The organism is Tropicimonas omnivorans (assembly GCF_031846565.1).
In the GTDB taxonomy this organism is placed as follows: domain Bacteria; phylum Pseudomonadota; class Alphaproteobacteria; order Rhodobacterales; family Rhodobacteraceae; genus Tropicimonas_B; species Tropicimonas_B omnivorans.
The window spans coordinates 618,406-729,513 of sequence record NZ_JAVRHL010000002.1 but is presented as its reverse complement, the minus strand read 5'-3'; the positions used below and the strand labels follow the sequence as shown (position 1 = coordinate 729,513).

Annotated in this window: 116 protein-coding genes and 1 other RNA gene (2 of these 117 cut by a window edge); 45 read left to right on the top strand and 72 right to left on the bottom strand. The window is 68.4% G+C overall.

Going from position 1 to position 111,108, the window contains the following annotated elements; translation table 11 throughout:
- On the top strand, window positions 1–488 hold the 3' portion of the coding sequence (locus RM543_RS08855; protein ID WP_311690688.1) for an RNA polymerase sigma factor. It extends 70 nt beyond the left edge of the window; only the last 488 of its 558 coding nucleotides appear in the window; its start codon lies off the left edge, out of view; its stop codon occupies window positions 486–488.
- Between the two features lie 133 nt (window positions 489–621).
- Window positions 622–1,878 (top strand): 3-deoxy-D-manno-octulosonic acid transferase, encoded by a 1,257-nt coding sequence (locus RM543_RS08850; protein WP_311690686.1) that lies wholly within the window; start codon window positions 622–624, stop codon window positions 1,876–1,878.
- Here RM543_RS08850 and thpR read toward each other — a convergent pair.
- Genes thpR through RM543_RS08835 form a run of 3 tightly spaced genes read right to left on the bottom strand, consistent with a single transcriptional unit; the run spans window position 1,848 to window position 4,058 of the window.
- Window positions 1,848–2,402 carry an RNA 2',3'-cyclic phosphodiesterase gene (gene thpR / locus RM543_RS08845; RefSeq protein WP_311690684.1) on the bottom strand — a complete coding sequence of 185 codons (555 nt, stop codon included), beginning with the start codon at window positions 2,400–2,402 and terminating at the stop codon, window positions 1,848–1,850. The genes RM543_RS08850 and thpR overlap by 31 nt on opposite strands.
- Window positions 2,399–3,523 carry an acetoin utilization protein AcuC gene (locus tag RM543_RS08840; protein ID WP_311690682.1) on the bottom strand — a complete coding sequence of 375 codons (1,125 nt, stop codon included), beginning with the start codon at window positions 3,521–3,523 and terminating at the stop codon, window positions 2,399–2,401. The genes thpR and RM543_RS08840 overlap by 4 nt, the downstream gene beginning before the upstream one ends.
- Entirely contained in the window at window positions 3,513–4,058 is a 546-nt protein-coding gene (locus RM543_RS08835) for a glutathione peroxidase (protein WP_311690680.1), read from the bottom strand. Before RM543_RS08835 ends, RM543_RS08840 begins: the two co-directional genes overlap by 11 nt.
- A gap of 124 nt (window positions 4,059–4,182) precedes the next feature.
- Here RM543_RS08835 and RM543_RS08830 point away from each other — a divergent pair, with 124 nt between their 5' ends.
- Window positions 4,183–4,623, top strand: a complete 441-nt coding sequence (locus tag RM543_RS08830) for a DUF1178 family protein (protein WP_311690678.1) — start codon at window positions 4,183–4,185, stop codon at window positions 4,621–4,623.
- A 213-nt stretch (window positions 4,624–4,836) separates the two neighbouring features.
- Here the strand turns inward: RM543_RS08830 and rpmG are convergent, their stop codons facing one another.
- The 17 genes from rpmG to RM543_RS08745 all read right to left on the bottom strand — a co-directional run bounded on the left by rpmG (window position 4,837) and on the right by RM543_RS08745 (window position 19,799).
- The gene (gene rpmG / locus RM543_RS08825; protein WP_093418185.1) at window positions 4,837–5,004 is read right to left on the bottom strand and encodes a 50S ribosomal protein L33; all 168 of its coding nucleotides are present in this window, start codon (window positions 5,002–5,004) and stop codon (window positions 4,837–4,839) included.
- Between the two features lie 102 nt (window positions 5,005–5,106).
- Window positions 5,107–5,485: RNase P RNA component class A (rnpB, locus tag RM543_RS08820), an RNA gene on the bottom strand.
- 34 nt (window positions 5,486–5,519) lie between these two features.
- On the bottom strand, window positions 5,520–6,218 hold the full coding sequence (locus tag RM543_RS08815; protein ID WP_311690674.1) for an N-acetylmuramoyl-L-alanine amidase: 699 nt from the start codon (window positions 6,216–6,218) through the stop codon (window positions 5,520–5,522).
- Window positions 6,219–6,225: 7 nt separating this feature from the next.
- The gene (locus RM543_RS08810) at window positions 6,226–6,954 is read right to left on the bottom strand and encodes a hypothetical protein (RefSeq protein ID WP_311690672.1); all 729 of its coding nucleotides are present in this window, start codon (window positions 6,952–6,954) and stop codon (window positions 6,226–6,228) included.
- 44 nt (window positions 6,955–6,998) lie between these two features.
- Window positions 6,999–8,480, bottom strand: coding sequence for an Asp-tRNA(Asn)/Glu-tRNA(Gln) amidotransferase subunit GatA (gatA, locus tag RM543_RS08805; protein WP_311690670.1), 1,482 nt, complete (start codon window positions 8,478–8,480; stop codon window positions 6,999–7,001).
- Entirely contained in the window at window positions 8,477–8,764 is a 288-nt protein-coding gene (gene gatC / locus RM543_RS08800; RefSeq protein WP_116082674.1) for an Asp-tRNA(Asn)/Glu-tRNA(Gln) amidotransferase subunit GatC, read from the bottom strand. Before gatC ends, gatA begins: the two co-directional genes overlap by 4 nt.
- A gap of 155 nt (window positions 8,765–8,919) precedes the next feature.
- Complete coding sequence (locus RM543_RS08795) at window positions 8,920–9,576, bottom strand: phosphoribosylanthranilate isomerase (RefSeq protein ID WP_311690667.1); 657 nt, start codon at window positions 9,574–9,576, stop codon at window positions 8,920–8,922.
- A gap of 11 nt (window positions 9,577–9,587) precedes the next feature.
- Entirely contained in the window at window positions 9,588–9,962 is a 375-nt protein-coding gene (locus tag RM543_RS08790; protein WP_311690665.1) for a lipopolysaccharide assembly protein LapA domain-containing protein, read from the bottom strand.
- Between the two features lie 7 nt (window positions 9,963–9,969).
- Window positions 9,970–10,266, bottom strand: a complete 297-nt coding sequence (gene ihfB / locus RM543_RS08785) for an integration host factor subunit beta (RefSeq protein ID WP_116082679.1) — start codon at window positions 10,264–10,266, stop codon at window positions 9,970–9,972.
- A 234-nt stretch (window positions 10,267–10,500) separates the two neighbouring features.
- On the bottom strand, window positions 10,501–12,183 hold the full coding sequence (gene rpsA / locus RM543_RS08780; RefSeq protein ID WP_311690662.1) for a 30S ribosomal protein S1: 1,683 nt from the start codon (window positions 12,181–12,183) through the stop codon (window positions 10,501–10,503).
- A 229-nt stretch (window positions 12,184–12,412) separates the two neighbouring features.
- A complete protein-coding gene (locus RM543_RS08775) occupies window positions 12,413–13,027 on the bottom strand; it encodes a (d)CMP kinase (RefSeq protein ID WP_311690660.1) in 615 nt (204 codons plus the stop codon).
- Window positions 13,024–13,932, bottom strand: coding sequence for an ATP-grasp fold amidoligase family protein (locus RM543_RS08770; RefSeq protein WP_311690658.1), 909 nt, complete (start codon window positions 13,930–13,932; stop codon window positions 13,024–13,026). Before RM543_RS08770 ends, RM543_RS08775 begins: the two co-directional genes overlap by 4 nt.
- Window positions 13,926–14,336: a GFA family protein gene (locus RM543_RS08765; RefSeq protein ID WP_311690656.1), complete on the bottom strand. Its 411-nt coding sequence runs from the start codon at window positions 14,334–14,336 to the stop codon at window positions 13,926–13,928. Before RM543_RS08765 ends, RM543_RS08770 begins: the two co-directional genes overlap by 7 nt.
- 211 nt (window positions 14,337–14,547) lie before the next feature.
- Window positions 14,548–15,897 carry a 3-phosphoshikimate 1-carboxyvinyltransferase gene (aroA, locus tag RM543_RS08760; RefSeq protein WP_311690654.1) on the bottom strand — a complete coding sequence of 450 codons (1,350 nt, stop codon included), beginning with the start codon at window positions 15,895–15,897 and terminating at the stop codon, window positions 14,548–14,550.
- 44 nt (window positions 15,898–15,941) lie between these two features.
- Window positions 15,942–17,039 (bottom strand): amidohydrolase family protein, encoded by a 1,098-nt coding sequence (locus RM543_RS08755; RefSeq protein ID WP_311690651.1) that lies wholly within the window; start codon window positions 17,037–17,039, stop codon window positions 15,942–15,944.
- An 82-nt stretch (window positions 17,040–17,121) separates the two neighbouring features.
- Window positions 17,122–18,567 carry a UdgX family uracil-DNA binding protein gene (locus RM543_RS08750; RefSeq protein ID WP_311690649.1) on the bottom strand — a complete coding sequence of 482 codons (1,446 nt, stop codon included), beginning with the start codon at window positions 18,565–18,567 and terminating at the stop codon, window positions 17,122–17,124.
- A complete protein-coding gene (locus RM543_RS08745; protein WP_311690647.1) occupies window positions 18,567–19,799 on the bottom strand; it encodes a putative DNA modification/repair radical SAM protein in 1,233 nt (410 codons plus the stop codon). Before RM543_RS08745 ends, RM543_RS08750 begins: the two co-directional genes overlap by 1 nt.
- A gap of 267 nt (window positions 19,800–20,066) precedes the next feature.
- Here RM543_RS08745 and RM543_RS08740 point away from each other — a divergent pair, with 267 nt between their 5' ends.
- From RM543_RS08740 to RM543_RS08705, 8 genes are all read left to right on the top strand, one after another.
- A complete protein-coding gene (locus tag RM543_RS08740; protein WP_311690645.1) occupies window positions 20,067–20,492 on the top strand; it encodes a DUF4112 domain-containing protein in 426 nt (141 codons plus the stop codon).
- Window positions 20,489–20,620: a hypothetical protein gene (locus tag RM543_RS08735; RefSeq protein WP_311690643.1), complete on the top strand. Its 132-nt coding sequence runs from the start codon at window positions 20,489–20,491 to the stop codon at window positions 20,618–20,620. Before RM543_RS08740 ends, RM543_RS08735 begins: the two co-directional genes overlap by 4 nt.
- A 14-nt stretch (window positions 20,621–20,634) precedes the next feature.
- The gene (locus RM543_RS08730; RefSeq protein WP_311690641.1) at window positions 20,635–21,258 is read left to right on the top strand and encodes a hypothetical protein; all 624 of its coding nucleotides are present in this window, start codon (window positions 20,635–20,637) and stop codon (window positions 21,256–21,258) included.
- Complete coding sequence (locus RM543_RS08725; RefSeq protein ID WP_311690639.1) at window positions 21,258–21,704, top strand: phage holin family protein; 447 nt, start codon at window positions 21,258–21,260, stop codon at window positions 21,702–21,704. The genes RM543_RS08730 and RM543_RS08725 overlap by 1 nt, the downstream gene beginning before the upstream one ends.
- Window positions 21,697–22,938: a DUF3618 domain-containing protein gene (locus tag RM543_RS08720; RefSeq protein WP_311690637.1), complete on the top strand. Its 1,242-nt coding sequence runs from the start codon at window positions 21,697–21,699 to the stop codon at window positions 22,936–22,938. Before RM543_RS08725 ends, RM543_RS08720 begins: the two co-directional genes overlap by 8 nt.
- A gap of 129 nt (window positions 22,939–23,067) precedes the next feature.
- Window positions 23,068–23,778, top strand: coding sequence for a Crp/Fnr family transcriptional regulator (locus RM543_RS08715; RefSeq protein ID WP_311690635.1), 711 nt, complete (start codon window positions 23,068–23,070; stop codon window positions 23,776–23,778).
- A 141-nt stretch (window positions 23,779–23,919) separates the two neighbouring features.
- Window positions 23,920–24,414, top strand: a complete 495-nt coding sequence (locus RM543_RS08710; RefSeq protein WP_311690633.1) for a YciE/YciF ferroxidase family protein — start codon at window positions 23,920–23,922, stop codon at window positions 24,412–24,414.
- Between the two features lie 178 nt (window positions 24,415–24,592).
- Window positions 24,593–24,832 (top strand): hypothetical protein, encoded by a 240-nt coding sequence (locus tag RM543_RS08705; protein ID WP_311690631.1) that lies wholly within the window; start codon window positions 24,593–24,595, stop codon window positions 24,830–24,832.
- A gap of 2 nt (window positions 24,833–24,834) precedes the next feature.
- Here the strand turns inward: RM543_RS08705 and RM543_RS08700 are convergent, their stop codons facing one another.
- The 9 genes from RM543_RS08700 to yajC all read right to left on the bottom strand — a co-directional run bounded on the left by RM543_RS08700 (window position 24,835) and on the right by yajC (window position 33,842).
- Complete coding sequence (locus RM543_RS08700) at window positions 24,835–25,818, bottom strand: M23 family metallopeptidase (RefSeq protein ID WP_311690629.1); 984 nt, start codon at window positions 25,816–25,818, stop codon at window positions 24,835–24,837.
- Complete coding sequence (gene gndA, locus RM543_RS08695) at window positions 25,806–27,212, bottom strand: NADP-dependent phosphogluconate dehydrogenase (RefSeq protein ID WP_311690627.1); 1,407 nt, start codon at window positions 27,210–27,212, stop codon at window positions 25,806–25,808. Before gndA ends, RM543_RS08700 begins: the two co-directional genes overlap by 13 nt.
- A gap of 170 nt (window positions 27,213–27,382) precedes the next feature.
- Complete coding sequence (gene argF, locus RM543_RS08690; RefSeq protein ID WP_311690625.1) at window positions 27,383–28,312, bottom strand: ornithine carbamoyltransferase; 930 nt, start codon at window positions 28,310–28,312, stop codon at window positions 27,383–27,385.
- On the bottom strand, window positions 28,309–29,493 hold the full coding sequence (locus RM543_RS08685; RefSeq protein ID WP_311690623.1) for an aspartate aminotransferase family protein: 1,185 nt from the start codon (window positions 29,491–29,493) through the stop codon (window positions 28,309–28,311). Before RM543_RS08685 ends, argF begins: the two co-directional genes overlap by 4 nt.
- Before the next feature lie 212 nt (window positions 29,494–29,705).
- A complete protein-coding gene (locus RM543_RS08680; protein ID WP_311690621.1) occupies window positions 29,706–30,059 on the bottom strand; it encodes an Mth938-like domain-containing protein in 354 nt (117 codons plus the stop codon).
- Window positions 30,060–30,110: 51 nt separating this feature from the next.
- Entirely contained in the window at window positions 30,111–30,863 is a 753-nt protein-coding gene (locus tag RM543_RS08675; protein WP_311690619.1) for a sulfite exporter TauE/SafE family protein, read from the bottom strand.
- Complete coding sequence (gene secF, locus RM543_RS08670) at window positions 30,856–31,833, bottom strand: protein translocase subunit SecF (RefSeq protein ID WP_311690617.1); 978 nt, start codon at window positions 31,831–31,833, stop codon at window positions 30,856–30,858. Before secF ends, RM543_RS08675 begins: the two co-directional genes overlap by 8 nt.
- 1 nt (window position 31,834) lies before the next feature.
- On the bottom strand, window positions 31,835–33,496 hold the full coding sequence (secD, locus tag RM543_RS08665) for a protein translocase subunit SecD (protein WP_311690615.1): 1,662 nt from the start codon (window positions 33,494–33,496) through the stop codon (window positions 31,835–31,837).
- 13 nt (window positions 33,497–33,509) lie between these two features.
- A complete protein-coding gene (yajC, locus tag RM543_RS08660) occupies window positions 33,510–33,842 on the bottom strand; it encodes a preprotein translocase subunit YajC (RefSeq protein WP_198665055.1) in 333 nt (110 codons plus the stop codon).
- A 328-nt stretch (window positions 33,843–34,170) separates the two neighbouring features.
- Between yajC and serS the strand changes: the two genes are divergently transcribed.
- Complete coding sequence (serS, locus tag RM543_RS08655; protein WP_311690612.1) at window positions 34,171–35,463, top strand: serine--tRNA ligase; 1,293 nt, start codon at window positions 34,171–34,173, stop codon at window positions 35,461–35,463.
- A 121-nt stretch (window positions 35,464–35,584) separates the two neighbouring features.
- On the opposite strand, the gene der is transcribed toward serS, so the two are convergent.
- From der to RM543_RS08625, 6 genes are all read right to left on the bottom strand, one after another.
- The gene (gene der, locus RM543_RS08650; RefSeq protein ID WP_311690610.1) at window positions 35,585–37,075 is read right to left on the bottom strand and encodes a ribosome biogenesis GTPase Der; all 1,491 of its coding nucleotides are present in this window, start codon (window positions 37,073–37,075) and stop codon (window positions 35,585–35,587) included.
- A gap of 79 nt (window positions 37,076–37,154) precedes the next feature.
- Window positions 37,155–38,474 carry a PQQ-like beta-propeller repeat protein gene (locus tag RM543_RS08645; RefSeq protein WP_311690608.1) on the bottom strand — a complete coding sequence of 440 codons (1,320 nt, stop codon included), beginning with the start codon at window positions 38,472–38,474 and terminating at the stop codon, window positions 37,155–37,157.
- Window positions 38,475–38,589: 115 nt separating this feature from the next.
- Entirely contained in the window at window positions 38,590–39,252 is a 663-nt protein-coding gene (locus tag RM543_RS08640; protein WP_311690606.1) for a hypothetical protein, read from the bottom strand.
- Between the two features lie 273 nt (window positions 39,253–39,525).
- A complete protein-coding gene (locus tag RM543_RS08635; protein ID WP_311690604.1) occupies window positions 39,526–41,592 on the bottom strand; it encodes an OmpA family protein in 2,067 nt (688 codons plus the stop codon).
- Window positions 41,593–41,661: 69 nt separating this feature from the next.
- Window positions 41,662–42,930, bottom strand: a complete 1,269-nt coding sequence (locus RM543_RS08630) for a vWA domain-containing protein (protein ID WP_311690602.1) — start codon at window positions 42,928–42,930, stop codon at window positions 41,662–41,664.
- Window positions 42,930–43,838, bottom strand: a complete 909-nt coding sequence (locus RM543_RS08625) for an AAA family ATPase (RefSeq protein WP_311690600.1) — start codon at window positions 43,836–43,838, stop codon at window positions 42,930–42,932. Before RM543_RS08625 ends, RM543_RS08630 begins: the two co-directional genes overlap by 1 nt.
- A gap of 131 nt (window positions 43,839–43,969) precedes the next feature.
- On the opposite strand from RM543_RS08625, the gene RM543_RS08620 reads away from it, so the two are divergent.
- From RM543_RS08620 to ureG, 8 genes are all read left to right on the top strand, one after another.
- Window positions 43,970–44,638, top strand: a complete 669-nt coding sequence (locus tag RM543_RS08620; RefSeq protein ID WP_311690598.1) for a polyamine aminopropyltransferase — start codon at window positions 43,970–43,972, stop codon at window positions 44,636–44,638.
- Between the two features lie 151 nt (window positions 44,639–44,789).
- Window positions 44,790–45,767, top strand: coding sequence for a phosphoadenosine phosphosulfate reductase (locus RM543_RS08615; protein WP_311690596.1), 978 nt, complete (start codon window positions 44,790–44,792; stop codon window positions 45,765–45,767).
- A 194-nt stretch (window positions 45,768–45,961) separates the two neighbouring features.
- Window positions 45,962–47,671: an urease subunit alpha gene (gene ureC / locus RM543_RS08610; protein ID WP_311690594.1), complete on the top strand. Its 1,710-nt coding sequence runs from the start codon at window positions 45,962–45,964 to the stop codon at window positions 47,669–47,671.
- Between the two features lie 261 nt (window positions 47,672–47,932).
- Entirely contained in the window at window positions 47,933–48,160 is a 228-nt protein-coding gene (locus RM543_RS08605; protein ID WP_311690592.1) for a DUF1127 domain-containing protein, read from the top strand.
- Window positions 48,161–48,234: 74 nt separating this feature from the next.
- Entirely contained in the window at window positions 48,235–48,801 is a 567-nt protein-coding gene (locus tag RM543_RS08600) for an urease accessory protein UreE (RefSeq protein ID WP_311690590.1), read from the top strand.
- On the top strand, window positions 48,798–49,079 hold the full coding sequence (locus tag RM543_RS08595; RefSeq protein ID WP_311690588.1) for a YrhK family protein: 282 nt from the start codon (window positions 48,798–48,800) through the stop codon (window positions 49,077–49,079). The genes RM543_RS08600 and RM543_RS08595 overlap by 4 nt, the downstream gene beginning before the upstream one ends.
- Window positions 49,069–49,716 (top strand): urease accessory protein UreF, encoded by a 648-nt coding sequence (locus tag RM543_RS08590; RefSeq protein ID WP_311690586.1) that lies wholly within the window; start codon window positions 49,069–49,071, stop codon window positions 49,714–49,716. The genes RM543_RS08595 and RM543_RS08590 overlap by 11 nt, the downstream gene beginning before the upstream one ends.
- A gap of 14 nt (window positions 49,717–49,730) precedes the next feature.
- Window positions 49,731–50,342, top strand: a complete 612-nt coding sequence (gene ureG, locus RM543_RS08585; RefSeq protein WP_311690584.1) for an urease accessory protein UreG — start codon at window positions 49,731–49,733, stop codon at window positions 50,340–50,342.
- 66 nt (window positions 50,343–50,408) lie between these two features.
- On the opposite strand, the gene RM543_RS08580 is transcribed toward ureG, so the two are convergent.
- From RM543_RS08580 to RM543_RS08545, 8 genes are read right to left on the bottom strand one after another with little or no spacing between them, the layout of a single operon-like run.
- On the bottom strand, window positions 50,409–50,858 hold the full coding sequence (locus RM543_RS08580) for an SRPBCC family protein (RefSeq protein ID WP_311690582.1): 450 nt from the start codon (window positions 50,856–50,858) through the stop codon (window positions 50,409–50,411).
- Entirely contained in the window at window positions 50,846–51,337 is a 492-nt protein-coding gene (locus tag RM543_RS08575) for a GFA family protein (protein WP_311690580.1), read from the bottom strand. The genes RM543_RS08580 and RM543_RS08575 overlap by 13 nt, the downstream gene beginning before the upstream one ends.
- 4 nt (window positions 51,338–51,341) lie before the next feature.
- On the bottom strand, window positions 51,342–51,656 hold the full coding sequence (locus RM543_RS08570; protein WP_311690578.1) for an antifreeze protein: 315 nt from the start codon (window positions 51,654–51,656) through the stop codon (window positions 51,342–51,344).
- Between the two features lie 35 nt (window positions 51,657–51,691).
- Window positions 51,692–52,270 (bottom strand): hypothetical protein, encoded by a 579-nt coding sequence (locus RM543_RS08565; protein WP_311690576.1) that lies wholly within the window; start codon window positions 52,268–52,270, stop codon window positions 51,692–51,694.
- A gap of 46 nt (window positions 52,271–52,316) precedes the next feature.
- Window positions 52,317–52,622, bottom strand: coding sequence for an urease subunit beta (locus tag RM543_RS08560; protein WP_311690574.1), 306 nt, complete (start codon window positions 52,620–52,622; stop codon window positions 52,317–52,319).
- Entirely contained in the window at window positions 52,619–53,194 is a 576-nt protein-coding gene (locus RM543_RS08555; protein WP_311690572.1) for an HD domain-containing protein, read from the bottom strand. The genes RM543_RS08560 and RM543_RS08555 overlap by 4 nt, the downstream gene beginning before the upstream one ends.
- Window position 53,195: 1 nt before the next feature.
- The gene (locus RM543_RS08550; protein WP_116082749.1) at window positions 53,196–53,498 is read right to left on the bottom strand and encodes an urease subunit gamma; all 303 of its coding nucleotides are present in this window, start codon (window positions 53,496–53,498) and stop codon (window positions 53,196–53,198) included.
- 17 nt (window positions 53,499–53,515) lie between these two features.
- Complete coding sequence (locus tag RM543_RS08545; RefSeq protein ID WP_311690570.1) at window positions 53,516–54,364, bottom strand: urease accessory protein UreD; 849 nt, start codon at window positions 54,362–54,364, stop codon at window positions 53,516–53,518.
- Between the two features lie 106 nt (window positions 54,365–54,470).
- Between RM543_RS08545 and pyrC the strand changes: the two genes are divergently transcribed.
- The 3 genes from pyrC to RM543_RS08530 all read left to right on the top strand — a co-directional run bounded on the left by pyrC (window position 54,471) and on the right by RM543_RS08530 (window position 58,089).
- Complete coding sequence (gene pyrC / locus RM543_RS08540; protein ID WP_311690568.1) at window positions 54,471–55,514, top strand: dihydroorotase; 1,044 nt, start codon at window positions 54,471–54,473, stop codon at window positions 55,512–55,514.
- Window positions 55,515–55,591: 77 nt separating this feature from the next.
- Window positions 55,592–56,266 (top strand): orotate phosphoribosyltransferase, encoded by a 675-nt coding sequence (locus tag RM543_RS08535; RefSeq protein WP_311690566.1) that lies wholly within the window; start codon window positions 55,592–55,594, stop codon window positions 56,264–56,266.
- 320 nt (window positions 56,267–56,586) lie between these two features.
- Complete coding sequence (locus RM543_RS08530; protein ID WP_311690563.1) at window positions 56,587–58,089, top strand: replicative DNA helicase; 1,503 nt, start codon at window positions 56,587–56,589, stop codon at window positions 58,087–58,089.
- Window positions 58,090–58,146: 57 nt separating this feature from the next.
- Here the strand turns inward: RM543_RS08530 and RM543_RS08525 are convergent, their stop codons facing one another.
- Window positions 58,147–61,284 carry a divergent polysaccharide deacetylase family protein gene (locus RM543_RS08525; protein ID WP_311690561.1) on the bottom strand — a complete coding sequence of 1,046 codons (3,138 nt, stop codon included), beginning with the start codon at window positions 61,282–61,284 and terminating at the stop codon, window positions 58,147–58,149.
- A gap of 172 nt (window positions 61,285–61,456) precedes the next feature.
- Between RM543_RS08525 and RM543_RS08520 the strand changes: the two genes are divergently transcribed.
- From RM543_RS08520 to lexA, 7 genes are all read left to right on the top strand, one after another.
- On the top strand, window positions 61,457–62,050 hold the full coding sequence (locus RM543_RS08520; protein WP_311690559.1) for an anthranilate synthase component II: 594 nt from the start codon (window positions 61,457–61,459) through the stop codon (window positions 62,048–62,050).
- Window positions 62,047–63,060 carry an anthranilate phosphoribosyltransferase gene (gene trpD, locus RM543_RS08515; RefSeq protein ID WP_311690557.1) on the top strand — a complete coding sequence of 338 codons (1,014 nt, stop codon included), beginning with the start codon at window positions 62,047–62,049 and terminating at the stop codon, window positions 63,058–63,060. Before RM543_RS08520 ends, trpD begins: the two co-directional genes overlap by 4 nt.
- An 8-nt stretch (window positions 63,061–63,068) precedes the next feature.
- Window positions 63,069–63,755, top strand: coding sequence for a uracil-DNA glycosylase (locus RM543_RS08510; RefSeq protein ID WP_311690555.1), 687 nt, complete (start codon window positions 63,069–63,071; stop codon window positions 63,753–63,755).
- A 99-nt stretch (window positions 63,756–63,854) separates the two neighbouring features.
- Window positions 63,855–64,655, top strand: coding sequence for an indole-3-glycerol phosphate synthase TrpC (gene trpC, locus RM543_RS08505; protein ID WP_311690553.1), 801 nt, complete (start codon window positions 63,855–63,857; stop codon window positions 64,653–64,655).
- Complete coding sequence (gene moaC / locus RM543_RS08500) at window positions 64,652–65,131, top strand: cyclic pyranopterin monophosphate synthase MoaC (RefSeq protein ID WP_311690551.1); 480 nt, start codon at window positions 64,652–64,654, stop codon at window positions 65,129–65,131. The genes trpC and moaC overlap by 4 nt, the downstream gene beginning before the upstream one ends.
- Window positions 65,128–66,318, top strand: coding sequence for a molybdopterin molybdotransferase MoeA (locus RM543_RS08495; RefSeq protein WP_311690549.1), 1,191 nt, complete (start codon window positions 65,128–65,130; stop codon window positions 66,316–66,318). The genes moaC and RM543_RS08495 overlap by 4 nt, the downstream gene beginning before the upstream one ends.
- A gap of 66 nt (window positions 66,319–66,384) precedes the next feature.
- Complete coding sequence (gene lexA, locus RM543_RS08490; RefSeq protein ID WP_311690547.1) at window positions 66,385–67,035, top strand: transcriptional repressor LexA; 651 nt, start codon at window positions 66,385–66,387, stop codon at window positions 67,033–67,035.
- Window positions 67,036–67,111: 76 nt separating this feature from the next.
- Here the strand turns inward: lexA and RM543_RS08485 are convergent, their stop codons facing one another.
- The 7 genes from RM543_RS08485 to RM543_RS08455 form a co-directional block, all read right to left on the bottom strand.
- Entirely contained in the window at window positions 67,112–68,047 is a 936-nt protein-coding gene (locus tag RM543_RS08485; protein WP_311690545.1) for a molybdopterin-binding protein, read from the bottom strand.
- Window positions 68,048–68,421: 374 nt separating this feature from the next.
- Entirely contained in the window at window positions 68,422–69,408 is a 987-nt protein-coding gene (locus RM543_RS08480; protein WP_311690543.1) for an XdhC family protein, read from the bottom strand.
- A gap of 78 nt (window positions 69,409–69,486) precedes the next feature.
- The gene (locus RM543_RS08475) at window positions 69,487–70,341 is read right to left on the bottom strand and encodes an ATP-binding protein (RefSeq protein ID WP_311690541.1); all 855 of its coding nucleotides are present in this window, start codon (window positions 70,339–70,341) and stop codon (window positions 69,487–69,489) included.
- Window positions 70,342–70,343: 2 nt separating this feature from the next.
- Window positions 70,344–71,216 carry a twin-arginine translocase subunit TatC gene (tatC, locus tag RM543_RS08470; RefSeq protein ID WP_311690539.1) on the bottom strand — a complete coding sequence of 291 codons (873 nt, stop codon included), beginning with the start codon at window positions 71,214–71,216 and terminating at the stop codon, window positions 70,344–70,346.
- Window positions 71,213–71,770 carry a Sec-independent protein translocase protein TatB gene (gene tatB, locus RM543_RS08465; RefSeq protein WP_311690537.1) on the bottom strand — a complete coding sequence of 186 codons (558 nt, stop codon included), beginning with the start codon at window positions 71,768–71,770 and terminating at the stop codon, window positions 71,213–71,215. The genes tatC and tatB overlap by 4 nt, the downstream gene beginning before the upstream one ends.
- 32 nt (window positions 71,771–71,802) lie before the next feature.
- Window positions 71,803–72,063: a twin-arginine translocase TatA/TatE family subunit gene (locus tag RM543_RS08460; protein ID WP_311690535.1), complete on the bottom strand. Its 261-nt coding sequence runs from the start codon at window positions 72,061–72,063 to the stop codon at window positions 71,803–71,805.
- Between the two features lie 161 nt (window positions 72,064–72,224).
- Window positions 72,225–73,259, bottom strand: coding sequence for an Atu2307/SP_0267 family LLM class monooxygenase (locus RM543_RS08455; RefSeq protein ID WP_311690533.1), 1,035 nt, complete (start codon window positions 73,257–73,259; stop codon window positions 72,225–72,227).
- Between the two features lie 175 nt (window positions 73,260–73,434).
- Here RM543_RS08455 and RM543_RS08450 point away from each other — a divergent pair, with 175 nt between their 5' ends.
- Window positions 73,435–74,361: an MBL fold metallo-hydrolase gene (locus RM543_RS08450; protein ID WP_311690531.1), complete on the top strand. Its 927-nt coding sequence runs from the start codon at window positions 73,435–73,437 to the stop codon at window positions 74,359–74,361.
- 63 nt (window positions 74,362–74,424) lie between these two features.
- Here RM543_RS08450 and RM543_RS08445 read toward each other — a convergent pair whose 3' ends face one another.
- The gene (locus RM543_RS08445; RefSeq protein ID WP_311690529.1) at window positions 74,425–75,576 is read right to left on the bottom strand and encodes an ABC transporter ATP-binding protein; all 1,152 of its coding nucleotides are present in this window, start codon (window positions 75,574–75,576) and stop codon (window positions 74,425–74,427) included.
- Window positions 75,577–75,694: 118 nt separating this feature from the next.
- On the opposite strand from RM543_RS08445, the gene RM543_RS08440 reads away from it, so the two are divergent.
- Window positions 75,695–77,566, top strand: coding sequence for an ABCB family ABC transporter ATP-binding protein/permease (locus RM543_RS08440; protein ID WP_311690527.1), 1,872 nt, complete (start codon window positions 75,695–75,697; stop codon window positions 77,564–77,566).
- Window positions 77,567–77,618: 52 nt separating this feature from the next.
- Here RM543_RS08440 and RM543_RS08435 read toward each other — a convergent pair whose 3' ends face one another.
- From RM543_RS08435 to RM543_RS08400, 8 genes are all read right to left on the bottom strand, one after another.
- Entirely contained in the window at window positions 77,619–78,827 is a 1,209-nt protein-coding gene (locus tag RM543_RS08435; RefSeq protein WP_311690525.1) for a peptidoglycan DD-metalloendopeptidase family protein, read from the bottom strand.
- 148 nt (window positions 78,828–78,975) lie between these two features.
- Window positions 78,976–79,626 (bottom strand): protein-L-isoaspartate(D-aspartate) O-methyltransferase, encoded by a 651-nt coding sequence (locus RM543_RS08430; RefSeq protein ID WP_116082786.1) that lies wholly within the window; start codon window positions 79,624–79,626, stop codon window positions 78,976–78,978.
- A gap of 16 nt (window positions 79,627–79,642) precedes the next feature.
- Entirely contained in the window at window positions 79,643–80,437 is a 795-nt protein-coding gene (gene surE / locus RM543_RS08425; RefSeq protein ID WP_311690521.1) for a 5'/3'-nucleotidase SurE, read from the bottom strand.
- Window positions 80,438–80,516: 79 nt separating this feature from the next.
- A complete protein-coding gene (locus RM543_RS08420; RefSeq protein ID WP_311690520.1) occupies window positions 80,517–81,188 on the bottom strand; it encodes an SDR family oxidoreductase in 672 nt (223 codons plus the stop codon).
- A 99-nt stretch (window positions 81,189–81,287) separates the two neighbouring features.
- Window positions 81,288–82,793, bottom strand: a complete 1,506-nt coding sequence (purF, locus tag RM543_RS08415) for an amidophosphoribosyltransferase (RefSeq protein WP_311690518.1) — start codon at window positions 82,791–82,793, stop codon at window positions 81,288–81,290.
- Window positions 82,794–82,907: 114 nt separating this feature from the next.
- Complete coding sequence (locus RM543_RS08410; protein WP_311690516.1) at window positions 82,908–83,528, bottom strand: CvpA family protein; 621 nt, start codon at window positions 83,526–83,528, stop codon at window positions 82,908–82,910.
- 53 nt (window positions 83,529–83,581) lie between these two features.
- Window positions 83,582–84,946 carry a DNA repair protein RadA gene (radA, locus tag RM543_RS08405; protein WP_311690514.1) on the bottom strand — a complete coding sequence of 455 codons (1,365 nt, stop codon included), beginning with the start codon at window positions 84,944–84,946 and terminating at the stop codon, window positions 83,582–83,584.
- Window positions 84,947–85,182: 236 nt separating this feature from the next.
- Window positions 85,183–85,962 carry an SDR family oxidoreductase gene (locus RM543_RS08400; protein WP_311690512.1) on the bottom strand — a complete coding sequence of 260 codons (780 nt, stop codon included), beginning with the start codon at window positions 85,960–85,962 and terminating at the stop codon, window positions 85,183–85,185.
- A gap of 190 nt (window positions 85,963–86,152) precedes the next feature.
- On the opposite strand from RM543_RS08400, the gene RM543_RS08395 reads away from it, so the two are divergent.
- A complete protein-coding gene (locus RM543_RS08395) occupies window positions 86,153–87,178 on the top strand; it encodes a Hint domain-containing protein (RefSeq protein ID WP_311690510.1) in 1,026 nt (341 codons plus the stop codon).
- Between the two features lie 144 nt (window positions 87,179–87,322).
- Here the strand turns inward: RM543_RS08395 and cydB are convergent, their stop codons facing one another.
- The 3 genes from cydB to RM543_RS08380 all read right to left on the bottom strand — a co-directional run bounded on the left by cydB (window position 87,323) and on the right by RM543_RS08380 (window position 90,555).
- Window positions 87,323–88,351, bottom strand: coding sequence for a cytochrome d ubiquinol oxidase subunit II (gene cydB, locus RM543_RS08390; protein ID WP_311690508.1), 1,029 nt, complete (start codon window positions 88,349–88,351; stop codon window positions 87,323–87,325).
- Window positions 88,352–88,360: 9 nt separating this feature from the next.
- Window positions 88,361–89,794: a cytochrome ubiquinol oxidase subunit I gene (locus RM543_RS08385; RefSeq protein WP_311690506.1), complete on the bottom strand. Its 1,434-nt coding sequence runs from the start codon at window positions 89,792–89,794 to the stop codon at window positions 88,361–88,363.
- A gap of 206 nt (window positions 89,795–90,000) precedes the next feature.
- Window positions 90,001–90,555, bottom strand: a complete 555-nt coding sequence (locus RM543_RS08380; protein ID WP_311690504.1) for a fasciclin domain-containing protein — start codon at window positions 90,553–90,555, stop codon at window positions 90,001–90,003.
- 261 nt (window positions 90,556–90,816) lie between these two features.
- Between RM543_RS08380 and RM543_RS08375 the strand changes: the two genes are divergently transcribed.
- Window positions 90,817–91,782, top strand: coding sequence for a YihY/virulence factor BrkB family protein (locus RM543_RS08375; protein WP_311690502.1), 966 nt, complete (start codon window positions 90,817–90,819; stop codon window positions 91,780–91,782).
- 139 nt (window positions 91,783–91,921) lie between these two features.
- On the opposite strand, the gene RM543_RS08370 is transcribed toward RM543_RS08375, so the two are convergent.
- Window positions 91,922–92,638: an anti-sigma factor gene (locus RM543_RS08370; RefSeq protein WP_311690500.1), complete on the bottom strand. Its 717-nt coding sequence runs from the start codon at window positions 92,636–92,638 to the stop codon at window positions 91,922–91,924.
- A complete protein-coding gene (locus tag RM543_RS08365) occupies window positions 92,635–93,189 on the bottom strand; it encodes a sigma-70 family RNA polymerase sigma factor (protein WP_311690498.1) in 555 nt (184 codons plus the stop codon). Before RM543_RS08365 ends, RM543_RS08370 begins: the two co-directional genes overlap by 4 nt.
- A gap of 218 nt (window positions 93,190–93,407) precedes the next feature.
- Here RM543_RS08365 and cobS point away from each other — a divergent pair, with 218 nt between their 5' ends.
- Window positions 93,408–94,394: a cobaltochelatase subunit CobS gene (cobS, locus tag RM543_RS08360; protein ID WP_311690496.1), complete on the top strand. Its 987-nt coding sequence runs from the start codon at window positions 93,408–93,410 to the stop codon at window positions 94,392–94,394.
- Window positions 94,391–94,792: a hypothetical protein gene (locus RM543_RS08355; protein WP_311690494.1), complete on the top strand. Its 402-nt coding sequence runs from the start codon at window positions 94,391–94,393 to the stop codon at window positions 94,790–94,792. The genes cobS and RM543_RS08355 overlap by 4 nt, the downstream gene beginning before the upstream one ends.
- 108 nt (window positions 94,793–94,900) lie before the next feature.
- Here the strand turns inward: RM543_RS08355 and RM543_RS08350 are convergent, their stop codons facing one another.
- Entirely contained in the window at window positions 94,901–95,992 is a 1,092-nt protein-coding gene (locus RM543_RS08350) for a hypothetical protein (protein ID WP_311690492.1), read from the bottom strand.
- Between the two features lie 205 nt (window positions 95,993–96,197).
- Here RM543_RS08350 and cobT point away from each other — a divergent pair, with 205 nt between their 5' ends.
- From cobT to RM543_RS08335, 3 genes are read left to right on the top strand one after another with little or no spacing between them, the layout of a single operon-like run.
- A complete protein-coding gene (cobT, locus tag RM543_RS08345) occupies window positions 96,198–98,072 on the top strand; it encodes a cobaltochelatase subunit CobT (protein WP_311690490.1) in 1,875 nt (624 codons plus the stop codon).
- Window positions 98,073–98,076: 4 nt separating this feature from the next.
- Window positions 98,077–99,894 (top strand): aminopeptidase P family protein, encoded by a 1,818-nt coding sequence (locus RM543_RS08340; RefSeq protein ID WP_311690488.1) that lies wholly within the window; start codon window positions 98,077–98,079, stop codon window positions 99,892–99,894.
- Window positions 99,895–99,951: 57 nt separating this feature from the next.
- Window positions 99,952–100,299, top strand: coding sequence for a DUF427 domain-containing protein (locus tag RM543_RS08335; protein WP_311690486.1), 348 nt, complete (start codon window positions 99,952–99,954; stop codon window positions 100,297–100,299).
- A gap of 72 nt (window positions 100,300–100,371) precedes the next feature.
- Here RM543_RS08335 and RM543_RS08330 read toward each other — a convergent pair whose 3' ends face one another.
- The 6 genes from RM543_RS08330 to RM543_RS08305 form a co-directional block, all read right to left on the bottom strand.
- Window positions 100,372–101,154 carry an ABC transporter permease gene (locus RM543_RS08330; RefSeq protein WP_311690484.1) on the bottom strand — a complete coding sequence of 261 codons (783 nt, stop codon included), beginning with the start codon at window positions 101,152–101,154 and terminating at the stop codon, window positions 100,372–100,374.
- Complete coding sequence (locus RM543_RS08325; protein ID WP_311690482.1) at window positions 101,151–102,107, bottom strand: ABC transporter ATP-binding protein; 957 nt, start codon at window positions 102,105–102,107, stop codon at window positions 101,151–101,153. Before RM543_RS08325 ends, RM543_RS08330 begins: the two co-directional genes overlap by 4 nt.
- A complete protein-coding gene (locus tag RM543_RS08320) occupies window positions 102,104–103,282 on the bottom strand; it encodes an ABC transporter permease (protein ID WP_311690480.1) in 1,179 nt (392 codons plus the stop codon). Before RM543_RS08320 ends, RM543_RS08325 begins: the two co-directional genes overlap by 4 nt.
- Before the next feature lie 11 nt (window positions 103,283–103,293).
- Window positions 103,294–104,202 (bottom strand): glycine betaine ABC transporter substrate-binding protein OsmF, encoded by a 909-nt coding sequence (gene osmF, locus RM543_RS08315; RefSeq protein ID WP_311690478.1) that lies wholly within the window; start codon window positions 104,200–104,202, stop codon window positions 103,294–103,296.
- A 116-nt stretch (window positions 104,203–104,318) separates the two neighbouring features.
- A complete protein-coding gene (locus tag RM543_RS08310; protein ID WP_311690476.1) occupies window positions 104,319–105,317 on the bottom strand; it encodes a serine hydrolase domain-containing protein in 999 nt (332 codons plus the stop codon).
- 75 nt (window positions 105,318–105,392) lie between these two features.
- Window positions 105,393–106,196: an ABC transporter permease gene (locus tag RM543_RS08305; RefSeq protein ID WP_311690474.1), complete on the bottom strand. Its 804-nt coding sequence runs from the start codon at window positions 106,194–106,196 to the stop codon at window positions 105,393–105,395.
- A gap of 202 nt (window positions 106,197–106,398) precedes the next feature.
- Between RM543_RS08305 and RM543_RS08300 the strand changes: the two genes are divergently transcribed.
- From RM543_RS08300 to RM543_RS08275, 6 genes are all read left to right on the top strand, one after another.
- Window positions 106,399–107,055: a GcrA family cell cycle regulator gene (locus RM543_RS08300; RefSeq protein ID WP_311690472.1), complete on the top strand. Its 657-nt coding sequence runs from the start codon at window positions 106,399–106,401 to the stop codon at window positions 107,053–107,055.
- Between the two features lie 162 nt (window positions 107,056–107,217).
- Complete coding sequence (locus tag RM543_RS08295; protein WP_311690470.1) at window positions 107,218–107,724, top strand: hypothetical protein; 507 nt, start codon at window positions 107,218–107,220, stop codon at window positions 107,722–107,724.
- Window positions 107,725–107,835: 111 nt separating this feature from the next.
- Complete coding sequence (locus RM543_RS08290) at window positions 107,836–108,261, top strand: GAF domain-containing protein (protein ID WP_311690468.1); 426 nt, start codon at window positions 107,836–107,838, stop codon at window positions 108,259–108,261.
- Window positions 108,262–108,416: 155 nt separating this feature from the next.
- Window positions 108,417–109,346, top strand: coding sequence for an ABC transporter ATP-binding protein (locus RM543_RS08285; RefSeq protein WP_311690466.1), 930 nt, complete (start codon window positions 108,417–108,419; stop codon window positions 109,344–109,346).
- Window positions 109,343–110,104, top strand: coding sequence for an ABC transporter permease (locus RM543_RS08280; protein ID WP_311690464.1), 762 nt, complete (start codon window positions 109,343–109,345; stop codon window positions 110,102–110,104). Before RM543_RS08285 ends, RM543_RS08280 begins: the two co-directional genes overlap by 4 nt.
- A gap of 65 nt (window positions 110,105–110,169) precedes the next feature.
- Window positions 110,170–111,108: the 5' portion of an AI-2E family transporter gene (locus RM543_RS08275; RefSeq protein ID WP_311690463.1), read on the top strand. 99 nt of this gene lie beyond the right edge of the window; 939 of the gene's 1,038 nt are visible here — the first part of the coding sequence; it begins with the start codon at window positions 110,170–110,172; the stop codon falls past the right edge of the window.

The window sequence follows — 111,108 nt, the reverse complement described above, 5'->3', positions numbered from 1 at the left end:
TGACCCGAAATTCTGCTGCTGCGGACGATCTCGTGCAGGACACGGTCGTCAAGGCTTGGTCCAATCTCGACAAGTTCGAGGTGGGCACCAATCTCCGCGCCTGGCTCTTCACCATCCTCCGCAACACTTTCTATTCCGGCCGCCGCAAGTCCAAACGCGAGGTCAGCGATCCCGACGGCGCCTTTGCCGCCACGTTGGCGAGCAAGCCCGACCATGACGGGCGCCTTGCCCTCCGTGACTTCTCGGTCGCCTTCGCCAAACTCCCGGATGAGCAGCGCGAGGCGCTGATCCTCGTCGGGGCATCGGGCTTCTCCTACGAGGAGGCCGCAGAGACCTGCGGCGTCGCCATCGGCACGATCAAGAGCCGCGCGAACCGTGGTCGCCAGGCGCTGATCAAGATGCTGCATCTGCGCGACGACGAGGAGATGGAGCTGACCGACCAGGCCACCGTCGCCGTCCTTGCCGGGGTCGGCCTGTCTCCCTGTTGATCCGGCCGACGCGCGCGTTCCGACGAAAGCCCTCCATGCTGTTTCATGTATGGGGGGCTTCTTTCTGCCTCCCAGCGGCTGCCGGGACCCGGCGAGACGCCGTTCCGGGACCACTGCCTCGAAGATAGGCCCCATGCTGCTGTACCGGCTCCTCCTGACGATCGCCCTCGTGCCGATCTTCACCGCCTTCTTTCTGCGCGCGGTGCGCGGTCGGGAAAGCTGGGCCGACTTTCGGGAGCGGATGGGCGGCGGTCCCGCGGCGCCGGGCCCTTGGGTTCACGCAGCCTCGGTCGGCGAGGCCAATTCCGCACGCGGCCTCGTCACGGCACTCGTGGCGGGCGGGCCGGTCACCCTCACCTGCAACACGGTGAACGCACGGGATACGGTCCGGGGCTGGAATCTCTATGGCCTCACCCCGCGCCTTGCCCCGCTCGACCAGCGCCTCTGCCTCGCCGCGTTCCTTCGACGCGCAAGACCCTGCCTTTATGTCGGGGTCGAGAACGAGATATGGCCGAACCGCTTCGCCCTACTCGCCCGCCGCGGCATTCCGCGCGTCCTGATCTCGGCCCGCCTCTCGGAGCGCAGCGCGGAGCGGTGGTCCCGCTGGGGCGTGGTCGTCGGTCCTCATCTCGCGGGCCTGTCGCTGGTGGTGCCGCAGGATGCCTCCTCGGCGGAACGGTTTGCGGATCTCGGCGTCGCGGAGGCCTCGCTTGCGGACCCGATGACGCTCAAGGCCTCGGTGTCCCTCGCCGCCCCACAGGAGCCCGCGCGCCGCGCCGCGTGGCCCCACGCGCGGGAGCTCACCTGCCTCGCCGCCTCGACCCATACGCCGGAAGAGCGTATCGTCCTCGAGGCCTTCCTTGAGGCGCGCAAGGAGCGTCCCGAGCTGCGCCTCATCCTCGCCATCCGCCACCCCGCCCGGGGAGACGAGGTTGCGGCCCTGCTCTCGAAGACTTCCTTCCGTGTTGCGCGCCGCTCCACCGGGGACGTGGTGACCGAAGAGACCGACATCCTTCTCGCAGACACGCTTGGCGAGATGCCACTCTGGTACGCGTCCGCCTCGATCTGCTGGGTCGGCGGATCGCTGTCGGACCGCGGCGGGCACACGCCCTACGAGCCCGCCTCCTTCGGCTGCGCGCTCCTTCATGGGCCGGATACGTCGAACTTCGCGGAAGCCTATGCCGCGCTCGACAAGGCCGGCGGGGCACTGAGGGTCGGGAATGCTGCCGAGCTTGGCCGCGCCCTCGCCTGCCTCACACCGGATGCGGCCGCCGAACTGGCCCGGAAGGCGCAGATCGCGCTGACCCCGGTCACACCGGACCGGATCGCCGCCCTCGCCGCCAGGCTCCGGGCCCTCGCTCAGACCTCCCGGAATGCTCCGAGGGGATAGCCGTGAAGTCGGTCGTAATGCGGCCCGTCACGGTGAAGCGTCGAGCGGTAGAGGCAGAAGCCCGTGACCTCCACACTCTCCTCAAAGGCATCATTCTCCTCCACCACGAAGTCCGCGATGGGCGCCGCCTCCGCACGATGGCCGCTCAGGCGCACGAGCGACACATGGGGCACGAAGCGCCGGGTCTCCAGCTCCAGCCCCGCTGCGCGCCCCGCCTGGGCCACCTTCGCCTGCAGGCGCATCAGCGGCTCCGACGGCAGGACGGCAGCATAGGCGATGCGGGGGCGGGTGCGCCCGAAGACGCCGAGGCCGCTGAGGGCGAGATCGAACGGGGCGCCCTTCACCTCGAGGAGCGCGGCGTGCAGATCGGCGCCCTGCGGCTCCGTCACCTCGCCGAAGAAGGACAGCGTCAGATGCACGAGGTCGGCGTCCACCGCCCGGCCGACAGGCGTGTCGATGGCGATGTCCGTCAGGCGCTCGCGCACCTCCCCGGGCAGCGGGATCGCGGCGAAGAGGCGAATCACGCAAGGCCCTCCCGTCGCCTCAGAAATCCCACATCCGCCCGCACCCGCTCGCCGATCGGCCCCTCCCGCGGCGCGTCCCGGATCGTCGTCATCAGCGCCTCGGTCGGCCCGCCTCGCCCCTTCCGGGACCAGCTCAGCGCCCTCAAGACCTTCTCGGCCTCCGCCGGCACCCTGTCGGGCATCTCGGCGCCCTGAAGCGTGCCCCAGACGCCGGACCAGAGCCGCCCGACCGTCCAGGGATTGTAGCCCCCGCCGCCGAGGACGAGGTATCGCGGGGAAAGCGGGCGCAGCGCCGCCACCATCCCGAAATGCGCGTTGTTGGACAGCGCGAGCCGGGAGAGCGGATCCTCCTGAACCGCATCCGCCCCGCATTGCAGGACGATGGCATCCGGCGCGAACCGCTCCACCAGCGGCAGGATCAGCTCGCCCGCGATGAGGCTGAACTCGGTGTCGTTCAGGCCGGCCGGCACCGGAAGGTTCACGGCGCTGCCGCCTTCCCTCTCCTCGAGCGCGCCAGTGAAGGGCCAGCGTTTCTCCTCGTGGACCGAGATCATCAGCACATCGGGCTCCCCCCTGAAGCCGAAGGCGACCCCGTCCGGATGGTGCGCGTCGATATCGACATAGACCACGCGCCGCGCTCCGTTCCTTTGGAGCGACAGGATGCCGAGCACGGGATCGTTGAGATAGCAGAAGCCGCCGGCACGGTCCGGCATCCCGTGATGCGTTCCGCCGGCGGGATTGTGGATCACGCCGCCTGTCGCGAGCAGTTCCCCGGCGAGAAGGGATCCGCCGGCGGCCGTGGCCGGCCTGCGGTAGATCTCCGGGAAGATCGGGTTGGAGACGGTGCCGATGTCGTGCCGCCGGCGGGTCTCCTCGTCCACCTCGCCGTCCGCCTCCGCCTTTTGCAGCGCGGCAACGTAAGCCGGATCATGCCAGGCATGGAGCGCGGCGGGCTTCGCGCGCGGGCTCGGGATATAGCTTCCCGGCGGGACCCATCCAAGCGCACGGGTCAGGTCCATCACGGTGGAGACGCGGGGGATCGCGAGCGGGTGCCAGGCGCCGTAGGACGAGCCGCGATAGATCTCCGATCCGATGAGTTTCGGCGCAGGGTCAGCCGTCAAGCAGCGCCTCGATGGACCGGATCATCGGCACGGACAGCGGGCGGGTGGCGGCGCCGAATGTCCGCACGACGCGCCCGTCCGGGCCGAGGAGGATCTTGTTGAAGTTCCAGTCCGGCTCGAACCCCTCCTCGGCCTTCACCCACGCATAGAAGGGATGCGCCTCCGGGCCGCGGACATGCGTGATCGAGGCCATCGGCAGGGTGATGTCGAACTGAAGCGAGCAGAAGTCCCTCACCTCCTCGTCGCTGCCGAGTTCCTGGTGGAAGTCGTCCGACGGCACGGCCAGAACACGCAGGCCCCGCTCGGCATAACGGTCGTGAAGATCCTGGAGCCCGTCCAGCTGGGGCGCGAATGCGCAGAGCGACGCCGTGTTCACCACGAGCACCGGATCTCCCCGCCACGCCGAAAGATCGTGGCGACCGCCATCGATGGACGCGAAGGTGAAGTCCGGGATGCGCGGCCCGGAGGACGCCGCCCCGAGAGGCCCTGCGGCAATCGTTGCGCCGAGCGCGAGGCAGAGAGTGCGGCGGTGCATCGAGACGCCCCTTCGTCAGGATTGAGCGGCAATGGTATGGCGCGGTCACGCCGCTTCAAGATCGTGCGCCATGCGGCACGGCGACACTTGCAGGGGCGGCGCAACTGCCTACATGCTCATGCCGATGATCCGATACTCCCTCAAATGCGACAAGGACCACCGCTTCGAGAGCTGGTTTGCCTCGGCGGAGAAGTTCGAGGACCTGCGCGATTCAGGCCGTCTCGCCTGCGCCGTCTGTGGCTCGCCCGAGGTCGACCGGGCGATGATGGCGCCGAGCGTCGCCTCCGGACACACACCTAGCGAAGAGGCCGCAGCGCCCGAACGTCCCCTCTCGCAGCCTGCGAGCCCCGCCGAACAGGCGCTCCGGGAGTTGCGCCGGAAGATCGAGGCGGGGACGGAGGATGTCGGCCGGAACTTCGCCCGCGAGGCACGCGCCATCCACGAGGGCGAGAAGCCGAACCGCGCCATCCGCGGCGAGGCCCGTCCGGACGAGGCGAAGGAGCTTCTCCGCGACGGGATCGAGGTCGTCCCGCTGCCCTTCCTCCGGGGATCCAAGACGAACTGAGGGCATCGGCCGATTCGCCTGGCCCCGCTCGTGACGTCTCGTGGCGCGCCCTGCGCAATCCCTGAGACCTTGTCGCGTCAGACCACACGCCGTCGGACCTCGCCTGCCGGCGCGCCCGCTGTCCCCCCAGAATGTCAGAAGCCGCGCTCTCTACCAAGGGAGGCGCGGCTTCCGAATGTCAGCATGGTCAAGTTCAGGGCGTGCGAGCGCCTCTTACTTGATCTTGCCTTCCTTGTACTCGACGTGCTTGCGCGCGACGGGGTCGTACTTCTTGATCGTCATCTTCTCGGTCATGGTCCGGGCGTTCTTCTTGGTCACGTAGAAGTGGCCCGTATCCGCGGTCGAGTTCAGGCGGATCTTGATCGTTGTCGGCTTCGCCATCTCGTCTCTCCTTCGCGCGGGAGGTCGGCCCGCCGGTGATAATCTTGAATGCGCCTTTTACCCGTGCGCTGCCCCCTGTCAACAGGGAGCGGGCCTCCGATTTCGCGCGGACGGCCTGTAAGCCGGATCCTGTGGTCGGGGACGGATCCCCGCCGACGACCATTCATCTGCTCCCGCCCTTGCGGACGGGATCTAGCTGCCAACCCGACCTCCCGGGCTGAAGCGGCCCTGCCCTGTGTCGGGCGCGGAGGTCCTATTCGGCATTGCTCCCGGTGGGGCTTGCCATGCCGGAGACGTTGCCGCCTCCGCGGTGGGCTCTTACCCCACCGTTTCACCCTGACCCCGGACGGATCCGGGGCGGTCTGTTCTCTGTGGCGCTTTCCGTCGGGTTGCCCCGCCCGGGCGTTACCCGGCACCGTTTCTTCATGGAGTCCGGACTTTCCTCGGAAGGTTGTCCTCCCGCGGCCGTCCGGCCATCCGCGCGAGCGTCCAGCTATGCGCGGTGATCCTCGGGGTCAAGCCTCGGCGAGACGCGCGACGACGGCACGGGCCCGTGCAATATCCGTGGCATCCGCAGGACCGGCAAAGAAGGGTCGCGCACGGAGGCGGAAGGCCGCCAGCCGGTCCTCGCGCGATGCCTCGCCCGGATAGCCGATCTCGGTGAGACGGCGCTCCAGCTCATCGGTGTCGCCCGGTCCCTCTTCCCGAATCGAAAGAATGTCGACGTGCGGCCAGAGGGCGAGATCCCGGCGCACGATACGCAGCCAGTCGAACCGCCCGCCGGGATCGACCTTCCGTCCCGGAGCCATGTCCGAGTGACCGATCACCCCGGCTGGGCCGATCCCGTGACGGGCCATCACACCGGGAAGCAGATCCTCGAGGGCGGACATCAGCGGCTCCGAGAACGGAGACCGCCCGTCATTGTCGAGCTCGATGCCGATGGACCGGGAATTGATGTCCCCCTGCCCACGCCAGCTTCCGGCGCCGGCATGCCAGGCACGCCGGTCTTCGGGAACGAGCGAATGCACCTCGCCGTCCCGCGCGATCAGCCAGTGCGCGGAGACCTCCGCCTCCGGATCGCAGAGGCGGTCGAGCGCAAGCTCGGCGGTCGCCATGGCGGTGAAATGCAAAACGACGAGATCGGGGCGCAGCCCGTCTCGCCGGTCCCCGTGATTGGGAGAAGACCGCGCGGCGCGCGTTCCTGCCGTGCTCAACGGCAGATCAGCTGCGCGCGGCGCGGAAGCCGCTGGGATCCCAGGAGCAGGCGAACCCGTCGCCGTCCGGGTCGATCCCGAGCCGGTCTCGCTGCGGGCCGCCGCGGGCGAGGAAATCGCGCTGCGCCACGTCGGGCGAGGGATAGTTCGCGCAGTTCCGCCGAGCCTTGTCGGCGCTGGCGAACATCCGGCGGTAAAGCGGCTGGCCGACGGAATTGCTCGTCTGGAGGGCATAGGCGACGATGTTCGGACCGCCCTCGCCCGTGCGTTGCGGCAACTGGCCCGGCTGGACCTGACGGTATTGCGCCCGCTGCCGTTCGAGCCGCTCGGCGTCGCTCTCGATCGTCTCGCGCTCGGCCACGGCCTTGAAGTTCTGCTCGTCCGAAAGTTCGGCCGACCCCGGGGGGCTGATGACCGCACCCGGAACGGGCTCCACGACGACCGCCTCGGGCGGCGGATAGGACGAAGTCGACGTGGAGCCTTGCGCGCCGATCCCGGCCGCGGCGAGATCGGACGAGGACAGACCATCGACGTCCGAGCTGTTCACCGCGGGGGCGCCCGTGGCTTCGGGCGGCAGGACCGGCAGCGAGCCGGTGGCCTGCCCCGCGCGGGCGGTCTCGAAGCTCACCCGGTCGTCGAACTGCGCCGCACTGTCCGGGACCGCCGGCTGGCACGCGGAGAGCGCGAGCGCGGCAAGAGCGATCAGGGCGGTGGAGGAATGAATCGAACGGATCATCTTCGGTCTACCACGATGAGAAGAGGTTTTTCGGTTCCGGCACTTTACCACCAACGCTCCGGACGTGCCACGAAGCCGGCTTCACGTTCCAGTACGTCGGCGGTGTTCAGCAGACCGGCCTCGTCCCAGGGGCGCCCGATGAGCTGGAGGCCGAGGGGAAGGCCGTCCCCCGTCTGGCCCGCCGGAACGGAGATCGCCGGCAGACCCGCGAGGTTCACGGTCACGGTGAAGACGTCGTTGAGATACATTTGTACCGGGTCAGCGTCGGCCATGCTGCCGAGCGCAAAGGCCGCCGAGGGGGTGGTCGGCGTCAGGATCGCGTCGACGCCCTTGTCGAAGACCGTGTCGAAATCGTGCTTGATCAGGGCCCGCACCTTCCGCGCACGGTTGTAATACGCATCGTAGAAGCCGGCGGACAGGACATAGGTGCCGACCATGACGCGGCGCTGGACCTCCGCACCGAAGCCCTCGGCGCGGGTCTTCTCGTACATCTCGAGGATGCCGTCGCCGGGCTCGCTTTTCGCGCGGCGTCCAAAGCGCACCCCGTCGTAGCGAGCAAGGTTGGATGAGGCTTCGGCCGGCGCGATGACGTAATAGGCCGGCAGAGCGTATTTCGTGTTCGGCAGGGAAATCTCCCTGATCTCCGCCCCGGCCTCGCGCAGCATGCGCACGCCGTCCTGCCAGAGCGCGTCGATCTCCTTCGGGATCCCGTCCATGCGATACTCGCGCGGAACGCCGATCACCTTGCCGCGGATATCGCCGCTGAGCGCCGCCTCGAAATCGGGCACGGGAATGTCGGCAGAGGTCGAATCGCTCGCATCGTGCCCGGCCATCGCCTGCAACATGATCGCGCTGTCGCGCACGGTGCGGGTCATCGGTCCGGCCTGATCGAGCGATGAGGCGAACGCTACGATTCCCCAGCGGGAGACGCGGCCATAGGTGGGCTTGAGGCCGGTAATGCCGGTGAAGGCCGCCGGCTGGCGGATCGATCCGCCGGTATCCGTGCCGGTCGCGGCGAGGCAGAGGGAGGCCGCCACGGCGGAGGCGGAGCCGCCGGAGGACCCGCCGGGGGTCAGCGCCTCGGTGTCGCCCGAGCGGCGATAGGGGTTCACAGCCGGTCCGTAGGTGCTGGTCTCGTTCGAGCTGCCCATGGCGAACTCGTCCATGTTCAGCTTGCCGAGCATCACGGCGCCGGACCGCCAGAGTTTCGCCGTCACCGTGCTCTCGTATTCGGGCGTGAAGCCGTCGAGGATGCGGGACGCCGCCTGCGACGCGACACCCTGCGTGCAGAAGAGATCCTTGATGCCGAGCGGGATGCCACACATGTCCGGCGCGCCGCCCTCGGCGATGCGCTTGTCCGCGGCGCGCGCCATGTCCATGGCGAGATCCGGCGTCTCGTGGACGAACGCGCCGAGCGCTCCCGCCTCCGAAATCGCGGAGATGTAGCCCTGGGTCAGCTCGGCGGAGGTCACGTCCCCGTTGCGGAGCGCGTCGCGCGCTTCGGCGATGGTCTCTGGAGCGCTCATTCGACCACCTTCGGCACGGCAAAGAAGCCCTCGCGGGCATCGGGAGCGTTGGACAGCACCTTCTTGGGGTAGCCGCCATCGGTCACCTCGTCATCCCGGCGCTTGAGGCGCTGGGGCGTGACGGAGGTCATCGGTTCGACGCCTGTCACGTCGACCTCGGAGAGTTGCTCGATGAAGCCGAGGATAGCGTTGAACTCACCGGCGAGTGCCGGAAGCTGGTCCTCCTCGACGCGGATCCGGGCAAGCCGGGCCACGCGCCGCGCGGTGTCGGTATCGATCGACATGGTGTCAGCGCCTTTCGAGAAACTGTCTGAGCGGATCGCGAGGCGGTCTAAGCCAAGGCCGCGCCGCCCGCAAGCCGGCCGGGCCGCGCGAAAGGTCCGGGCCAAGAGGAACCCGCATTGAGCGGGAAGCATCGGCGCCGGCCGGGCGCCCTGCCCTACCCGGCGGCGCGGGCGGCGTCGCAGAAGGCGCGGATGAGCCCGGCATCCTTGATGCCGCGTGCCGATTCGACGCCCGAGGACACATCGACCTGCCCTGCGCCGGTGACGCGGATCGCCTCGCCCACGTTGTCCGGGGTCAGCCCGCCGGCGAGCATCCACGGCAGGTCCCACTCGACGCCCTCGAGGAGGGACCAGTCGAAGCTTTCCCCGTTGCCGCCCGGAAGCGCATCCGCTGCGCTGCCCTTTGCATCGATCAGAAGCTGATCGGCCGATTCGAGATAACCCGGGAGCGCTTCGAGATCGGCCTCCGTGGCGATGGTGATCGCCTTCATCACCGGCAGGCCGAACATGTCCCGCAACTCCTCCAGCCGCTGCGGCCCCTCGTTGCCGTGGCACTGGATGAGGTCGACCCGGGCGACGTCCAGCAGCCCCTCGAAGAGCGCGTCGGGCGCATTCACCGTCAGAGCGACCTTCTCGATCCCGTCCGGCACCAGCCGGGTCAGCTCGGCGGCGACGTCGAGGCCGATATTGCGCGGCGATGGCTCGTAGAAGACGAAGCCGGCGTAATCGGCGCCGGCCTCGGCGATGGCGGTCACGTCTTCTGGCCGCGTCAGACCGCAAACCTTGATGCGGATCCCGGAACTGTCGGTCATGGAAGTCTCTCTCAGGAGGCGCGGCGGCGCTGCTGCACCGTGCTGTCGTCGAGAATGGCCAGAACCTCGTCCTTGCCCTCGTTCTTCTCGCCGCGCAGGCGCGCATTCTCGGCCCGGAGATCGGCGATCTCGCGACCACGGTTGCGCGCTTCGACGCGGTGCTTGTGCTCGCGTACCCATTCCAGGAGGTAGCCGATGAGAAGGCCGACGACGACGCTGCCCAGAACCACGATGAACAGCGGCAGCGAAGCGCCCGGCGCGACGCCGAGCAGGCGCTCCAGGGGCTCCGGCATCAGCGCCAGTTCGACGATCTGCCGGTTTGCAAGGGAGATCGTCAGAAGGACGATCAGGAGGACGGCCAGGACGGCCAGCCTAATATATTTCATGTCGCGTTCAGGCCTTTTCGTTCGCGCTGTCGTTGAGGCGTTCGCGCAGGAGCTTGCCGGTCTTGAAGAAGGGCACGTATTTCTCTTCGACCGCAACCGATTCCCCGGTCCGGGGATTGCGGCCGGTCCGGGCGTCTCGCTTCTTCACGGAGAAGGCGCCGAAGCCGCGCAGCTCGATCCGGTCCCCATTCGCCAGCGCATCGATGATCTCTTCGAAGATCGTGTTCACGATCTTTTCGACATCGCGCTGGTAGAGATGCGGATTTTCCTCGGCGATCAGGTGGATCAGTTCGGAACGTATCATGGAGAGTCTCCTCCGCCTGCGATGCCATCAGCCCGAGGACGACTATAGCGCATCATTCCTTTTTAGGAATGCCCGACAGGCCCTTACGGCACTCACCCGCCGAGATTGCTTGGCGTCAAGCGCCCTTCGGGGCCACCCCGTCCCTTCCCTGGATGAAGAAAAGGCCCGCGCGATCCCCCGCGCGGGCCCTCTCGATATCTCTCGCTCCGGCCTCGGATGGGCCGGATGCGGACCTCAGTTCTCGTCGCCCTTCAGTGCGGCGCCGAGAATGTCGCCGAGCGAGGCGCCCGAGTCGGAGGAGCCATACTGCTGCACGGCTTCCTTCTCCTCGGCGATCTCGCGCGCCTTGATGGACAGGCCGAGACGACGGGTCTTGCTGTCGAGGTTGGTGACGCGGACGTCCACCTTGTCACCGGCCGAGAACCGCTCGGGCCGCTGCTCGGAGCGGTCGCGGGCCAGGTCGGAGCGGCGGATGAAGGACTTCATGCCCTCGTACTCCACCTCGATGCCGCCATCCTCGATCGCCGTCACTTCGACGGTGATGATCGAGCCGCGCTTCACGCCGCCGATCGCCTCGGCGAACTTGTCGCCGCCAAGCGCCTTGATGGAGAGCGAGATGCGCTCCTTCTCGACGTCGGTCTCCGTGACCACGGCCTGGACGACGTCGCCCTTGCGGTAATCCTGGATGGCTTCCTCGCCGCGCTGATCCCACGACAGGTCCGACAGGTGGACCATGCCGTCGATATCGCCCGGAAGGCCGACGAACAGACCGAACTCGGTGATGTTCTTGACCTCGCCCTCGACCTCGGTGCCCTCGGGATGGGTTTCGGCGAAGACTTCCCACGGGTTGCGCATGGTCTGCTTGAGACCGAGCGAGACACGACGCTTCTGGGTGTCGATCTCGAGCACCATCACCTCGACCTCCTGGGAGGTGGAGACGATCTTGCCCGGATGGACGTTCTTCTTCGTCCAGCTCATCTCGGAGACGTGCACGAGACCCTCGACGCCCGGCTCCAGCTCCACGAACGCACCGTAATCGGTGATGTTCGTCACCCGGCCGGTGTGAACCGAATCCAGCGGGAACTTGGCTTCCACGGCATCCCACGGATCGTCCTGCAGCTGCTTCATGCCGAGGCTGATACGGTGGGTTTCCTTGTTGATCTTGATCACGTTGACCTTGATCGTCTCACCGATGGAGACGATCTCGGACGGGTGATTGACCCGGCGCCACGCCATGTCGGTGACGTGCAGGAGGCCGTCCACACCGCCAAGGTCGACGAAGGCGCCGTACTCGGTGATGTTCTTGACGACGCCGTCCACGGTGTCGCCCTCGGTCAGCTTGGCGATGACCTCGGCACGCTGCTCGGCACGGCTCTCCTCGAGGATGGCACGGCGCGAGACGACGATGTTGCCGCGACGACGATCCATCTTGAGGATCTGGAACGGCTGCTTGAGGCCCATCAGCGGGCCGGCATCGCGCACGGGGCGCACATCAACCTGGCTGCCGGGCAGGAAGGCCACGGCGCCGCCGAGATCGACGGTGAAGCCGCCCTTGACGCGGCCGAAGATCGCGCCCTCGACACGGTTCTCGTCGGCATAGGCCTTCTCGAGACGGTCCCACGCTTCTTCGCGGCGGGCCTTGTCACGGCTGATGACGGCTTCGCCACGGGCGTTCTCGACACGATCGAGATAAACCTCGACCTCGTCGCCCACCGAGATCTCGGGGGCTTCGCCGGGGTTTGCGAATTCCTTGAGCTCGACGCGGCCTTCCATCTTGTAGCCGACGTCGATGATGGCTTGTCCCGCCTCGATGGCGATGACCTTGCCGCGCACGACCGAACCTTCGTTCGGGGTGTCGATCTCGAAGCTTTCGGAGAGGAGGGCTTCGAATTCCTCCATGGATGCGTTGGCGCTCATAAGGGTCCGGTATTCCTTTTCACGGGTTGTTTCGGGCCAGGCGGTTGGGTCCGCCGGTCTTGAGAATCTGGTCGGTCAGGAGAATGAAAGACGCCGAATGCACGAAGACAGGGCCCGGCATCGGTCCGGCCCTGCTCGAACATCCGGGCGCAATCAGCCCCCTGTTGACGCCGCGCTCTTTACAGCAGGCCCGGCGCGCACGCAAGGGCGAGGCGCCCGGACCCCGCTCTCAGCGGCTCCGCGCAGCCTCCACAGCCTCGAGAGCGCGCGTGACGGCCTCGTCGATTGCCATGTCGGACGTGTCGAGCGTGACGGCGTCGGCCGCGGCGTGGAGCGGCGCCGTCGCGCGGGCGGCGTCCCTCTGATCTCGCTGGCGCAGGTCGGCGGCGACCTCGTCCAGATCGATCTCGTGCCCCTTGGCGATCAGCTCCGCATGGCGGCGATGCGCGCGGACGGCATCGGAGGCCGTCACGAACAGCTTCACGGCCGCATCCGGGCAGATCACCGTTCCGATATCGCGCCCGTCGAGTACCGCGCCGCCCGACCGCGCCGCAAAGGCGCGCTGGAAATGCAGAAGGGCCCGGCGCACTTCCGGAACCGCGGCGACCCGGCTGGCGGCCTGGGCTACGTCGGGATGGCGAAGCGCCGCGTCGTCCTCGAGGTCTGACGCCTTGAGCGCGAGGGCCGCATCCTCCGGCGTCGTGCCGTCGAGCGTCCGCCGTCCGACCGCGCGGTAGAGAAGCCCTGTATCGAGATGGGCAAAACCGAAATGAGCGGCGACCGCGCGTCCAATCGTCCCCTTCCCCGCCGCGGCGGGACCGTCGATGGCAACAGTGAAACTCATGACGACCGGCTTTCTTGCGGCAATGTCCAGAGATCGCCGTGGAGGCGATCCCACCGGGGCGGATCGTAGGGCACGAGCCCCGATTTGGGATACAGCGTCATTTCGGACAGCTTTAACTCATCTTCCGTCGCAAGCAAATCGACGCGGACGAAATCGATGCCGGCCGAGAGCCGCTCCGCGATGGACAGCGCATCGCCGAGCCGCTTCGGCCGGGGTGGCCTCACAGGGGCCGTCGGGCGACCGGTGGTGAAGCCGGCCGGTGCCCATTCAGGCGTCATGAAGGACTGGTAGAATTCCCCATCCCCGTCCAGGGGGGCCGCGCCATCGGGCCACTGGTTGATGCAGAGAGCTTCGGCCCGGCCGTGGAAGCAGAGGATCTTCAGGACATCGGCCAGCTTCCCGTCCGCCCGGTAGAGAAGACGGTCGACGAGAACGCGCCGAGGCACCTCCAGATAGGCCGCCTCGCTCTTGGCGGCGCCGTAATATCCGGTGGTCCACGACGCGAGCTTGGTCTCGGCCAGCCGGCGCAGCTCCGGTGTCCAGCGTTCCACCAGCATGTTCCAGCTCGATGCGTGGGCGGACTTGAGCGCAACCCCGTCAGGCAGGGCGTGGACGTCGGCATCCGCCGCGTTCTCGATCACGGCGACGCACTCGGTCAGAAGCGCGCGTCCCTCCTCTCCGCCGATCCGGTCCGCCGCCCAGTCCCGGACGGCGACCTTGTCCGCAAGCGTTCGGAACAGCGGGTTGCGGTCGTTCAGCTTGCGCCATTGCACCTTTTCAGAAAACGTCCGGGGGCGGGCGAGGTTCGGCGCGTAGCCGAGATCCTCCTTGAACTTGCGGACAAGCCTTCCGTGCTGCCGGTAAAGGCGTCTGTTGGCGAGGATCGGCCGCGGCGGAATCAACATGCCTCCCCCTCCTTCGTTGTTGCCAAGCGCTCCGGATGGCGGGGCAAACCGTCCGCGATCTCGTAGTAGTCGCCCTTTTCGGACGTGAAGATATGGGCCTCGAGGGCAAGGTTCGTCGGCGCATCGATCGAGCCGGCCCAGATCGAGATCCGGCCCGGCGTTTGCCGCCAGAACAAATTGGCGCCGCAGGTCGGGCAGAACCCGCGCACCGTTCCGGGGGTGCTTTCGTACCAGCGGGGCACTCCCTCGATCACGAGGTCCGTCTCCACCGCAGACGTCGCCGCGACGAAGTGGCCGGAGGCGCGCCGGCACTCGGTGCAGTGACAGGCGACGACGGGCGAGAACGGCCCCGTCACGCGGTAGCTGACCTCGCCGCAATTACATCGTCCGGTCAGTCCGGTCATCGTTTCAGTCTCCAGTGCATCGCGGTCGATACTCTTCTGCTCGGAGGAAAATGGTTTCAAGCCGCCACAGGGGCAAACCGCCGGTTCGCTGAAAACGACCCTCGCCCGGCGGTGCCAGGCCAGACCCGATCGCCCGTGGCCTCGCGCGATGGCAGACCCGGTGAGGTCATGTCGTTCGTCCTCAAGGGCTCGCGCGGTTCCGGGGTGACGGTCAGGCCGCGTCTTCGAAGCTCGCGCCGAGGCGGGACATCAACGCCTCGAAGATCGGGAAGGAGGTGGAGATCGGGCCTGCATCGTCCACGGTCACCGCCTCCTTTGCGGCCATACCGAGGATCAGGAAGGACATGGCGATGCGGTGGTCGAGCCGCGCGGTCACCTTCGCCCCGCCCGGAACGCCCTCCGGCCCGCGGCCGTCGACGGCGAACCAGTCCTCGCCCTCTTCCACGGTCACGCCCGCATCGCGCAGGCCGGTGGCCATCGCGTCGATCCGGTCGCATTCCTTCACGCGCAGCTCCTTGACGCCGCGCATCTCTGTGCGTCCTTCCGCAAAGGCGGCGACGACGGAGAGGATCGGGTACTCGTCGATCATCGAGGCCGCGCGCGCCGGGGGAACGTCGATGCCCTTCATGTCCGGGGAGAAGCGGGCGCGCAGGTCCGCCACCGGCTCGCCGCCCTCCTCGCGCGCGTTCTCGTAGGTGAGGTCAGCGCCCATGTCCCGGAGCGTCTCGAACAGGCCGGCGCGCGTGGGGTTGAGGCCGATGCCGGGGACAGAGACGTTCGAGCCCGGAACGATCAGCGCGGCGCAGACCGGAAAGGCGGCGGATGACGGATCGCGCGGCACGGCGATGGTCTGGGGGCGGAGTTCGGGCTGGCCGGTCAGGATCACCCGGCGCCCTGCCCCGATCTCTTCCACCTCGACCGACGCGCCGAAGCCGGCGAGCATCCGTTCGGTATGGTCCCGCGACGTCTCGGCCTCCGTCACGACGGTCTGACCCGGCGCGTTGAGACCGGCAAGAAGGATCGCGGACTTGATCTGAGCCGACGGCACCGGCGTCGCGTAGTCGGCCGGGATCGGGTCCGCCGCGCCGACGATCGTCATCGGAAGCCGCCCGCCGGAGCGACCGACCGCACGGGCGCCGAACATCGACAGCGGCTCGGTGATCCGCGCCATGGGGCGAGCCCGGAGTGAGGCGTCCCCGGTGAATGTCGCGGTGATCGGTGTCGTCGCCATGGCGCCCATGACGAGACGCACGCCCGTGCCCGAGTTGCCGCAATCGATCACGTCGGCCGGCTCCGCGAAGCCCCCGGTGCCGACACCGTGGACGGACCAGGCGCCCTCGCCGTGGCGCACCACCTCTGCCCCGAAGGCGGTCATCGCACGGCCCGTGTCGATCACGTCCTGCCCCTCGAGAAGCCCGGTGATCTTCGTCTCCCCCACCGCAAGCGCGCCGAGGATCAGGGCGCGGTGGCTGACGGACTTGTCGCCCGGAACGTCCGCAACCCCTGTCAGCGGGCCGGATTTCCGCGCGGCGAGCGGTCTTGCGGGACCTCCATGGGACATATGGGGCGCTCCTTCGGCTTGAGATCGTGCAGTGCCCTGCGGGGTTAGCCTGTCGCGGGGGCCGGGTCCAGCGGCGGCGGCTCCGTCCCGCCCTCCTCCCCGAGCCAGATGCCCGGGTTCTGATCCGCGATGCGCCAGAACAGCCGCTCCCCCAGCGCCTCCCTGAGCCGGAAGCAGACCGCGCGCTCGGACAGCTCCTCCTGCCGGGTCATGTAGTAGTCCGACCCGAAGAGCGTGCGCGACAGGACGCGTTCGTCCTTCAGGAAGACCTTGAGGAAAGGCACGTAGTCGGCGACGCGGAAGAGCGTGTAGGAAATGTCCGTCCAGAGGCCGGGATGATCCCCGCTGCCGAGCAGATCGACGAGGGAGGCGACCCAGTTGCGGGCCCGTGCGCCGGGATCGTCCGGGTCGATCCCCTCGTCCACGTAGGCCCGCCAGTCCGCCGAGCCGCCGAAATGCGCAAGACAGATCCTGAGGCCCTCATGCGCATCGAGCGCCGGAAGGACGGCGCGGGGATCGGTGAAGGCGTCCGCCGCCTCGGAGCTGACGTCCCGCCCCCTGACGCCCCCGCGGGAGCAATGGGACATGACCGGAAGACCGCGCTCCGCGAGCATGGGGTAGAGCCGTTGCATCAGGGCCGGATGATCGGGCGGAAAGCCGAGGCGGGGATAGATCTTGAGCCCCCGGAACCCGAGCTCCCCGATCGCCCGCTCCGCCTCTGCCACGCTCTCCTCCCGGCGCGGATCGCAGGTCGCGAACGGCAGGACGCGGCCGGGCTTCTCCTCCCGCGCCAGACGGGCGAGCGCGTCGTGCTGGGAGCGCAGATCCTCGGCCACGGGGCCGAACCCGATCCCGGCCATGTCCATCGGCAGGACGACGAAGCGCGCGCTGCCGGGATAGAAGGGAAGGATCGAGCGGAAGACGGCGGCCTGGGACCCAAGGCGCCCGGTCTTCTGGAACTCCGCCAGCCGCCCGACCTTCTCGGACAGTTTCTCCTGTCCCGCGATCCCGAGCGCCTTGGCGATGACGCCCGGCAGCCATGGCACCGCCCTGATCCATGCGATCGCCGGGTGCGGGTAGACCTTCGGGACATGCGCTTCGGTGAAGGTGTGAATGTGGCAATTGGTGATACGCCGCGCCATGCGATCCCTCTCCCGCAGGATGACCCAGGGGAATCCTAGCACGACCGTCGCGCGCCGTCAGGCCGGCTTGCGCAAGCGGTCCTCAGGCGACGAGGCGCCCGAGCTCCTCCTGCACCGCGGCCAGGTCCTCGACGAAGCGCGCCTCCTCCTCCGCCCGCTTTGATGCATCCGGAAGGCGCAGCAGGTAGGAGGGGTGGACGGTGACGAAGACCGGCGCGCCGAAGCGTCCGCGCTCGAAGCTGCCCCGCCGCTTGAGGATCCCCTTGCCGTCCCCCGTCAGGGCATGGAGGGCCGTGGCGCCGAGGGCCACGAAGAGGGCCGGCCGGATGACCTCCGCCTCGCTCTCGAGCCACCAGCGGCACGCGGACACCTCGCCCGCCGACGGCCGCTGGTGGATGCGGGACTTGCCGCGCGGCGTGAACTTGAAGTGCTTCACGGCATTGGTGACATAAGCCGCATCCCGGTCGATCCCGGCCTTCCTAGCGCAGGCATCGAAAAGCTGGCCGGCGGGACCGACGAACGGGCGGCCCTCCAGATCCTCGTTGTCCCCCGGCTGCTCCCCGACGAACATCAGGGGCGCATCCTCGGGCCCCTCGCCGAAGACGGTCTGCGTCGCCGGGCCGTGGAGCGGGCAGCGGGTGCAGCCGGCGGCTTCCTTCGCAAGGCCGGGAATATTTCGGGGCAGAAACAGGTCCATGTCGGTCTCCCGGCGGCGCGCGACGGCGACGGCGGTTGGTGTGGGCTCGGAGGCCTCTGCGGCGCGCATCGCGTCCACGCGCGCCGGGGCCGAGGCGATCAGATCCGGAATGAGCCGCGCCTCGGGAAGGTTCCGCCAGTACTTCTTCGGCATCTCCGACTGCATCGCCTTCACCATCAGGCGCGCGGGATTGAAGATGTTGGCGTAATAGGTGCGCCAGAGATCCTCGGCGGCATCCTCCCCGTCGGGCGGGCGCGGCGGATCGGGGATAAGCTCGCTCCGCGTCCCGTCCCAGGCGATCCCCATGTCCGGCGTGGCGATGATCCATGACATGCTGGCAAAGCGCCTGGTGAAGAAACCGGCCATCGCCTCGGCGATGTAGTGATCGGGCTCGAACCAGGAGACGAAGGAGCGTCGGCCGGTTTCGGGATCGGGCGCGCCGACCTCCCTGAACCGGACGAATGCCTTCATCTTGTGCATGTCGCGGTGAACGGCCTTCTCCAGCTTGCGCAACCGCCCCACCTGCGGATCGGCCCTGTCCGCCAGCAGGCCAGGTCTGTCCTGCAGTCGCAGAAGCAACGCGTAGAGAAGAGCGAAGCGCTCGGGATCCGAATGGCAGATCACCGCGTCGGCAAAGTTCGGGAAGGCGCGGGGCACGGTGAGCGTGCGGGGCGTCCCGGACGGCGCGGACATCCCATCGAGCAGGCCGGGCGACGCCTCCCCCCGCGACCATGAAACGTCTTCGGGCCGCACGCCCTCCCCTGCCAGGGCTCGCGCCTCGGCGCGCCACGCCTCCGACGTGCCGATCCGCGGAAGGACGACGACGCGCATCAGAAGAGGGACAGCTGCTCCGCCGGCGGGGCGAAGCGGGCCCGGAGGCCGGCGCCGTCGATCAGCGCGCGGGGCGTCCAGTCCGGCAGGGAGATGAAGGGCGCCGCCTTCTTCAAGGACGCGCCGAGGCGGATCAGATCGTCATAGCGGATGGTCCTGTCGCGTCTCAGCCTCAGCACCCGGTCCACCGTCTTCGTCCCGAAGCCCGGCACGCGCAGGAGCATGTCCCGTCCGGCGCGATTGACCTCCACCGGAAAATCTCCGCGATGGCGCAGGGCCCAGTCGAGCTTCGGATCGACGCCGAGATCCAGCATGCCGGTCTCGTTCGCCGCCAGTTCCTTCGCGTCGAAGCCGTAGAAGCGCATCAGCCAATCCGCCTGGTAGAGCCGGTGCTCCCGCTGGAGCGGCGGGCGAATGAGCGGCAGCGCGGCGGTACTGTCCGGGATCGGGGAGAAGGCGGAGTAGTAGACCCGGCGGAGGCGGTAATCGCTGTAGAGCGTGGAAGATGTGCCAAGGATCGTCGCATCGTTCGCGCCGTCCGCGCCCACGATCATCTGCGTGGACTGACCGGCAGGGGCGAAGCGGCCCTTCTTGCGGCCCTTCCAGCTCTTCTCCTTGTATCCCTCGGACGTCGCGCGGACCTGTCCCATCGCGCCGCGGATCTGCGACGGACGCTTCTCGGGGGCGAACCGCTTCACGCCGCCATCGGTCGGCAACTCGACGTTGATCGACAGGCGATCGGCGTAGAGGCCCGCCTCCTCGATCAGCTCCGGCGCGGCGTCGGGGATGGTCTTGAGGTGGATGTAACCCCGGAACTGGTGGTCCTGTCGCAGGACCTTCGCGATGCGCACCATGTCGGACATGGTCTGGTCGGGGGACCGGATGATCCCCGAGGACAGGAAGAGCCCCTCGATGTAGTTGCGGCGATAGAACTCCGTCGTGAGCCAGACGACCTCCTCCACCGAGAACCGCGCCCGCTCCACGTTCGAGGACACGCGGTTCACGCAATAGGAGCAGTCGTAGATGCAGAAGTTCGTCATCAGGATCTTCAGCAGGCTGATGCAGCGCCCGTCCGGGGCATAGGCATGGCAGATGCCGGACCCTTCGGTCGAGCCGAGGCCCTTGCCATCCCGGCTGTCCCGCTTCGACGTGCCGGAGGACGCGCAGGAGGCGTCGTACTTCGCCGCATCTGACAGGATCGCCAGCCGGTCCATGAGAGTTTTCTTGGACATGAACGTTCATATAATGTTCTGCCGCGCGTGCGGCCAGCCGTAACCGCTAAACCAGTTCAATTTAATGACGGTCCCCGGCCTCGGACGGAACCGGCACACGGAAATGTGGTTCTCCCCTCACTGCCAACCCGGGGGGATTCCCATGTCATTTCTGAAAACCGCGCGTCATCTTGCAGGAACCGCTGCGGCCGCGCTTGCCGAATTGCTCGCTCCTGCACCTGCGCCGATGCCGATCCGTATCGAGCGGGACCGGACAAGCCACCGCCGATGAGTCCTGCCCGTCCCGCCGATTTCGAAGCTCGGCTCGCCCGCCTCGACCGTCTGGCCGGCATGATGGATGCCCGCTACGGCATTCCCTTCACTCCGTGGAGGATCGGTTGGGACGGGATATTGGGCCTCGTTCCGGGGATCGGCGACACCCTCGCCCTCGCCCCTGCCGCGTACATCGCCCTCGAGGGGTACCGCCTCGGGGCCGACCGCTGGACCCTCGCCCGGATGGGCCTGAATGCAGGCGTCGATTACGCCGTCGGTCTCGTTCCGTTCGTCGGTGATTTCTTCGACATCGCCTTCAAGGCCAACAAGCGGAATATCGCGCTTTTGAAAGAGAATCTCGCGTCGCCTTCGAGGAACCCCGGCGCGGGTGCCGGAGTTGGCGCTTCAACTAATCGAGAGGATCGGCCGGGTCGCTATTGAGCATCCCGGACACCCGGCGGGGCCCGATCCGACGCAGCACGGCAAGGAGACCACCACGCATGCACAGCCTCTTCTATCTCATCGGCCTCATCGTGGTGATCCTCGCGGTCCTGCAATTCATCGCCTGAACAGGAGCTTCCAAATGTCCGACAATCTGAAACAAACGGCGAAGGACGCCCAGCACGAGGCCGAAAAAGCGGCCGATCACGCTCAGGAGCGCGCCGAAGCCAATGCCGAAGGCCTGAAAGGCCGCGCCAAGGGCTGGGCCGATCAGGGCCGCGCCGAAGTCGAGGATCGCGTCTACGGCGCCCGCGACTACGCCGCCGGTGAGACCGAAAAGTTGGCCGGCAACCTGCGCGACGCCGCGGACGACATGAGCGAAGGCTCCTACCAAGAGCGCTTCGTGGGCCAGTTCGCCAAGACGCTCAACAGTGCGGCGGACAACCTTCGCGACACGGAGATCTCCGATGTCGTCGAGGATCTGAGCAACTTTGCCCGCCGTAACCCCCTCGCCTTCCTGGGCGGCGCCGCACTGGTCGGCTTCGCCGCCAGCCGCTTTGCCAAGGCGACCCACGAAGACGATTTCGGCGCTGTCGGAGAGCCCCCGGCAGGCTACAGCCCCGACGGCCCGTCGGTCGACGTCTCTCCCGAGGTTCAGCCCGATCCGCTCGGCGCCAGGCCCGCGACGCCCCCGACCTCGGCGTCCCCCGCCGTTGGCGGCGTCGGCGATCCGGCGAGCTACAAACCGGCCGGAGGCCCGAAATAATGTCAACGCGTCCCGACCCCACGGCGCCTCCCCATGAGCCGGTCGCGGAAAAAGGCAGGGGGCCGATCGGCCTCCTGTCCGACGCGATGAACCATGTCAGCAACCTTCTGCGGAACGAGATGGATCTCGCGCGCGCGGAAATCAGCGAGAACGTGAAGCGCGCCGCGATCGCCATCGGCCTTCTCGCCGCCGCGGGCATCATCGCCCTAGTGGCGCTGAACGTGCTCGCCGCCGCGCTTGTCGCGGCGCTCGCCGAAACCGGTCTCGAGCCGGGCTGGGCGTCCCTGATCGTCGGCGTGGCCCTCGCGGTCATCGCCTTCGCCCTTGTCGCCAAGGGTTCCCACGATCTGAAGGGCACGAGCCTCGCGCCGACCCGGACCAGCAAGAATATCAAGCGCGACGCGGAAGCGGTGCGTGATACCTACAAGGAGAACAACCATGGCTGACGGTCAGAACCGGTCACCCAGCGAGATCGAGCGCGATATCGAAGACGAGCGTTCGGCCCTTACCAAGACCCTCGAGTCGCTTCAGGACAGCCTCTCTTTCGACAGCTTCCTGCATACCGCGTCGGACAGCGTCCGGAAGAACGGCGGCGAGATCGGCCGCTCGCTCGGCAATAGCGTCAAGGCCAATCCCGTGGCTCTGGCCCTGACGGGTGCCGGCATCGCCTGGCTGGTCTTCGGTCCCTCTTCCTCGTCGTCGTCCTCTTCGTCGCCGGCCAGGCGTCGTCATCCCGCGCCCGCCCCGGCTCCGGTGGCCTACGATCCGGCCTACCGTCCGACATCTCCGGGCCTTCGTCGTGATCCCTATTCCTCCGACTTCGATGCCCGCGTCGCGGCCGCCGAAGCCGAGCTCGAGGGCGCCGACGCCGGCCGCCGGTCCTACACCGGCACGGGCACGATCCCCGGCTCTTCGGCGACTAGCGGATCGAGCAGCTGGAGCAAGTCCACCTCCCGCCTGTCCCGCGCCAAGTCGAAGGCTCGCGGCAGCCTCAGCCATGCGCGGCACAAGGCGACCGGCGCCTATTACGATGCGCGCGGCAAGGTGAGCGGCAAGGCCAGCGAAGCGAAGTACGCGACCAAGGCTCGCCTTCATCACGCCAAAGCTGATGCGAAATCAGGCTATTACTCCGCTCAGTCGAGCGCCAGCGAGGGCGCAGGTCGCGTCTCCTCCGCGGTGCACGATCTCCGTGAGCGCATTTCGGAAGGAACCGAGCACATGTCCGATGAGGCCCGCCGCCGGGTGATCGCGGCACGCGAACGCGCCATCGAGGCACGCATCAGCGCCGAGCAGTATTACAGCGAGGGCAGCGCACGGGCGCGCGCCTTCTACCACGACCAGCCCCTCGTGGTCGGTGCGGCGTTCTTGGCGCTCGGTGCCGCCGTTGGCGCGGCGCTGCCCCGCACCCGGTTCGAGGACGACACCTTCGGCGACTACTCCGATCACATGATGGATGAAGCGGAAGCGATCTATCGTGACGAGCGGGAGCGCCTCGAGCGCGCTGCGAAAGCCGCGGCGGGTGAAGCCGAGACCGTGGCCCGCGAAACCATGGCGCAGGCCCGCGAAGCGGCGCCCGACATGCCCGACGGCCGCGCGGCCGTCGACGAGGCCGAGGCCAAGGCCAAGGAAACCGCAGCGCGCATCGGCAATGCCGCCCAGAAGGCCCATGACAAGGACTGATCGTTCCCGTTGACAATCAGCCCATGATACTCTCGATAAATCCGCCGGTGACGTACGATGTCGCCGGCGGATTTACAGAAAGGACCCTACAGCGTGGAAAGTTGCCTCGTTGCGCGTCTCACCCGGTACATGATCTTGTCCGAGGAAGAGAAGGACTTCATCGCAACCCTTGAGGAGACGGAGCAGCAGCACGCGGCCGGCGACGTCATCATCGACAGCGAAGCGCTTGACGCGCCGATCTTCATCGTCAAGGAAGGTTGGCTCGTGGCCCGGACGGACTTCAAGGGCAAGTCCTCGATCAGTCGCATTTTCCTGCCCGGCGAGATCGTCGGACTTGCGGAACTCGGCGCCGACAACTCTGGCCATGAGACCGTGATGCAGACCGATGGCACGGTCTGTCCCTTTCCCCGCGACGCCGTCAGCAAGCTCTTTGGTCGACTGCCGCGCCTCGCGTCCCTGCTGATGAGCGTAAGCGGCGTCGATCAGACCGCCCTGCGGGACAAGCAGACTGCGATGGCGATCTATCCCGGTGAGGACCGCCTCATCCATTTCTTCCTCGACCTGCGCGCCCGTCTCGCCGTCGCCAATGTCGGCACGGGAAACCGTTTCCGGATCCCGATGAGCCAGGCGGAAATCGGACAGGCCATCGGGACGACGCCGGTCTACGTGAACCGCATGATGCAGGACTTCATTCGCAGGGGCCGAATCCAGGTGGAACGGCCCTACTACCGTCTGCTCGACCGCGAGGAGATGGAGCGGCAGATCGCCTTCCGCGACCGATACGCTGTCCTCGATACAAGCTGGTTCCCGCCCGCGCCCGAGGAGCGACCGGCACGCTGATCCCGCGGGGGCATCGATGCATCCTGACCGGGTTTGCGGCCTGATCGCCGCGCCCGGTCTTTCTGTTTATCCCGGAACCTCACTTGGCGGCGGACGTTCAACACGTAGCAAATAACGTGACCCGCAAGGAGGGTAAGACCCATGGCCATGAACAGCCTCAAGGACATCTACATCGATCAGCTTCAGGACCTCTACAGTGCCTGCAAGCAATCGCGCGACGTGACTTCCAAGCTCGTGAACGCCGCCAAGAACGATGAGCTCAAGAAGGCCCTTCAGGCCGGCGTGGACGGTATCGAGAACGGCATGAGCACCATGTCCGACCTCTGCAAGGCCCACGGCGTCGATCCGACCGGCGAGCATTGCAAGGGCATGGAGGGCCTCGCTGCCGAAGCGAAGGCGCATGCGCTCGACGAGGAGTTCGGCGATGAGGACACGCAGGATGCGATGATCATCACGCAGTACCAGCGCATGGCCCACTACGCGATCGCCGGCTATGGCTGCGTCAAGGCCTTCGCCGAGCGTCTGGACCTGTCCGACGATGTCTCCAAGCTCGATAAGTGCCTCGACGCTTCGTATGATGGCGACGATCACATGACGAAGATCGCCGAAGGCAAGGTGAACCCCGCCGCGGCCTGATCTACCTGTCGCTCCGGTTCGGGCCTTCCGAACCGAAAAGCGCCCCCGCGGGATCCCGCGGGGGCGTTTTTTTATGCGAGGCGTGCATCGAAACTTCGGGCGGTTCGCATCGTGTCGAGCCGCCGGAACAGAGTGCTCCCTCAAAGATTGCATTCAGGTGACCATGCAGGAGAGAGCCATGGAACTCGAGAAAAAAGCCGGCGCCGGGCGCGCCATAGATGCCGCAGCCGAACGCTGGGGAGAGACGGAAGAGGATCGCGCGAAGGGCGCGACCGCGGGCCTCGGCAGCCCCGGCGATCCTGTCCCGGCGACAGACCCCGATCCTCAGCCCACGGCCGATCCGGAGCCGGATGAGAACCCGGTCACGGACGACCGGACGGCACCCCCCTCAAACGGGAACGGTCCGCTTTCGGTCTGAGCCTATTCGGCCGGGGAGACGCTCTGCCCGCGCACCGGCTCCCCGTGCGCCACGTCGCGTCCATCCGCGACATACCCCAGGAACTGAGCCGGAAGGCCCTCCCCGTCTCCGAGGATCGGGGTGGTCTGCAGATGGAAGTGCAGGTGCGGCTCGGTGGTGTTTCCGCTGTTGCCACAGAGGCCGAGGAGATCCCCGGCGCCCACCGCCTCCCCCTCCGCCACGGCCACGCTTCCCTCCTGAAGATGGGCGAGGATTCCGAACTCCCCTGCCCCGAAGTCGATCACGACATGATTGCCGGCCGGTTGCGTCGCATCCGTCTCGCCGATCGGCTGATCGGGCAAATCACCCACCGCGCGAACGATCCGTCCCGCCGCCGGCGCGTGTATCTCCCGGCCCCAGCAATGATAGGATGCGAGGTCGTCGGGGTCCCCCGCGAAACTCTCGCCGTCTTCCAGCACGAGGAGGTCCATCGCGAAGCGTTGAGCGGGATCGACGGCGTGGTAGTTCTCCTCCACGCTGCGTCCGCCCCAGACCACGTACCACTCCCCACTCACAGACAGGTGCAGATCCGCTTTCGTCCGGTAGTCCAGGAACCGGCTCTCTGCCGCGACCGCCTGCGGACGCACCCAGAAGCCGGCGATGGTGCCCGCCGCATCAAAGGTGATGCGCATCTCGACCGGCTGGTCGGTGCCGCTCCAGCGTCCGATCCTTCGGTAGATCTCGAACCCGCCCTCATGGGTCGTGATCTCGGCGCGGACGGCGACCTCCCTGCCGAGTTCCGCCAGAATTTCCGCGCGGATCTCTTCGAAGGCCTCCCGGCTATGGACGGCATCCTTCATCTCGGCCGTCATCGCCGCCCAGAGGACTCCCACGTCCCCCGCGAGGAACGCGTCCGCAAACCGCGCGCCCGCCTGCTCTTCGGCGATTGCGGGCGCCGCCGCGAGGCAAAGGGACGCCGCGGCGCCGAGCCGGCTCAGTCCCACCATGGCCCGTGATGGACGCCCTCGGCGCCGACGCGTTCGAAGCCGTGCCGCCCGAAGAAATCCCTCAAGCCCTGAATGAGATCAGCCGTTCCGCGCGCCTGCCGCATGCTGTCGAAGTAGGACAGCGCGGAAGCGAAACCGGTCGCCGGAAGTCCGGCCGCGACGCTTTGCGTCACCACCTGCCGAAGCGCAGGCGCGCCGTTCACCAGCGGCTCGCGGAACGCCGGAGCCAGATGCAGCGCGCCCTCCGGCAGGCCGTCCCGGATCGCCGCCGCGATATCGTCGAGGAGCGAAGAGCGGATGATGCAGCCGGCGCGCCAGATCTCAGCCACACGCGCGAGGTCGATATCCCATCCGAACTCGTCGGACGCGGCCTTCAGCAGCAGGAACCCCTGACCGTAAGCGAGGATACGCGCGGCCAGGAGCGCCCGGCCGAGATCGTCCTCGGGGAGCGTCGGCGCGGGGCCGTCCGCCTCGCCGAAGACCTTCGAGCCCTCTCCCCGGAGCCCGCTCATCGCAGACCATGAGCGTGCCGCCACCGCCGCCTCGATTGTTGAGGCGGACTGCCCCAGCTTGAGCGCCTCGATCAAGGTCCAGCGGCCGGTCCCCTTCTGACCCGCCTCGTCCACGATGACGTCGACCGCAGGCTTGCCCGTTTCGGGGTCGGTGGCCGACAGGACCTTCTCCGTGATTTCGCAAAGATAGGACTGCAGACGGCCCCCGTTCCAGCGGCCGAAGACCTCGGCGATCTCCGCCGGGGACTTGCCCTGGCCCTTGCGCATAAGCCCGTAGGCCTCGGCGATCAGTTCCATGTCGGCGTATTCGATGCCGTTATGCACCGTCTTCACGAAATGCCCGGCACCGTCCGGCCCGAGGCGCGCGGCGCAGGGGTCGCCTTCGTAGGTCGCCGCAATGGCCTCGATGATATCGCGGATCGGCTCGTAAGCGGAGGCATCGCCCCCCACCATGATGGACGGGCCGTGCCGGGCGCCGTCCTCGCCGCCAGAAACGCCCATCCCGATGAAGTGGATGCCCTTCTCGCGCAGCCGTTTCTCGGTGGCGCGGGTATCGTTGAAGTCGGCGTTGCCGGCATCGATCAGCGTGTCGCCCTCATCAAGGAGCGGCACCAGCTTCTCGATGGTCTCGAAGACCGGCGCCCCGGCCTTGACCATGATGATGATCGCCCGCGGCGGCGCGATGGCCGCCACCAGCTCCTCCAGCGTTTCGGAGGGAACGAGGGCGTCGCGAAGCGGCCCGGCCTCCTCAATCACCTCGGTAATATGGGCCGTGTTCCGGTTCCAGACCGCCACGGGGAACCCCTTCTCGGCGATGTTGAGCGCAAGCGCGCTGCCCATCGTGCCGAGCCCCGCCAGTCCGATCCGTGCCGTGGTGGCCATGTCGTCGTCTCCAGATAGTCCAGTTTCGGAGCAGAACCTATCGCCCGCAGGCCTTGATGCAAATGGGCGCGCCCATTGGACGCGCCCGCTACAGGCTGCCTTTCGAGGGACGGCCATCCATTCCGGGAGAGACTGGCGGCCTTTCGGGGCGGGCCGCGCTCCCCTTCAGATCAAAGCGCGCCGAGGCACCAGCGCATGACCGCCTTCTGGGCGTGCAGGCGGTTCTCCGCTTCGTCGAAGATCACCGAGCGCGGACCGTCCATGACCTGGCTCGTCACCTCCTCGCCGCGATGCGCCGGCAGGCAATGCATGAACAGGGCGTCCGGCCCGGCAGCCTCCATGAGCGCGTCGTTGACTTGGTAGGGGCGGAGCTGATTGTGGCGCCGTTCCCGGGCCGATTGCGCGTCATGCATCGAGAGCCAGGTATCGGTGACGACGAGATCCGCGCCCTCGACCGCCTTGCCGGCGTCGCGCTCCACGCTCACCGAAACGCCCTTCGCCCGCGCGGCCTCCATCACCTTGACCGGCGGTTCCAGCGTTTCGGGCCCGGTGAAGACGAAATCGAAGCCGAACTGCCCGGCGGCATGGATGAACGAGGCGCAGACGTTGTTGCCGTCCCCCGTCCAGACGACCTTCTTGCCGCCGATCGGCCCCCGGTGCTCCTCGAAGGTCATGATGTCCGCCATGATCTGGCACGGGTGGCTGGCATTCGTCAGACCATTGATCACGGGCACGTCGGCATTGTCCGCCAGTTCCTGCAACGTCGCCGCGTCGAAGGTGCGGATCGCGATCATGTCGACGTAACGGGAGAGGACGCGGGCGGTGTCGGCGATGGTCTCGCCATGACCGAGCTGCATCTCCGCGCCGGACAGCACCAGCGTCTCGCCGCCCATCTGCCGAACGCCGACGTCGAAGGAGACGCGCGTCCGCGTCGAGGGCTTCTCGAAGATGAGCGCCACCACACGGTCCTGAAACGGCTGCTCGGCATCGGGTGTGCCCTTGGGCTTGCCGGCGCGGTCCGCCTTGATCCGCCGTCCCTCGTCGATCATCCGCCGCAGATCCTCGGGCGCCGTCGTGTCGATATCCAGAAAATGGCTCATGCCGCGTTCTCCTCGATCCGTTTGGCCGCTGCGTCGATCCGCGCGAGCCCTTCGGCGAGATCGTCCTCGCCGATGTTCAGCGCCGGCAGGAGGCGCACCACGTTGTTACCGGCCGGGATCACGATGACCCCGGTGTCGTAGCAGGCCGCGACAACCTCGGTGTTGGGCACGGTGCAGACCAGACCGATCATCAGCCCCGGCCCCCGCACCGCCGTGAAGACGCCGGGATGGGCCTCCACAAGCGCTTCCAGCCGCTTCGTCAGCGCCTCGCCCTTCGCCGCCACGGCATCGAGGAAAGCAGGCTCCCCCACCTTATCCAGGACCGCGAGGGCGACCGAGCAGGCGAGCGGGTTGCCACCATAGGTCGTCCCGTGTGTGCCGAGCGTCATCCCGGACGCGGCCTCGGCCGTCGCAAGGACCCCGCCGAGGGGGAAGCCGCCGCCGATGCCCTTGGCGACCATCATGATGTCCGGCGTGATCCCGGCCAGTTCATGGGCGAAGAGCCGTCCGGTCCGGCCGACGCCGCTTTGAACCTCGTCGAGGATCAGAAGGACGCCGGTCTCGTCGCAGAGCGCCCGGAGCCGCTTCAGGTCCTCCTCGGGCACCGGGCGGATACCGGCCTCGCCCTGGACGGGCTCGATCAGGAGCGCGGCGACGTCCGCCTTGCGGATCTCCGTCTCCAGCGCATCGAGGTCGCCGAACCCGAGCTTGCGGAACCCCTCCAGGATCGGGGCGAAGCCGCCCACCATCTTCTCTCCGCCAGAGGCTGCGATCCCGGCGGAGGAGCGGCCGTGGAAGGCGCCCTCGAAGGTCAGGATCACGTTGCGTTCGGGCGTGCCCTTCTCGTGCCAGTACTTGCGCGCCATCTTCACCGCGAGCTCGCAGGATTCGGTGCCGCTGTTGGTCAGGAAGACCGTGTCGGCAAAGGTCAGCTCGACCAGCCGGTCCGCCAGCTTCTGCTGGAGCGGGATGTCGTAGAGGTTGGAGACATGCCAGAGCTTGCCGGCCTGATCGGTCAGCGCCGAAACGAGTTCGGGCGCCGCATGACCGAGGATGTTCACCGCGATCCCGGCCCCCAGATCGACAAATCGGCGGCCATCCTCCGTCTCCAGCCAGGAGCCGTGGCCCCGGACAAACCGGAGGGGCGCGCGCGAGTAGGTCGGCAAAAGGGAGGGGATCATCATCCTGGTCCTCAACTACATGTGATCTGGGAAGTGCCGCGAGGGCGAGGGGCTGTCAACATGGGGCGCAAAAGAGTGGCGCCCCGGCCGGTGAACCGGCGGGTCCGTCAGGCGCCGCGTCGGCGGCGGAGAAGGTGAGACGTCATGCCCATGCCCCACCCTCTAGCCCAAGCCGCGGGGGCGGACCAGAGGAAATGCCGAGCGGGCCCAGGTCAGACCGGGAGTGCCGCCAGCGCGACCCGCCGCCCCTCGGCAAGGCAGACGTTGTAGGTGCGACAGGCGGAGGGGGAGGCCATGGCATCGACGCCGATCCCGGCCTCCTCGAGCGCGGCGCGGAACTCCGCGGGCAGATGTGCCGGGTCCGCGCCCGTTCCGAGCAGAACCACGTCGACCTGCCCCGCCAGCGCCGCGATCTCCTCCGGCGCCTCCATGCCGCGCCAGGGATGGACGCCGTCCGGCGCGGCGATCATCGGCCCGTGATGAACCTCCCCGGCAACGCGGAAGAAGCCCGGCCCGTAGCCGTCCACCGGGCGCGCGGCCCCGAACTGCATGTCGGTCATCTGCATGGATGGTCTCCTTCTCGCTTCGTCGCCCCCCGATATAGGCGCGGCGGGCCTTCAGTCGAAGATGGGAAGTCCGATCAGCACCGAGCCTGCCACCACGGCATAGGCAAAGGGGCGGTAACGCGGTCCCGATGCCGGGGTGAAGGCGGCTGTCCCCGCCCAGCTTCCGAGCGTGTAGAGCGGCAGGAGCAGGAGCCCCAGCCAGAGGAGCTCCGCACTCACCACGCCCCGCCACCACAGGCCCGGCAGGAGCGCCGCGTTCAGGATCGCGAGGAAGGCGCCGGTCTCGGCGCGGATCTCCCGCGGGGGGCGGTCGCCGCTCAGGTGGAAGAGGATCAGGATGGGGGACATGAGCCCCGTCGCTCCGCCGAGCACCCCCGTCGTCACCCCGACGCCGAGACGCGCGGTCCAGTGGGGGCGGGTCTGGTAGCGCCAGCCGAAGGCGAGCGCCACCAGCGTTGCCGCGATGATCGTGCAGACCGCCCAGCGAAGCGGCACCGGGTCGACCGTGGTGAGGATGACGAGCCCGACCGGCAAAAGGGCGATGGCGCCGGCCAGCGTGGTTGCAAGGCCCCTCCCGTCCGCGATCCGAAGCGCGCCGGGCAGCACCGAGACCAGGGCACCGAGACCGGAGAGGACGAAGGTGACGACCGCCGCCTCCGGCCCCAGGACGAGGCCTGCCACGGGCATGTAGACGAGCGAGGCGCCGAACCCCGCGAAACCGTAGACGAAGCCAGCGACAAGGGCGGCGCCGGCGACGACCCCGGCCCCCGGAAGGGCCAGGGCCGCCAGGATCGCGTCAGGCATCGGAGCTGGTGAACTGCGTTCCGGCGGGGCTGTCCCCGCCCTTCTCCTTCGACCAGTCCCGCTTCACCCCCAGACGCAGGAGGATCGTGCCGGCGACGAAGACGGAGGAGTAGGTGCCGATGACGATGCCCCAGATCATCGCGAAGACGAAGCCGCGGATCACGTCGCCGCCGAGGATATAGAGGGCGATGAGCGCGATCAGCGTGGTGAAGGAGGTCATCGCCGTGCGGCTCAGTGTCTCGTTCAGCGACAGGTTCATCAGCTGCCGGAGCGGCATCGTCTTGAACTTCCGCAGGTTCTCGCGAACCCGGTCGAACACGACGACGGTATCGTTCAGCGAATAGCCGACGATGGTCAGGAGCGCCGCGATGATCGACAGATCGAACGGAAGCTGCAGCAGGCAGAAGATGCCGATGGTGACGATCACGTCGTGGATCAGGGCCGCGACGGCGCCCACGCTGAACTGCCACTCGAAGCGCAGCCAGACGTAGACCAGGACCGCGCCCATCACCGCCAGAACGGAGAGGACCGCGTCCCAGATCAGCTCGCCGGACACTTCGGGCCCGACGCTCTCCACCGAGGTGAAGCGGATCTCCGGGTTCACCTCCTGAAGCGCGGCCTCGACGGTGACGATATTCTGCTCCGTGATGGCTTCCTCGCCCTCCTGCGCCTGGATACGCACCTGGGCGACGTTCTCGTCCGGGCCGAAGGAGGGGTCGAACACCTCGGTGATCGCCACGTCCCCGAGGCCAAGCTCGGCGAGGGCGGAGCGATATTCGCCCACATCCACCGCCGCCGGGCTCTCGGTGCGGATCGTGGTCCCGCCGAGGAAATCGATGCCGAGGTTCAGACCGACGGTGAAGAACAGCACGATGGAGGCGATGACCGCCAGGACCGACGCGCCGAAGGTGATCTTCCAGAACTTGAAGAAGTTCCAGTCGGTCTCTTGGGGAACAAGTCTCAAACGCATGTCAGATCTCGATCGTCCTGGGGCGGCGGCGCTCGAACCACGTCACGACGATCAGGCGCGTGACCCAGATCGCCGTGAAGACGGAGGTCACGATGCCGAGGCCGAGGGTGACGGCGAAGCCGCGAACCGGGCCGGAGCCGAGCGTGAAGAGGATGACGGCCGCGATGAAGGTGGTGATGTTGGCATCCACGATGGCGCTGATCGCCCGCTCGTAGCCCAGCTCGATGGCCCGTGCCGGACCCCGCGCCGTCTTCAGCTCTTCCTTGATGCGCTCGAAGACGAGCACGTTGGCATCCACCGCCATGCCGATCGTGAGCACGATCCCGGCGATGCCCGGCAGGGTGAGCGTGGCGCCGATGAGCGACAGAAGCCCGAAAATCAGGCCCACGTTGATGATCAGCGCGATGTTGGCGAAGAAGCCGAAGAGACCGTAGCTCGCCCACATGAAGGCCAGAACCGCGATCCCGCCCACGATGCAGGCGATGGTGCCCGCCTGGATGCTGTCGGCGCCGAGCTCGGGACCGATGGAGCGTTCCTGAAGGAACGAGATCTCGGCCGGCAGCGCGCCGGCGCGCAGAAGCACGGCGAGATTGCTGCTTTCCGGGACCGAGAAGTTGCCGGTGATGATGCCGGAGCCGCCGGCGATATGCGCCTGGATGACCGGGGCGGAAATCACCTCGTCATCCAGCACGATCGCGAAGGGGGAGCCGATGTTCTCCTGGGTGTAATCCCCGAAGCGGCGGGCGCCCTGCGGATTGAACCGGAAGGAGACGGCCGGGCGGCCGTTCTGGTCGAAGGTCGGCTGGCTGTCGGTGAGCTGCTCGCCGGTGACGACGGGCGACTGCTCGATGACGTAGTAGACGCCCTCCTCGTCAGCCGCCGGCAGGAGCACGTTGAGCGGCCCGGGGGCCTCGTTGGGATTGGTCGTCCGCGTGACGACCGGGTTGAAGGTGAGCTGCGCCGTCGTGCCGATGAGGTCCTTGACCTCCTGCGCGGAGCCGACGCCCGGGACCTGGATGACCACGCGGTCGGCGCCCTGCCGCTGGATGGAGGGCTCGCGGGTGCCGGCCTCGTCCACGCGGCGGCGGATGATCTCAAGGCTCTGCTGCATGGTGCGGTCGTCGGTGGCGACCCGCTCCGCCTCGGAGAGCTGCACGGTGATCACGTTGTCGCTGGCGCTCGCCTCGATGTCGTTCGAGCCGGCGCCGGTGAGGCTGACCACGGGGCGAGAGATGTTGCGCACGACCTGCAGCGCGGTGGCCATGCCGTCCGCATTCTCGATCTGCAGTCGAAGCTGGCCCTCCGGGGCATTTACCCTGCGGATCGCGCCGACGGTGTCGCGCTCGCTGCGCAGGGCATCGCGGATCTCGGGCCAGTAGGCGTCCATCCTGTCGCCGTAGACCTGATCCACGGCAACCTCGGCAAGAAGGTAGGCCCCGCCCCGAAGGTCGAGGCCGAGGTTGACGAGGTTGGCCGGGAGGAAGCTCGGCCAGACGGAGGCATCGGCCTCCGCCTCGGCCGTCGCGCCGGCGGTCTCAATGGTCCGCAGCGCGTCGTTGTGGGTTTCGACCCGGTCGTAAAAGACGTTCGGCAGGGCGGCGATGAGCCCCGCCAGAACCAGCCCGATGATGACCAGCCGGGTAAAAAGCGGGATCTTCAGCATGTGCCTGTCAGCCTCAGCTCTCGGCCTGGGCGGGCTCGGTCTTGGACATGACCTGCGCGATCGTCGCGCGCACCACGCGGACCCGGACGCCTTCGGACAGCTCGATCTCGAGCTCGTCGTCGCTCTTGACCTTGGAGACCTTGCCGATCAGCCCGCCCTGCGTGACGACCATGTCACCGCGGCGCAGCGCTTCCACCATGGCGCGGTGCTGTTTCACCTTCTTCTGCTGGGGACGGATCAGCAGCAGCCACATGATGGCGAAGATGAGGATGAGCGGCAGGAACTGCATGAGGGCTCCTGCCCCACCGGCGCCGGCAGCCTGTGCGTAGGCGGGCGTTGCGAACATCTGGACTTCCTTCTCGTGACGGGTCGGCCGGGCCCTCACGGGCATCTGGCGAATTGGCCGGCAACCTATGGCGGGGTCGCCTCTGGTGCAAGACGCTCAAGGCTCAAGCTGCCCTGGGCAGGGCCGCAAGGGGCGCGGCATAGAGGCGCGGGACAGGGTGCCGCCTCACCCCGCCGGTCACGTCCGTTGCGCCACGGTGCGGAGCCCGCGCCCGTCGCCTTCTCCGCACCCGTCCCCCGCCCCCGCGCCATCTCGGCGGTTCCTCCCGGCGTCTCGATGCGCCATAAGGCGGTCCAGACATCAGTCAGGACAGCAGCGAGCCCGCGACATGCACGATATCCGCCTTATCCGCGACGATCCCGCCGCCTTCGACGCCGGCCTTGCCCGGCGCGGCGTGGCGGCGGCTTCGGAGCGCCTTCTCGCCCTCGACACCGCACGGCGCGATGCGATCACCCGCTCCGAGGCGGCGATGGCGGAGCGCAACGCGGCCTCCAAGGAAGTCGGCAAGGCGAAGGCCTCCGGCGACGAGGCCGAGTTCGAACGCCTGCGCGCCCTCGTCGGACAGAAGAAGGACGAGATCGCCCGCCTCGACGAGGAGGCCAAGGCGCGCGACGCTGAATTGCGCGCCGAGCTGCTCGGCTTGCCGAACCTGCCGCTTGCGGATGTGCCGGAGGGCGAGGACGAAGACGGCAATGTCGAGTTGCACCGCCGCGGCGCGCCGCCGAGCTTCGACTTCGCGCCGAAGGAGCATTTCGATATCCCCGGCATCCGCGCCGGCATGGATTTCGAGACTGCCGCCAAGCTGTCGGGCGCCCGCTTCGTCCTTCTGACCGGCGCCATCGCCCGCATCCATCGCGCCCTCGCCCAGTTCATGCTCGAGACGCATATCTCCGAGAACGGGCTCCTGGAGGTGAACGGTCCGGTCATGGTCCGCGAGGAGGCCATGATCGGCACCGGCCAGCTTCCGAAGTTCGGCGAGGACAGCTACCTCTTGCGCGAGGGGCTCTGGCTGATCCCGACCTCGGAGGTGACCCTGACGAACATCGTGCAGGGCGATATCCTGGACGAGGCCACCCTGCCCCGCCGCATGACCGCCCATTCGCTCTGCTTCCGCTCCGAAGCCGGCAGCGCCGGGAGGGACACCTCCGGGATGCTGCGCCAGCACCAGTTCGAGAAGGTGGAGATGGTTTCGGTCACGCATCCGGACAAAGGCGAGGAGGAGCTGGAGCGGATGCGCGGATGCGCCGAGGACATCCTCGACCGCCTCGGCCTCGCCTACCGCACGATGACCCTCTGCGCCGGTGACATGGGGTTCGGCGCCCGCAAGACCTATGACCTCGAAGTCTGGCTGCCGGGACAGGACACCTACCGTGAGATCTCCTCCGTCAGCTTCTGCGGCGATTTCCAGGCGCGCCGGATGAATGCACGCTACCGCCCCGAGGGCGGCGGCAAGCCGGATTTCGTCCATACGCTGAACGGCTCCGGCCTCGCCGTCGGGCGCACCCTCATCGCGGTCTTGGAGAACGGCCAGCGCGAGGACGGCTCCGTGGCCCTGCCGGAAGCCCTCGCCCCGTGGCTCGGCGGCCGGACCCATCTTTCCGCCGCCGGCGAACTGGTCTGAGGGTCAAGGGGGGCGCTGCCCCCCGCCTCCGGCTCCCCCCGGGGTATTTCTCGAAAGATGAAGGGCCCCGGGCGTAGCCCCCCGGAGGCGTAAAGGCGCGCGGCAGCGGACCCGCGGTCCGTCAGTAGCCGCCAGCCGGCCCCTTGCCGAGGTGCTTGCGCAGACGTGAGGGCGTGGACTTCGTGCGGTTCTTGTAGGGGTTCTGGTCCCCCTGCCCGCGCACGAAGAGACGGATCGGCGTTCCCGGCATGTCGAAATCGGCGCGCAGCCCGTTCACGAGGTAGCGCCGGTAGGAATCGTTGAGCGCCTCGGGCCGGGAGCACATCAGCACGAAGCCGGGCGGCCGGGTCTTCGCCTGCGTCATGTAGCGCAGGCGGATGCGGCGGCCGCCGGGCGCCGGCGGCGGGTGCGCTTCGGTCATCGCCGAGAGCCACTGGTTGAGACGGGACGTCGGGACGCGCCGGTTCCAGACGTCATGTGCCTTCAGGATCGCGTCGTGCAGCCGGTCGAGGCCACGGCCGGTCTTGGCGGATACGGTGACGAGGGGGGCGCCGCGAAGCTGCGGCAGGAGGCGCTCGAAGGACTCCTTCAGTTCGGCCAGCTTGCCTTGCCGGTCCTCCTCGACGTCCCACTTGTTCACCGCGACGACGACCGCCCGGCCCTCCCGCTCGGCGAGGTCGGCGAGCCGGAGATCCTGGCTTTCGAAGGGGATTTCCGCGTCGAGAAGGATCACCACAACCTCGGCGAACTTCACCGCGCGGAGACCATCGCCGACGGAGAGCTTCTCCAGCTTCTCCACCACCTTCGCCTTGCGGCGCATCCCCGCGGTGTCGAAGACGCGCATGGGCACGTCCTTCCAGTCGATCCTGAGGGAGATCGCGTCGCGGGTGATGCCGGCCTCCGGGCCGGTCAACAGGCGATCCTCCCCGAGGATCTTGTTCACCAGCGTGGACTTGCCGGCATTCGGACGGCCCACCACCGCAACCTGAAGGGGGCGCGCCGCGGTGATGGCGGCGCGGGGGTTCGGCGCCTCGAAATCCTCGCCGTCCTCGTCCTCCAGATCGTCCCGCAGGGTGACGTCCGTTTCGGGCGCCTCGTTCGCGGCACGCTCGGCATAGGCATCGGCCAGCGGCATGAGCGCGGCATGAAGGTCCGACATGCCCTCGCCGTGTTCGGCGGACAGGCGGATCGGCTCACCGAGGCCGAGACCGTAGGCCTCGAAGATGCCGGCATCGGCGGCGCTGCCCTCGGCCTTGTTGGCCGCGAGAAGCACGTTCTTCGCGCCCTTGCGAAGTATCCCCGCAAAGAGTTCGTCCGTCGGGGTCACGCCCGCGCGGGCGTCGAGCATGAAGAGGCAGACATCCGCCTCGGCCACCGCCCGCTCGGTGAGCTTGCGCATCCGTCCCTCGAGGCTTTCGTCCGTTGCCTCCTCGAGACCGGCCGTGTCGATGACGGTGAACCGAAGATCGCCGAGACGGCCCTCCCCCTCCCGCAGATCGCGGGTGACGCCGGGACGGTCGTCCACCAGCGCGAGGCGCTTGCCGACGAGGCGGTTGAAGAGGGTGGACTTGCCCACGTTGGGGCGGCCCACGAGGGCGAGCGAAAAGGTCATGGCGGTGCTCCGGTCAGGATCGGCCCCTTACACGGGCTTCGCCCCCTCTGTAAATGCCGCTCGGGTCTGTGCATCGCCCTCAGCGGTAGGCGTGAAGCTGCCCCGATCCCGAAACGATGTAGAGCGTCCCGCCCGCGACGACCGGGTTCGTGCTCGCGCCGCCCGGCAGCTCGACCTGCGCCGCGAGAGCGCCCGTTTCGGGGGAGAAGGCCCGGAGGAGACCGTCCGAGGAGCCGACCCAGAGCCGCCCGCCGGCAAGGATCGGCCCGTAATGGGTGTAGATGTCCCGGCGGCGCTTCGGGGCATCGTTGGTGAAGAAGGGAAGCGGGTTCGCCCAGATCTTCTGGCCGGTTGCCGCGTCGAGCCGCACGAGCTCGTTGATGTCGGACACGAGGAAAACCGATCCGCCGGCGGGCCAGACGGGGCTCATCGCTCCCTCTCGCGCGGTCCAGAGACGCTCCCCGGTGCCCAGTTCGAACGCGGCGACGCGGCCGGAGGGGCTGCCGGCATAGACGACGTTGCCGTCGATCACCGGATCGCCGGTGATGTCCGTGACGCCGGCCCAGGCGCGGCCGAGGCGCTTGCCCGCAAGGGTCGCGTTCCAGATCTGGAGACCGCCCCGGGGCAGCGTGGTGACGAGTTCGGCCGAGCCGAACGGGAAGACGACCGCGGCACCCGAGGCGGCGGGGCCCGCGCCGTTGACCATCACGCTGTCCGTCGGCGCGGCGGCGACCTGCCATTGAAGGCGTCCGTTCGCGGCGCCGACGGCGAACGCGCGTGCATCGCGCGTGGAGACATAGACCAGATCGCCCATTACGGTCGGCGCGCCGGAGATCGGGCCGTCGAATTCCTGCTCCCACATCTCGGCGCCGGTGGCCGGATCGAGTGCGCGGAGTTCGCCGTAGCCGGTCGAGACGAAGAGCCGACCGCCCCCGATCGCGAGACCGCCGCCGGATGCGCCGCGGCTGCTCTCGCCCGCGGGACGAAGATTGCGGCTCCACAAAAGCGCGCCCGACGTGCTGTGCGCGCTGACGGTGGACACGCTGTCGAGGGTGAAGACGCGGCCGCCGGAGACGACGGGATCGGCGGTGATGCGTTGCTTGCGGGTGTCTCCCTCGCCGATATTCGCCGTCCAGATCCGGGAGAGGGAGGCACCGAGGGCGGGGTGCTGGATCTCGTGGCGTGCGGTGCCGTTCCGGTGCGTCCATTCGGAATGGTTGACCTGCGCCGGAGCGGCGAAGGCGCGGGCGCCGGCGGGCGGCAACTCCCCTTCGACACGGCCCATGTCGAGCACGTCTCGAACGCCGACGCGCTCTCCGGGGAGGATCGTCTCACGGTTGCAGCCGGTGAGCGCGAGGCTGGCCAGTGCCGCTCCCGCCAGAATGCTGAATGCCTTCACGCCTTCGTCCCTCGTGCCTCCGGGTATGCCCCGGTTCTGTCGCGTCCTGCCCCCCGCCTTGGCCGGGAGGCGCTGCCCCCGTGCTCGGGGGGGCGTGGCTATCTCGGCGCGGCCGTCAGCCCGCTTCGGAGCTCGGTTCGCCCTCGAGCGCCACAATCAACTGCGTCACGCGCCGGATCAAGCCTTGGGTCAGGTTCGGCTCGTCGAGCAGCGACTGCGCCAGCTCCAGCGCGCGGTCGTCCTCGCCCGCCGCGGCGAGATCGATGGCCTGTTGCTCCATCGCCAGCGCCCTGTAGGGCGCGCCGGGGGTCGCGATGCGGTCAAGAAGCTGGGTGCGCGTCGTGTCGTCCACGCCGCCGGCCTCGCCCAAGAGCACCATCTTGAAGGCAGCCAGGTCACCGTAGATGCGCGAAATATCGGTGTCCGCCACCACCGGGCGCAGGGCCTCGGCGCTGGCTTCGGGATCGCTTCCGGCGAGCCGTTCGGCAGCCAGAAGAAGCGACAGGACCGGCATCTCGCCTTCCGCGGCGCGGATCTCGGCCAGCGCATCGGTGCGGGCGGTGTCGTCGGGAAGTTCGAGTGCGGTGAGGACCGCATCCCCGAACGCGCGGGCTTCCGCGATCTCGCGGGACTGGCGATATTCGTACCAGGCGGCACCGGCCACGAGCAGCACGACGAGAAGGATCGGAATCCAGCCCCAGCGCTTCATCATCCTGAAGAGCCGGTCCCGGCGAACCTCGTCGTTCACCTCGTCGATGAAGCTTTCGTTGTTGCTCATGCGCCCCTGCCTGCCCCCGGGAGCGATCCAGCCCCCTTGTCTTGCCGCGCCTCTTTAGCCGATCGCCAGACGCGATGCCAACCCCGGGTGCGCCTGCGCATCTCGGCGCGGGCGCACGTTGCGGTGTCCGGCGGGCTCGGGATGCCGCAAGACGCGGGAAAAGACGCCGGGCCGAAGGGGCCCTCTTTCGCCAATCGGGCCCCTCGCGGCACGAAAAAAAAGGCCCGGGGAGGATATCCCCCCCGCGCCTCTCATCTTCGCGATGTCGTCCGCTTACCGGACGGAGGCCGTCTGCTGCAGGAGCGGCGTGATCCGGCGCACCGTGGCACGGCGGTTCGCAGGTTCGGCGGACAGCGTTTCCACCTTCAGAAACTGCTCACCGTACCCTTGGGTCACGAGGTTCTCCGGCGGAACGTCGAAGTACTCGGTCAGGGCCAGGGCGACGCTCTCCGCGCGGCGGTCGGACAGTCCGAGGTTGTAGGCGGCGTTGCCCACGGCATCGGTGTGACCTTCGACGAGGAAGATCTCGCGCGGATTGTCCGCGATCGTGTCGCTGATCGCACGGCCGAGCTGCACCAGCGTGCGCGCTTCATCCGGGGAGATGGCCGAGGAGCCCGAGGCGAAGGTGATCGCCTCGACGTCGATCGCCGGCGCGAGCTCGCGCACCTGGCGGATGTCACGCACCTGGTAGAGCGCGTAGCTGCGATCGGTGTTGACCTGCGTGGACAGAGCCCGGCGCAGGGCAGCTTCGTCGGAGGTCGAATTGTCCGCGAAGTTGAAGACGGGCTGCTGGTTCTCCGGCAGGGTCTGGACGTTCACCTGCTGGACGGACCCGGTGTCGTCGAAGAGAACGACCTGCTCACCGTCCGGAAAGACCTTCGTGCGGCGAAGGACGCGCAGCTGGGAATCGCGCAGCGTGACGATCTGGGTCCCGTCGGGGCGGGTGACGATCTGGCGGCTGGAGCCGTCGTCGTAGGTGCGGGTCTGCACTTCGTTGCCCGGCTGACGCAGAAGGGCGTTGTCGTCCTTCAGAACGTCGTAGCTGCCATCCTGACGCTCGACCACGACACGGTCGCCGGAATTGGCGACGACGCGGCGGTTGTTGGACAGGACCGCACCCACGGCAAGTGCGCCCAGAACGCCGATGGCGGCCTTCTGACCGGTGGTAAGGCCATCGTCGTCGTCATCGTCATCGTTGTTGCGTGCATTGGTCGTGAGCTGGTTGATGAATTCCTCGGCGGACGACCGGCTGTCGGCCTCGGTAACGGTTTCCTCCGTCACCTCGACGCTCTCGTCCTCGGCATCTGCCTCGCCGGATTCCTCGGCTTGGACCGCGGCGGAGGTGCTGGAACCATCCTCGGCACGGTCGGTGCCGATATTCTCCACGATTTCCTGCGACTCCTCGTCGAGTTCGGGCTCATCGAGAAGAGCGGCGAGGGAATCTTCCTCGTTGGTGAACTCCGTGTCGGAGGCCGTGTCGGTGTCTTCGTCGGTGGTGTCGGCGTCCGCCTCGGCCGTCGTCGCCGTCTCACCGTCGTTTTCGGCAGTCGCCTCCGTCTCACCGTCGTCGTCGGACATCTCTGCGTCCGTCATGTCGGTGTCTTCGGAGGACTGCGCGTCGGTCTCGGCAGCGATGGCCGACCCGAGATCGGAGTCGGTCTCCGTCTCAGCCTCGGTGTCCGCCTCAGCCTCGGTCTCGGAGGAGTCGGCATTGTCGAGCAGTTGCTCGGCAGCGCTTTCGCTCTCCTCGGCGACTTCATCGGACATGTCGTCCATCGTCTCGGCCGTCTCGTCCGACATGTCATCGACGCTTTCGGCCGTCTCGGTCGCGGCGTCTTCCATTTCGGACGCAGCTTCCTCAGCAACCTCGTCCGTTTCGTCAGCAACCTCGCCGGCTGTTTCGGCCGTTTCGTCCATGGCTTCATCCATGGTGTCCGCCATCGGATCGGCCTCTGCATCCGTCTCGGCCGTGGTCTCGGCCGTGGCGGACATGTCCGTCTCGCCTTCGGTCATGGCCTCGTCCGTCTCGGCATCGGCCTCGCCGGACATGTCGGTCTCGGCGTCGACTTCGGCCTCGGTTTCCGCTTCCGTCTCGGCGTCCGGATCGTCGATCTCACCGGCCTCGATCAGCTCTTCTTCGGTGAAGCACGTCGGCATCTCGATCTCGCCGGCGAGACCCTCCGCGTCCGCTTCGGGGACGATGAGCTGCTCGCCGTCTTCGCACATCTCCGCGCCCACGGCATCCGCGAGAGCGTCCTGCGCATAGAGCGGCGCCGTCGGCGCGACCAGCGAGATGCTCGCGACCAGCGCTGTCGTCGTGCGCAAGGTTTTCTTGCCCATGAATTTCATTTGACCTGCCTCCCAGGATATAGGTTTAGCCCCAAACTCCGGGGAGACCGCGTCGGTTCCTCACGGCTGCGTGGGCTCGGTCGCCCTCAGCATCGTCCTCAACCGGCCCCGCTCGCCGGCATCCATGGATCCCGCGAGCACCGCCGCGAGGTCCTCCAATGCCCGGATCGAATGCCCTGCACGGAAGGAATCGACATGCGGCAGCATCGAGCGGATGCCGGCCGCGCGCGGGGAGAAGCCGTCGAAGCGCAGAAGGGGGTTCACCCAGACCACGCGGCGCGCGGACAGCCGGAGCCGCTCCATCTGGCGAGCGAGCTGGTCCGGCGCGCCCCTCTCCAGCCCGTCGGTGATCAGAAGCACGATCGCCCCCCGCGCCAGAACCCGTCGGGACCAGTCGCGATTGAACGCCGCGAGGCTCTCCGCGATCCGCGTCCCCCCCTCCCAGTCCGGCGCTTCCCGGCCGGCTGCGGCGAGGGCGGCATCGACGTCCTGCCGCTCCAGGTGGCGGGTGATGTTGGTCAGGCGGGTGCCGAACGTGAAGGCATGGACACGGCCCCACCCCGCGTCCCTCCTGTTCGATACCGCGTGAAGGAAGTGCAGGACGATCCGCGAATACTCCGACATCGAGCCCGAGATGTCGCAGAGCGCCACGAGGTCCGGCGGCCGGACGCCCTTCTTTCGCATCGGCAGCGCCCCGATCTCGCCGCCCCGCCGCGCTGAGGCCGCGAGGACCCGGCGCCAATCGGGCGAGCGCCCTGCCTTGTCCGCCCGCATCCGCCGGCTCTGGATCTGCGGCAGACCGAAGGCCAGACGGCTCACCGCCCGCTCCGCCGCCCGCATCTCCTCGGCGCTCATCTGGGCGAAATCGAGGCTGCGAAGGCGCTCGTCCGCGGATGCCGTGGTCCGCGCGTCGATCTCCACCACATCCTCGCCGGCCGGAGGCTCCTCGCTCGGTGGCGGCGCCTCCTGCGTCAGGGCCTCGGCCGCACGCCGGGCGCCCGGATCGGCGGGACGTTCCTCCTGCACGCCGCGCACCGAGGGCACGAGGAGCGCCATCATGTGCTCGAGGTATCGCGGGTCGCGCCAGAACAGACGGAAGGCCTGAGCGAAGACCGTGCGCTCCTCCGGCCGCGAGACGAAGCATGCGTGGAGCACCCAGTAGAAATCCCGGCGGTCCGAGAACCCGGCCGCCTCCACCGCGCGCACCGCGTCGCTCACACGCCCGGGCCCGACCTTCAGCCCGGCCGCCCGGAGCGCCCGCGCGAAATGCGCGATGTTCTCGGCGAGCCGGCCATCCTCCGGGATCCGGGGCGCGCCGATCCGCGCCATCAGGCGATCTCCGCCCGTGCCTCCGCGAGGATCCGCGCCGCCTCCGAGCCCTGCATGCGCGCGATGTCGTCCTGGTACTTGAGTACCGCGCCCAGCGTGTCGGCAATCACCTCCGGCGACAGCGCCACCGCGTCCAGCGCGAGAAGACAGCGGGCCCAGTCGATGGTCTCCGCCACGCCCGGCCGCTTGAAGAGGTCCGCGTCCCTGAGCCGCTGCACGAAGGCGACCACCTCTTGGCTGAGCCGCGCCTGCGCCTCCGGCACCCGTGCGGCGAGAATGGCCAGCTCGCGCTCGACATCGGGGTAGTCCACCCAGTGATAGAGGCAGCGGCGCTTGAGGGCGTCATGGACTTCCCGCGTCCGGTTGGACGTCAGCACCACGATCGGCGGCTCCTCCGCGCGGATGGTGCCCAGTTCCGGCACCGTCACCTGAAAGTCGCCCAGCGCTTCCAGAAGAAAGGCCTCGAACGGCTCGTCCGTCCGGTCGATCTCGTCGATGAGCAGAACCGGCGCCCCGCCCGGACCCGGCCGCATCGCTTCGAGGAGGGGCCGCTCGATGAGGTACGCCTCGGAGAACATCTCGGCCACCAGCGCCTCGCGGCTGGCCGCCCCGCCCGAAGCCTCCGCCGCGCGCATGGCAATCATCTGCGCCGGGAAGTTCCACTCGTAGACCGCGCTCGACGCGTCCAGCCCCTCGTAGCATTGCAGGCGAATCAGGCGGCGCCCCAGCCCGGCGGCGAGCGCCTTCGCGATCTCGGTCTTCCCGGTGCCCGCCTCGCCCTCCATGAAGAGCGGCCGCCCGAGCCGAAGCGACAGGAACACCACGGTCGCCAGCGCCCGGCCACAGATGTAATCCTGCCGCGCCAGCATCTCCTCCACCTCGCCTATGGAGCCCGGCACCTCAGCCATTCTCGTCCCCTCCCCGCACGGATCCTCGCCCCCCCGAGGCTGCGCCGGGCGCAGCGGGGCGGTCAAGCGGTGGCGGCGCGGCGCGATGAGGGTTAGTCTCGTCCCCGCCCCCAGGTTGAACGGAGACCGGCATGGACGGAACGAGCAAGACACGGTCCCTGCGCTTCCGCGGTCTCGCCTTTCCGGGGGTGGAGGTGCTCCCGGGAGCCGTCCGCCGGGCCATGCGCGCAGGTGAGTATGACGAGGCCCTGATCGCTGCCGCCCTGCGCCATGCCCGCACCGATGACAGCGTCCTGATCGTCGGGGGTGGGCCGGGTCATATCGCCGGCGTTCTCGCAGCGCGCCTCGGCGTTCCCCGCGTGACCGTGACCGAGCCCGACCCCCGCCTTGCCGCCATGATCCGCGGCATGGCGGAGGAGAACGGACTGCCCCGCATCGCGCTCCGTCCGGGTCTGGTCGCCGGGGCACCCGGCCAAACGCGCCTCTCGGCGCCGAAGGATCCCTTTGGCGCGGTACCGGGTTCCGCCGAGGACGGCCCGGAGGTCCCCCTTCTCGGCATGGCAGCGCTCGAGCGGGACCACGCGCCCACCCTTCTCATCGCCTCCCCGCGAGAAGCCGAATCGCTGGCGATGGCGGAAAGCCCCTTCCCCGGCCTCCGCGCCGCGATCCTCTGCCTCACACCTGACCGCGACGGCCCCGCCGGCACCGATGCCGCCCTCGCCGCGATGGCGGCCGCCGGCCTTACCTACGCGCCCCGACACTCCGCGGGGGCTCTTCTGGTGTTTCGCAGAGAGGCCTGAAAGCCGCCGCGAAATGCTCCTGCCGGCTCCTTGATCCGGCCACGTTCGGTTGCAACATCAGACACGACGGAATGATTGGCCTGCCGGTCGCGCCCCACCCCGAGAGCACGGTGGACGGATGCGCCCGGTCGCCGCTAGACTGGAGACCGTGATGGACGGCAGCGCGACTCCGACAGGCCCCGCCCCGGAGGCGGAGGACGACAGCCACACGGCCGCTTGGCGCGCCCGTCTGGACGCACACGGCCGCATGCACGGCTTTCACGAGCGCCTCGGCCGCGACCATGGTGCACTCTATACCGAAGACGACGAGGACGTGCTTCTCGTTACCTTCGAGAATGCCGAGATCATCCGCGATGGCGGCGAGACGGAACTGCCCTACGGCCTCAACATCGCCGGCAAGGAGGGTTGGTCACAGCTCTGCCTCTATGCCGAGGGCGACACCTGGTTCAGGGACCCGGACGTCCACGCCTTCTTCGACAAGCTCATCGACGAAGGCTTCTTCGATACGTTCAAGACCGTCCTCTTCTACGGCGCAGGCCCCTGCGGCTATGCGGCCGCGGCCTATTCCGTCGCCTCGCCCGGCGCGCGGCTTCTGCTGATCGGCCCACAGGCGACGCTCGAACCCGGCATCGCAGGATGGGACCGTCGCTGGCCCGAGATGCGCCGCGTCTGCTTCGCGGATCGGTTCGGCTATGCCCCGCGCATGGCCGACGGCGCCGAACGGGGCTGGATCATCTACGACCCCACCGTGCTCGAGGACGCGATGCATGCCGCGCTCTTCACCCGGCCCGGCATGACGATGCTGCCGGTATCCCATCTCGGCACGGCCCCCGAGGGCCATCTCAAGCGGATGAACATCCTCGTCCCGATCCTCAGGGCCGCCGGCAAGGGGACGTTCGACGCGCGCGCCTTCGCCCGCCACTGGCGCCGTCGCCATGCCTACCCGCCCTACCTCCGCCGCACCCTCGGCAAGCTCGAGGAGGAGGATCGCCCGCTTCTGGCCGCGCTCTGGGCGCGCGCCGCGCTCAGGGTGGCGAACCGCCCCCGGTTCCGCCGCGCCCTTGCCGCCGCCGAGGAGGCCCTGGCCGCGAAGGGTCGCACCCTGCCGCCGGCCCGCGAGGACGACTAGGCCCGCGGCACTCTCCCGGCGCTGCCCTGCGGCCGGGGACCGAAGCGCGCCTCCATTTTCATCTTTCCGCCGCAATATCTCCGCCCGAGGCCCGATCGGCCATGGGCGGGGCGTCCGTGCCGCGGCGCGGCGCTTGACCCGTCGGGCCCCGATCGCGTCCACTGGCGCAAACGATCCCCATGAGGCCCTCCCCCATGCCAGCGACGATCTCCCGCGACACCTATGCCGCCATGTTCGGACCGACCACCGGCGACCGCGTGCGGCTGGCCGACACCGACCTCGTCATCGAGGTCGAGCGTGACCTGACCACCTATGGCGAGGAGGTGAAGTTCGGCGGCGGCAAGGTGATCCGGGACGGAATGGGCCAGTCCCAGGTCAGTCGCGCAGAAGGCGCGATGGACACCGTCATCACCAACGCGCTGATCGTGGACGCGACCGGCATCTACAAGGCCGATGTCGGCCTCAGGGACGGGCGCATCCACACGATCGGCAAGGCCGGCAACCCCGATACCCAGTCCGGCGTGGACGTGATCATCGGCCCCGGCACGGAAATCATCGCCGCCGAAGGCCGCATCCTCACCGCCGGCGCGTTCGACAGCCATATCCACTTCATCTGCCCGCAGCAGGTCGAGGACGCGCTCCATTCCGGCGTGACCACCATGCTCGGCGGCGGCACCGGTCCCGCCCACGGCACGCTCGCCACGACATGCACCCCCGGCCCCTGGCACCTGGGGCGGATGCTCCAGGCGCTCGATGGCCTGCCGATGAATTTCGGCCTGTCGGGCAAGGGCAACGCCTCCCGCGCCGCGCCGCTGGTCGAGATGGTGGACGGCGGTGCCTGCGCGCTCAAGCTGCACGAGGACTGGGGCACCACCCCGGCCGCGATCGACACCTGCCTCTCCGTCGCGGACGAAATGGACGTCCAGGTGATGATCCACACCGATACGCTGAACGAAAGCGGGTTCGTCGAGAACACCATCGCGGCGATGAAGGGCCGGACGATCCACGCCTTCCACACAGAGGGCGCCGGCGGCGGACACGCCCCCGACATCATCCGCGTGTGCGGCCTGCCGCACGTGATCCCCTCCTCGACCAACCCGACGCGCCCCTTCACGGGCAACACGCTCGAGGAGCATCTCGACATGCTCATGGTCTGCCACCACCTCGACCGCTCGATCCCGGAGGATGTCTCCTTCGCCGAAAGCCGGATCCGCAAGGAAACCATCGCCGCCGAGGACATCCTGCACGACATGGGCGCCTTCTCGATCATCGCATCTGACAGTCAGGCGATGGGCCGTGTCGGCGAGGTCATCATCCGGACGTGGCAGACGGCGCACAAGATGAAGGTCCAGCGCGGGAGGCTGCCCGGAGAGGCCGGGGAGAACGACAACCTCCGCGTCCGCCGCTACATCGCCAAGTACACCATCAACCCGGCCATCGCGCACGGCATGTCCGCCCATATCGGCAGCATCGAGCCCGGCAAGCGGGCGGATCTCGTGCTGTGGTCCCCTGCCTTCTTCGGGGTGAAGCCCGACACGGTCCTGATCGGGGGCACCATCGCCTGCGCGCAGATGGGCGATCCCAACGCCTCCATTCCGACGCCGCAGCCGGTCTATTCGCGCCCCATGTTCGGCGCCCTCGGGCAGGCGGCTTCGCGCTCCGCCGTCACCTTCGTCTCCCAGTCGGCGCAGACCCGCGGCCTCGCCGGGGAGCTCGGCCTGATGCGCGGCACGCTGGCCGTCGGCGATACCCGCGGCATCGGCAAGGCGGACATGATCCTGAACGACGCGATGCCCGCGATCGACGTGAACCCCGAAACCTACGAGGTCCGCGCGGACGGCGAACTGCTGACCTGCGAGCCGGCGACGGAGCTGCCGATGGCGCAGCGCTACTTCCTGTTCTGAGGGTCATGCTGCAGGTGCAGCCATGCGCCGGTCCTGGGGCGTTCCGGCGCCGCTCTTTCGCCGCCGGGACCGGCCGCTCGCTCGGGGCCCTTGTTTTCCTGCGCCATGCACCTCACGCAACCCTATATTGGTCAGCATGCATGACCTTGCCATGAGCCTCGTGCAACGCGGGTCTTCAGCCTTGTCGGTGGTCGTCTTCCGCGCTGCGGCATAACTTCACCTCAACAGCAGCGAACGACATTCGAGAGCAGGAACGATATCATGGCCTTCATCACCGGCACCCACAGCAACGACCACGCCAGCAACCTTGGCAGCGCCATCGCGGCCCCCTTCCGCGCCTTCGGCCGCTTCCTCGTGTCGATCGGCGAGAGCAATGCCCGCCTCCGCCGCGTGCAGGAACTGCAGAACATGACGGACGCCCAGCTTGCCAAGCGTGGCCTGACCCGCGACGACATCGTGCGTTACGTCTTCCGCGACATGCTCTACTGAACAGCCGCGACGTCAGGATGCAGCATGGCCCTTGCGGGCCCCGGCAGGGCAGCTAACCTGACCTGATGACGCAGATGGACGATAAAACGGCCGCAGAGGCCGGACCGAACGGCCCCGACGCGAAACCGCGCCGGGCCGTTTCCGTATCAAGGGGCACCGCAGACGGCGCCGCCGACACAGTGACCCTCGATTACGATGGCCGCATGATCCGCCGGAAGCGCCTCGTGACCGACAGCGGCGCCGCGATCTTCGTCGATCTCGAAGCGGTGACCTCCCTCGAGGAGGGCGATTCGCTCGAGCTGGAGCATGGCGGTCGCATCGGCGTCAGGGCCGCGCCCGAGACGCTTCTCGAGATCCAGGGCGACCTGCCCCGCCTCGCATGGCACATCGGCAATCGCCACGCGCCCTGCCAGATCGGCGACGGACACCTCCTCATTCGGCACGACCATGTCCTGGCCGCCATGCTCCGCCAGCTCGGCGCCGACGTGACCGAGATCACCGGTCCGTTCCGCCCCGAGGGCGGCGCCTACGGGCACGGTCGGACGATGGGCCACGACCATGGCCATTCCGGCGACCACGATCATGCACACGCGCATGATCACTCGCACGGGCATGCGCACGACCACGATCCGCGCTCATGAAGCTCTTCAATCCCGATCAGCGCAAGCGCAGCCACAAGCACAAGCGCGTCTATGCCCGGTACGAGCTGGCCTACACGTTCGTGGATTTCGGCGCAGCGGTGTCCTTCGTCATCGGGTCCGTCATGTTCTTCTTCGAGAGCTGGCAGACGGCCGGAACGTGGCTGTTCCTCATCGGATCCCTCCTCTTCGCCGCCAAACCGACGATCCGCGTCGCGCGGGAGCTGCATTATCTTCGAATCGGCGACAGGGAAGATCTCGCCGAGCGCTATGAAGATTGATGCGCTGAGGGCGCGGCTCAGCCTCGTCCAGTGGCTGTCTCCCGCCTTTCCCATCGGCGCATTCGCCTATTCCTCCGGGCTGGAGACGGCCGTCGCGGAGGGCGCTGTCGGCTCGGCCGCCGATCTGGAGCTCTGGCTGGACGGGGTGCTTCGGTTCGGATCCGGGCGTCAGGACGCGGCGCTTCTGTGCGCGGCAATGGCGCCGGGCGCGGACCTGGCCGGCCTGTCCGCCCTCGCCCGTGCCCTCGCGCCCAGCGCCGAGCGACTGAAGGAGACCGATGAGCAGGGGGAGGCCTTCGCCAGGACCGTCACCGGCGCCACGGGCGTCGACTCTTTCGCCGCCCCCCTTCCCGTTGCCCTCGGCGCTGCCGCCGCACGGCTGGGCGCCGACGCGCAGGAGGTTGCGGCGCTTTATCTGCAGGCCTTCGCAGGAACCCTCGTCTCAGCGGCCATCCGCCTCGTCCCCCTTGGACAAACCGAGGGACAGCGGGTGATCGCACGGCTTCACGGCACCATCCTCGCCATCGCGGCTGCCGCGCCCGGAACCGACCCCACCGCCATCGGCAGCGCCGCCTTTGGCGCCGATCTTGCCTCGGCGGCGCACGAGACATTGCAACCCCGCCTCTTCCTGACCTGAAGGACCCCCCTCCCATGGCAAGCCCCAACGGCCCTCTCCGCGTCGGCATCGGCGGTCCCGTCGGCTCCGGAAAGACGACCCTGACCGAGAAGCTGTGCCGCGAGCTCTCGGGCCGGCTCTCCATGGCCGTGGTGACGAACGACATCTACACCCGCGAGGATGCCGATGCCCTCGTCCGCGCGCAGGCCCTTCCGTCGGAGCGCATCCGCGGCGTCGAGACCGGCGGTTGCCCGCACACGGCTATCCGTGAGGATGCGTCGATCAACCTCGCCGCCATCGCCGACCTGCGCCGGGCGATCCCGGATCTCGACCTCGTCCTCATCGAATCGGGTGGAGACAATCTCGCGGCTACCTTCTCGCCGGAGCTTGCGGATCTGACGATCTACGTGATCGACACCGCCGCCGGGCAGGACATCCCCCGCAAGAAGGGCCCGGGCGTCACGAAATCCGACCTGCTTGTGGTGAACAAGACCGACCTTGCGCCCCATGTCGGCGTGGATGTGGACCTTCTGCGCAGTGACACCGAGGCGGCACGGAATGGTCGGCCCTATGTCCTCGCGTCTCTCGCATCCGGCGACGGGATCGAGGAGATCGCGGCGTTCGTGATGCGCGAGGGCGGCTTCTAGGGGCATCACGTCCGGTCCCCGGCGCCCATCCCTGGGAGGTGTCGGAGGAGGCGAACGGCCCGCCGGTCAGACCGCTTGGCGTTCCAGCATCTCCACGCGCCTTGGGTGGCGGCGGGAATAGAGGATCCGGGCCCAGGCCGCGTAAAGGGCGGTCAGGGGGCCGGCGTCGATCTCGATCTCCTCGGACAGGCGGGAACCGGACCCGAGCGGCGTGACGGCAAAGGCGTGGCGCCAGCGGCGCACGCCCATCCCCTTTTCCTCCGACAGGCAGGTCATGGCATCGTCGTCGCAAGCGATGACGCGCATGGTATAGGGCTGCGGGGGGAAACGGCCGAAGAGCCGAACCCGAACGTCGATCTCCTGGCCTTCGCGGACGCGGCCGTCCGGCAGGCCGGAAAAGCTGAGGAGACCGTCGCAGGATCGCGCGAGCGAGCTGTAATCTGTGACGAGGCGCCAGAGCCTGTCCGGCGGTGCATCGTAATCGTGCGTGAGCCGCACCGTCCTCACGCCACCCACAGCCCCCGTGCCTTGTGCCAATCCTCCAGGCTCTCGTCCGGATAGCCCTCGAAATGAACCTCTGCCGGGCCATCCGGCACCTGGGCCCAGGACGCCTTGTCCGCAAGCAGGATGTGGACGCGCTCAGGCGCGGCGGGAAGGTCCGTGTCGATGGCGCTGGCGAAGGGATGGATCAGGTCCGGCCAGTCCGGATCGTAAACCCAGAGGGCGGCGCCGCAGCCGGTGCAGAAACTGCGTTCGCCCGAAGAGGTCTTGCAGATACCGCCGCGCTCGATCTCGGCACTGAACCTGCCGATCGCGGCTTCACCGGACACGGTCAGCGTCTTTGCGATCCCGCCCAGATTGATCGCAGAACCACCGCCTCCGCCCGTCTTTCGGCAGATGGAGCAGTAGCAGAGCTGGTAGGGCACCGGTGTGTGACTCTGGACCGTGAAGTGCACGGCGCCGCAGCGGCAGGATCCCTCGAGCGTCATCGGCATGTTGTCAGCGTCCCCCTGATAGTCGTTTCGCGTTGCGGCTCGTTTCCTTGCGCAGGGGCCGGATGGCGGCCGTCATGATCTCGTCCGGGCGCTTGCCGGTCATCGCGGCCATCGAGGCGGCCATGGCGGAGGCGGTGAAGGCAGGTCCCTTCTCGCTGACCATGCGACTGTTCTCGCCGGCGGTGACGGGCCAGAGGCCGGCGGCGCCGAGGGTCCGGTAGGCGATTACCATCTGAGCCTCCTGGGCGAGCAGCATCGACTGCGCCCAGGCCGAACAGATGTGGGTGGCAAGCTCCCACGGGGCCGGATTGCGTGGCACGTTCTTCTATCTCCCGTGGCCGGATCGGCCGGATGTCAGGATTCGCCGCCGGAGCGGGGCGTGGTGCGGTTGCCCGCCTTCGCCGGCTGGCGCTTGGCGGTGTTTCTGCGGGGACTGCGCGAAGCGGCCGGTTTCGCGGCCTGTTTGCGCGCCGGGGCGGCGCTGTTCGACGCACGGACTGGTGCCGCGGAGTCGGACGCGGGCTTGTCCTTGCCGGAGCCGGCATTGGCGGGAACGGCCTTCGGCGCCTCGACCTTTCCCGGCGCGGATGCGGGCTTGGCATCCTTCTTCGTGACCGAGCGCTCGTAGATCTCCTCGATCGATTGCGGCGCAGGCGCCGAAGCGGCCGAGCTGACCGTGGCGGGCGTCTTGCGCGCAGCCGGGGCACGCGGGGCCTGTGCCGCGTCCCCAGCGGGCGCGGGCTTCACTTCGGTCGCATGCTTGCCACCCGTCAGAGGGCGGTAGGCGGCCATGGCGCAGAGGCCGGGCATGAGCATGGCGCTCTGCCAGCCGCTGGTCACGCCGTAGACGGATTTCATCGTCTCGGCCTGCATCTCAGCCGCCTTCGTCCACATGGTGAAGTTGGCGCGCCAGAAGTCCATCGGTGTCATCATCTCTTCGTCCCTTTCGGATGCGGGCGTGAAATGGCGCGGGCGACCCTCAGAGATCGCCCATCACCTCGGCGTTGAAACCTACGACCCGCCTTGCCCCGCCATAGGGAACGAGGCGCACTTCGCGGGTCTGTCCCGGCTCGAAGCGCACCGCGGTCCCGGCAGCGATGTCGAGCCGCTGGCCGCGCGCCGCGGCGCGGTCGAACTCGAGGGCGGCATTGGTCTCGGCAAAGTGGTAGTGGCTTCCGACCTGGACCGGTCGATCTCCGGCATTGGCCACCAGAAGCACCGTCTGTTCGGCACCGTCGTTCAACACGATATCTCCTGCCGCGACGATGATTTCTCCGGGTATCATGCGTTTTCTCCTGAGCGGGGGGCGGTCAGCCCGTTTGCCTTGCGCGCTTCTGCGACGGCATGGTCGAAGAGGTGCTCCAGAAGCGCGTCGGTTCCGCGGCAGGCATCGACGACGCGCTCCGCCCCGTCGATGTACTCCCGGGCGGAGGCCTCGTCCCACGCGCCCGGATTGCGAAAGAAATCACGCACGTTCGACGTCTGGTCGGCGATCTTCACGCGTTTCACGGGCAGCGTCGAATCGGACATGTGCTCGGCCTGGCGGTCCTTCATCTCTGCACGCGAGAGACCGTCCCATTCCGGCGGATTGGTCAGCGCCTTCACGATGTCCGCCACCGCCTCGCCGAAGTCGCGGCGGATGTCGCCGAGGGTGACGTCGCCATCCTCGACGGTGTCGTGCAGCACGGCGGCGATGACCTCGTCCGGCGTTCCGTGCTCGGAGACGAGCCGCGCGACCTCGGCGGGGTGATTGATGTAGGGCGTGACGTCTGAGCCTTTGCGCCGCTGGCCCGAATGGGTTTCGGCCGCGATCACGTAGGCGAGGGTCAGGCGCTGGAGGGTGGTCTGGTCTGTCATGCTACCGGATCGGGTGATGGACGGTCACGAGCTTGGTGCCGTCCGGGAAGGTCGCTTCCACCTGAACGTCGTGGATCATCTCCGGGATCCCGTCCATGCACTGATCGGCGCTGACGACACCGGCGCCCGCCTCCATCAGATCGGCGACGGAGCGGCCGTCCCGCGCGCCTTCGACGACGTAATCGGTGATCAGCGCGATGGCTTCGGGGTGGTTCAGCTTCACGCCGCGCTCCAGCCGCCCGCGCGCGACCATCGCGGCGACGCTGATCAGCAGCTTGTCCTTCTCACGGGGGCTCAGGTTCATGTCCGTCCTTCCATCGTTCAATCCTGCCAGACGCGGGGCATCGGGGCGCCGCCGCGCAACGTCGCGAACAGGCTGCGCAAGGCGCGCCGGAGGGGGAAGGCGTCCGGCGCCGCGAGGCGCGCGACGAGCCGTCCGTTCCAGGCCGAGGCGACGGCGCGCACGCCCTGCCCGTCTCCCGTGACCCCGGCGAGCGCGTCCCGCGCGGGGCCGAGCCCATCCTCGGCGCCATCCGCGATCAGGGCAACCGTGGAAAAGGCGCGGTCCCCGCCGAAGAGCGCGGGATCACCGGCACGCGCCAGCGCCTCGGCGCCGATCTCCACCGGGTCGATCCAGACCGGCACGCCGCCGCGGACCACCTCGCGCCGGTCGAGAAGGCGCACGTTTCTCAGCACCTCCCCCATCGCGGCCCGGCCGAGGACCAGCGTCTCCACCATCAGGAGGCGCGCGCCGGGGGCCAGCTCGGCGCGGGTGCGCCGGTTCATCGCGGCGCGCTCGAAGAGGATCGTCTCCTGCGGCAGCCAGTCGAGGGAGGCGCCAGACGCGAGGCTCAGATCGGTTCGCACATCCGCCGCCGGCCCCTCGAGGGAGGCATAGGCGCGCTCGGCTGTCTGCGTGGTGCCGACGGCGCGCGCTCCGGCTGCGAGATCGAGCGCGAAGGTGAGCCGGTCCCCGGCCGTCAGCCCGCCCGACGTGTTCAGAAACACCGCCTCGGGCACCCTGCCCGGACTGCGCGGAAGCATCGCCTTGGCGCAGCCCGACTGGTGCAGACCGGTGAGACGCGCGCCGCCCGGAGCCGCTGCGAAGGCCACATGCGCGCGCCCCTCGGCGCGCTGCAATCGTCCCGTCGCTCGGCTGCCGTCCAACATCATCGCGTCCCTCACCCCCGCATGGTAGAGGCCTCCGCGCGATGCTGCAATGCGGCATTGCCCTTTTCACTGGACCGTCCCCGAGGAGCGGGGCTAACAGGATCCCATGCCAGACATCATCCGCATCGCCCGCCCCGACGACTTCCACCTCCATCTCAGGGACGGCGCCATGCTGAAGGCGGTGCTGCCCGAGACGGCCCGGCACTTCGCCCGCGCCATCATCATGCCGAACCTCGTCCCGCCCGTGGTGACGGCGGCGGATGCGGCAGCCTATCGGGGTCGGATCATGGCGGCGCTGCCGGAAGGCGCGGACTTCACGCCGCTGATGACACTGTACCTGACCGAGGAGACGGACGCGGCGGATGTCGTCTCGGCTCACAAGCGCGGCGAGATCACCGCGGTGAAGCTCTATCCTGCCGGCGCCACGACCAATTCGGCGTCCGGCGTGAAGGACTTCACGAAGGTCCAGGGGGTTCTGGAGGCAATGGCCGAGGCGGGCATCCCCTTGTGCATGCACGGCGAGGTGACCGATCCGAAGATCGACATCTTCGACCGCGAAGCCGCGTTCATCGACCGGGTGCTGGAGCCGATCCGGCGCCGCACGCCCGGCCTGCGCGTGGTCATGGAGCATATCACCACCGCCAACGCCTGCGCCTATCTCGCCGAGAGCCAGGGCGATCTGGCGGCGACGGTCACGGTCCATCACCTGATGATCAACCGCAACCACATGCTCGTCGGCGGCATCCGTCCGCATTACTACTGCCTCCCCGTCGCCAAGCGCGAAGTGCATCGCGAATCCCTCGTGGAGCTGGTCACCTCGGCCAATCCCCACGTCTTTCTCGGCACGGACAGCGCGCCGCATCCGACCCACGCCAAGGAAAGTGCCTGCGGCTGTGCCGGCATCTTCACCGCGCCGAACGCGATGGCGTGCCTCGCCGAAGTCTTCGACGAGGCCGGCAAGCTGGACGCGCTGGAGGACTTCACGTCCTTCAACGGCGCGGCCTTCTACGGGCTGACGCCGAACAAGGGCGAGATCACCCTCGCCAAGGGCGATCCGCAGGACGTCCCCGCGCCCGTCTCGGTCGAGGGCGGCGAGGACGTGACCGTCTTCGATCCCGGCCGGCCCGTCCACTGGCGCGTGGTGGACTGAGCCGCCCTTCCCCTGCCCGGCCCCGCGCGCTAGGAGCCGTCTCCGACCGCAACAGCTCCTTCGCAGACGAGGCCGCCATGATCCCCACCAGCTTCCCCGATCGCCAGACCATCGCCCGGCTGACCGCCGGGATGCTGCTGGAGGTGGACGCGGTCCATTTCCGTCCCGAGGAGCCGTTCACCCTGTCGTCGGGGTTGCCGTCTCCGGCCTATATCGATTGCCGCAAGCTGATCTCCTTCCCCCGCGTGCGCTCCGCCCTGATGGATTTTCTCGCCGTCACGGTGATGCGGGACGCGGGCTTCGAGGCGTTCGATGGCGTGGCGGGTGGCGAGACCGCCGGCATTCCCTTCGCCGCGTTCATGTCGGAGCGGCTGGCGCTGCCGATGAGCTACGTGCGCAAGAAGCCCAAGGGGTACGGACGCGGCGCCAGGATCGAAGGAGTGATGACGGAAGGCCAACGCATCCTCCTCGTCGAGGACCTGACGACCGACGGCGGCTCCAAGCTCTCCTTCGTCGACGCGATCCGCGAGACCGGCGCCGCTTGCGCCCATACCGCCGTGGTCTTCTCCTGGGGAATCTACCCCGAGATGTCGAAGACGCTGGGCGACCACGGCGTCACGCTGCACAGCCTCTGCACCTGGCACGACGTCCTCGCCGTCGCCAAGGAGCGCGAAGCCTTCGGCCCCGATGCGCTGAGCGGCGTCGAGGACTTCCTCGCCGATCCCCGCGCATGGCAAGCGGCCCGGAAGTAAGGCCGGCCTCTGAAGGCAGCCCTGCAGCGCTCGCCCGTCACCGAGGGCGAGCGAGCGCAGCGGTGGCACGCTTGGGAAGACACCTCCACGGGTCTCCCCCGCCTCCCGATTTTCCCGCAGACCGAAGCCGGCCCGAACGCCGCGCTCCCTAGAGCCGTCCGGACCACTTCGTCCACAGTCTATCCACAGCTCGTCCACGAGCTATCCACAGGTTCATACATTTTGCGCATACCGCTCCAAGGGCGTAGAACCGGGGATGATCCGGGCGACGGCAGATCGCCCAGAACTGGGGACCGGCGCAAAGCCGGCCGGGCATGCACATGAACGAGATCACCACCATCACGCCGGGCGGCGGCCAGAGCGGATCGGGCGACGGCGGCGTGCCGTGCAACATCGAGGCGGAGCAGCAGCTCCTCGGTGCGATCCTCACCAACAACGACACTCTGGACCGCGTCGCGTCCATCGTGCGGCCGGAGCACTTCTACGACCCGGTCCATGCGCGCATCTTCACCCTCGCCGAGAGCCGGATCGCGAAGAACCTCCAGGCGACGCCGACCACGCTCAAGACCTTCCTCGAGGACGATCCGGGGCTGAAGGAGCTGGGGGGGCCGGGCTACCTCGTGCAGCTCTCCTCCGCCGCCATCGCCAGCTTCGCGGCGCGGGACTACGCCCAGATCGTGCGGGACCTCGCGACCCGCCGGAAGCTCATGGAAGTGGGCAAGGAGATCGCCGCCCGCGCCGCCAAGGTCGACGCCGAGATGGAGCCGGACGAGCAGATCGTCCGCGCCGAGCAGGACCTCTATTCCCTCGGCGAGCAGGGCAAGGCGGGCAGTGGATTCGTGTCCTTCCTGCGGGCGGTCACCGACGCGGTTCACGTCGCCAACGCGGCCTACATGCGCGAAGGCGGTCTCGCCGGCGTCTCGACCGGCCTCACCGACCTCGACCGCAAGCTCGGCGGACTGCACAATTCGGACCTTCTGATCCTCGCCGGGCGCCCCTCGATGGGCAAGACGTCGCTCGCGACCAACATCGCGTTCAACGTCGCCAAGGCTTACCGCCGCGGCCGGCGGCCCGACGGGACGGAGGGGACCCTCGAGGGCGGCGTCGTCGGGTTCTTCTCCCTCGAGATGAGCGCCGAACAGCTCGCCGCGCGTGTCCTTTCGGAGGCGGCCGAGGTGCCGAGCGAACAGATCCGCCGCGGCGACATGACGGAGGAGGAGTTCCGCCGGTTCGTGGAGGCCGCGAAGGCCCTCGAATCCTGTCCACTGCACATCGACGACACGCCCGCGCTGCCGATCAGCCAGCTCGCCACCCGCGCCCGCAAGCTCAAGCGCGAGCACGGCCTGGACGTTCTGATGATCGACTATCTCCAGCTCGTCCGCCCCGCCTCGGCGAAGGACAGCCGCGTCAACGAGGTCTCCGAGATCACGCAAGGCCTGAAGGCCATTGCCAAGGAACTCGACATCCCGGTCATCGCCCTCTCCCAGCTGTCGAGGCAGGTCGAGTCGCGGGAAGACAAGCGGCCCCAGCTGTCCGACCTGCGGGAATCCGGCTCCATCGAGCAGGACGCCGACGTGGTGATGTTCGTGTACCGCGAGGAGTACTACAAGGAACGCGAGAAGCCGGGCGAGAACGACCTCGAGGCGATGGCGAAGTGGCAGCAGGAAATGGAGAGCGCCCACGGCAAGGCCGAGGTCGTGATCGGCAAGCAGCGGCACGGCCCCATCGGCACCGTCGAGCTGTCCTTCGAGGGCCGCTTCACCCGCTTCGGAAACCTCGTGAAACCATGGCAGGATCGTGTCGAGGGCGGTGGCGACTTCTGATCGCCTTCCGCCCCGGCCCGCTCGGGGACCCTTGAGCCAAGAGGGCGGCGGCGGCGCCTACTCGTCCGCGAGAACAGCCGAGAGGGGCGCGAGCACGACAGAGCCGTCCTCTTCCGCGAGGGCCCAGTTTCCAAGACCTTCGAGCGTGTCCGGCGCCATGGTCGCCGAGACGACGATCCCGCCGATCCGGCCCGCTTCGAACGCGGCCCGGTCGAGCGCACGCCCGATCCCGGCCGGACGCGGCTCGCCCACGTCGATCCGGCGCCAGAGCGACGCCGAGGGAAGACCGGCATCGCCGGCGAGGCGCGCCGCGCCTCCGAGCCCCGTATCGTGCAAGAGGAGGCCATGCCCGCCGCGCGCGAGGGCGGAGATCGCCTGCCGCGCCATGTCCTCGTCCGCTCCGAGATCGCGGGCCTCCGTGTCCATCACGCCGATGGCGGACGGAACGCGGGTCAGCCAATCCTCGACGGAGATCTCGAGATCCTGCGGGCGGGCGCCCTTCGGCAGCCCGCTCGCCATGATCACGACCTCGGCGCCGGCTGCCGAGAGAGACGCGGCGCGCGCGGCGGCGTCCTCCGAAGCGGGATCGACGGCGACGGTCACCGGGAAGTAGAGGCCGGAAATGGCCTCGGGCGGCGTCGTGCCGTCATCGAGCAGCACCACCGAAAGCTGCGGGCGGCCGGCGGCATCCTCGAAGGGGATGGCATTGCGCTCCAGAGCGCCCTGGCTCTCGGCCGGCGGCTCGGCTCCGCCAAGGTCCACGTCCGCGTCCCTGCGGGCAACGAGGCTGCCTTCCGGGGGGAGCGTCGAGCGGCCCGTCCTCTCCGTCAGCGGCAGGACGCGGAGGCCGATACCGGTGGGCGCCTGATCGTCGACCATGGGCGGCATCTCGGGGGATTGCACCACTTCGCGCCCCGTAATGCGGGCTGCGTCCGAACGAACGGGCGCCTCGGCCCGGGTGGGGCGCGCGGCATCGCGTTCAGCGGTCCGGGCCGGCTCCGAGCCGACAGGCGCGCTGCGCCGGGCCTCCTCGCGCGGAGCCGTCTCGGAGGGTGCCGCGCTGGCGAGGGGGCCCGTGGTCTCTATGGCGGCGGCCTTGTCCGATCCGGCCCGTTCGGCTGAGGCGACCGAGACAGGCCCCGGCACGCCGCCCGATGCGCGCGGCGCGGGTGCAGCCCGGCTCGCAGAGGACACCGTCGCCGCGGCAGGCGTCTCGGACCGGTCAGCACCGCCCGACGGGCTTCGTGTGGCAGGCTTCGACGTCGCGGCCGCCACAGGGCTCTCTTCAGGTCGGTCCGCATCGGCGGTGTCGCTGAGGGAGGCGGCTTGGGACGAGGCGAGGACGGCCCTGCTCGCCAGAGCGCTGGCCGCGTCTTCCGCCTCCGGCGAGCGCGAACGTGTAGCGCCCGCCCGGTCGATCCGGGAGGGATCCGCCTGCGTCATCGAGGCCGGCGCGGCGCGGTCCGCGGGGCGCGCGTCGCGGGCGACGGCGCCGATGGTCAGCTCGGGCGACGGGCCGGAACTCGCCTCCGCCATCTCGGCGCGCGCCGGATCGCCGGGCTCGCCCTCCGCTCGGAGGGGAGCCGGCGCGTCCGGAACGTCACCCGGACGACCCCGTGCGGACGTTGTGGGGGAGGGAACGGCCGGGGGTCCGGACCGGTCGATATCGGCACGGGAGGCGCTTTCCGCCGCCCCTGCCCGGCGCGCCTCAAGAGCGGGTTCGGTCATCGCGGGATCGGCGCGGGCGACCTCGGCCTCATCGCCGGCACTGGCGGAGACCGCCTCGCCCGCCGTGATAGGCGCCCCGTCATCGATCTCCGGGAGGGCGGATTGGCTGGCGAGCGGCGCGTCCGCGGGGGTCGCGGGAGCGCCGGTTTCGAGGGTCGGCCTGTCCGGTGCAGCCGCATTGGCCGTATCGCCCTCCAGAGCCGCGACCGGGGCGCCAGGTTCGGGATCGAGATCGCTCGTGGAGGCAGGTTCGAGCGAGGGCGCCGCAACCATTTCGGGTCTGTCGGGTGACAGGGGAGGCGTTTCCGGGCTAGCCTCGGACCCGGTCATTGCGGCCCCGTCCGTCATTCCCTGCCGGAGCCGGTCCGGAGCTTCCGCCAGCTCCCCCGGATCGGCATCGCCGGCAGGATCCGCATCAAGGCGCGAATCTGACCTGCGCTCTTCCCCGTAGGTATCTGCCGGCGCGTTGTTATCCTCTTCGGCTACGTCGATCGTGACGGGTGCGTCGTCTTCCTCCGCTCCGATCTGGCCCGCCGAGGCGGAGGACGCGGCGTCCGGCTCCGGCATGGCAACCTCGTCCTGCGCTGACATCTCAGCGGCCACGCTGTCCGGGGGTGAAACGCCGTCCCCTCCGGATCGCGTTGCGAGAGCGGCGTCCGGTCCGGAGCCGGCGCCCGGCGCCGCTCGCGCTGCATCCAAGCTGGCGCCGTCCTCCGCATCCGGCGCGGTGCCACGCGCCGGGCTCATGGACGCGACCTCGGGTGCCGTGCCGCCTTCGGCCGGAGACCCCGTCCGACCGCTCCCCTCGCCCCGGGCTTCCTCACCACGCGGCGGCAGCGCATCGGGACCGGAAACGTCGGGCGCGACGCCCGGCGACTGGGTGACCTCGCTCGTCGCCCCGTCCTCCTGCAACGGCGCGGCGAGGGCGGGCGAGTCTTCCCCCGCTTCAGGGGCGAGCGGCGCCCGAACCGGGCTGCCCGCGCCATCGGGGCGTCCCGCGGGGTCGGTGTCGAAGCGCGGCGGCAACTCTCCGGCGGAGCTGCCCTGCGGTGCGACCGGCAGGGTGGACAGCGACGGACCCTGGCCGTCCGGTTCGGGAAGGCTCGGCGCGCCGTCGGTCAGTCCGCGCCGGAACTCCGACCCGGCCGGCACGTCCAGCTCGGCGGAGACGCCCGGATCGACGGTCTCGCCTGCGGGTGCCGGGCGCGAGGCCAGGGGCTCCGGCCGGCGCTCTGGCGTCTCGTCCGCTTCCGGCACGCTCAGGCGCGCTCCGGCGCCATCACGGCCCGTCGAGGGCGCCATGTCCGGTCCTGCGCCGGGCAGGACGTCCAGCGTGGCCTCCGTCTCCGGTGCCCCCGTCTCCGATGCCCTCGTCTCCGGCAGCGGTGCAAGCTGCGACGCCACGCCGAGCGCGATGACCGACAAGGCACTGCCCCAAAGAAGTCCCGACAGGATTCCGCCGCCCATAGTGAAAGCTCCCGCTCGTCTCTGTCCGCCCCAGGGGCCCGGCCCTGTCCCGCGCCGTTCACCCCTCGAAGGGCCCGGCGCCGGGGTCGCCCTTGACCCTGCCCGCCGGGGCGCGTCAAGTATAGCCCGGCCGCGACGGCGGTTCACGCGATTTCCCCCGGAAGGTCCCGTCATGCTGCTGCTGATCGACAACTACGACAGCTTTACCTGGAACCTCGTGCACTATCTGGGCGAGCTCGGTGCGGACGTCCGCGTGGAACGCAACGACGCGCTGGACGTGCAGGCGGCGATGCAGCTCGATCCCTCCGCCATCCTGATATCGCCCGGTCCCTGCGATCCCGATCGCGCCGGCATCTGCCTGCCGCTGATTGATGCGGCGGCGGAGGCGCGCGTTCCGCTCATGGGCGTCTGTCTCGGCCATCAGGCGATCGGGCAGGCCTTCGGCGGCCGCGTCGTCCGGTGCCACGAGATCGTCCACGGCAAGCCCGGCCTCATGCAGCACGGCGGTACCGGCGTGTTCGCAGGACTGCCGAACCCGCTCTCCGCCACGCGCTACCACTCGCTGATCGTCGATAAGGAGTCGCTGCCGGATACGCTCGAGGTTACGGCGGCGCTGGAGGACGGCACGATCATGGGCCTCGCCCACCGGGAGCTGCCGATTCACGGCGTCCAGTTCCACCCCGAAAGCATACGCTCGGACCATGGCCACGCCCTGCTCCGCAACTTCCTGAAACTTGCGGGCCTTGCCCCTGCGGAGGCCGCTTGACCGACCGAATGAAGCCCCTGATCGCCGCCGCTGCCGAGCGCGCGCTGACCCGCGCCGAGGCCGAGGAGGCCTTCACGATCCTGCTCGAGGGCGATGCGACCGCCGCGCAGATCGGCGGCCTGCTGATGGCCCTCAGGACCCGCGGCGAAGCCATCGAGGAGACCACGGCCGCCGTCGCCGTGATGCGCGCTCACTGCATCTCCGTCGCCGCGCCGGAGGGCGCGATCGACATCGTTGGCACCGGGGGCGACGGCAAGGGCACGCTCAACATCTCCACCGCGGCGGCGCTCGTGGTCGCCGGGGCCGGCGTCCCCGTGGCGAAGCATGGCAACCGGAACCTCTCTTCGAAATCGGGCTCGGCGGATGCGCTGGGGGAGCTCGGCGTCAACGTCATGGTCGGCAAGGACATCGTCGAGCGCGCGCTCTCCGAGGCCGGCATCGCCTTCATGATGGCGACGATGCACCACCCGTCGATGAAGCATGTCGGGCCGGTCCGCACGGAACTCGGGACGCGCACGATCTTCAACGTCCTGGGACCGCTCAGCAATCCCGCGGGGGTCCTGCGCCAGCTCACCGGCGCCTATTCGCGGGATCTTCTCGTGCCCATGGCGACCACGCTCGGTCAGCTCGGCTCCGAGCACGCCTGGCTCGTTCATGGCGGCGACGGGACGGACGAGCTGTCCATCGCCGGGCCGTCCTTCCTTGCGGAGCTGAAGGACGGCAAGGTGACGGAACGGATCGTCACGCCGGAGGAAGCGGGCCTGCCGGTTCACCCGTTCGAGGCGATCCTCGGCGGCACACCGCGTGAGAACGGGCGGGCGATCGTTCGTCTTCTCGACGGCGAGACCGGCGCGTATCGCGATGCGGTCCTTCTGAACGCCGCCGCGGGCCTTCTCGTCGCCGGGCGCGTCGAGACCCTCGAAGCAGGCGCCCGGATGGCCGCCGAAGCGATCGACAGCGGCGCTGCGCGTGAAAAGGCTGCCCATCTCGCCCGGATCACGACGGGCTGACCCGCAAGATGGATCGCCTCGACACGTCCCGTCTCGGCGGCTGGGCCGACCTGCCCTTCTTCAAGGAGACGCTGCCCGGGATCGAAGCCCGGCTGAGCGCGGAAGCCGGTCCCGTCTTCCCTCCGCGGGCCTCGATCTTCCGGGCGCTCGAACTCACCCCGCCGGAGCGCACCCGGGCCGTGATCCTCGGGCAGGACCCCTACCACACACGCGGCAAGGCGGACGGTCTCGCCTTTTCCATACCTCCGGGCTTCGGCGGTCGTCTCGACAGCCTCGGGAACATCCTGAAGCTCGTGGAGGCGGAGACCGGCCGTCGCCGGACCCGCACCGATCTGACCGACTGGGCTGAACAGGGCGTGCTCCTTCTGAACACCGCCCTGACCGTTCCCGAAGGCAAGGCGCAGGGTCATGCGCGTCTCGGCTGGTCCCGCCTCGTGAGCGAGGTGCTGGGCCGGCTCGATACCGCGCCCCGCGCCTTTCTTCTCTGGGGAGGACCGGCGCAGAAGATCGGCGCCCGCCTGAAGGGCCCCGATCACCTCATGTTGCCCGCGCCGCACCCGTCTCCGCTATCGGCGTATAAAGGGTTCTTCGATGCCCGCCCACTCAGCCTGACGAACGAGTGGCTCGCGCGCCGGGGAGAGGCCCCGATCGACTGGGCCGGCCCGGACGCTCCCGCAGACGTCGAGCGCGCCTGACACCTCCGCCTGCGACGCTCGAAGCGTCGTCCTCCGCCTAGACCGCGCCGGCCTGGCAAGCTACCACCGGTCACGTCCCACGCGTTCCGGAGGAGCCCGATGTCCACGATCCTCGACCGTATCAAGGCCTACAAGCTCGAAGACGTCGCCGCCCGAAAGGCGGACCGCTCCTTCGCCGAGGTCGACACCGCCGCCCGCGCGGCCTCCCCTGTCAGACCATTCGCCGATGCGCTCGAGTCCGCTTCCGCGACGGGCTACGGCCTGATCGCGGAGATCAAGAAGGCGAGCCCGTCGAAAGGTCTCATCCGCGAAGATTTCTCCCCCCGGCACCTGGCGGAGGCCTATGCCGAAGGCGGCGCCGCGTGCCTGTCCGTCCTGACCGATGGACCGTCCTTCCAGGGCTCCGACGCCCACCTCGCCGCAGCGCGGGATGCCGTATCGCTGCCCGTCCTTCGGAAGGATTTCCTCTATGACCCGTGGCAGGTCGCGGAATCCCGCGCGCTCGGAGCAGATTGCATCCTGGTCATCATGGCGACCCTGTCGGACGGCCAGGCTTCCGAACTCTGTGCTGCCGCGTTGGACTACGAAATGGACATCCTCGTCGAGGTGCATAACGCGTACGAACTTGACCGGGCCCTCGGGCTTCCATCGCGCCTGATGGGAATAAACAACCGAAATCTCAACACCTTCGAGACCTCCCTTGATGTGACGAAGTCGCTTGCGTCGAGCGTCCCGGACGACCGGATCCTCGTGACCGAGAGCGGGATCGCAACGGCGTCCGACCTCGCCGAACTTGCCGGATACCGGGCCCGCTGCTTCCTCATCGGCGAAAGCATGATGCGGCAATCCGACGTCTCCGAGGCGGCGCGCAGCCTGCTTGCGAACCCGGTGGCCGCATGAGCCTCACGCATTTCGACGACGCCGGGCGAGCGCACATGGTCGATGTCTCCGGCAAGGCCGAGACCGACCGCATCGCCGAGGCGACGGGCGTCATTCGCATGTCCCCTGAGACACTTGCGCGGGTCAACGAGGGGACGGCCAAGAAGGGTGACGTCCTCGGCGTCGCCCGTCTTGCCGGCATCATGGCCGCCAAGCGCACCGCCGATCTCATACCGCTCTGCCACCCCCTCCCGCTCGCCCGTGTCGCTCTCGACCTGACCCCGGACGACGCGCTTCCGGGGGTCCGCATCACGGCCACAGTCAAGACGACGGGCCGGACAGGTGTGGAGATGGAAGCCCTGACGGCGGTCAGCATCGCGGGCCTCACAATCTACGACATGCTCAAGGCCGCGGATCGCGCCATGGAGATCGGACAGATACGGGTAGTCCTGAAGGATGGCGGTAAATCAGGACGTTACGAGGCGGACCGCACGTGATTTCGGTTGCAGATGCCCTGAAGCATATCTTCAGCCTCGCCAGCCCGCTTCCCGCTGCCTCCGTTCCCATCTCCGAGGCCGCAGGACGGGTGCTTGCCGAGGATGTCGTGGCGGTCCGGGACCAGCCACCATTCGCCGCGTCCGCCATGGACGGGTATGCGGCGCGCGGGCCTGACGTCGCTCCGGGGGCGACCCTGAAGGTGGTCGGAGAAGCACCGGCCGGACGCATGTGGACGGGCCGCATCGAGGCGGGAGAATGCGTCCGGATCTTCACCGGCGCGCCGGTACCGGATGGCGCAGATCACGTTGTAATTCAGGAGGATACACGGCGAACCGCAGACGAAATCGAGATCCTTGCGTCGCTTGGTGACGGGGCGAACATCCGTCCTGCCGGCGGGGATTTCCGGGCGGGCGACAGGCTGACGGCGCCCCGACGTCTTACCCCCGGGGACATCGCGCTGGCCGCTTCCATGAACGCCGGAACCCTGACCGTCGCCCGGCGCCCTGCCGTGGCGCTCCTCGCCACCGGGAACGAACTCGTGGCGCCCGGCGAGGCCCCCGCGCGGGATCAGATCGTCGCGTCGAACACCTACGCCCTCAAGGCGATGTTCGAGGCGGAGGGGGCCGATGTGAGCCTCCTGCCCATTGCCAGGGATACAGCGGAGAGCCTCGACCTGAGCGTCCAGCTGGCGAAGCACGCGGACCTTCTCGTCACGGTCGGCGGGGTTTCGGTCGGCGACCACGACCTCGTCGGAGACGTGACTGAAAACCTCGGCATGGAACGCGCGTTCCACAAGGTTGCGATGCGACCCGGGAAGCCGCTCATGGCGGGCCGCCTCGGCATGACGGCGATGGTCGGGCTGCCGGGAAATCCGGTGTCCTCGATCGTTTGCGGAATGCTGTTCGTCATCCCCCTCCTCCGCGCGATGCAGGGCTTGCCGAAGGTTCAGATGACAACGGTTGCACGGCCGCTGGCGGCGGAGTTGCCGGCGAACGGACCACGAGCGCACTACATGCGGGCAAAACTTGGCGTAGACGGCACCGTTCGCGCGTTTCCCAGTCAGGACAGCTCGCTCCTGAGCATCCTCGCCGACGCCACCCACCTGATCGTGCGGCCGGAAAACGACGGACCGCGCATGGCCGGAGAGATGGTGGAAACGCTGCCCCTGTGGCCGGGAACGGCTTGACACAAAACAAGAACGATGGCAGAACATCCGCAAAGCGGCTATCTGTCGCCCACGAACAGGCTGCCCATGCTCACGAAGAAACAGCTCGACCTTCTCGACTTCATCCACAAGAGGATCCAGCGCGACGGTGTGCCGCCATCCTTCGACGAGATGAAGGATGCGCTGGAGCTCAAGTCGAAATCCGGGATCCACAGGCTGATCACGGCGCTTGAGGAACGCGGTTTCATCCGGCGGCTCGCTCATCGCGCGCGCGCTCTGGAAGTCGTCAAGCTGCCTGATTCGCTGGGCGCCTCGCGCTCCGCGCCTGCCTTGCCCGTCCGTCCCGAGACGCCCGGGTCCGTCGAGCTGGACGTGATGGGCCGGATCGCGGCCGGCGTGCCGATCGAGGCCATCAGCGAGGTCAGCCACGCGGTCGCCGTTCCTCAGGGGATGGTCGGCGCGGGTCGGCATTACGCTCTCGAAGTCCGCGGCGACTCGATGATCGATGCCGGGATCAATGACGGGGACGTGGTCGTGATCCGCGAGCAGCTGACCGCCGATAACGGCGATATCGTCGTAGCGCTCGTCGAAGGCCAGGAAGCGACGCTGAAACGGTTCCGCAAGCAGAAGGGCGCCATCGCGCTCGAAGCCGCCAATCCCGCCTACGAGACGCGGATCCTGAAGGACAACCAGGTCCAGGTTCAGGGACGGCTCGTCGGTCTGATCCGGACGTACTGATCAATCGGTCGCGGGACCCCAACGTTTCATTCCAGCGGCGCCTTCCCCGAACGCACCGGCAGGATGCCGGGCCTGGTCAGGGACCGCGCCGCTCGCGCGAGTGGGGCCTTCCGGGGCTTTCCTTGAGCAGCGCTCCGACGCCCATCCGTGAGATCTCCTCGTCGCCGCAGGGAAGGCCGCAGATGAGGCGCTCGAGCACCCAGTCCGCGCCGTTTGGAGCGGGGGATCGCGCGCATCCCGGCAGGCCGATCACGGGCCGCCCGTTTCTCAGCGTGCCGGTGAACAGAAGATTGCCCGGATCGACCGGCATACCGAAACGGCTCACCTCCCCGCCGGATCGTCTGAGAGCGTCCGGGGCGGTGTCGTGCAGGTCCGACGTCGCCGATCCGGTGAGGATGAGAGCGATATCGGCGTCGAGTCCGGCAAGGGCGTGCGCGATGGCGTCTGCCTCGTGCGGGATGTCCCTGACCTCGATGAGGCCAACCTCCAGGGCGTCCAGCCTCGATTGGACGGCAGCCCGGCCCTTCTCGTTCAGGGAGGGCTTCTGTCCCGGCACCGTGGTCAGGATCAGGGCCGCGGTCCTGAGGCGTGGAGGCGCCAGGCGAAGCGCACCGCGCCCACGGTCGCACGCCTCCTCAAGCGCCGTGTCGGGGACGGCGTAGCTGACGACCTTGACGGTCCCGACGAGCTGACCGGCGGTGACCCGCGCGAATGGGGCCAGTGTGGCGAGAGTAATGGCAGGATCGACGGCATTCAGGGCATGGATCGCCTCGGCATCCAGCTCGATCAGGCCGGGGCCCGCGGCGTTGATGTTCACCCGCCCTGTAAAAGGATCGCTGAGGCGCAGACCCGCGGCGGCAGGATCGGGAACAAGGGCAGCGGCAAGGCGGGCGGCGGCGGCATCTTCGCCGACGTCGCCGGGCTCGAGACGGGCGACCGTGAGCCGCTCGACCCCTCCCCGAAGGATGGCACGGGTGTCCTCGGCAGTGAGAACGCGACCCTTCTTCCACATCCGCAGGGCGGTCTCGGCAGGGGCCGACCCCGTCGACGCCGCCTGAGAGGGCCGCGTGTCTGCCCGAGAACGAACACCGGGAGCATCGATCGTCCCCTGCCCCTCAGCCGCGGGAGGCATGCGGTTGTCTTCGATTAGGGAACTTACAGACGGCGCGGGCTGTCGCTCGTCCGACAGCGTCAGGCGTCCACCGGCGTCACGGCCGGCCCCGCCCTCTCCCACCGCCGCGTCAGCACCGGTCGCGCCTTCCAAATCAAATGCGGCGCCCCTCCGCTCCCCACCGCCCGGGCCGGCCTCGACGGGGCATTCCACCCGCAACGAATGGGCGAGGATCGCCCCCTCGGCCGCATCTGTCCTGACCTCTCCGAACCACATCAGTCCCCCTGCCGCAGAGCGCCGGTCACCTCTGCCATGATGGAGATGGCGATCTCGGCCGGGCTTCGGGAGCCGATGTCGAGCCCGACAGGGGCGTGTATGCGCGCGAGTGCTTCCTCACCGACCTCCGGGCGGAGGCGGTCCAGGCGCTTGGCGTGGGTGCGGGTGGATCCGAGGCATCCGAGATAGAAACAGTCTGAGCGGAGAGCGGCGAGGATGGCCGGGTCGTCGATCTTGGGATCGTGTGACAGCGTGACGATTGCGGTTCGCGCATCGGGCGGGACGCGCGCCAGAACCTCGTCGGGGTAGTCGTGGGACAGCGCCTCGCCGGGGAAGCGCTCGGCGCTGCCGAACGCCTCGCGCGGATCGATCAGTTCGGGGGCATAGCCGGCGAGACGGGCCATGACGACGAGCGGCTGAGCGATGTGGACGGCGCCGACCACGACCATCCGCAGTGGCGGATTGTGGATGCCGGCAAAGGTACGCCCGTCCTCCAGAAAGCCGGACCGGTCCGCGCGGAAACGGGCCGGAAGGCCCTCCTCGTCAGAACCGGCGAGACGACGCTGACCGGCTTCGGCATCGACGAGATAGGCGGTGGGGCGGCGGGCGGCGCGGGCCTCCACAAGGTCCGACAGGAGGGAGTCCGGCAGGGTGGACCCGATCGGCTCGACGAGAACGGCGATCCGGCCGCCGCAGGCCAGTCCGACCGCGAAGGCCTCGTCATCGGAAACGCCGAACTCGAGCAGTTTGGCCTCGCGCGCCCCGGCTGCGATCATGTCCGCGGCTTCCACGACCACGGCGCCCTCGACACAGCCGCCGGAGACGGAGCCGGCGATGGCGCCGTCGCCCGAGATCGCGAGCTGACTGCCGACGGGGCGCGGCGCGGAGCCCCATGTTTCGATCACGGTCGCAAGGGCGGCGCCCCTGCCCTCGCGATGCCATGCGAGAGCGGTTTCCGGGATGTCATCGAAGGCGGGTGTCGTCATGCGGCGTCTCCTTGGCCCTCATAGCTAGGACGCGGCATGGGGGCGGACCAGCTGGCGACGACCGCTGCCGCGGGCGGCTCAGAGGCGCACGCCCCTGCGACCGGCCAGATCGGTGAAGAATTGCCATGCCACGCGCCCCGATCGGCCGCCGCGGGTCGCCTGCCATTCGATTGCCAGGGCGCGCAGCTCCTCGTCGCCGATCTCGAGATCATGGGCGTCGCAATAGCCGCGGACCATGGCAAGGTAGGCGTCCTGATCGCAGGGATGGAAGCCGAGCCACAGGCCGAAGCGGTCGCTGAGCGAGACCTTCTCCTCCACCGCCTCGCCGGGATTGATCCCGGTGGAGCGCTCGTTGTCGATCATGTCCCGCGGCATCAGGTGACGGCGGTTCGAGGTCGCGTAGAAGACGACGTTGTCGGGCCGTCCGCGAACTCCGCCGTCAAGGACCGCTTTCAGGGATTTGTAGTGCTGATCGTCATGGCTGAAGGACAGGTCGTCGCAGAAGAGGACGAAGCGCTCGGCGGCGCCATCGAGGAGCGACAGCAGGCGGCCGATGGAGGGCAGATCCTCGCGCAGCACCTCGACGAGCTTGAGCGGATGCCCCTCGTCCTCGAGCGCGCCATGGACGGCCTTCACCAGGGAGGACTTTCCCATGCCCCGGGCGCCCCAAAGAAGCGCATTGTTGGCAGGAAGGCCCTTGGCGAACTGACGGGTGTTCTTCAGAAGCGTGTCCCGCGCACGGTCGATCCCGATCAGAAGGTCCAGCGGCTGGCGGGTGACATCGGGAACGGGCAGAAGGCGCAGGTCTTCCGCCTGCCAGACGAAGGCGGAGGCCTCCGTGAAGTCCGGCTCGGCGGGTGCCGGCGGCGCCAGGCGTTCGAGGGCGGCCGCGATGCGGGTGAGTGCGTCTTCGGCGAGACCGTCCTTCGGCATGATCAGAGCTCCTCGTCCTCGCCGAGGATGCCCGCTTCCCGCAGCTCCTTCAGGCGCTTGCGCTCGACACGGGCGACCAGGAAGATGGAGATCTCGTAGAGCGAATAGACCACCGTGAAGAGGATCACCTGCGTGATGACATCCGGCGGAGTGACGAGCGCGGCGAGGACCAGGATGCCGACGACGGCATATTTGCGGACGTTTCGCAGGCCCTCGGCGGAAACGAGGCCCGCCTTGCCCATGAGGGTCAGAAGAACCGGCAGCTGGAAGCACAGACCGAAGGCGAGGATAAACTTCAGCGACAGATCGAGGCTCTCGCGGACCGAGCCGAGGAAGACCGTGCGCAACTCCTCGTTCCGCGGTGCCTCGGCGATGGCGTCCACGTTCTCTCCCGCGAGAAGGGCCGCGATCGTCGGGATCGCATCCGAAAAGCCGATGAAGAAGGACATCGCCAGCGGCGTGACGATGTAATGCGCGAAGGATGCGCCGGCGAGGAAGAGCAGCGGCGAGGCGATGATGAACGGCAGGAAGGCGTTCTTCTCGGACCGGTAGAGCCCGGGCGCGACGAAGCGCCAGAGTTGATGGGCGATCACCGGGAAGGCGAGGCCGATACCGAAGATCACCGAGATCCGCACGAGGACGAAGAACTTCTCCTGCGGTGCGGTGAAGATGAGCTGGGGATCCTCGCCGCGGGCGCGCAGCACGTCTGCGATCGGCTGCATCAGGAATTCGAGCAGGGGCTCGGCCACGGTGAAACACACGATCATCGCCACGAGGAACGCCGCAACCGCGCGAATGATGCGCGTCCGGAGCTCGGCCAGGTGCTCGATCAGCGGAGCCGCGCTGTCCTCGATCTCGTCGTCGACCTGGCTCATCCGCGTGTTCCGTCCGCTTTCTCGGGCGTCTGGGGGGCATCTGCGGGCGCGGGCTCGATGGAGGACGGGGCGGCGAAGGAGGACCCCTCGGGCAGCGCGCGTTCCTCGTCGGCCTCGGGAAGGTCCGACGCCGCCTCGGCGTCGATCCGGTCCTGGGCCTCGGTCGCGGCCGCCTCCCGCATCTGCGCCGCCTTTACCGCTCGGTCCTCGCCGTCCGAGCCGGCGGCCGACCGCGCGGCTGCCTTGCTCCCGGCGCCGGTCTTGCCGGTTTCGGCGTCATGCTCGCCGAACGGGTCGAACTTGGTCGCCTTCTTCAGCGCGTCCACGCCCATCTTCTTGGGGTTCGTCATGCTGCGCAGATCGCGCTGAACATCCTTCATGCCCGACTGGTCAGCGGCATCCTCCATGGCGGAGGTGAATTCGCGCGCCATGCGCTTCATCTTGCCCGTGAACTGACCCAGCGTGCGAAAGAGCACGGGCAGGTCCTTGGGACCCACCACGATCAGCGCGACGACGCCAATCACCAGAAGTTCGCTCCAGCCGATATCCAGCATGTCTCAGACGCCCCCCGGGACGCAGGCGAGGCTCAGACCTTGTCCCGCTCGCGCAGGGTTTCGGGGGCCGGGGTCGCATCGTGGGTCGTGGCGGCCGGGGATTCGATCCGCGTCTGCTCGGCGGTGCGGGTCTCCTCGTCATCCTCCGTGGAGCCTTCGCTCACACCCTTCTTGAAGGCCGTGATACCCTTGCCGACCTCGCCCATGAGAGCGGAGACCTTGCCGCGCCCGAAGAGCACGAGCACGACCACGGCGATCAGGATCAGGCCGGGAATACCGATATTGTTGAACATGAGCACACTCCCATCCGTGCGGGGGCGACGCCCGGTGATCCGGTGCGCCAATTGGTCGAAGTCCAGTATTACTTAAAGATTTCGCGGCCCGCTTGAAAGCGGCAAACCGCCCCGCCCCCCGGATTTTGATGAACCAGGGGGCTGGAGCGGAGCAAGATCTCTCAGGCGGCGTCCGCCCGGCGCAGTTCGGGCGCGACCTTCGAGCCCAGCGTCTCGATGGCGCGCATCATGTCGGCATGCGGGATCATGCCGATCGCCATCTGCATCGTGATCCGGTCGAAGCCGAGATCCTCGCGCAGACCGAGAATCTTATCGGTGATCTGCGCCGGCGAGCCGACGAACATGGCGCCTTCGGGGCTCATCTGCGCGTCGAACTGCGCCCGGCTCTGCGGGCCCCAGCCCCGCTCCCGGCCGATCTGGTCCATGACCTCCTTCTGCGCCGGGAAGAAGATGTCCGCCGCCTCTTGCGCATCGTCGTGCACGAACCCGTGCACGTTGAGCGACACGCGCGCCTGCGCCTCGTTGCCTTCCTCCTTCGCCGCGCGGCGATAGAGGTCCGCCAGCGGCTTGAAGCGGCGGGGCGCGCCGCCGATGATCGCGAGCGCCAGCGGCATGCCGAGCGCGCCTGCGCGAACCATGCTGGCCGGCGTCCCACCGGCCGCGATCCAGATCGGCAGCTGTCCGTGGACCGGGCGGGGATAGATACCGAGACCCTCGACGGCCTGGGTGAAATCGGTGCCCGGCCAGTTCAGCTTCTCCTGCTCGTTGATCGCCAGAAGCATGGCGAGCTTTTCCTGGAACAGGGAATCGTAATCGTTCAGATCGTAGCCGAAGAGCGGGAAGCTCTCGATGAAGCTGCCCCGCCCCACCATGAGCTCGGCCCGGCCGCCCGACAAACTGTCGAGCGTGGAATATTGCTGGAAGACCCGGACCGGATCGTCCGAGGACAGCACGGAGACCGCGGAGGAAAGGCGGATGTTCTTCGTCGTCCGGGCGGCCGCGGCGAGGGCCACGGCGGGGGCGGAGATGGCATAGTTCGGGCGGTGATGTTCGCCGAGACCGAAGAAATCGAGCCCGACCTGATCAGCGAGTTCGATCTCCTCCATGAGGTTCGACAGACGCTCCGGCGCATCGATCGGGCGCCCCGTGGCAGGCTCGATGCCGACATCGCCGAATGTGTAAAGTCCAAGTTCCATGGCCTTGTTCTCCCGTCCGAGTGTTACCCGCGAGGTGGCAACGGAAGGACGCCAAGTCCACCATCCGGGCCGCACACCACGTGTGCAGGGGCCCCGGCCGTGCTCGCGCTCCCGTGACTGGCATCGCGCTCTGCCGCCCTAACTGCACTTCAAACCAACAGGAGGAAACGACCCGATGACCCTTTCCCGCAGAACCGCCCTCTTCGCCGGCGCCGCCCTGCCGCTCGCTGCCACCTTCCACGCCGCTCCGGCCCGTGCGCAGGAGGCAGATGGGGCGTCCCGCAGCGGCCTTCCGTCCCATGCGACACTCACCGTCGGGGCGATCACCGTGACGCCGCTTCTGACCTCCACCAATGTCGGCGACGATCCGCATTCGATCTTCGGGCTGAACGTGGACGACGAGACCTTCGCCGCGGCGAGCGAGGAGCGCTTCATCCCCTCGGACCGGTCGATCAGCTTCTACCTTCCCACCGTGGTCCAGACGGACGGCAACACGATCCTCTTCGACACCGGCAACAGTGCAGACGAGATCACTGTCGCGCTCGACGCCGCTGGCATGGCCCCGTCCGATATCACCCACGTCGTCATCACCCACATGCACCCCGACCACATCCGCGGCCTGATGACGGAGGGTGGCGAGCCCGTCTTTCCGGATGCGGAGTACATCTCGGGCCGGGTCGAGGCCGAGTGGTGGGCCGAGAACCCGAACGATGCCTACGAGGCGAACATCGCCCCCCTCATCGACCGGTTCACCCTTGTGGAGGACGGCGCCGAAATCGCCCCCGGCATCACCGCCATGGCCGCGTTCGGCCATACGCCCGGCCACATGACCTACATGATCGAGAGCGAGGATACCCGCCTTCTCCTCATGGCCGACGTGGCGAACCACTACGTCTGGTCAGTCGGACATCCCGACTGGGAGGTGCGGTACGACCAGGACAAGGAGATGGCGGCCGAGACGCGCCGCCGGGTGCTCGGCATGGCCGCCGAGGAGCGTTTCCCCGTCCTCGGCTATCACATGCCCTTCCCCGGGGTGGGCTTCATCGAGGTCGACGGCGACGGCTTCCGCTTCGTGCCTCACACCTATCAGCTCTCGTTCTGAGGCAGATGAGCGCCGGCCAGACGCGGCCGGCGCTCCTTCGAGCTGTTCATCCCGCCGGGCTCTTCAGATCGAGGACGGCCCGGACCCGGAGCCAGCGCCCCGGCTTGCCGGAAACACGAAGCAGCGGTCCCGCCGCAGCGTCAGCCACAGGGGCGTCCCGGCCGCCGGCAGGAAGACATTCGGCACCGTCGCCTTCACGACCTGCCCATCCGTCTCCATCCGGAACTCCACGAGGCTCTCGCGCCCGGTGAACCGTGCCCTGAGCACCCGCGCGCGCGCCGCCACGCCCTGCTGCGGCGTCGCAGCGGGGCCCCTGCCATCCCGGTCGAAATCGATCCCGAGATGCTGCGGCCGGATGACGATCTCCACCTCGGCCCCATCCGCATGGCCGGGGGTCAGGAAGGCGCCGAACGGCGTTTCCGTCAGGGCGCCGCGGCTGACGCCCCGCACCACGTTGATATCGGAGAAGAACGCCGCCGCGGCCCGGTCCACCGGCGCGGTGTAGATGTTGTAGGGTGCGCCGCTCTGCACGATTCGCCCATCCCGCATCAGGGCGATCTCGTCGGCCATGCGCATCGCCTCGTCGGGCTCGTGCGTCACCAGCAGGACCGCCGTTCCCTCCTCCTTCAGAAGCGACAGCGTCTCGTCCCGGATCCCGTCCCTCAGGCGATTGTCGAGGCCGGAGAAGGGCTCGTCCATCAGCATCACCCGCGGCCGCGGCGCCAGCGCACGGGCCAGCGCCACGCGCTGCTGCTCCCCGCCCGAAAGCTCGTGCGGCCAGCTGTCGTGGAAGCGGGAGAGGCCCACCCGCTCCAGAAGCTCGCCGATCCGGGCCCCGTTCGCCGCGGCGCCGCCCTTGAGGCCGAAGGCGACGTTGTCCGCCACCTTCAGGTGCGGAAAGAGAGCGAAGTCCTGGAACATCAGCCCGACCGACCGTCGCTCCGGCGGAACGAAGGTGGCGCCGGACGCCGCGACCTGCCCGCCTAGGCGAACCTCGCCCGCATCCTGCCGGTCCACCCCCGCCGCGATCCGGAGCGTCGTCGACTTGCCGCAGCCGGAGGGCCCGAGGAGGCACAAGACCTCCCCCGTCGAGATGCTGAGCGAAACGCCCCGGACCACCTCGCGGCCGTCGAATGAGCGTCGGATCCCGCTGAGTTCGAGGCGTGGAGAGGGCCCCGCCCGCCGGGTCTCGTCTTCGGTCGGTGCCACTTTCATGCGCTTAAATCTGATGATTTCTCTCGGTTTTGCAGCGCCTTGCTAGCAGCCGCCCCCGGTGCAGGCAAGGCGCCACGGCACATTGGCAATGCCCTCCGAACCCCCTAGCTAGGCCCCGATGAGCCGTGATTTCGCCTCCCAGCCCCCCGACGACGAACGGGACCTTTCCGCCTCGGCGGAGGGCAAGCGCGGGATGCGGGTCATCCGGGACGCCGCACCTTATATCTGGCCCCGGGACAACACGTCCCTGAAGGTGCGCACCGTCGCCGCGCTCGCCGTGCTCATCGTCGCGAAGCTGGTCGCCGTCGGAACGCCGTTGATCTACAAGTCGGCGGTGGATGCGCTTGCCGGCGACACGCCGCAGGATGCCGGGATGCTTCTCGCGCTCGGCGCCATCGGCCTCACCCTCGCCTACGGCACGGCGCGCCTTCTCGGTACCGCCTTCACGCAGCTGAGGGACATGCTGTTCGCCCGCGTCGCGCAGAACGGCCTGCGCCGGCTGGGCCTGCGCACGTTCCGGCATATCCACCGGATGTCGCTGCGGTATCACATGGAGCGACGCACCGGGGCACTGTCGCGGATCATGGACCGCGGGGTGAAGGGGGTGGCGTTCCTCCTGCGCTTCCTCGTCTTCTCGATCGGGCCGCTCATCTTCGAACTGGCGCTGATCTGCATCATCCTCACCACGCTCTTCGACGCGCGCTTCCTTCTCGTGATGGGTGTCGTTCTCGCCGCCTATGTCGCCTTCACCTTCATCATCACCGAATGGCGCGTGAAGATCAGGCGGGAGATGAACCGGCAGGACAACGCCGCGAGCCAGAGCGCGATAGACAGCCTGCTGAACTTCGAGACCGTCAAGTATTTCGGTGCGGAGACCCGCGAGGCCACGCGCTACGACACCGCGATGGCCGCCTACGAGGGCGCCGCGCTGAAAACGACCTATTCCCTCGGCGCGATCAATGTCGGCCAGGCGCTGATCGTGAACGCCGGCCTCGTGACCGGGATGGCGATGGCCGCGCGGGGCGTCTCCACGGGGGAGATGACGGTTGGCGATTTCGTCATGGTCAACTCGTACATGCTCCAGGTCATCATGCCGCTGAACTTCCTCGGCAGCGTCTATCGGGAGATCCGTCAGGCCCTCGTGGATATGGGCCAGATGTTCGACCTGCTCGACCACGAATCCGAGGTGACGGACAGCCCCGGCGCGCGCTCCCTGGAGATCTCGGGCGGCCGGGTCCGGTTCGAAGGGGTCCACTTTGCCTACGATCCGGGCCGCCCGATCCTGCAGGGGATCGACCTGGAGATCCCGCCCGGCGGTACCCTGGCCGTGGTCGGCCCGAGCGGCGCCGGCAAGAGCACCCTCGCGCGCCTTCTGTTCCGCTTCTACGACCCCGGCGCGGGCCGCATCACCATCGATGGCCAGGATCTGAGGAACATCACCCAGAAGAGCCTCCGGGCCGCCCTTGGCGTCGTTCCCCAGGACACGGTCCTCTTCAACGACACGATCGGCTACAACATCGCCTATGGCCGCGAGGGCGCCGGCATGGACGAGGTGGAGAAGGCGGCGCGCGAGGCGGGACTGCACGATTTCATCGCCTCCCTGCCAGAGGGCTACGACACCCGCGTCGGCGAGCGCGGCCTGAAGCTCTCCGGCGGTGAGAAGCAGCGCGTCGGAATCGCGCGGACGTTGCTGAAGGATCCCCCGATCCTGATCCTCGACGAGGCGACCAGCGCGCTCGACACCCATACCGAGCTTCAGATCCGCCGCTCGTTGGCGCGGGCCGGCGAAGGGCGCAGCGTGATGATCGTCGCTCACCGCCTCTCCACCATCGCCCATGCCGATCGCATCGTGGTGCTGAACCACGGCCGGGTGATCGAAGCTGGCAGTCACGAAATGCTGCTCGCCAAGGGCGGGCATTACGCCGAGATGTGGGCGGCGCAGGATGCCGGCGCGTCGGACGACACGGAGACGGAGGAAGCGCACGCCTGACAGCGCGGGCTCCTCTCCTGCTTCCGCCCCCAACTCCGGGGGGCAGTTCCGTTCAGTTCAGGTAGGTCCCCGGATCCACCGCCTCGACGCCCTTGCGAACCTCGAAGTGCAGGAAGGACGGGCTCGCCGCGCGGACCTTGGCGATGGTCTGGCCACGGCTCACCGTGTCGCCCTTCTGGACCTCCAGCTGGTCGACATTGGCATAGACCGTGAGCAGCCCGCCCGAATGACGGATCACGATGATCGGAACCTGGTCGGTATCCTGCGTGATCGCGGCGACGGTCCCGCTGTCGGCCGCCTTCACCGCCGCTCCGGCGGGGGCGGAGATGTCGATCCCGTCGTTCTTTCCCTTCGCGAAATCGCGGATGACGCTGCCGGCGACGGGACGGGCCATCTGCGCAGCGCTCTCCTCGCTCGCGAACTGGTCCATCTTGGGAGAGGCGGGCGTGGCTTCGGGCGCAGGTTTCGCGGCGGCCGGCTTCTCTTCCTGCGGCAGCGGCTTCGCGGCCGAGGGGGGCGTCGGCGTCGGGGACCCCTCTCCCGGACGGGACACGGCGGCGGCCTGAGGTGCAGCGCCGACGGCAACCGGGATCATCAGGAACTGGCCTTCGCGCACGGTCAGATTGCCATCGAGCCCGTTCCAGGAGGCAAGATCGGAGACCGAGACGTTGTAGCGCCGCGCAATGGAATAGGCCGTCTCGCCGCGCTGAACGCGGTGACGGACCGGCTCTTTCCCGGTTTGCGTCTGCGCAGGGGCCGAGACCTGCGTCGGTGCCGCTCCGGGGGCGGAGATCGTGGCCCCGGCCGGCGCATTGCTCTCGGCGCGGTCGATGGCGTTGCCGGCCAGCGTCGTGACCTGCACCGGAGCGGCCGCCGAGATCGCACCCGTCTGCCCGCCTGCGCCAACGGAGGAGGCCGCCACGCGCCGCGGCAGGGCGAGGACCGCGCCGGGGTTCATCACCGCATCCTGCGGCACGCCGTTATAATCGGCCAGCTCCTGGGCCGGCAGACCCACCCGCTGCGCAACGGCGCCCACGGTATCGCCGCGCCGCGCGACGGCCATCTGGTAGGAGGGATAGGAAATGATGCCGCGGGCATCCGGGTCCGGTCGTGGCGCAACCGTCGCGGCCCGCGTTGTCTCGGCGCCGCCGTTGCGGCCTGCACCACCGCCGCCGAACATCTCGAGCGGGCCCTGTTCCCCGCAGGCGCCGAGCGCCACCACGAGTGCGCCGAGCGCCACGCTTCTCAGAGGGTGCCTCATAACCCCGTCACTCCTCGATCCGCCGGGACGCCTTCGATCCGCGCCCTCTTGTTTTCCATCAACTGCCGCCTGGCGGCTGTCCCCGACCGGGCGACGTCCCGCCCGGCATTCCTTGACGCCCGCCCGGAGGCGGACGAGGCGCCTGCCGTCACTCGCGCCCCAGCCCCTCTAGGAGCGGCACGAAGCGCACCGGCAGCATTTCGTCGTACTCGTAGCCATCCTCGGTCCGGCGAACGCGGATCAGAGTCTGCACGGCGTCGGACTGCCCCACCGGCAGCACCATGATACCCCCGATCCGCAATTGGGCCAAGAGCGGACCCGGCGGGTCTTCCGCCGCGGCGGTGACCAGGATGCGGTCGAAGGGGGCGTGGTCCGGCAGACCGTGAGAGCCGTCTCCGGTGAAGGTGGTGACATTTGTCAGGCCCATCGTCACGAAGATCTGCTCGGCGGAAGCGACAAGCCGCCGAAAGCGGTCCACCGTGTAGACCCGCCGCGCCAGCCGCGCGAGGACGGCGGCCTGGTATCCGGAGCCGGTGCCGATCTCCAGCACCTTGTCACGCGGGCCGACCTCGAGCGCCTGGGTCATCAGCCCCACGATCGAGGGCTGGCTGATGGTCTGCCCGCAGGCGATGGGCAACGGCGTGTCGTCATAGGCGCGGTCCGCGAAGGTGCCGCGGATGAACAGGCCGCGATCGGTCGCTTCCATCGCCGACAGGACGCGCGCATCCCGCACCCCGCGCTGACGCAGCGCGAAGAGGAAGCGCATCTTCTGTTCGGCCACCTCGTCCGGACTGGTCACGTCCGCCTCTCCCTCGTTACTTGAGTGCCGCCGACAGCGGCTCGACGGCATCGTGCGCCGTGAGGTCGGCCCGCATCGGCGTGACCGTGATGTAGTTCTCGCGGTTCAGCGTGGCATCGGTCTCCGGACCGCTGTCCACGTCCTGCCGCGCGCCGCGCACCCACAAAAAGCGCCGCCCGCCGGGGGAGACGCTGGCATCCATGCCGAACCCGTCGCCCGGACGGCGCCCCTGGATGGCCGCGCGGGTGCCGGCGACATCGGACGCCGCACAGGGCGGAAAATTGACGTTGTAGAAGGTGGTATAGCCCCCCTCCTCGCCCAGGCGCCACTGGTCCGCGGCGAGGAGCTTCCGCACGACGTCGGCGCCATGGACGGCCGCCGCCTCGAACGGATCATCCAGATCCTTCGTGCCGGCGCCGAGATACTGCGACAGGGCGATGGCCGGGATGCCGTGCAACGCTGCCTCCATCGCGCCGCCGAGCGTGCCCGAATAGACGGCGTTCTCGGCGGAGTTGTTGCCCCGGTTCACGCCCGACAGGACGAGATCCGGTTTCTCGCCGCCGAGGACGTCGAAGATGCCGGCGAGCACGCAGTCGGCCGGGGAGCCTTCCGCGGCGAAGCGCCGCGGGGCCAGTTCGGCGATCATGGTGGGGTGGGTGTAGCTGATGCAGTGGGCGACGCCCGACTGCTCGAAGGCCGGCGCGACGCACCAGACCTCACCGCCCTCACCCGCGATCTCGGCGGCGATCCGTTCCAGTACGGCGAGACCCGGCGCGTTGATGCCGTCGTCGTTGGTGACCAAAATACGCATGAGGGCTCCTTGCGATCCGGGGCCCTGCTTAGACAAGCACCGCCCGAGCGACAAGCCAGAGCGGGTGGTGCATCCTGTCTCAGGACCGGCCGAGGATCTCCGGCAGGAGCCGCCGCGCCTCGTCCGCGCAGGATGCGAGGGCCCCGCGATCCTCGCCCGGGAAGAAGCGCGCGCGCAGGGCCGTCGCCATCGGCCGGGCGGCCAGCATCGCGACGGCGGGCCCGGTCCGCTGCGTCTCGGCGGCCCAGGAGGCGACGAGGGCGGATTGCGCGGCCTTGGTCGCGCCGTAGGCCCCGAAGAACGGCTGTCCGGCGCGGGGATCGTCGAAGAAAACCGCCCGCCCGGCGCGCGCGGTGAGAAGCGGTGAGACGTAGGCCACGAGACGCCGGGTCGCCTCGGAATTGACCTTCCAGCTCAGCTCCCAGTCCTTCGCGGCGATCATCTGCGCCGGGCCGAGGGGGGCGGCATGGATCGCGGTATGCGCCCAGAGGTCCAGCCCGCCCCAGCGATCATGGATCGACCGGCACATATGCTGCATCGCGCCGTCATCGGTGACGTCGAGGGGCGCCAGCGTGGCGGTGCCCCCGGCGGACTGGATGCGGTCGTCGAGATCCTCGAGCCCGCCCACGGTCCGCGCCACGGCCATGACGTGATGGGTGGGGGCGAGCGCCTCGGCGACGGCAAATCCAAGCCCCCGGCTGGCACCGGTGACAAGGGCGAGAGGTTTGCGGGTGGTGGGGTCATCGCTCATGGCGGCTCAAGTGCCGCGAAGCGGCGGCAGGGTCAACAGCGCCCCGAGGGCCAGGGCGACGATGCCGCTCCGAAGGGTCCGGCGCGCCGGACCCCTGCCCTATTCGGCGGCCGTCTTGAGCTGGAAACCGCGCTCCAGCATGTCGGCGGGCTCGACGGGGTATTCGCCGGAGAAGCAGGCATCGCAATATTGCGGCGCTGCGGGATCGCGACCCTTCTCCTCACCCACGGCGCGATAGAGGCCGTTCAGGGAGATGAAGCGCAATGAATCGACACCCAGATGCGCGCACATCTCGTCCTCGGTCATGTGGCTGGCGAGAAGCTTGTCCCGCTCCGGCGTGTCGACGCCGTAGAAGCAGGGCCAGGAGGTCGGCGGCGAGGCGATGCGGAAATGAACTTCCTTCGCGCCGGCATCGAGGATCATTTCCTTGATCTTGCGGCTGGTGGTGCCGCGGACCACGGAATCGTCCACGAGGATCACACGCTTGCCGGCGATCAGCGCGCGGTTGACGTTGAGCTTGAGGCGCACGCCCATGTTCCGGATCTGCTCGGTCGGCTCGATGAAGGTCCGGCCCACGTACTGGTTGCGGACGATCCCCATCGCGTAGGGAATGCCGCTCTCCTGGCTGAATCCGATCGCCGCCGGGGTGCCGCTGTCGGGGACGGGGCAGACGAGGTCCGCGTCCACCGGCGCCTCGCGGGCCAGCTCCACGCCGATCTGCCGGCGTGTCTCGTAGACCGAGCGTCCCCCGAGGATCGAATCGGGACGGGAGAAGTAAACGTGCTCGAAGATGCAGAATCGCGGCTTCTTCGGCTCGAAGGGATGGTAGCTCTGCACGCCCTCGGCGGTCACCACGACCATTTCCCCGGGCTCGACCTCGCGCACGAACTCGGCGCCGATGATGTCGAGTGCGCAGGTCTCTGAGGAGAGCGCCCATCCATCCCCGACCTTCCCGAGGACGAGCGGGCGCACGCCGAGAGGATCGCGCACGCCGATCAGCTTGGTGCGGGTCATGGCGACGACGGAAAAGGCGCCCTCAACCCGGCGGAGCGCGTCCTTCATCCGCTCGGGGATGTCGCGCTGCAGGCTGCGGGCCATCAGGTGAACGATGCACTCGCTGTCAGAGGAGGACTGGAAGATCGAGCCGCGGTCGATGAGCTCGCGGCGAAGCGCGGCGGCATTGGTGATGTTGCCGTTATGGGCGATGGCGGCGCCGCCCATGGAGAACTCCCCGAAGAACGGCTGCACGTCGCGGATCTGCGTCGCGCCCTTGGAGCCCGTGGTGGAGTAGCGCACATGGCCGATGGCGATGGTGCCGGGCAGCGTCTCCATCAGGCTGGCGGAGGTGAAGTTGTCCCGCACGTAGCCGAATCGCCTGGCGGAGGTGAAGCCCTCTGCCTGATCGTAGGCGACGATGCCGCCGGCCTCCTGCCCCCTGTGCTGGAGGGCGTGAAGGCCGAGGGCGGTGAAGTTCGCCGCCTCGCCGACGCCGACTACGCCGAAAACGCCGCATTCCTCGCGGAGCTTGTCGTCGTCGAACGGGTGGGACGGTGGCAGCTTCCCGGCTTCGGGATCGGAAGCCTGGGTCGCGGGGATATCGGTCATGGGAGTCGAATCCGGCAGCGGGAGGGCACGGCCCTGATAGGGCCTGAGCCGGGGTATGTCATCCCCCCGTCATAAGGCCCGCTACACGTCATGGCGAGCGGGCCCCGGTCTGGATCAGCCTTCGATGCTTTCACCGGGCCCCGTCAGGACATTACCGCCCCCGGTCTCGCTCGGCGGAACTCCGCAGGACGTGTCCATCAGCGTCTCGAAGCGACCCGTCAGCCACGCGAGCGCGTCTTCCTGGTCGGTGATCTCACCGGTCACGCGGGCGCCGGCCGATTCGAACAATGCCGCGGAGCGGCTGTTCTCGACCATCGCCACGCCTTCGCCACCGACGACGAAGTCGTAGATCACGAGCGCGATGATGACGAGCAGGACACCCCTCGCCACGCCGAAGAGGAAACCGAGGCCCTGGTCGATCACGTTCAGCGCCGAGCGCTGCACGAGGGAGGAGAAGAGCGGCGTGAAAAGGGCAAAGACGACGAGCGCGATGGCGAAGACCGCGGCGAAGGCCGCCAGCGTCGAGGCCGCGCAATTGTCGAGGATCTCGCCCACATACGGGATCTCTCCGACGAGAGGCTCCGCCGCCGGGGCGAAGACGTAGGCGAGGATCGCCGCGCCGACCCACCCCGCGATGGCGAGCGCCTCGCGGACGAAGCCGCGCGAATATGCCAGGATCGCGGAGAAGACGATGACGACCGCCACCCCCGCATCGACCAGAGTAAAGCCTTCCATGGCCCTCGCTTTCATGCCTTCGACTGTACGGCCGTCGCCTTGCCGAACGAATGCTACCCGGCGCCGAACATGCTTCCGGCGAAGGCGGCAAGATCGGGGACCGACCGCAGCGTTACGCCGGTTCCTTCGGCCGCTTTCGACCGCTCCGGCAACGCCGCCTGGGAAAAACCAAGTTTCTGCGCCTCTTTCAACCTGTTTTCGGTCTGGGAGACCGGGCGCAGGGCGCCGCTGAGACTAATCTCGCCGAAGACCACCATATCGGCGGGCAGAGCGGCGTCTTCCCGCGCGGACAGAAGCGCCGCCGCGACGGCGAGGTCCGCGGCGGGCTCCGAGATGCGAAGGCCGCCGGCGACGTTGAGATAGACGTCGAGCCCGGTGAAGGGCAGGCCCACCCGTGCCTCCATCACCGCGAGGATCATCGCAAGCCGGGCCCCGTCCCAGCCGACGACGGCGCGGCGGGCCTGGGAATGCGGGCTGGGTGCGACGAGGGCCTGGATCTCCACGAGCACAGGCCGCGTGCCTTCGATCCCGGCGAAGACGGAGGAGCCGGGCGCGCGCTCCTCCCGGCCCGACAGGAAGAGCGCGGACGGGTTCTGCACCTCGGCCAGGCCGCCGCCCGTCATCTCGAAGACGCCGATCTCGTCGGCCGGCCCGAACCGGTTCTTCACCGAGCGCAGGATGCGGAACTGATGGCCCCGCTCGCCCTCGAAGTAGAGCACGGTATCGACCATGTGCTCGACGACGCGGGGGCCGGCGATCTGCCCCTCCTTGGTGACGTGGCCGACGAGCACGACGGCCGAGCCCCGCCGCTTGGCGAACCCGGCGAGCTCGTGCGCGGCGCTCCTGACCTGGCTGACGGAGCCGGGCGCCGACCCGACGGCATCCGACCACATGGTCTGGATGGAATCGATGATGACGAGATCGGGGCGCTCCGCGTCGAGCATGGTAAGGATGCCGGTTAGGTCCGTCTCCGCTGCGAGCTGGACGTTCGCCTGACCGAGGCCGAGGCGGCCCGCGCGCATCCGCACCTGCGCCGAGGCCTCCTCCCCCGAGACGTAGACGCATTTGAGGCCGGAGCCCGCGAAGGCCGCGGCGGCCTGGAGGAGGAGCGTCGACTTGCCGATGCCGGGATCGCCGCCGACCAGTATCGCGGAGCCGGGCACGAGGCCGCCGCCGAGCACCCTGTCCAGTTCGCCGATGCCGCTGAGGGTCCGCGGCGGCGGCGCTTCGGTGGAGGACAGGTCCGACAGAATTGCTGCACGGTGGGAGCGTGGCAGGCGCACTCCGCCCGGCCCCGGCGCGGCGGGCGCTTCCTCGTGGATGGAGTTCCACGCACCGCAGGCATCGCAGCGCCCGGACCACTTGGCATGAACCGCGCCACATTCGGCGCAGACGTAGACGGGACCGGCCTTGGCCATGTCAGCGAATTCCTTCCCGGACCACTGAGAATGCCAGCGAGACGGGCACGCCGGCGGTGAAGAGCCAGGGCCCCCACGCCATCACCGGGCGTCCCGCCCGCCAATGGATTGCAGAAGACCCGTGCAAGGGAACGGCTCCCGGAGAGCCGGAGGGAGCACGAAAGGGAACGGGTTTGCCCGGAGCGCGAGCGCCTGCGCCCTGCCCCGCCCGCGCGCCTCTGGCGACGTTGTCACGCTCAGATCGTGGCGTTCGTGGCACCGCCGTCGAGCAGGATGTTCTGCCCCACGATGAAGCCCGCATGCGCCGAGCAGAGGAAGGCACAGGCCGAGCCGAACTCGGCGGGCGTGCCGTAGCGCTTCGCCGGAATGCCAGCTTCCCGCCGGGCGCGGGCCTCCGCCATGCTGATGCCCTCGGATTTCGACACCCCGGTGTCGAGGCCGGTGGCGCGGTCGGTATCGTGGATGCCGGGCAGCAGGTTGTTGATCGTCACGCCCTTCTCGGCCACCTGTCGCGCGGTCCCGGCGACGAAGCCCGTGAGGCCGGCGCGGGCGGAGTTCGACAGGCCGAGAACCGGGATCGGAGCCTTCACCGATTGCGAGGTGATGTTCACGACGCGTCCCCAGCCCCGCTCCATCATTCCCGGCAGGCAGGCCTGCATCAGCGCGATGGGCGCGAGCATGTTGGCGTCGAGCGCGGCGATGAAATCCTCCCGCGACCAGTCCGACCACAATCCGGGCGGCGGCCCGCCGGCATTGGTGACGAGGATGTCCACATCGCCCGCCGCGGCCAGCACCTTCGCGCGGCCCGCCTCCTCGCTGATATCCGCGGCAATTGCCGTGACGGTGACGCCATGTTCGGAGCGGATCGCCTCGGCCGTCGCCTCCAGTGCCTCTGCCCCGCGGGCATTGAGGACGAGGTTCACTCCCGCCGCGGCGAGCGCCTCGGCGCAGCCGCGCCCCAGCCCCTTCGAGGATGCCGTGACCAGCGCCGTTTTGCCCTTGATGCCCAGATCCATGTCGCCCGCCTCTTTTCGCACCCGTCGTGTTCGGCGAACGTCCTAACATCTGACAGGCCTGCCGAAAAGTCGTACCCTTGCCTCAATGGAGCCATGCGCCGGTCCAGACTCGTGTGGCATGAAACTTCGGAAGGGACCCGTGCGTCGCTCATGAGGCCGGACCCACACCAGCAGAAGAGCCGCACCCGAGATGGACGAGGACGACACGACAGCAAGCTACGGATGCCACGTCTACGAGGCGGAGGCGTTCCGTGTCGTCGGAGGCGCCAATCTCGGCGATCATCTGCTCGGTCCGGATGAGATCGAGCCGGGGGATGTCTATCGCCTCTGTCCCGGCGCCACGCTTCGTGAGCTTTCGGTCGCCGGTGCGGGCGGACGCGCCGTGATGGGACGGCGCGAGGGCGTTCACCGCGTTGCCGAAGGGTCCGGGATCGGGCGCGCCGGCCAGCCGCTCCGCGCCGTTGCCAGGGCCACCTTCCTCGGTCCGCAGGGGCACAAGGCGGACGTCCTGCTGATCGAGATCGGGGGGCAGCGCCGCGCCCTCTACGCCGCGCTTCCGATCGACCCGCTGGAGCCCGGTTTCGATCACACGCTCGTCTCGGTCGATCCCGACCCCGGCGACGTCCGCCTCGCCGACGTCACCTCCGTCGCCTTCGCACGCGGCACGGAGATCACGATGGCCGACGGGCGGCAGATGCCGGTGGAGCGCCTGTCCGCCGGGGACCGCATCCTGACACGGGACCACGGGCCGCAGCCGATCCGCCATATCCTCCACCGCACCGTCCGCGCCGCCGGCCCCCATGCCCCGGTCGTGATCGCGAGGGACACTCTGGGGAACGCGGCGGATCTGATCGTGAGCCAACATCAGCGCCTCTTCATCTACCAGCGGGGACAGGACCGGGTGACGCCCACGGCGGAAATGCTGGTGCGCGCTGGCTATCTCGCCGATGGCGAGCGCATTTTCGTGCGCCCCGGTAACTTCGTCGATTATTTCACTCTGATTCTCGACCGGCACGAGATCATCTATGCCGAGTGCATCCCCGCCGAGAGCCTCGAGGTCAGCCCGGCCACCCTGGCCACCCTTGCCGAGGATGTGGCCCGCGAGGTGGGCGAACGCCTGCCCGAGGTGGCACACGATCCGCATTTCGGGACCGAGGCCGACCCCGCCCGCGCCGCCGCTGCGATGGAGCGCATGATCCACCGCCGTCGCGGCTGACGCGCCCTCGCCCGCGCCCGCGGCCCCTTTCAGAGAATCATTGCCCGGATCGCGTAGGCCACCACGGTGATCACGATCACGCCGGCGAGCCACAGCCCGGCGAACCATGCCAGCCGCGACCAGAGCGGGCGTGGGCGGCGCGGCTCAGTGATAGCCCTGCTCCGGATCGAGCTTCCCGCGGAACACCCAGTAGGCATAGGCGGTATAGGCGAGGATGATCGGCACGAGCACGATCGCGCCCACGAACATGAAGGCCTGGCTTTTCTGCGGGCTCGCCGCGTCCCAGATCGTGACTTCGCCGGGCACCACGTCCGGCCAGATCGACAGACCGAGGCCGAGGAAGCACAGCAGGAACAGCAGTAGCGTCAGGACGAGCGGCAGCCAGTCCCGCCCGTGGGCGAAGAGCGAGCGGCCGAGCAGGAGCGTGATCAGCCCCACAGCGATCGGCACCGGCGCCGTCGCGATCATGTTCGGCCAGCCGAACCAGCGCAGCCAGTAGGACGCCTCGAGAAACGGTGTTGCGAGCGACACCGCGACGATGAAGAAGACCGTAATCAGCGCCAGTATCCGCGCGATCCGGCGGACGCGGTGCTGCACGTCCCCCTCGAGCTTCATGTTCAGCCAGCAGGCGCCGAGGAGCGCATAGCCGGCCATGACCGAGAAGCCGGTGAGGATCGAGAACGGCGTCAGCCAGTCCCACCACCCACCGGCATATTGGCGGCCCTCGACCTCGATGCCCTGGAGGATCGCCCCGAGCGCGATCCCTTGCGCGAACGACGCGAGCGCCGAGCCTCCGATGAAGGCGCCGTCCCAAGCCTTCTCGGCCAGGCGGGAGGACGCGCGCCAGCGATACTCGAACGCGACACCCCGGAAGACCAGCGCCAGCAGCATGGCGATCATCGGCGGGTAGAGCGCCGGCATCAGGATCGCGTAGGCGAGCGGAAAGGCCGCGAAGAGGCCGCCGCCGCCGAGGACGAGCCATGTCTCGTTGCCGTCCCAGACCGGCGCGACCGTGTTCATCAGGAGGTCCCGGTCCTTCTTCTCGGGGAAGAAGGGGTAGAGGATGCCGATGCCGAGATCGAACCCGTCGAGGACCACGTAGACGTAGATCGCGAAGGCCAGGAGAAGCGCCCAGGCGATCGTGAGGTCGAAGCTGACGAAAAGGCCGTCCATGTCCGCCTCCTATTCCGCGGGCTTCTGTACGGCGGAGGTGTCCTGCTCCTGCGCCGCCGGCGTGATGCCGGAGGTCCGGATGGGGCCCGGCTCAACCCGCACGCCGCGCTCGTCCGGCTCGGGCGGCCGCGACATCAGCCGCAGGATGTAGAGCGCCCCCGCTCCGAAGACGGTGAAATAGATCACGATGAAGGCGATGAGGGACGTGCCGACGGCCTGGGCGCCGAGCGGCGACACGCTGTCCGCCGTTCGCAGCAGACCGTAGACCGTGTAGGGCTGCCGTCCGACCTCCGTCGTCATCCAGCCGGCCGTCACCGCGACGAACCCCGAAGGGGCCATCAGAAGGGCGCCGCGATGAAGCCAGCGCTGCGTGTAGAGCGTGCCGCGCCAGCGTGCCCAGAGGGACCACAGCCCGATGCCCAGCATCGCCATCCCGATGGCGATCATCACGCGGAAGGTCCAGAACACGATCGCGACGGGCGGCTCCTCGTCATCGGGAATGGTGTCCAGGCCGGCGAGAGGCGCGTCCCAGTCGTGTTTCAGGATGAGCGAGGACAGGTTCGGGATTTCCACCGCGTAGCGCATCTCGCCCGCCTCCTGGTCCGGCAGGCCGAAGAGGATCAGCGGCGCGCCGTCCGGGTGGCTCTCGAAATGCCCCTCCATCGCCATGACCTTGGCCGGCTGATGCTCCAGCGTGTTCAGCCCGTGCGCATCGCCGAGGAAGATCTGCACGGGCGCGACCAGGGCCGCCATCCACATCGACATGGAGAACATGATCCGCACGGCCCGGTTCACCCGGTGCCCGCGCAAGAGGTGGAACGCCCCGACCCCGCCGACGACGAAGGCGGTGGTGAGATAGGCGGCCGTCAGCGAATGGGCGAGGCGATAGGGGAAGGAGGGATTGAAGATGACCTCGAACCAGTCCTCCGGCAGGAACTGTCCGGTGTCGCCGATGATGTAGCCTTGAGGCGTGTGCATCCAGGAGTTCACCGAGATGATCCAGGAGGCGGAGATCGCGGTGCCGACGGCGACCATCAGGCAGGCGAACATGTGCAGCCCGTCCCCCACCTTCTCGCGCCCGAAGAGCATGATCCCGAGGAACCCCGCCTCGAGGAAGAAGGCCGTCAGCACCTCGTAGGCCATGAGAGGGCCGAGGACGGGACCGGTCAGGTCCGCATAGGCCGACCAGTTGGTTCCGAACTGGTAGGACATGACGATCCCCGAGACGACGCCCATGGCGAAGGAAATCGCGAAGATCTTCAGCCAGTACTTGAAGAGCGCGAGATAGGCCGGGTCCCGCCGCCTGAGCCAGAGCGCGTTGAGAACGGCGAGATAGGAGGCGAGGCCGATCGAGAAGGCGGGAAAGATGAAATGGAAGGCGACGGTGAACCCGAACTGGATTCGCGCCAGCAAGACCGCGTCGAAGCCGAGGAAGGTGTCCATGCCGCATTCTCCGTCGAAGCGCGTGCAGGATGCAGGGATCTGCCCCGCGCGCCGCGTCATGGCTCCCAAGATAGGGAGAAACGGTCCTGCGTCTGCCCCCAGGCGGCGCGTCACGCGGTCGCGCGGCGGACCCGCCACGAAAAACGCCGCGCGGGGATCGTCTCCCCACGCGGCGCGGCACTCGTCAGAAAAGCGCTCGAGCGGTCTTACATCGGCGGCGTCAGGACCGCGTCGATGACATGGATGACGCCGTTCGACTGCTCGACATCGGCCACGATCACGGTGGCGACGGTGCCGTTCTCATCGGTGAGCGTGATCTCGTCGCCCGACATCTCGGCCGTCAGGGTGCAGCCGCCCACGGTCGGGACCGGATGCGCTCCGCCATCGTCTGCGATCATGCCGGCAATCGCGCCGGACATCGCGTCGGCCTCGACAACGTGGCAGCCGAGCACGGTCTGCAGCATCTCCTGATTTTCGTCCATCATCAGGGTCTCGACGGTGCCTTCGGGCAGAGCGGCGAAGGCCTCATCCGTGGGCGCAAAGACGGTGAAGGGGCCGCTGCCGGTCAGCAGGTCGCCCAGCTCGGCTTGCTGCACGGCGGCCACGAGCGTGGTGTGGATCGGCGAATTCATCGCGTTTTCCACGATGTTCAGCTTGGCGGACATTTCCGCCCCGCCGACGGTCGGATTGTCCTGGGCCATGGCGGCGCCGGTGCCGAGAGCGACTGTGGTGGCGGCGGCGATGAAGAAGGAGGTACGCATGAAATGATGTTCCCTGTCGTTGGCGTCCCGCCGGATTGTCCCGGTGGGCTATGTTCGAATCCACGCGTGCCGCGATGGAAAAGTTTCACTCAAGGGCGCGGCGGCGCAAAATCATGTCTCGAAGGCCCGAACCGGCCCGGACGCGCCGGGCAGGATCCGCGTGCCGGCAAGCTGCACCAGAGGGAGTGCTGGGCAAAGCGACGCGGGCAATCTACCTAGAACACCGCCGGGATCTGACACCGGCGTCACGCGAGAAGCCGAATGAACGCCAGACCCGGCCACGAGGCCGTTCGCGATGCCGTCGTGACCCACGGCGTGGTCAGCGCCCGCCCGGAGGATCTGCTCACCGGGTCCGGATGGCGCGTTGCCTGGGCGGTGGTGCATGAAGCGGTGCTCCGGCTCTGGAGCGACGACGCCTTCGGCCTCGCCGGCAATGTCGCCTTCCGCATGCTGCTCGCGGTCTTTCCCTTTCTGATCTTCACCAGTTCGCTCACCGCCTTCATCGGCGACCGCACCATGGCCGACGACCTGATCCAATTCCTGATTGCGATCGTGCCGCCGGCGCTGGTCGATCCGATCGTGGGCGAGGTCGAGAAAGTCATGACGATCCAGCGCGGCGGGGTCCTCAGCATCGGTATCCTGCTGACGATCTGGTTCGCCGTGGGCGGGGTGGACGGTGTGCGCGTCGGCCTCAACCGCGCCTATGGCGTTCGGGAGACACGCTCGGCCGTCATGGTCTACACCGTGATGTCCGCCTTCGTGCTGCTGTCAGGTCTCGTCCTGACGCTGGTGGGATATCTCGTTGTCCTCGCGCCGCGAGCGGGATCGCTCCTTCACCAGCTCTTTCCCGCCTTCGACCCCTCCTCGATCTCGATGGGCCTCGTTCGATATCCGGCGGCGGGCCTGATCCTGCTCATCTCCCTCTTCGCGGCCCATGTCTTCCTGCCGGCGCGGCGCACCCGCTTTTCCAGCATCTGGCCCGGAGTGATCTTCACCATTGCGGCGTGGAGCATCCTGACGGCGGTCTTTACCTTCTATCTCTCGAGCTTCGCGGCCTATGCCAGCTACTATGCCGGCCTCGCCGGCATCATCGCCGCCCTCTACTTCATGTACCTCGCCGCCCTGATCCTGATCTTCGGAGGGGAGCTGAACCGCGCCATCCGCATCCGCCGCCTGGCACGGGCCATGCGCGGCAAGACCGGGGATGGCGAGAAGGACGGGACATGACCGCGGCACGCGCCGGACGCCTAGCCGATGCGGGACTAGCCGACCCGCGATCCGGAGACCGCGGATAAGGTCCCTGCGAAACGGTCCGGCGTGCGGTGCCGGCCCGCGGAAGGAGCAGCCGGACGAGCCCGGCTCCCGCTCAGAGCTCCGCGAAGGTCGCCGTGCCGAGGATTTCCCCCGTCGGGGCTCCGGTCTGCGATCCGCCGATCGGCTCTTCCGAGATCGCGAAGGTGCTGCCGGCGAACCCCGCGCCGAGATCAGCCGGCAGAAAGAGATCCGCGCGCGGCGCCGGCGGCAGAAGTCCGAGGGAGACGGGCGCGTTCTCCCCCTCGATCACCCACATCTCGTAGGACACCTGCGGCCCCGGATCGGCGCGCAGCCGCTCGACGGTCAGGACGTTGCGATCCTCGTCGTAGGAGGCGACGACATGCACCGGGGTCTCGGCCGTGCCGAGTTCCGCCGAGAACTCGAAATGCGCACCCCGGTCCATCGAGCTGGGCACCGCGAGCCAGATCGCTCCGGCCGCGGCCGCCGTCACGACAAGTCCGCCGAGCGTCTGCCAGAACCGCGTGACCGTCCGTCGCGGACGGGTCTCGAAGAGGCGGGCGTGGATTTTCCGGCGCACCGAACGCGGCGGCTTGACGGGCTCGATCTCCTCCTCGGCCAGAAGCGCGAAACGCTCCTGCCAGAAGGCGAGAAGTGACTGCAACGCGGGTTCCGCGCGCATCCTGCTGCTGAAGGTCCGCGCCTCATCGGGGGGCAGGAGGCCGAGCGCGTATTCCCCGGCGGTCGCGGCGTCCCCGCGTCCGTCCGGGCCGCCCGGCCCCGCTCCGTAGATGTCGGCGGCGTCGCTCATCGCGTCAGACAATCCTTCAGTTTCAAAAGGCTCCGGCGGAGCCAGGTTCGCATCGTGTTCAGCGGCACGCCGTGCCGCTCGGCAAGCACCTGGTAGGTGTCGCCGTCGAGATAGGCGCCCCGAACCGCGGCCGAGCGGTCCTCGGGCAATTCGGCCAGGCACCCGTCGAGCCGGGAGCGCTCGCCGGAGGCAATCGCTTCGGCCTCCGGGCCGGGACGCGTTTCGGCGACCTGAAGACCCTCCTCGTCCAGCGGCGCCACTCCTCCCGCCGCCTGTGTCCGGCGCAGCCGGTCGATGGCATGGTTGCGGGCGATGGCGATGAGCCACGACATCGGGCTCGCCCCGCCGGGAGTGAACCGGTCCGCACCGTGCCACACCTTTACGAAGATGTCCTGAAGCGCGTCTTCTGCCGTGCCCCTGTCCTTCAAGATACGGAGAGCCACGCCGAATAGTTTCGCGCTGGTGGCGTCGTAAAGTTCGCCGAAAGCCGCGCGGTCGCCAAGCGCGGTCCGCGCGATCAGCGCCTCGATATCCTCACGTGTTCTCGTCATGCGGCGAAAAGCGGTCCCCCCGCGGCCATCTCGGGGCCGGGTTGCGTTTTCACGATTTGTGCCCGTTCGGCGCCCCGGGGGCAAGCCTTGCTGCGGCGTGTCCAGACCAAGGGGGGCCTTCCACTTGCCCCGCCCTGCGATATGTTGCATCCGACCCGCAAGGCGCGAACGGCAGCTTCTGCGGCCCCACGCGCGGCATACGAAAGGACACCATCGTCATGGCAGACGGCAGCGTCGACCGGCCCGCCCGGCCCACCGAGGACATTTCGGTTCGCGAAGTCTTCGGGCTCGATACCGACATGATCGTGAAAGGCTTCGCCGAGCCCACGGATCGCGTTCCCGAAGCCGACGAGACCTACAAGTTCGACGCCGATACCACGCTGGCGATCCTTGCAGGCTTCTCCCACAACCGCCGCGTCATGATCCAGGGCTACCACGGCACCGGCAAGTCCACCCATATCGAACAGGTGGCCAACCGGCTGAACTGGCCCTGCGTGCGCGTCAACCTCGACAGCCACATCTCCCGCATCGACCTCATCGGCAAGGATGCGATCAAGCTGCGGGACGGGATGCAGGTCACCGAGTTCCAGGAGGGCATCCTGCCCTGGGCGCTGCGCAACCCCTGTGCCATCGTGTTCGACGAGTACGATGCGGGGCGCGCCGACGTGATGTTCGTCATCCAGCGCGTCCTGGAGCGAGACGGCAAGCTGACCCTGCTCGATCAGAACGAGGTGATCACGCCGCATCCGTCGTTCCGCCTCTTCGCGACGTCCAACACGGTGGGCCTCGGGGACACGACGGGCCTCTATCACGGCACCCAGCAGATCAACCAGGGCCAGATGGACCGCTGGTCCCTCGTCGCGACGCTGAACTATCTCGAGCACGATGCCGAGGTCGCGATCGCCCTGAGCAAGGCGCCGCATTACAACACCGCGGAGGGACGCCAGACCGTCAGCCAGATGGTCACCGTGGCCGATCTGACCCGGACGGCGTTCATGAACGGCGAGCTGTCCACCGTGATGAGCCCGCGGACGGTCATCGCCTGGGCGCAGAATGCGGAGATATTCAAGTCGGTCGGCTATGCCTTCCGCCTGACGTTCCTGAACAAGTGCGACGAGCTGGAGCGTCAGACGGTCGCCGAGTTCTACCAGCGGTGCTTCGACGAGGAACTGCCGGAGAGTGCCGTGTCCCTGAGCCTGAAGTGAGCGTTCGGCTGGCCGCCCTGGCGGCCATCCTGGGGATCCTCACGGGACCGGCGGCGCGAGGCGAGACCGCCGACGCGCCGCTCGAGCTCGCGCGGGGTCTCTCCGCTTGCTACGGCCTCTACGCTGCCCACGTCATCCTGTTGCAGCAGACCGGGCAGGAGATCGAGCGCGGCGCGTGGATGCGGCTGAAGCCGGTGGAGGAGCGGCTGCACGCCGTCATGCCCGTGGCCCGGCAGAGCGGCTTCACGCTGAAGGAGGCCAGCGCCATCGCCAAGGCCACCCGCGGTGCCGCGCTGTCCCACCTGCACAGGCTTCTCGACGATCCGGCCCATCGCGCCTCCTCGCGCTGGCTGATGGAGCACGGCCGTGCCTGCAACGCACGGCTCACGGACGACTGAAGGGCGACGCCGCCGCCCTCCCGCGCGCCGATCTCCGGCCAGCGGTGCCACGAAAAAGAGGGCGCCCGCTTACGGACGCCCCCCTGATCCTCTTCGGACCTTTTGCGGTCAGCGGTTGGTGCGGCCGCCCTCTTCCATCAGGCGCTCGATGAACGCCTCGGGGCTGATGCCCGCCGGCAGCACAATGATCGAGCCGCCGGAGCGCGCCGCGACATTGCCGCCCGCGCCCTCGCCCGCTGCCTCGCCGGAGCTTCCGGATTGCGATCCGCTCCGGCCCATGGCCCCTGCGTCGCCGGCCCCGTAGCCCTGCGAACCGCGATCCATGTCTCCCCGGGTCATGTAATCCCGGTCCATGCCGCCCCGCCTCATGTCGCCGCGCCGGTTCTCACCGCCGTCGCCGCCATACATCTCGCCGCCATACATCCCGCTGCCGCGCCTGTCGCGATCCCACGGCGCGCGATCGTTACGGTCCGAGCGGTAATCGGATCCGCGATCCATGCCGTAATCGTTCCTGAGGCGGTCGCGGCGTTCGATCATGTCCTGACGCCGTTGCAGCCTCTGCATCTCACGGGAGAATTCCTCCCGCGCCTCGACGACACCCCGGAGGTAGCCCTGCCGGTAGCCGCGCTCGAAGATGTCCCGGCTGAAGCTCTCGAGGTCGAGCATCACCGTCTGACCGGCAGCACTGCCATCCATCTCGCCGTTCATGGAATAGGTGCCGTCGGTGGCCGGCGCATCACCGTCCATCTCGGTCCCTGCGATAGCGGGATCGTTGCCCGCTTCCGCCGCCCCGGACATATCGTTCGAGGACGTTCCCGTCATGCCGGTCGTCGTGGAGGCGGGTCCCGTCATCGTGCCGGGCGCCGGAGCTTCGGACGCGGCTCCGCTGTCCCCGGAGTAGTCGGTGCCGTCGGAGGTGTCATCGCCGGACATTCCGTCCGCATCGTCACCGCCGGTACCCGCGTCGTTCTGCGGTTCCGCATCGCCATCGCTGTTCGTATCCGCGTCCGCGTCCGCGTCCGAAGGTGCGGCGCTCGTGTCGCCACCGGATTCCGTCCCCGTCGAGGCGGCGGGCGGGGTCGTGCCGGTGGTCGTGCTATCTGTATCGCTGCCCTCGCCGCCGGACGTCTGCGCCGTGGCGGGCAGTGCCGCCATCAGGGCGATTGCCGAGATCGCGACGGGGCGTGTGAAACGCGTCATGGGATAGTGCATGTGATCCTCCTCCAACGTCATCGAGCGACCCTCTCGCGGCCACTCCACGACAGTCACAACCCGAAACGGGGGGAGGTGTGTTCCGAAACGGGCGCCACAGGTTTGACGGCGCGCCGGAACGCCGCCTCCCGCTGGCATCGCCGGCGCAATCGGCCTAGTGTCCCGCTGGTCAGAATCCGGGGGAGTTGCGCCCATGGCGAAGTCCGACAATCCGTCCGAGCCCTTCAAGAAGGCGCTTGCCGAGGCGACGCGCGTCCTCGCCGACGCGCCCGATATCGGCGTGACCTATACGGTCGATCCGCCGGGACAGACGGCGGACAGCATCCGGCTGCCGCAGGTCTCCCGCCGGATGAAGGCCGAGGAGGTGCTGATCGCCCGCGGTACGGCCGATGCCTTCGCGCTCCGCCACCGATACCACAATGCCGCGACCCATGCCCGCTATCGCCCCACCGGGCAGATGGCGCAGGACATCTACGAGGCGATGGAAACGGCCCGCTGCGAGGCCGTCGGCGCTCGGCGGATGCCGGGCACCGCCGGCAACATCGACGCGCGGATCGGCGCTGAGGCCGAGAAGCGCGGCTACGGCGATATCCGTGAGGCGAGCGAGGCCCCCCTCGCCGCCGCGGCGGGCTACCTCGTGCGGCAACGCTCCACCGGGCGGGAGCTGCCGGCAGGCGCCAAAAACGTGCTCGAGCTCTGGCGGGAGCATCTGGAGAACTCGGCCGAAGAGACGCTCGGCGGTCTCGAAGAGGCGCTGTCCGACCAGCGCAGCTTCGCCCGTCTCGCCCGCAAGATGATCGAGGACCTGGGCTACGGGGACCAGCTCGGTGACGATCCCGACGCAGGCGAGGACGAGGACCAGTCCGGCGAGACCGAGGAGAACGACGGCCGCGACGAGGGCGGCGAGACCGAGAGCGAAGACGACGAGCAGGACGAGACCGAGGCCGCGCCCGATCAGAGCCAGGAGCCGCAGGACGACCCCTCCGAAGCCCAGGTCTCGATGGACGAACAGACCGAGAGCGAAGCCGGAGATGAGAGCGAGCTGCCCGAGGGCGAAGCGCCGATCGAGCCACCCGCCCCGCAGCCCGTGAGCGAGGCCGATCCGAGCTATGGAGTCTACGTCTCCGATTACGATGAGGAAATCGGTGCCGAGGACCTCGCCGAGCGCGTCGAGCTGGAACGCCTGCGCGCCTATCTCGATCAGCAGCTCGACCCGCTGAAAGGGGCCGTCGGACGGCTTGCGAACAAGCTCCAGCGGCGCCTTCAGGCGCAGCAGAACCGCAGCTGGGAGTTCGATCTGGAGGAAGGCACGCTCGATGCCGGCCGCCTCGCCCGCGTGGTCGCGAACCCGACGATGCCGCTGTCGTTCAAGGTCGAGAAGGATACCGAGTTCCGCGACACGGTGGTGACCCTGCTGCTCGACAATTCGGGCTCGATGCGCGGCCGCCCGATCTCCATCGCGGCGATCTGCGCCGACGTCCTGGCCCGGACCCTGGAGCGCTGCGACGTCAAGGTGGAGATCCTCGGCTTCACCACCCGCGCCTGGAAGGGTGGTCAGTCCCGCGAGCGCTGGCTGGCGGACGGTCGCCCGGCCGATCCCGGCCGGCTGAACGATCTGCGCCATATCGTTTACAAGTCCGCCGATGCGCCGTGGCGTCGGGCGCGGGACAACCTCGGCCTGATGATGAAGGAAGGGCTCCTGAAGGAGAATATCGACGGGGAGGCGCTGGAATGGGCACATCGCCGGATGCTGGGTCGCCGCGAGGCGCGCCGCATCCTCATGGTGATCTCGGACGGCGCCCCGGTCGATGACAGCACCCTGTCGGTGAACCCGGCCAACTACCTCGAGAAGCATCTGCGGGACGTCATCGCGATGATCGAGCGGCGCAAGGCGGTGGAGCTTCTGGCCATCGGCATCGGGCACGACGTCACCCGCTACTACCAGCGCGCGGTGACGATCACCGATGTCGAGCAGCTTGCGGGCGCGATGACCGAACAGCTCGCCGCCCTCTTCGACACCGACCCACGGGCCCGCGCCCGCCTCTTCGGCATTAAGAAAGCGTCCTGATCACGTGTTCCAGACCTTCGAGACCACCTCCCGCCCCGAGAACGCCCTGCCCCGCCTCGCCGCGCTCCGCGCAGAACTGGCCCGCGAAGGGCTGTCGGGGTTCCTCATCCCGCGCGCCGATGCGCATCAGGGCGAATACGTCGCCCCGCGGGACGAGCGCCTGGCCTGGCTGACCGGGTTCACCGGGTCCGCTGGCAATGCCGTCGTGCTGGAAGACACCGCGGCGGTGGTGACGGACGGGCGCTACAAGGTGCAGGTCCGGGAGCAGCTTGATGCCGGCAGCTTCGAGACCGTGATCACACCCGGCGGCAGCCTGTCCGGCTGGATCGACGCGAAACTCGGGCAGGGCGATGTGGCGGACGGCTCGGAAGCGCGGATCGGGTTCGATCCGTGGCTGCATTCCGTGTCCGAGATCGAGAAGCTGCGGAAGGCGCTGGAGCCGCGGGGCATCGCGCTGTTGCCATGGGACAATCTCGTGGACCGGATTTGGGACGATCAGCCGGAGCCGCCCATGGGGGAAATGAGCATTCACCCCCTCGATCTCGCCGGTGAGAGCCATGACGAGAAACGGGCCCGGATCGGGCGGGCTGTGGCCGCCGAGGGCGCCGCCTCCGCCGTGATCACGCTGCCCGACAGCATCGCCTGGCTTCTGAATATCCGCGGCTCGGACATCGTGCGCAACCCGGTGCCCCATGCCTTCGCGATCCTCCATGCCGGCGGCACGGTCGATCTCTTTTCTGCGTCCGGGAAGATGACCCAGCTCCTCCGGGAGCATCTGGGCGACGAGATCGCGGTTCACGCCCCGGAGGCATTCTCCGCCTGGCTCGGCGCGCTGGACGGGCCGGTCCTCGTCGATCCAGCGAGCCTGCCCGTCGCGGCCTGGGACGCGATCGGCGCGAAGATCGTCCGCGGAAGCGATCCGGTGTCCCTCCCAAAGGCCCGCAAGAACCCCGCCGAGCTGGCCGGAATGGCCGCCGCCCATGTCCGGGACGGCGCCGCAATGGCGCGGTTCCTCGCCTGGATCGACAGGGAGGCGCCGTCGGGAACGCTCACCGAGATCGCCATCGCCACAAGGCTCGAGGAGGAGCGCGCCGCCGATCCGACGCTCAGGGACATTTCCTTCGAGACCATCGTCGGCTCCGGCCCCCACGGCGCCATGCCACACTACCGCGTGAACACCGAGAGCGACCGCACCGTGATGCCGGGGGACGTTCTGCTCGTGGACAGCGGCGGGCAATATTCGGACGGTACGACGGACATCACCCGTACGGTGGCGGTGGGCGAGGTGCCCGATCGCGCCCGGCGGGCCTTCACGCTGGTCCTCAAGGGGATGATCGCGATCTCCCGCGCACGTTGGCCGAAGGGCCTTGCGGGGCGTGATCTCGACCCCCTCGCCCGCGCTGCCCTCTGGCGCGCCGGTCTCGATTTCGACCACGGAACGGGCCACGGCGTCGGCGCCTATCTCAGCGTCCACGAGGGGCCGCAGCGACTGTCCCGCACCTCCGAGGTGCCGCTCGAGACCGGCATGATCCTGTCGAACGAACCCGGCTATTACGACGAGGGTGAGTTCGGCATCCGCATCGAGAACCTCGTGTCGGTGATTCCGGCCCCTGCCCTGCCCGGAGCCGACGACCGGGAGATGCTCTCCTTCTCGACGCTCACCTTCGCGCCGATCGACCGGCGGATGATCGAGCCGGCGCTTCTGGACGCCGAGGAGAGGAGTTGGCTCGACGCCTACCATGCCGAGGTCGCGGCGAGGATCGGTCCGCTACTTGACGCTTCCGTGAGCGAATGGCTCGACGGGGCCTGCCGTCCCCTCTAAGGTTTGCGCGCATCCGGTCCGAACCGGGTCGTTCAGATTTTCAGGAAGGGCGTTTTCATGGCTGAGCACATCAAGGTTCGTCCCGCCGGCGGCACGTGGGTCGTGCGGGCGGGCGGCGCCGTGATCGCGGAAAGCGACGATGCGCTGGAACTGACCGAGGGGGACTATCCTTCGGTCATCTACTTCCCGCGCGAGGACATCGCGATGGCGTTCCTGGAGGAATCCAGCCACTCGAGCCACTGCCCCTACAAGGGCGAGGCGGGCTACTTCTCCATCATCACCAAGAGCAAGACGCTCAAGGACGCCGCGTGGACCTACGAGGCGCCGAAGGACGGCGTGACCGAGATCGCGGGCCACGTCGCCTTCTACAACTCCGCGGATGAAGTGACCGTCGAGCAGGTCTGAGACCGGCTTCGGGGACGGTCTTCGGAAGACCGCACCCCGGCCGATCCCGGGGCCGGAGCGACGCCGCAGGGGTCAGGCCGAAGGGGCCGCGCCCCGTCCGCGCCGGGGTTTCGCGGGGTCTGCCCGGCTCGTCCGGCGCACCAGCCTCTTCTCCAGAAGCACCATCGCGTCGAAGATCAGCACGGCGAAGAGCCCCACGATCAGCCCGCCCTGCAGGACGTAGGCGGTGTTGTTCGTCAGAAGCCCCGCGATGATCACCTCCCCCAGCGTCCGCGCCGCCACGGTGGACCCGATGGTGGCGGTGCCGAGGGCGATCACCACGGAGAGGCGGATGCCGGCGAGGATGACCGGCAAGGCCAGCGGCAGCTCCACCTGCCATAGGCGCTGGCGGCGCCCCATCCCCATCCCCCGCGCGGCCTCCATCGTCTGGGGCGGCAGGTTGGACAGGCCCGTCATCGCGTTCTCGAAGATCGGCAGGAGCCCGTAGAGAAAGAGCGCGATCAGCGTCGGCCCGGCCCCGAACCCCAGGACCGGCACGGCGAGTGCGAGGACGGCGACCGGCGGAAAGGTCTGGCCGACATTCGTGATCGTCCGGGACAGCGGCCGGAACGGCGCGCCCGAGGGCCGCGTGACGAGGATCGCCAGCGTCACGGCGACCAGCGTTGCGGCGGTCGAAGCCGCGGCGACGAGGCCGAGATGGCTGAGGGACAGGGAGAGGAGCGAGGTCCTCTGGTAGATGACCGGTCCGTTCGCCGGCGCAACCGGCGCGAAGAGGGGTGCGAAGGTCTCCGGCGTCAGGACGAGCCCGGCGAGAAGGAGCGCGAGCGCTCCGCGGAGGATCCAGCCCACGCTCACGGGGCATGGCCTTCCGTCGTCGGTCCGGCCTCGGCGCGGGCGCGGATGCCATCGAGCGTCACGCGGCCCGGGGCCTGCCCCTCGCGGTCGAGCGGAACGGCGTCGCGACCCGACCAGAGGCAGGCCGACAGCGCATCGCGGAGGGTCGCGTCACGCGGCAGCGGCGCGCCATCCGCGCGGCCCTCCTCCACGATCTCCGCGGCAGGGATCAGCGACAGAAGGCGCATCGGCCGCTCCGCATCGCCCACCATGTCGGCGACGAACCCGGTGGCGGGCCGGGCGACGATCTCCTCGGGGGCGGCGTACTGGACGAGCCGGCCGCCATCCATCACGCCGACCATGTCCCCCAGGCGGATCGCTTCCTCCATGTCGTGGGTGACGAGGACGATGGTGGAGCCGAGCTTGCGCTGGATGTCCCTCAGATCCTCCTGCGCGCGGGCCCGGATGATGGGATCGAGAGCGCCGAACGGCTCGTCCATCAACAGAAGGTCCGGACGGGAGGCGAGCGCGCGGGCGACGCCCACCCGCTGCTGCTGGCCGCCCGAAAGCTCCTGGGGATAGCGGGAGCGGAACGCGGCGGGCTCCATGCCGAAGAGGCTCAGAAGCTCGTCCACCCGGGCATCGATCGTTTCCCGGTCCCAGCCGAGGAGGCGCGGCACCGCTGCGATGTTGCGGGCGACGGTGTGGTGCGGAAAGAGGCCGTGGCCCTGGATGGCATACCCGATGCGGCGGCGCAGGAGGTGGGGCGGACTATCCGCCGTGCGCTCGCCGTTGATCCGGACCTCGCCCGAGGTCGGCTCCTCGAGGCGGTTGATCATGCGCATCAGGGTCGTCTTGCCGGAACCGGACGTGCCGACGATGACGGTGATCGTCCCGGTCTCGACGGTCATGGTGACGCTGTCGACCGCGAGGGTCTCGCCGAAGCGCTTGGTGATGCCGTCGATCTCGATCATGCACGGGTTTCCTTGGGAACGGGACGGGCGAGATCCACGAGGATGTCCATGAGCACCGCCGCGGTGATCGCCATGAGAACGGTCGGGAGCGCGCCGAGGAGGATCAGGTCCGCCGCGGTCTGGTTCAGCCCCTGGAAGACGAAGGTGCCGTAGCCCCCGCCACCGATCAGCCCGGCGATGACCGCAAGGCCGATATTCTGGACGAGGACGATGCGCAGGCCCGCGAGGATCACCGGGAGCGCAAGTGGCAGCTCCACCGTGACGAGGCGCTGCAATACGGTCATGCCCATTCCCCGTGCCGCCTCGCGGGATCTCGGCGGAACCGAGGCGAGGCCCGCGACCGTGTTCGAGACGACGGGAAGGAGGGAATAGAGCAGGAGGGCGAGGAAGGCCGGCGCGAAGCCGATCCCGGCGATGCCGATGGCGCGCGCGGCGGGCAGGCTTGCCGCGACCCAGGCGAGGATCGGGATCATGATGCCGAACATCGCGAGGGACGGGATCGTCTGCAGGAAGCTCAAGGTCGGTATCGCGCCGGAGCGGAGGCCGGGACTGCGATGACAGGCGATGCCGAGCGGAAATCCGATGAGCGCCGCGGCGGCGAGCGAGCCGAAGGCGAGCGCGACATGCCGGCTCGTCGCTGTGACGAAAGCGTCCCTGCGGCTTGCGTATTCTTGCGCGATGGAGAGGTCGGACAAGAGGCCCGACCAGAGCAGGATGCCGAGCCCCGCCAGGATCACGGCCAGAAGGCCGAGCCTCAGCATCGGACCCGGCGCGCGCGAGGAGAGCGCATCTGCCATCAACAATGTCAGTACGAGGAAGAGGCACCAGAAGCCGGCCGCCGGAGAGACGCGGGCGAACTCGCCCGCCCCGTCCAGAAGATGGCTCCCGGTCGTGCCGATGAGGAGAAACAGGCCCGCGAGGCCCACAAGGCTGCCGCCGAAGCGCAGCCACGGGCGCCCGCGTAGAAGGCCGATCGCGAGGCCCGCGAGGATCGCAAGCGTACCAGCGGCCGCGATGCCCGGCCCGACGGCCGACCATATCCGAAGCCCCTCCCCCGCGACGATACGGTTCGCCGCGAGGGTGGAGAACGGAAGGAAAAAAGCGCCGAGCCCCAGAACCGCGAAGAGAAGCCCCGGCGGGGAGATCACTCCGAGGGCGGGGCCCGGCCGATCCATCCCGGCCGCGATCAGTCCAGGATCCCGGCTTCGGTGAGGTAGTCACGCGCGACCGCTTCGGACGGCTCGCCGCCGACCTGGATGCGTCCGTTCAGCTGCTGAAGCGTCTGCATGTCGAGCCCGGTGAAGATCGGGTTCAGGATCTCGGGGATCGAGGGGTATTCCTCGAGGACCGATGCGCGGACGATGGGCGTCGGCTCGTAGACCGGCTGCACGCCCTGATCATCCTCCATCACCACGAGCCCCGTCGCGCCGACGCCGCCGTCGGTACCGTAGACCATCGCGGCGTTGACGCCGGACGTGCCCCGGGCGGCGGCCTGGATGGTCGCGGCGGTATCGCCGCCGGACAGGATGACGGTCTGATCCTCGCCGAGTTCGAAGCCGTAGGTTTCCTGCATTGCCGGAAGCACCGCCGGGGAGGAGACGAACTCGGTCGAGGCGGCAAGCGTGATGTCACCGCCGCCGGCGACCCATTCACCGAACTCGGTCATTGTGGAGAGATCGTTCTCCTCCGCGACCGGACCGGTCAGGGCGATGGCCCAGGTGTTGTTCGCGGGTGCGGCCTCGAGCCAGGTGATGTCGTTCGCCTCGGCATCGAGCTCGCGGGCGCGGGCCAGCGCGTCGTCCGCGTTCTTCCAGGTGTCGGCATCCGCCTCGTCGAAGAAGAAGGCGGCGTTGCCGGTATATTCGGGGTAGATGTCGATCTGCCCCGCGATGATTGCCTCGCGGACGACCTGCGTGCCGCCGAGCTGGAGCCGGCGCTCCACCGGAAGGCCCTCGGCTTCGAGCGCCAGCGCGATCATGTTGCCTAAGAGGCCGCCTTCGGTGTCGATCTTGGAGGAGACCACGACATCCGCTTCGGCGGTCGTGGCGAGGCCGGCGGAGAGGCCGAGAATGGCTGCGAGAACGGGATGTTTCATGTCTGGTCGGCGCCTTTTCGATTAAGCCCTGCACTTGGCGCCTTGATGTAGGGCGCACTCCGTAGCGGCAAGAAATTTCCTCTGCGGAATTTGCACCAGTTCAGGCGGGGCGGATCTCAGGCCGCCGCCGGGACGATCCGGCGCTCTATAAGGTCCATGAGATCGCCGAAGTAACCCCCGCTCCGGGCCGGCCTCGTCGGATCGGATGTGATGGCGACGGTCAGCTCGAGCGCCGGCATGACGAAGATCACCTGCCCGCCATAGCCGCGGGCGAGCGCGAAATCCCGTCCGTCAATCTGGCCGAGAAACCAGCCGTAGCCATAGGAGAGGCCGGAAAAGGGAGAGCGGCCGCGGGGACGGAGCGAAGCGTCGATGTAGTCCCGCGGCAGTATGCGGGTTCCGTCGTACATGCCGCCCTGCCGGTAGGTCTCCCCGATCCGGACCATGGCGCGGGGGGAGAGAGCCATCTCGTTCCCGCCGAGATAGTAGCCCTGCGGATCGCGCGTCCAGGCCGGGATCTCGATCCCGAGGGGGTCCCCGAGGCGCGAACGCGCGAGGGCGAGCAGGCTCTGTCCCGTGGCTTCCGTCAGGGCGGCGCCGAGAACGTGGAAGGAGCCGGTCGAGTAGAGCATCTGCCCGCCCGGCTCGGCCACCATCTCGCGGCCGAGCGCGTCCGCCACCCAGTTGGAGGACGAAACCCACCCGCCGTAATTCGCGCCCGAGGTGCGCTCCAGCCCGGCGCGAAGGGTGACGAGGTCCTCGAGGGTGATGCCGGGAACCGCCGGGGCCGCGCCTGCCGGGATGAGGGCGGGCATGACCTCCCCGAGCGTGACGTCGACGCTGCCCACCTCGCCACTGCCAATCACCGCGCCCAGAAGCGCCGCGACGACGGACTTGCTGACGGATTTGACGTTGACCGGGACGTCCGGCCCGGGCCCGCTGATCGCCTCGGCGAGGACTTCCTCACCACCCTGCCTCACGACGATCGCGCGAAACTGATCAAGCTCGCGCGCGGCGGCGATGACGCCGTCCCATCCCCCGGCCCCTTGCGCCAGAAGGGGCCCGGGAAGCACGAGGGCCGCTCCGCCTGCGAGAAGAGCCGTTCGTCTGTGCATGATCGCTCCCGTCCCTGTTGCCCACTCCCGAGGTGGGGCGACGGACGCTCGGCACCAATCAGAAGCCCGTGAGGATCAGGGCTTCAGGCGATATCCGGTCCGGAGCCAGTGCCAGCAGATCGCCATGACGAGGCCCGTGGCGACGAGGCAGACCGCGAGCCCGAGCCAGGGCGAGCTGTCCGACACGCCGATGGTGCCGTAGCGCACGCCGTCGATCAGGTAGAAGACCGGGTTGAAGCGGGTGATGGTCTCGAGCGCCGGCGGAAGGATCTCGATGGAATAGAACGTCCCCGACAGGAAGCTCAGCGGCGTGATGATGAAGTTGGTGATCGCCGCCATCTGGTCGAACTTCTGCGCGAAGGTCGCGGCGACGAGGCCGAGGCTCGCCATGAAGGCCGCCCCCAGGAGCGCGAAGGTGAGGGCCCAGAACGGGTGCGCAAGGCCGATGCCGAGCACGAAGATCAGGACGAGGCCGATCGCGATCGCCACGAACATCCCCCGCGCCACGCCGCCCGCGATGTAACCGACGAGAATCTCGAAGGGCGACAGGGGCGGCATCAGCGTATCGATGATGTTCCCCGTCACCTTGGCCGACACGAGGGAGGAGGAGGTATTCGCGAAGGCGTTCTGGATCACGCTCATCATCAGGATGCCGGGGGCGAGGAAATGGAGGAACGGCACCCCCATCACGTCCGGCCGCGCCCGTCCGATCGCCAGCGAGAAGACGGCGAGGAAGAGACCCGCGGTGACCAGTGGCGCGCCGAGCGTCTGGACCCAGACGTTGAGGAAGCGCATCACCTCGCGCTGCGTCAGGGTCCATGTGCCGAGCCAGTTGAAGCGCCCGAAGCGGCGCGTGCCCATCGTCGTGATATCCGCCATGTGCTCGCCTGCCTTCCGCGTCTGCGTGGGTGCCGCCGGATGCGGCCTTTCGCCGGCATCCTCCTGCCATGCGGGACGCCGCCTTGTGAAGGGCGACCGGCATGCATAGGATAGGCGCTCGGACGAAAAGGCAAAGGTGCGTGCCGATGGCGGGCGCCAACGTTTTTTCGTGTTCATGGTTTGCCAGCTGGAGGGACCCCGCATGTCCTGGACCGACGAGCGCGTCGAGACGCTGAAGAGAATGTGGAGCGAAGGACAGAGCGCCAGTCAGATCGCCAAGGAGCTTGGCGGCGTGACGCGCAATGCCGTGATCGGCAAGGTCCATCGCCTCGGCCTCTCCAATCGCAGCGGGGCCGAAGGCGCTCCGGCTGAGACCGCGGCCCCGGCCGCGCCGGCGCAGGCTGCGCCCCCGGTCGAGCCGCCGCGTCCCGCGCCTGCCGAGGAAGAGGCAGCCGCGCCCTCTCCCGCCGCGCCCGCACCCTCGGACGCGCCCGAGGAGGCCGCCGATCCCGAGATCGTCGAAGCGGCCGAGGAAGAGGAGGCGGAACCCGCCGCCGCGACTGGCGTCGTTCCGCTCCGCCGGACCATCGTGCCCGCCGGCCAGCCCCTGCCGCCGCAGCCGAGCGCCAACGAGATCAGCCCCGAGACCCTCGCCTCCGTTCGCGAAGTCGAGAAGAAGGCGCGGAAGATCTCCCTCATGGAACTGACCGAGCGGACCTGCAAATGGCCCATCGGCGATCCCGCGACGGACGATTTCTGGTTCTGCGGCCTCCCCGCACAGGCCGGTAAACCCTACTGCGAGGCCCATGTCGGCGTCGCCTTCCAGCCGATGTCCTCCCGCCGCGACCGCCGCCGGTAGGGAATTGCCCGAGGCTCCGGCGAGCCGCACATCGCTCAAGACTGTACAGAAGCCCTCGCAGAGTTCTGCGGGGGCTTTTCTCTGTGCCGCCCCGCTCTGATGTGCTGTCTCCTTCGGACGCAGCACTACCTTCACACCGCCAGAGAGAGCGGAAGAGAGTCCATGCGTCCGACATACCTTGCAATTGCCATTGCCATCGCATCGGTCGCGGTCCCGCTGCCCGCCTCCGCCCAGATGGGGGCTCCCCGCCCGGCGCAAACGCCCTGCCTCGCCGCGACGGGGGAGCCGGAGAACTGCGTCAGGATCCTTGCCTGCATCGGCGATGACGGACGGTGGTTCGACGGCCGGGCGACTGGCTGGAACAGCGGCGCCGTCACGGGCCGCACCAGCGACGGGGTGTCCTGCACCGGCACATGGGGCATCGAGCCGTCCGGGATCGGCCGGGCCGAGCTCTTCTGCGAGGACGGCACCGCCGCGAGCGTTCTGTCAAGGTATCAGGACTACGAGACCGGAACGACGATCGGCGAAGGCCTCACCGGCGAGGGCGAGACGATCCGGACGTGGTCTGGCGAGAATGTCCTGGACTTCCTGCTTGAGGACGGCACCCCGACCCTCCCATGCGGCGGCGACGGCGTGGATTTCGACCGGGACGGCATCCCGATCAGCTGATCCGCGGCGGTGTCGGCCGATCGGAAGCAACTTGTTCATGTCCGGCCGGTAGAGGAGGGAAAATCCTTCCCATCTGGTGTCATGATGTCCCTTCAGAGCAATGCCTGCAGATTGTCCATTCCCTCGGCCCTCGAAACGGTTCGCAGCTACTACGACATGGACGTCGCCTATCTGTCGGAGTTCGTGGACGGGACGTGCGTCATGCGCGCCGTGAGCGTTGCGAGTGACGCGACAAACCTGCGAGTCGGCGACTGGAGGCCGTTCGAGGAGGCCTATTGCCGACAGGTCTACGAGGAGAAAATCCCTGCCATCGTCCTCGATACCAGCAAGTGCCTCAAGGCGCGTGAGCTCGACGTGACCCGCCTCCTTCCGATCGGCAGCCATGTCGGCGTTCCGGTCCGGCTCGAAAATGACGACGTCTACGGGATGTTGTGCTGCCTCGGCCACAAGCCGACGGACATGGACCACCTGGTCGACCTTTCGATCCTCCACACGATCTCGGAGTTCATCGCGGAGCAGGTCGGCCAGATGGCCTGACCCGCGAAGGCGGAACAAGACGAGGCGCCGCGCCCGGTGCCGGATCGCGCGGCGCTGACTTTCGCATCCATGCACAGCCGGGACTTCAATATCGCGCTTTTGTGCAGGGCCCCACCACGCTAGGTATCGCATCGTGCTAGCAAGCGGGGGAGCCGATGGGCGCCATTATCGAAATCAAGGGTCTGTCGAAGACCTATGATGGCGGCTTCACCGCTCTCAAGAGCGTGGACCTGACCATAGAGGAAGGCGAAATCCTCGCCCTTCTCGGCCCGAACGGCGCTGGCAAGACGACAATGATCTCCGCCATCTGCGGCCTCGTGAAACCGACGGGCGGCACCGTTCACGTCGGCGGACATGATATCGTCACCGACTTTCGCCGCGCCCGCGAGCTGATCGGCCTCGTGCCGCAGGAAATCACCATCGAACCTTTCGAGACGGTCGGCAACACCGTCGCCTTCTCCCGCGGCGTCTTCGGCAAGAAGCGGGACGATGCGCGGATCGAGGAGGTGCTGCGCTCCCTGTCGCTCTGGGACAAGCGCAACTCGAAGAACAACGAGCTGTCGGGCGGGATGCGCCGCCGCGTGCTGATCGCCAAGGCGCTGTCCCACGATCCGCGCGTCCTGTTCCTCGACGAACCGACCGCCGGCGTCGACGTCACCCTTCGAAAGGACATGTGGAACCTGGTCCGACAGCTCCGCGCCAGCGGCGTGACCATCATCCTCACCACGCACTACATCGAGGAAGCGGAGGAGATGGCGGACCGGATCGGCATCATCGACCGCGGCGAGCTGATGCTGGTTCAGGAGAAATCCCAGATGCTGAGCCAGCTCGGCCAGAAGGAACTGCATATCGAACTTGCCGAGCCGATTTCAGAGCTCCCCCCTGCCCTCGCCCCCTTCGACGTGACGCTGGGCGACGGCGGCCACCATCTGAGCTACAGCTTCGATCGAAGCGCGGAGCGCACCGGCATAACACGGCTCATCGCCGCGCTCGCCGATGCGGGGCTGGTCCTGTCCGACGTGTCGACCCGTCAATCGAGCCTGGAGGACGTGTTCCTGCGGCTTCTCGAGGAGCATGGCGCATGAACTGGCGATCCATCAAGGCGATCTATGTCTTCGAGATGACGCGGACGTTCCGCACGATCCTGCAGAGCATCGTCTCTCCCGTCCTGTCCACGATCCTCTACTTCGTCGTCTTCGGGGCCGCCATCGGCGGGCGGATCGAGAGCGTCGAGGGGGTGAGCTACGGCGCGTTCATCGTGCCGGGCCTCATCATGCTCACGCTGCTGCAGCAATCGGTGACCAATGCCAGCTTCGGGATCTACTTCCCCAAGTTCATCGGAACGATCTACGAGCTTCTCTCGGCCCCGGTGAACTTCATCGAGATCGTGATCGGCTACGTCGGCGCGGCGGCGACGAAGTCCATCATGATCGCGCTGATCATCCTCGCGACCTCCACATTCTTCGTCGACCTGCGAATCGAGCACCCGGTCTGGATGGTCGCGTTCCTGCTGCTGACCGGTATCAGCTTCGCTCTCCTGGGCTTCATCATCGGCATATGGGCGAAGAACTTCGAGCAGCTCCAGCTCGTGCCGCTTCTGATCATCACGCCGCTCGTCTTCCTCGGCGGGTCGTTCTACTCGGTCTCGATGCTGCCCGAAGGCTGGCGGACGGTCACGCTCTTCAACCCGGTCCTCTATCTGATTTCCGGGTTTCGCTGGTCCTTCTACGGGGTGTCCGACGTGCCCATCGCGGTGTCCCTCGCGGCCGTCGCGCTGTTCATGTCGGCCTGTCTCGGGGTCATCTGGTGGATCTTCCGCAGCGGCTGGCGCCTCCGGCCCTGATTTAACGTTCCGAAACGCGCGGCGGCATCTTCACTTTGCCGCCGCCGCACGGCAGCATCGCGTCCATGCCACTGGCCAGTCTTGCATATTCCCTTGCGATCGCGCTGATGATCGGCTGGCTCCTCTGGCTGGGCCAGACGCTGCTCCTGCCGATCCTCGCCGCGATCATCTCGGTCTACGTCCTGATCGCCGCGGCGCAGGCGATGCGAAACGTGCCGCTACTCGGCCGGGCGCCGTCGTGGCTCCTGCGGCTCTTCGTCCTGGCGGGCTTCACCATCGGCGTCGCCCTTCTCTTCACGCTGATCGTGACGACCTTCGCCCGCGTCGTCGCCGCGATACCGGGCTACGAGGCCAATCTCGACACGGTGATCGGACGTGGCGCGGCGTGGCTCGGCTTCGAGGATCAACCGACCTGGGCGCGCCTGCGCGAAGCGACGTTCGACCAGATCGACACCGGCCGGCTCGTGACACCGCTCGTGAACTCGCTCCGCGGCCTCGGCGGCTCTCTCTTCCTGATCGTCCTCTATGCGTCGTTCTTCCTCGCCGAGCGGGCGCGATTCGGCACCAAGCTGACCCGCGCCATCGGCGATCCCGACGACCGGGCGAAAACGCTGGAGGTCATGGCGCGGATCAACGAGCGGATCGGCGAGTATCTCCTGGTGAAGACCTTCGTGAACGCCGTTCTCGGTCTCGTCTCCTTCATCATCATGTGGGCGATCGGGATCGAGTTCGCGATCTTCTGGGCCGTTCTCATCGGGTTCCTGAACTACATTCCCTATGTCGGCTCGCTGCTCGGCGTCGCGTTCCCGGTCCTTCTGTGCCTCGCCCAGTTCGGCTCCTTCGCGATGGCGGGCCTGTCGCTGGCGACCCTGACGGCGGCGCAGGTCTATGTCGGCTCCGTTCTCGAGCCGCGCCTCATGGGGCGAACATTCAACCTGTCGCCCTTCGTTGTCCTCCTCGCCCTGGCCTTCTGGGGCTCGCTCTGGGGCATTCCGGGCGCGATT

Coding starts and splice junctions, on each gene's coding strand:
- RM543_RS08850 (WP_311690686.1), top strand. CDS start 622: ATGCTGCTGTACCGGCTCCTCCTGACGATCGCCCTCGTGCCGATCTTC.
- RM543_RS08835 (WP_311690680.1), bottom strand. CDS start 4,058: ATGCACCGCCGCACTCTCTGCCTCGCGCTCGGCGCAACGATTGCCGCA.
- RM543_RS08830 (WP_311690678.1), top strand. CDS start 4,183: ATGATCCGATACTCCCTCAAATGCGACAAGGACCACCGCTTCGAGAGC.
- rpmG (WP_093418185.1), bottom strand. CDS start 5,004: ATGGCGAAGCCGACAACGATCAAGATCCGCCTGAACTCGACCGCGGAT.
- RM543_RS08810 (WP_311690672.1), bottom strand. CDS start 6,954: ATGATCCGTTCGATTCATTCCTCCACCGCCCTGATCGCTCTTGCCGCG.
- gatA (WP_311690670.1), bottom strand. CDS start 8,480: ATGAGCGCTCCAGAGACCATCGCCGAAGCGCGCGACGCGCTCCGCAAC.
- gatC (WP_116082674.1), bottom strand. CDS start 8,764: ATGTCGATCGATACCGACACCGCGCGGCGCGTGGCCCGGCTTGCCCGG.
- RM543_RS08795 (WP_311690667.1), bottom strand. CDS start 9,576: ATGACCGACAGTTCCGGGATCCGCATCAAGGTTTGCGGTCTGACGCGG.
- RM543_RS08790 (WP_311690665.1), bottom strand. CDS start 9,962: ATGAAATATATTAGGCTGGCCGTCCTGGCCGTCCTCCTGATCGTCCTT.
- ihfB (WP_116082679.1), bottom strand. CDS start 10,266: ATGATACGTTCCGAACTGATCCACCTGATCGCCGAGGAAAATCCGCAT.
- rpsA (WP_311690662.1), bottom strand. CDS start 12,183: ATGAGCGCCAACGCATCCATGGAGGAATTCGAAGCCCTCCTCTCCGAA.
- RM543_RS08775 (WP_311690660.1), bottom strand. CDS start 13,027: ATGAGTTTCACTGTTGCCATCGACGGTCCCGCCGCGGCGGGGAAGGGG.
- RM543_RS08770 (WP_311690658.1), bottom strand. CDS start 13,932: ATGTTGATTCCGCCGCGGCCGATCCTCGCCAACAGACGCCTTTACCGG.
- RM543_RS08765 (WP_311690656.1), bottom strand. CDS start 14,336: ATGACCGGACTGACCGGACGATGTAATTGCGGCGAGGTCAGCTACCGC.
- aroA (WP_311690654.1), bottom strand. CDS start 15,897: ATGTCCCATGGAGGTCCCGCAAGACCGCTCGCCGCGCGGAAATCCGGC.
- RM543_RS08755 (WP_311690651.1), bottom strand. CDS start 17,039: ATGGCGCGGCGTATCACCAATTGCCACATTCACACCTTCACCGAAGCG.
- RM543_RS08750 (WP_311690649.1), bottom strand. CDS start 18,567: ATGCGCGTCGTCGTCCTTCCGCGGATCGGCACGTCGGAGGCGTGGCGC.
- RM543_RS08745 (WP_311690647.1), bottom strand. CDS start 19,799: ATGTCCAAGAAAACTCTCATGGACCGGCTGGCGATCCTGTCAGATGCG.
- RM543_RS08740 (WP_311690645.1), top strand. CDS start 20,067: ATGAGTCCTGCCCGTCCCGCCGATTTCGAAGCTCGGCTCGCCCGCCTC.
- RM543_RS08730 (WP_311690641.1), top strand. CDS start 20,635: ATGTCCGACAATCTGAAACAAACGGCGAAGGACGCCCAGCACGAGGCC.
- RM543_RS08725 (WP_311690639.1), top strand. CDS start 21,258: ATGTCAACGCGTCCCGACCCCACGGCGCCTCCCCATGAGCCGGTCGCG.
- RM543_RS08720 (WP_311690637.1), top strand. CDS start 21,697: ATGGCTGACGGTCAGAACCGGTCACCCAGCGAGATCGAGCGCGATATC.
- RM543_RS08715 (WP_311690635.1), top strand. CDS start 23,068: ATGATCTTGTCCGAGGAAGAGAAGGACTTCATCGCAACCCTTGAGGAG.
- RM543_RS08710 (WP_311690633.1), top strand. CDS start 23,920: ATGGCCATGAACAGCCTCAAGGACATCTACATCGATCAGCTTCAGGAC.
- RM543_RS08705 (WP_311690631.1), top strand. CDS start 24,593: ATGGAACTCGAGAAAAAAGCCGGCGCCGGGCGCGCCATAGATGCCGCA.
- RM543_RS08700 (WP_311690629.1), bottom strand. CDS start 25,818: ATGGTGGGACTGAGCCGGCTCGGCGCCGCGGCGTCCCTTTGCCTCGCG.
- gndA (WP_311690627.1), bottom strand. CDS start 27,212: ATGGCCACCACGGCACGGATCGGACTGGCGGGGCTCGGCACGATGGGC.
- argF (WP_311690625.1), bottom strand. CDS start 28,312: ATGAGCCATTTTCTGGATATCGACACGACGGCGCCCGAGGATCTGCGG.
- RM543_RS08685 (WP_311690623.1), bottom strand. CDS start 29,493: ATGATCCCCTCCCTTTTGCCGACCTACTCGCGCGCGCCCCTCCGGTTT.
- RM543_RS08680 (WP_311690621.1), bottom strand. CDS start 30,059: ATGCAGATGACCGACATGCAGTTCGGGGCCGCGCGCCCGGTGGACGGC.
- RM543_RS08675 (WP_311690619.1), bottom strand. CDS start 30,863: ATGCCTGACGCGATCCTGGCGGCCCTGGCCCTTCCGGGGGCCGGGGTC.
- secF (WP_311690617.1), bottom strand. CDS start 31,833: ATGCGTTTGAGACTTGTTCCCCAAGAGACCGACTGGAACTTCTTCAAG.
- secD (WP_311690615.1), bottom strand. CDS start 33,496: ATGCTGAAGATCCCGCTTTTTACCCGGCTGGTCATCATCGGGCTGGTT.
- yajC (WP_198665055.1), bottom strand. CDS start 33,842: ATGTTCGCAACGCCCGCCTACGCACAGGCTGCCGGCGCCGGTGGGGCA.
- serS (WP_311690612.1), top strand. CDS start 34,171: ATGCACGATATCCGCCTTATCCGCGACGATCCCGCCGCCTTCGACGCC.
- der (WP_311690610.1), bottom strand. CDS start 37,075: ATGACCTTTTCGCTCGCCCTCGTGGGCCGCCCCAACGTGGGCAAGTCC.
- RM543_RS08640 (WP_311690606.1), bottom strand. CDS start 39,252: ATGAGCAACAACGAAAGCTTCATCGACGAGGTGAACGACGAGGTTCGC.
- RM543_RS08635 (WP_311690604.1), bottom strand. CDS start 41,592: ATGGGCAAGAAAACCTTGCGCACGACGACAGCGCTGGTCGCGAGCATC.
- RM543_RS08630 (WP_311690602.1), bottom strand. CDS start 42,930: ATGGCGCGGATCGGCGCGCCCCGGATCCCGGAGGATGGCCGGCTCGCC.
- RM543_RS08625 (WP_311690600.1), bottom strand. CDS start 43,838: ATGGCTGAGGTGCCGGGCTCCATAGGCGAGGTGGAGGAGATGCTGGCG.
- RM543_RS08620 (WP_311690598.1), top strand. CDS start 43,970: ATGGACGGAACGAGCAAGACACGGTCCCTGCGCTTCCGCGGTCTCGCC.
- RM543_RS08615 (WP_311690596.1), top strand. CDS start 44,790: ATGGACGGCAGCGCGACTCCGACAGGCCCCGCCCCGGAGGCGGAGGAC.
- ureC (WP_311690594.1), top strand. CDS start 45,962: ATGCCAGCGACGATCTCCCGCGACACCTATGCCGCCATGTTCGGACCG.
- RM543_RS08605 (WP_311690592.1), top strand. CDS start 47,933: ATGGCCTTCATCACCGGCACCCACAGCAACGACCACGCCAGCAACCTT.
- RM543_RS08600 (WP_311690590.1), top strand. CDS start 48,235: ATGGACGATAAAACGGCCGCAGAGGCCGGACCGAACGGCCCCGACGCG.
- RM543_RS08595 (WP_311690588.1), top strand. CDS start 48,798: ATGAAGCTCTTCAATCCCGATCAGCGCAAGCGCAGCCACAAGCACAAG.
- RM543_RS08590 (WP_311690586.1), top strand. CDS start 49,069: ATGAAGATTGATGCGCTGAGGGCGCGGCTCAGCCTCGTCCAGTGGCTG.
- ureG (WP_311690584.1), top strand. CDS start 49,731: ATGGCAAGCCCCAACGGCCCTCTCCGCGTCGGCATCGGCGGTCCCGTC.
- RM543_RS08575 (WP_311690580.1), bottom strand. CDS start 51,337: ATGCCGATGACGCTCGAGGGATCCTGCCGCTGCGGCGCCGTGCACTTC.
- RM543_RS08565 (WP_311690576.1), bottom strand. CDS start 52,270: ATGATGACACCGATGGACTTCTGGCGCGCCAACTTCACCATGTGGACG.
- RM543_RS08560 (WP_311690574.1), bottom strand. CDS start 52,622: ATGATACCCGGAGAAATCATCGTCGCGGCAGGAGATATCGTGTTGAAC.
- RM543_RS08555 (WP_311690572.1), bottom strand. CDS start 53,194: ATGACAGACCAGACCACCCTCCAGCGCCTGACCCTCGCCTACGTGATC.
- RM543_RS08550 (WP_116082749.1), bottom strand. CDS start 53,498: ATGAACCTGAGCCCCCGTGAGAAGGACAAGCTGCTGATCAGCGTCGCC.
- RM543_RS08545 (WP_311690570.1), bottom strand. CDS start 54,364: ATGTTGGACGGCAGCCGAGCGACGGGACGATTGCAGCGCGCCGAGGGG.
- pyrC (WP_311690568.1), top strand. CDS start 54,471: ATGCCAGACATCATCCGCATCGCCCGCCCCGACGACTTCCACCTCCAT.
- RM543_RS08535 (WP_311690566.1), top strand. CDS start 55,592: ATGATCCCCACCAGCTTCCCCGATCGCCAGACCATCGCCCGGCTGACC.
- RM543_RS08530 (WP_311690563.1), top strand. CDS start 56,587: ATGAACGAGATCACCACCATCACGCCGGGCGGCGGCCAGAGCGGATCG.
- RM543_RS08525 (WP_311690561.1), bottom strand. CDS start 61,284: ATGGGCGGCGGAATCCTGTCGGGACTTCTTTGGGGCAGTGCCTTGTCG.
- RM543_RS08520 (WP_311690559.1), top strand. CDS start 61,457: ATGCTGCTGCTGATCGACAACTACGACAGCTTTACCTGGAACCTCGTG.
- RM543_RS08510 (WP_311690555.1), top strand. CDS start 63,069: ATGGATCGCCTCGACACGTCCCGTCTCGGCGGCTGGGCCGACCTGCCC.
- trpC (WP_311690553.1), top strand. CDS start 63,855: ATGTCCACGATCCTCGACCGTATCAAGGCCTACAAGCTCGAAGACGTC.
- moaC (WP_311690551.1), top strand. CDS start 64,652: ATGAGCCTCACGCATTTCGACGACGCCGGGCGAGCGCACATGGTCGAT.
- lexA (WP_311690547.1), top strand. CDS start 66,385: ATGCTCACGAAGAAACAGCTCGACCTTCTCGACTTCATCCACAAGAGG.
- RM543_RS08485 (WP_311690545.1), bottom strand. CDS start 68,047: ATGTGGAAGAAGGGTCGCGTTCTCACTGCCGAGGACACCCGTGCCATC.
- RM543_RS08480 (WP_311690543.1), bottom strand. CDS start 69,408: ATGACGACACCCGCCTTCGATGACATCCCGGAAACCGCTCTCGCATGG.
- RM543_RS08475 (WP_311690541.1), bottom strand. CDS start 70,341: ATGCCGAAGGACGGTCTCGCCGAAGACGCACTCACCCGCATCGCGGCC.
- tatC (WP_311690539.1), bottom strand. CDS start 71,216: ATGAGCCAGGTCGACGACGAGATCGAGGACAGCGCGGCTCCGCTGATC.
- tatB (WP_311690537.1), bottom strand. CDS start 71,770: ATGCTGGATATCGGCTGGAGCGAACTTCTGGTGATTGGCGTCGTCGCG.
- RM543_RS08460 (WP_311690535.1), bottom strand. CDS start 72,063: ATGTTCAACAATATCGGTATTCCCGGCCTGATCCTGATCGCCGTGGTC.
- RM543_RS08455 (WP_311690533.1), bottom strand. CDS start 73,259: ATGGAACTTGGACTTTACACATTCGGCGATGTCGGCATCGAGCCTGCC.
- RM543_RS08450 (WP_311690531.1), top strand. CDS start 73,435: ATGACCCTTTCCCGCAGAACCGCCCTCTTCGCCGGCGCCGCCCTGCCG.
- RM543_RS08445 (WP_311690529.1), bottom strand. CDS start 75,576: ATGAAAGTGGCACCGACCGAAGACGAGACCCGGCGGGCGGGGCCCTCT.
- RM543_RS08440 (WP_311690527.1), top strand. CDS start 75,695: ATGAGCCGTGATTTCGCCTCCCAGCCCCCCGACGACGAACGGGACCTT.
- RM543_RS08435 (WP_311690525.1), bottom strand. CDS start 78,827: ATGAGGCACCCTCTGAGAAGCGTGGCGCTCGGCGCACTCGTGGTGGCG.
- surE (WP_311690521.1), bottom strand. CDS start 80,437: ATGCGTATTTTGGTCACCAACGACGACGGCATCAACGCGCCGGGTCTC.
- RM543_RS08420 (WP_311690520.1), bottom strand. CDS start 81,188: ATGAGCGATGACCCCACCACCCGCAAACCTCTCGCCCTTGTCACCGGT.
- purF (WP_311690518.1), bottom strand. CDS start 82,793: ATGACCGATATCCCCGCGACCCAGGCTTCCGATCCCGAAGCCGGGAAG.
- RM543_RS08410 (WP_311690516.1), bottom strand. CDS start 83,528: ATGGAAGGCTTTACTCTGGTCGATGCGGGGGTGGCGGTCGTCATCGTC.
- radA (WP_311690514.1), bottom strand. CDS start 84,946: ATGGCCAAGGCCGGTCCCGTCTACGTCTGCGCCGAATGTGGCGCGGTT.
- RM543_RS08400 (WP_311690512.1), bottom strand. CDS start 85,962: ATGGATCTGGGCATCAAGGGCAAAACGGCGCTGGTCACGGCATCCTCG.
- RM543_RS08395 (WP_311690510.1), top strand. CDS start 86,153: ATGGACGAGGACGACACGACAGCAAGCTACGGATGCCACGTCTACGAG.
- cydB (WP_311690508.1), bottom strand. CDS start 88,351: ATGGACGGCCTTTTCGTCAGCTTCGACCTCACGATCGCCTGGGCGCTT.
- RM543_RS08385 (WP_311690506.1), bottom strand. CDS start 89,794: ATGGACACCTTCCTCGGCTTCGACGCGGTCTTGCTGGCGCGAATCCAG.
- RM543_RS08380 (WP_311690504.1), bottom strand. CDS start 90,555: ATGCGTACCTCCTTCTTCATCGCCGCCGCCACCACAGTCGCTCTCGGC.
- RM543_RS08375 (WP_311690502.1), top strand. CDS start 90,817: ATGAACGCCAGACCCGGCCACGAGGCCGTTCGCGATGCCGTCGTGACC.
- RM543_RS08370 (WP_311690500.1), bottom strand. CDS start 92,638: ATGAGCGACGCCGCCGACATCTACGGAGCGGGGCCGGGCGGCCCGGAC.
- RM543_RS08365 (WP_311690498.1), bottom strand. CDS start 93,189: ATGACGAGAACACGTGAGGATATCGAGGCGCTGATCGCGCGGACCGCG.
- cobS (WP_311690496.1), top strand. CDS start 93,408: ATGGCAGACGGCAGCGTCGACCGGCCCGCCCGGCCCACCGAGGACATT.
- RM543_RS08350 (WP_311690492.1), bottom strand. CDS start 95,992: ATGACGCGTTTCACACGCCCCGTCGCGATCTCGGCAATCGCCCTGATG.
- cobT (WP_311690490.1), top strand. CDS start 96,198: ATGGCGAAGTCCGACAATCCGTCCGAGCCCTTCAAGAAGGCGCTTGCC.
- RM543_RS08335 (WP_311690486.1), top strand. CDS start 99,952: ATGGCTGAGCACATCAAGGTTCGTCCCGCCGGCGGCACGTGGGTCGTG.
- RM543_RS08325 (WP_311690482.1), bottom strand. CDS start 102,107: ATGATCGAGATCGACGGCATCACCAAGCGCTTCGGCGAGACCCTCGCG.
- RM543_RS08320 (WP_311690480.1), bottom strand. CDS start 103,282: ATGGATCGGCCGGGCCCCGCCCTCGGAGTGATCTCCCCGCCGGGGCTT.
- osmF (WP_311690478.1), bottom strand. CDS start 104,202: ATGAAACATCCCGTTCTCGCAGCCATTCTCGGCCTCTCCGCCGGCCTC.
- RM543_RS08310 (WP_311690476.1), bottom strand. CDS start 105,317: ATGCACAGACGAACGGCTCTTCTCGCAGGCGGAGCGGCCCTCGTGCTT.
- RM543_RS08305 (WP_311690474.1), bottom strand. CDS start 106,196: ATGGCGGATATCACGACGATGGGCACGCGCCGCTTCGGGCGCTTCAAC.
- RM543_RS08300 (WP_311690472.1), top strand. CDS start 106,399: ATGTCCTGGACCGACGAGCGCGTCGAGACGCTGAAGAGAATGTGGAGC.
- RM543_RS08295 (WP_311690470.1), top strand. CDS start 107,218: ATGCGTCCGACATACCTTGCAATTGCCATTGCCATCGCATCGGTCGCG.
- RM543_RS08285 (WP_311690466.1), top strand. CDS start 108,417: ATGGGCGCCATTATCGAAATCAAGGGTCTGTCGAAGACCTATGATGGC.
- RM543_RS08280 (WP_311690464.1), top strand. CDS start 109,343: ATGAACTGGCGATCCATCAAGGCGATCTATGTCTTCGAGATGACGCGG.